Source organism: Mixta sp. Marseille-Q2659 (genome assembly GCF_940807255.1).
Classification (GTDB): domain Bacteria; phylum Pseudomonadota; class Gammaproteobacteria; order Enterobacterales; family Enterobacteriaceae; genus Mixta.
Genome location: NZ_CALNWY010000008.1, coordinates 1 through 115,343, shown reverse-complemented (window position 1 = coordinate 115,343; position 115,343 = coordinate 1). Strand labels below are relative to the sequence as shown.

Sequence of the window (115,343 nt, the reverse complement as noted above, 5' to 3'; positions counted from 1 at the left end):
GCCACGGCCTAACACTTTCAGCAGTTTATCGTTCGGGATAGTAATCAGCGAGTCAACATGCTTAGACAGTTCGGCGATGCCCTGCTCAGCAAACGCCATGCGCTTTTTACCTTCGAAGTTAAACGGTTTGGTTACTACCGCCACGGTCAAAATGCCCAGGTCTTTAGCGACCTCAGCCACTACTGGCGCCGCGCCGGTACCGGTACCGCCGCCCATACCAGCTGCGATAAACACCATGTCCGCGCCGTCCAGCGCAGAACGCAGCGCTTCACGATCTTCTTCCGCAGAAGTACGACCCACTTCAGGATTCGCGCCTGCACCCAGACCTTTAGTAATGTTGGTACCGATTTGGATGGTCTGGCCAACTGCAGTTTTGCGTAACGCCTGCGCGTCAGTATTCACCGCGAAGAACTCAACGCCTTCGATGCGCTCGCGCACCATATGCTCTACGGCGTTACCGCCGCCCCCGCCGACGCCGATGACTTTAATCACCGCGTCGTTGGTTAATTCCATCGGTTCAAACATAATTTCTCTCCGTTATGTGCCTGTCGCCTGGAGATCATAAAATAGAGCTAGCATGATCCCCTTTTAGAAAAATTAAAACTCTTTTTTCAGCCAGCTGTTGATACGTTTAAACCAGTTGCCAACTGAAGCACGTTTTTCAACATCCGCCTCACCGCTCAGGTGAGACTCTTTTCCATAGTGCAGAAGACCTACCGCTGTTGAGTAGTAAGGCTCCTGCGCATAATCCGTTAGGCCGGTAATATTTAACGGCTGGCCGATGCGCACCTGGGTATGGAACACCCGTTGCGCGCAGGCGGCTAAACCTTCAATCTGCGCCGCGCCGCCGGTAAGCACAATACCTGCCGCAAGGTGATGCTTAACGCCCTGCTGACGTAACTGTTCCTGTAACTGAAGAATTTCGTCGTTCACCAAATTCAGCAGTTCGGTATAACGCGGCTCAATCACTTCCGCTAACGTCTGACGCTGCAGGCTACGCGGCGGACGCCCGCCAACGCTCGGCACCTCAACATTCTCATCTTTGCCGACGATCGAGCCCAGCGCACAACCGTGACGGACTTTAATCGCTTCCGCATCGGTCGGCGGCGTGCCAAAGGCATATGCAATATCGCTGGTAACCACGTTACCGGCATAAGGAATAACTTTGGTATGACGCAGCGCGCCGCCGGTATACACCGCGATGTCCATGGTTCCACCGCCAATATCCACCACGCAGACGCCCAGTTCGCGTTCATCTTCCGTCAGTACCGCAAAGCTGGATGCCAGACCGGCAAAAATTAATTGGTCCACTTTCAGACCACAACGTTCAACCGCCTTGACGATATTTTTCGCCATATCGTTATGGCAGGTGATCAAATGCACTTTTGCCTGCATACGCACGCCTGACAGTCCGACCGGGTTTTTAATCCCTTCCTGGTAGTCGATCGCGTACTCTTGCGGAATCACATGCAGAATGCGGTGTTCGTCGCGTACGCGTACCGATTTGGCGGTATGCACCACGTTCTCCACATCTTCCTGGGTGACTTCCTCTTCAGAAATCGGAACCATCCCGATTTCGTTCTGACAGCTAATATGTTTGCCGGATAACGCCAGGTAAACCGAAGAAATCTGGCAATCCGCCATCAGTTCCGCCTGATCGATGGCGCGCTGTACGCATTTCACCACCGATTCCAGATCGTTTACGCCGCCTTTATCCATACCGCGGGACGGACAACTGCCGACCCCAATAATGTTGACCATGCCATCGGGCAGAATTTCCCCTACTAAAGCGGCGACCTTGGCGGTGCCTATCTCAAGTCCTACTACCAGTTTTCTGTCCGTCGCCTTGATCATTGTTGTTTAGCCTGTGCCTGATTCTGTTGCTGATTACTGTCCTTAGGCTCAATAAATGCCGGAGCCCAGCCAACGGCAGCGCCGGAGTCATAGCGCAAATCGACATAACTGACGCGCTTATTATCAGCGGTGGCCTGCTGTTGAACCATCGGCCAAAGTTCAATAAACCGCTTAAGTCGCTTCATGTTATCGCTACGGCCCAGCTCAATACGTACATCATCGCCCGTGACTAATTGCCAGGAGTGACGAGCAGTCATGGATGCTGCTTTTACGCTAAACTTGCTGGCGGCTAAAACCGCACTCATTTGCCGGTAGCCTGCCAGCACATCCTGCTCGTTACCTTCAGGCCCATACAGCAACGGTAGCGCCTCTTTGCCGATATGGTTAGCAGGAACGCTAAAAGATTTGCCTTCCGCATCAATCATATGTAGATCATTCCACCGCGCTACCGGCACATACTCAACCAGATGAATCTTTAATTCGTCCGGCCATTGCTTGCGTACGCTGACCTGTTTGATCCAGGGCAAACGTTCAATTTGCTGCTGAATCACATTTACATCTTGTGACATAAAAGTGCCGGGCGCGCCCAGCGATAAAATCGCCTGACGAATATCGTCGTTGGTGGTGTAGTGCGTTTTCCCGGTCACCACCAGCTTCGAAAGCGGCAGCCGTGAAGCATCATTCATCCATTTCAACACCACGAAGCCGCCAGCCAACATCGTGCCGATCACCAACAGCAGGAATAAAATCCCTGCTAAACGTGAACCATTGCTGCGGCCGGTACGCGCCTTTTCCTGCGCTTCCCGGCGAACGTTCAGAGCCGCCTGCGACATCTTAGTCGGCCAGCTCCAGAATACGCGCCACCAGCTGGGAGAAGCTCATTCCCGCCTGTTTCGCCGCCATCGGAACCAGGCTGTGGCTGGTCATGCCGGGCGAGGTATTAACCTCCAGCAGATAGAAGGTGCCGTCGCCATCCATCATCACGTCGACGCGTCCCCAGCCGCTGCAGCCCAGCGTACGCCAGGCATTCAGCACCAGCTCTTGCAGCTCCGCCTCTTTATCAGCAGATAATCCGCTTGGGCAGAAGTACTGAGTATCGTCAGAAATGTATTTTGCTTCATAGTCATAGAAGTCACTGGCGGGCTGAATACGAATCGAGGGCAAAATCTGTTCGCCAAGAATGCCTACCGTATATTCAGGGCCACTAATGAATTTCTCGATCAGCACGTCATCATCATGGCGGAAAGCTTCTTCCAGCGCTGCCGGCAATTCTGAAGGCTGATTAACGCGGGAAATGCCAACGCTGGAGCCCTCGCTGCTCGGTTTTACAAACAGCGGCATACCCAGTTGGGCGATACGCTGCGTTAGCGCATCGTCGATTCCCGCTTCCATCTGCTGGCGATTAATCCAGACATAAGGGGCGACCGGCAGCTCGGCGCCTTGCCAAAGCAGCTTAGAACGCCATTTATCCATGGTAATAGCCGAAGCCATGACGCCGCTGCCGGTATAGGGAATCTGCAGAAAATCGAGAACGCCCTGTAAAGTGCCGTCTTCACCGCCGCGCCCATGCAGCGCAATGAATACTTTTGCAAAACCTTCTTCTTTTAACCGCATAACCGGAAAATCGCGCGGATCGACGCCATGCGCATCAATACCTGCCTCTTTCAGACCCGCGATCACCGCCGCGCCTGACATTAATGAGACTTCACGTTCCGCGGAGGTACCACCCAGCAGTACCGCTACTTTTTCAGCCATGATGTTCCTCTTCATTGGTCTGCGGTTTCAGTTTTTGTTCAGCCAGCCGACGCGCGATTTTACCGACGTTGCCCGCGCCCTGTACCAGGATCAGATCATTGCCGCTTAAGGTTGGGGCAAGAAAATCGAGGATCGCATCGTGATCCGGCACAAGGATCGGATCCACTTTGCCGCGCCCGCGGATCGTACGGCACAGCGAGCGGCTGTCCGCGCCCGGAATTGGCGATTCACCAGCGGAATAAACGTCCAGCATCAGCAGGACATCAACCTGCGACAGCACATTGGCGAAATCATCATAGAGATCGCGCGTGCGCGTATAGCGGTGCGGCTGAAAAATCATCACCAGTTTCTTATCTGGCCAACCCGCACGTGCCGCCTTGATGGTGGCGTCCACTTCGGTGGGATGATGGCCATAATCATCCACCAGCATCGCACTACCACGCGCGCCGTTTACCTGCTGCAACGGAAACTCACCGAGGAAATCAAAGCGACGTCCTGTGCCCTGGAAACTCTCCAGCGCGCTGAGAATATCCTCGTCTTCAATGCCTTCTTCAGTCGCCACCGCTACCGCCGCCGCCGCGTTAAGCGCATTGTGACGGCCTGGCGCGTTGAGCGTCACACGCATCAACGGTTTATCGTGGCGCACCAGCGTAAAGTGTCCCTGCGCACCGTGCTGTTCATAATTTTCAATCCGCACGTCGGCATCATCGCTAAAACCGTAGGTGGTGATCTGACGACCAACGCGCGGGATCAAATCACGGATCACCGCATCGTCCACACACAGCACCGCGCGCCCGTAAAACGGCAGGTTGTGCAGGAAATTAATAAACGTCTGCTTCAGATTTTCGAAATCGCCCTGGTAAGTATCCATATGGTCGGCTTCGATATTGGTCACAATCGCCACCATCGGCTGCAAATGCAGGAAAGAAGCATCGCTTTCATCCGCTTCGGCGATCAGATAGCGGCTGCTGCCCAGGCGCGCATGCGTACCGGCGGCTTTCACCAGTCCGCCGTTCACGAAGGTAGGATCGAGTCCACCTTCGGCATAGATGCTGGTGACCATTGCTGTTGTCGTGGTTTTACCATGCGTACCGGCGACGGCGATGCCGTGGCGGAAACGCATCAGCTCGGCCAGCATTTCGGCGCGGCGGATCACCGGAATACGCGCTTCACGCGCGGCGATAATCTCTGGGTTATCCTGCGTAATCGCGCTGGATACCACTACTACGCTGGCATCGCTGACGTTTTCCGGGCGATGGTGAAAATAGATCGTGGCGCCCAGCGCGGTCAGATGCTGCGTGACCGCGTTAGGTGCCAGATCGGAACCGCTAATTTGATAACCTTCATTGGCCAACACTTCGGCGATACCGCCCATGCCAGCACCGCCGATGCCGACAAAGTGAATGTGCCGGACGCGACGCATCTCGGGCACGATAGAACGCAGTTTCGCCAGTTGTTGAGTATTCATCGTTTCTTTTGCCTGTTGGTACCGCTGTACCTTTTCTTCATTCTGTTAGCGCGCGACGGCGCTGACTTCTGCCGCTACCCGTTCGGTGGCATCGGGAATCGCTACCTGACGCGCCTTTTGCGCCATCAGCAACAGCGTGGGACGATCCCACTGCTTTAACGTTTCCGCCACCGCACTGGCCGTAAACTGCGGCTGCTCAAAAATTTTGGCTGCGCCAGCTTTTTCCAGCGGCAACGCATTCCAGTACTGCTGACGATCTTTATGCTGGAACGGCACAAAAATCGCCGGAAGCCCCGCGGCGGCGATTTCACTTACCGTGAGCGCGCCGGAACGACAAACCACCACATCAGCCCAGTCGTAGGCCGCCGCCATATCATCGATAAACTCGCTGATTTTATGCTGCGTTTGTCCTGCCGCTTCGTAAGCTGCGGCAACTTCGCTCTGCGCCCCTTTGCCGGTTTGATGCCACAGCGTAATGCTGTCGCCTGCCAGCGCCGCCACCTGCGGCATCGTCTGATTCAGCACGCGGGCGCCCTGACTGCCGCCCACAACCAGCACGCGAATCGGCCCACTGCGATCGGCCAGACGCTGCTCAGGCGTATCAAGCGCCAGCACATCGGTGCGCACCGGATTTCCTACCACGTCAGCATGGGGAAAAGCGCCCGGAAAGGCCTGCATCACTTTGGTCGCCAGTTTCGCCAGCCATTTATTGGTTAACCCGGCGATACCGTTTTGCTCATGCAGCACTACAGGAATACCGCAGCTCCAGGCAGCTAAACCGCCGGGACCGGAAACATAACCGCCCATGCCCAATACGACATCCGGCTTCCAGGCTTTCATAATGCGGCGCGCCTGGCGCCATGCATTAAAAATGCGCACCGGCGATGCCAGTAGCGCTCTAATACCTTTGCCGCGTAATCCGCTGATACGAATAAAATCGATTTCGATGCCATGTTTCGGCACCAGATCGGCTTCCATACGATCGGCAGTTCCCAGCCAGCGTACCTGCCAGCCCTGCGCCATCAGATGATGCGCAACGGCCAGGCCCGGAAACACGTGTCCTCCGGTACCGCCAGCCATTACCATCAGCCGCTTTCCACTCATCGCGCACCTCGGGTAAACGCCTGCGCTTTGCTCAGGCGCGTTTCATAATCTATGCGTAACAACAACACGATGGCCGTCGACATAATGATCAGACTGGAACCACCGTAACTAATTAACGGCAACGTCAGGCCTTTGGTCGGCAACATGCCCGCCGCCGCGCCGACGTTCACCAGCGCCTGGAAGCTAAACCAGACACCAATCGAGCAGGCCAGAAAGCCGGAAAAGCGCTGGTCAATCTCCAGCGCGCGTCGGCCAATGGACATCGCCCGAAAAGCGACGAAGAATACCATTAACAGCGCTAAAACCACACCGATATAACCGAGTTCTTCCCCGATAATGGAGAAAATGAAGTCGGTATGAGCTTCCGGTAAATACTCCAGTTTCTGTACAGAGTTACCCAGTCCCTGCCCCCAAAATTCGCCGCGGCCAAACGCCATTAGCGATTGAGTGAGCTGATAGCCGCTGCCGAATGGATCTTCCCAGGGATTCCAGAAAGAGGTCACGCGGCGCATACGGTACGGTTCGGCGATAATCAACAAGATCACCGCAAAGATGCCGGAGCCGATGATGGCTAAAAATTGCCACAGCTTGGCCCCCGCCAGAAACAGCATCGCCAGCGTGGTAACAAACAGCACCACCACCGTTCCCAGGTCAGGCTGCGCCAGCAGCAGCACCGCCAGTACTACCATCACGCCCATTGGCTTACAGAAGCCCCAGAAGTTGTTGCGCACTTCTTCAACTTTGCGCACCAGATAGCTGGCGAGATAGCAAAACAGCGACAGTTTGGACAGCTCTGCAGGCTGAATACGCAACGGCCCCAGCGCAATCCAGCGCGAGGCCCCGTTTACCGAGCTGCCCACTACCAGCACAATCAGCAGCATCAAGACCGAGGCTATCAGCATCATATTGCTGTAACGCTGCCAAACCTCCATCGGAATCCGCAACGTAACCAGCGCCATACCAAAGGCCAGCAGCAGGTAGAAAGCATCACGCTTGGCAAAGTAAAAGGGATCTTCTGACAGCCGCTGCCCGACGGGCATGGACGCTGAGGTCACCATTACGAAGCCGATAATCGCCAGGCCAAATGTCAACCACAGCAGTGTGCGATCGTACAGCACCATGGTGGCCGTATCGCCGTTATCCCGGCTGCCCATCACCCATTCGCGCAGGCGCGTCACCACGCCGTTCGCCAGTCCTAAGCCTGGAATACGCATCAGCCCAGCTCCCGCGCCAGCTGGGCGAACCGCTCGCCGCGCTGTTCAAAATTACGGAACTGGTCAAGGCTGGCGCAGGCGGGCGACAGCAGAACCAGATCGCCAGGTTGCACCAGCGGAGCGATAGCCTGCATAGCCTGCTCCAGCGTTTCGGTCTGGCTGGAAATTTCCGGGCGCAGCGCCGCCAGCGCCGCACCGTCACGGCCATAGCACCAAACCCGAATAGCGTCGCCCTGCAGGTAACGTGTCAGTGGCGTAAAATCGGCCGATTTACCGTCGCCGCCTAACAGCAGCCACAGCGTACCTTTTACCTGCAATCCACTTAACGCCGCTTCCGTGCTGCCAACGTTGGTCGCTTTGGAATCGTTAATCCAGCGCACGCCGTTACGTTCATGTACCAGCTGAAAACGATGCGCCAATCCGCTAAAGGTGGTTAACGCTTTCAGGCTGCTGGCGCGCGGAATGCCGACCGCATCTGCCAATGCCAGCGCCGCCAGCGCGTTGGTATAGTTGTGTTGACCAACCAGTTTCATCTCATCGGTATTCAACACTTTTTCGCCATGCACGCGCAGCCAGATACTGCCTTGCTGACGGTTAAGATGGTAATCGCCGACATCAACGCCGAAACTGATGCAGCGCTTATCAGCGCCGCGCACCGGCATAGTCAGCGCATCGTCAGCATTCACTACGCACACCGCCGCGTTTTCATAGATGCGCAGCTTGGCCGCGCGGTACTGCTGCAGTCCCAGCGGATAGCGATCCATATGGTCTTCGCTGATATTAAGAATGGTCGCCACTGCCGCCTTCAGGCTATAGGTGGTTTCCAGCTGGAAACTGGAAAGCTCCAGAACGTAGAGCTGAGCTGGCTGTTTCAACAGGCTGAGCGCCGGCAAACCGATGTTTCCACCTACGCCGACGGCCCAACCAGCAGCCTGCGCCATCTCGCCTACCAGGCTGGTAACGGTGCTTTTACCGTTGGAACCGGTAATGGCGACGATGGGCGCCTGCGCTTCACGGCAAAACAGCTCAATATCACCGACAATTTCAATGCCCGTCTCCGCCGCCTCCATCAGCAGCGGGTGCGCCAGCGCCATGCCTGGGCTGGCAACGATCAGATCTGCCGCCAGCAGCCAGTCGCCGTTAAGCGATCCCAGATGACGTTCCACATTTTCCGGCAGTTTATCCACGCCAGGCGGCGACACTCGGGTATCCATCACGCGCGGCGTTACGCCCTGCGCTAAAAAGAAATCAACACAGGAGAGGCCTGTCAGCCCCAAACCGATAATGACAACTTTTCTACCCTGATAGTCAGCCATAGTTAACGCACCTTAAGGGTTGCCAGGCCAATCAGCACCAGCATCAGCGAAATGATCCAGAAGCGCACGATGACGCGCGGCTCTGGCCAGCCTTTCAGTTCATAGTGGTGATGAATCGGCGCCATACGGAAAATACGCTGGCCGCGCAGCTTAAAGGATCCCACCTGCAAAATAACCGACAGCGTTTCGACCACGAACACGCCGCCCATAATGACCAGCAGGAATTCCTGACGCAGCAGAACGGCGATGGTGCCCAACGCGCCGCCTAACGCCAATGAGCCGACATCGCCCATAAAGACCTGAGCGGGATAAGTGTTAAACCATAAGAATCCCAGTCCGGCGCCGACAATGGCGGTACAGACAATCACCAGTTCGCCGGCATGACGCAGATAAGGAATATGCAGATAACCGGCAAAGTTCATATTACCGGTGGCCCAGGCGACCAGCGCGAAACCGGCGGCAACAAAGACCGTTGGCATAATCGCCAGCCCGTCCAGACCGTCAGTCAGGTTGACTGCGTTGCTGGTGCCGACGATGACGAAGTAAGAAAGCAGAATATACAGCAGGCCCAGCTGCGGCATTACATCTTTGAAAAAAGGCACCACCAACTGCGTAGCCGGCGTATCTTTGCCCACGGCGTACATCGTGAACGCTACCGCCAGCGCAATCAGCGACTGCCAGAAATATTTCCAGCGCGCGATCAGCCCTTTGGTATCTTTACGCACTACTTTGCGATAGTCATCGACAAAGCCAACAATGCCGTAACCAATCAGCACTGTCAGCACGCACCAGACATAAGGATTCGAAGGATAAGCCCACATCAATACCGAAATGGTAATCGAAGCCAGGATCATAATGCCGCCCATCGTCGGCGTACCGCGTTTGCTGAAATGCGATTCCGGGCCTTCGCTACGAACCACCTGTCCAATCTGTAATTTTTGCAGCCAGGCAATCAGGCGCGGCCCCATCCACAAGGAGATAAACAGCGCGGTCAGCAGGCTGACGATGGCGCGAAACGTCAAATATGAGAAGACGTTAAAGCCGGAATAAAAAGCGACCAGATGTTCGGCCAGCCAGACTAGCATGTTCCTTTCTCCTGTAAGGTTTGTACTACCTGCTCCATGGCGGCACCACGAGAACCTTTAACTAAAACGGTAATAACCTGGTGTTCAGAAAGCAGTGACAATAAACGCGCGCTCAGAGCAGCTTTATCACTGAAATGTTCGCCGACGCCGCTGGCGTCGCTAATGTGTTGGCTGAGCGATCCGACGCTCAGGACTTTATCGATCCCGGCACGCTGCGCAGCTTCGCCAACCTGACGGTGACACGCCACCGCTTCTGTACCCAACTCCGCCATATCGCCAGTTACCATAACGCGATAGCCCGGCATATCTGCCAGCACCTGCGCCGCCGCGGTCATCGAACCCACATTGGCGTTGTAGCTGTCGTCCAGCAGCAGTTTTTGCGGACCGAGTTCAACAGGAAACAGTCGTCCGGGAACCGCTTTCAGCGCGGCCAGTCCCTGCGCAATCGCCTCCAGAGGCGCGCCAACGGAGAGCGCCAGCGCGCTGGCGGCCAACGCATTAGCGATATTGTGTCGTCCCGGCAGCGGCAGCATCACCGCCACATCGCCCTGCGGCGTATGCAGCGTAAACGCGGTGCCCTGCGGCTTCACCATGACGTCTCGTGCGTAAAAATCAGCCTCGACGCCCTCAGTAACCGAAAAGCGCCAAATGCGCTGCTGCGTGAGCTGAGCCTGCCAGCGTGGCAGATCGTTGCTGTCGAGATTGATAATGGCCGTGCCGTTTTCCGGCAGGCCAAGGAAAATTTCGCCTTTCGCTTTCGCCACGCCTTCCAGCGAGCCAAAGCCTTCCAGGTGCGCGGCGGCCAGGTTATTAACCAGCGCGCTTTCCGGGCGCGTTAGTCCGGTCGTCCAGGCGATCTCGCCCTGATGGTTAGCGCCCAGTTCAATCACTGCATATTGATGCGTCTCGTTCAGACGCAGCAGCGTCAGCGGTACGCCAATATCGTTATTCAGGTTGCCTGCGGTATAAAGCGTTTCGCCACACTGACGCAGGATGGCCGCCGTCATCTCTTTTACTGAGGTTTTCCCGGATGAGCCGGTTAATGCCACGACGCGGGTTTTCACCTGTTGACGCACCCAGGCCGCCAGCATTCCTAAGGCAATGCGCGTGTCGCTCACCACCACCTGCGGCACTTCAATTTGCAAGCGCTTACTCACTAATAATGCTGCCGCGCCGTTGGCTACCGCGTCAGCAGCAAAATCGTGCGCATCGAAACGCTCGCCTTTTAAAGCGATAAACAGGCAGCCAGTCGTGACTTTACGCGTGTCAGTGGTGACTTCGGTAATAGTGGCGTTGCCGCCGGTTAGCACGCCATCGGTAATCTGTGCCAGGGTTTGCAGAGAAAGCGCAATCATGCCACCACCCCCAGCAAACGAGCGACGGTGACGCGATCGGAATAGTCGAGACGACGGTTGCCGATGATTTGATAATCTTCGTGCCCTTTGCCCGCCACCAGTACGATGTCCTGCGGCTTCGCCTGCATAATAGTGTTAGTGACCGCTTGCGCACGTCCCGCCATTACACGGGCACGGCCCGGATCGAGCAGACCACTGAGAATATCTTCCACAATGGCGTTTGGATCTTCACTGCGCGGATTATCGTCAGTAATCACCACTATATCGGCAAACTGTTCGGCAATAGCGCCCATCAAAGGCCGCTTGCCTTTATCGCGATCGCCGCCGCAGCCAAAGACGCACCACAGCTGCCCTTTACAGTGCAGGCGCGCGGCGTCCAGCGCTTTTTCCAGCGCGTCCGGCGTATGAGCGTAATCCACCACCACAGTAGGTTTATCCGGCGCGCTGAAAACCTCCATGCGTCCGCAAACCGGCTGGAGCTGTCGCGCGCTGGCGACAAGCTGCGCCAGCGGGTAGCCCAGCGCCAGCAGCGTCGCCAGCGCCAGTAGCAGATTGCTAACATTGAAAGCACCCATCAGACGGCTTTCGATCTCGCCTTCGCCCCAGCTGGAAGCAAAGCGAATGGTAGCGCCGTTATCGTGATAACTGATATCAGTGGCCTTGAGCCAGCGACCATGCTTGCCGGGCAGCATGTTGTTTTCCATGGTAACGGCAACCGCATCCGGCAATTTTTCCAGCCAGCGCAGGCCGACTTCATCGTCAGCATTGATAATCGCTTCGCCAACCTGATGTTCGGAAAACAGCAGCCATTTAGCCGATTCGTAGCGCGTCATATCGCCGTGATAATCCAGATGATCGCGACTCAGATTGGTAAACACCGCGGCGGCAAAAGGCAGCGCCGCGACGCGATGCTGCACCAGGCCATGGGAGGAGACCTCCATCGCCGCCAGCGTCGCGCCCTGCTCAACCAGCGAATTCAGCATATGCTGTACATCGACCGCCGAGCCGGTCGTGTTTTCCGTTGGAATTAAATGACCGTACAGCCCATTTCCGACGGTGCCCATTACCGCACCGGTTTCGCCAAGCAGATTGGACCACTGCGCCAGCAGCTGCGACGTAGTGGTTTTACCGTTGGTGCCGGTGACGCCGATTAAGCGCAACTTATCGCCAGGCTGCTGATAAAAGCGCCCGGCCAGTGCCGAGAGACGCTGCGGCAACTGCGCCAGATAAATAACCGGCACGCCGTGCATTTCACGAATTTCGCCATCCTCCGCTTCGCCTTCGGCTTCAGCGATGACCGCCGAAACGCCCTGTGCGATAGCCTGAGGAATAAAACGTCGCCCATCAACGTTATGGCCTGCAACAGCCACAAACAGATCGCCGGACGCCGCCACACGGCTGTCCAGGGTCATTTCACGAAGCGGACGCTCCGGCGCGCCAGGCACCCACGGAGCCAGTAAGTCGCGCAAGTTACGATCTGTCACTTGATTCCTCTTTCTTGTTGTTAACCAACTCATTCTTTTCACCGGTCCCGGTCGGCAGCGCATCCGGCTCGATATTCATGGTACGTAGCACGCCGCCCATAATCGCGCCGAAGACCGGCGCCGACACGGCGCCACCATAATATTTACCCGCCTGCGGATCGTTGATAACCACCACCAGGGCAAAACGCGGATGGCTGGCCGGCGCGACACCGGCGGTATAGGCGATATATTTATTCACGTAGCGGCCATCCGGCCCGACCTTTTTCGCGGTCCCGGTTTTAATCGCGATGCGATAGCCTTTGATAGCGGCTTTTACCCCGCCGCCGCCCGGCAGCGCGACGCTTTCCATCATATGAACCACGGTTTTCACCAGCTGTTCAGGAAAGGCGCGTTCGCCCGGAACCGGCGGATCCACTTTGGTAATAGAAAGCGGACGAGCGATGCCATAGCTGCCGATGGTGGCATAAACGCGCGCTAACTGGAGCGGCGTCACCATCAGCCCATAGCCGAATGAGAAGGTGGCCCTTTCAATATCGGACCACCTTTGTTTATGGGGATACAGGCCACTGCTTTCCCCGACCAACCCCAAATTGGTTGGTTTGCCCAATCCAAAGCGTGAATATGTTTCCACTAGTGCTGAGGAGGGCATCGCTAACGCCAGCTTGGAAACGCCGACGTTACTCGACTTCTGTAAAATTCCGGTAAGCGTTAATTCGTTATAGCGCGCTACATCTTTGATTTCATGACCGTTAACGCGATAAGGCAGCGTATTCAGCACGCTATTTTCACGTACCACGCCACGCTGCAATGCGGTCATTACCACCATTGGCTTCACCGTTGAGCCAGGCTCAAAGATGTCGGTGATGGCGCGGTTGCGCATTACATCTTTTGGCGTATTGCTGAGATTATTTGGGTTGTAGGCCGGGCTGTTGGCCATGGCCAACACTTCGCCGGTATTCACATCGACCAGCACCGCCGTGCCCGATTCCGCTTTGTTGAAGGCGACGGCGTTATTAAGTTCGCGGTAGACCAGCGCCTGTAGGCGTTCATCAATGCTGAGCGCCAGGTTATGCGCCGCCTGGCTGTCGACCGAAGAGATGTCTTCAATCACGCGGCCAAAACGATCTTTACGCACCGTGCGCTCGCCCGGCTGACCGGTCAGCCAACGATCGAAGCTTTTTTCCACCCCTTCGATGCCCTGACCATCAATATTGGTAAAGCCGATCAGATGCGAGGTCACCTGGCCTGCGGGATAGTAACGGCGCGATTCTTCACGTAAGTGAATACCCGGCAGCTTCAGTTTTTTGATGTAGTCGCCAATGGCTGGATTCACCTGGCGCGCCAGATAGACAAAGCGGCCTTTAGGATTGGCGTTCACACGGCTGGCAAGCTGATCAAGCGGAATGGAAAGCGCATCGGCCAGCGCTTTCCAGCGGCTATCGAGCGTAATACCGCCGCGATCGTGCAGCTCTTTCGGATCGGCCCAAATGGCGTTGACCGGCACGCTGACCGCCAGCGGTCGGCCTGCGCGGTCAGTAATCATGCCGCGCGCGGTAGGAATTGACTGTACGCGCAGGGAACGCATATCCCCTTCACGCACCAGTCTGTCGGGGTTAATCACCTGCAAATAGGCCACTCGCAACAGTAATCCCGTTAGCGCAAGAAAGATGCCGCCGCACAGCAACGCAAAACGCCAGCTGACAAAGCTGGCCTGATCTTCCTGTTTTTTCAACTTAAGCGCTTTGGTAGCGGATCTCATGGAGTCCGGGATTCCTTATTGCTGTACCACAATATTTTCCTGTGCCGGGTCGACATGCTGCATTTGCAATTTTTCCGTCGCCGTGCGCTCAACGCGGCTGTGATCGCCCAGCGCGTTCTCTTCCAAAATCAAGTTGCGCCATTCAATATCCAGCGCGTCACGCTCCAGCACCAGTTGCTCACGCTGCGCCGTCAGCAGACGCGTTTTATGTGCCGTTGTCACCACCAGCACCGCAGAGACCAGTACCGCGACTAATAACAGCAGCGGGATCTTGCCGTGACGCAGCAGATCGCCGCCGATAACGCCAGGAAGAGAGTGCCGCTCGTTACCTATCATGATGCGGTTCTCTCTGCGATACGCAGTACTGAGCTGCGCGCGCGCGGGTTTTCCGCCACTTCGGCCTCACCCGGCATCATTTTACCTAAGGCTTTTAACTGGCGACCGCCCAACTTTTGCAGCTGCGCTTCCGTCATTGGCAATCCTGCTGGCACCTGCGGTCCACGGCTCTGTTCGCGCATAAAGCGTTTGACCAGTCGATCTTCCAGCGAGTGGAAACTGATAATAGATAAGCGACCGCCCGGTGCCAGCGCCTGCAGCGAGCCTTTAAGCGCCTGCTCAATTTCTTCCAGTTCGCTGTTCACCCAGATACGGATCGCCTGGAAGCTACGCGTTGCCGGATGTTTAAACTTGTCCTTCACCGGCGTAGCGGCAGCAATCACTTCTGCCAGCTCCTTCGTGCGCGTCATCGGTTGCAGACGATTACGTTCGACAATGGCGCGTGCGATTCGCTTAGCAAACCGTTCTTCGCCGTAAGTTTTCAGGACGAAGGCGATATCATTCTCTTCCGCCTGCAACAGCCACTCCGCCGCCGACAGGCCGCGCGTGGGATCCATGCGCATATCCAGCGGCCCGTCGCGCATAAAAGAAAAGCCGCGTTCGGCATCATCCAGCTGCGGCGACGAAACCCCTAAATCGAGTAAAATACCATCCACTTTGCCGGTGAGATCGCGTGCTTCCATATAGTCAGCCAGCGCCGAAAAGGGGCCGTGAATAATGGTAAAACGCGGATCGTCAATCGCAGCGGCGGCGGCAATAGCCTGCGGATCGCGATCGATAGCAAACAGCCTGCCCTGCTCCCCTAACTGAGCGAGAATCAGACGCGAATGTCCGCCTCGACCGAAAGTGCCATCGATGTAAATGCCATCTTCTTTAATATTGAGCGCGTTGACAGCGTCATCCAACAGCACCGTGGTATGTTTAAAATTATCCTGCATAGCTATAGTGACAAATCCTGCAACCGCTCTGAAAGCGGCTCCTGAGCGGCTTGCTCAGCGTCAATATCATCCCTGACTTGTTGATACCAGGTCTGTTCATCCCACAGTTCAAACTTGTTAAACTGCCCAACCAGCATCACTTCTTTTGTCAGACTGGCGTGCTGGCGTAGCGTGCTGGCCAGCAATAAGCGCCCCGCGCTATCCATCTGACACTCGCTTGCATGACCTAACAGCAACCGCTGTACGCGGCGCTCTACGGGATTCATGCTGGATAAACGAGATAGTTTTTGTTCAATAATTTCCCACTGGGGCACAGTATAAAGCAGCAGGCAAGGCTGATGGAGGTCAATGGTGCAAACCATCTGGCCTTGCGACTCCTCAATCAGCGTTTCGCGGTAACGCGTAGGCACGGCCAGTCGCCCTTTGCTATCGAGGTTGACTAAGGTGGCGCCACGAAACATGTCAGCTAATGCCCTCAGTTACCTTTTTTTGCCACTTTATCCCACAAATTCCCACGAAAGGAGTTTACGGAGCGGAGGAAATCATTGTCAAGCTACGCAATGAGCGAAGCGGGATTATTTCTCAGGGAATAAAAAGCGGGAAAGTTAAAAATGAAGTTATTCACAGCGTGCATGAAAAAATAAACTAATGAATAGTGGTAAAAAAATCAGAGCGTCAATAAAGATGAGCAAAAAGAAAACAATTTTTATTGGCTGTCGGAAAGGGTTGCGCTTTGCGACACGGGCGACATTTTAGGGTCTTTCTGATAAAAAATCGCGCCTGGCACGGCCTGCTGGCGTTTTACAGCGGCGGTAATTGAATAGTGGAATAAAAAAGCTGCACGACTGCAAAAAAAGATTTCTGCCGATTTACTTTAATTTACTTAATATCCTTTCTCGTCCCTTTGAAATAACGCTTTTCTTTTATTAGTGGCGATTTTAAAAGCAAAAATATTTAAAGATGTAAAAAAGGCAGCCAGGCTGCCTTTATCAAGTCACAATTAACCTTACTGCCGACTTAATTTACCGCGTCGCACCAGATTACGTCGGATACGCGTTAAGCCAGGCTTTGGTTTACGCGGTTCATCAAGACTGGCGAGAACCAATTCCAGTACGCGCTCCGCCACATCGCGATGACGCTGCGCTACAGCTAATACCGGGCATTCAAGAAAATCCAGCAGCTCGTGATCGCCAAAAGTAGCAATAGCCAGATCGGTGGGCAAACGTCCTTCACGCTGTAAAGTCACATCCATTACGCCCTGCAACAGGCCAAATGATGTAGTAAAAAGCGCGTCGGGCATCGGATGCTCATCCAGATACTTTTCAAACAGCGAAGCCGCCGCCACGCGCTCAAAGCTGTTGGCGTAGATAAAATCAATTGCGCGCTCGTCACCGCGCCATGCATCGCGAAAGCCCATTTCACGCAGAAAACTGACGGAAAGCTCAGGCAGCGCGCCGAGGAACAAGACGTTTTTAACCGGAAGCTGACGCAATTCAGCCGCCAGCGCCTGCGCATCCTCCTGATCGGCACCAACGACGCTGGTGAAGTGTTCACGATCCAGCGCGCGATCCAGTGCAATAATCGGTAGCGGATCGTTTGCCCAACGCTGATAGAAAGGGTGTTCCGGTGGCAGGGAGGTTGAAACAATAATCGCATCGACCTGACGCTGCAGCAGATGCTCAATACAGCGCATTTCATTATCAGGCTGATCTTCTGAACAGGCGATCAGCAGTTGGTAACCGCGCTGGCGTGCCTGACGCTCCAGATAGTTCGCGATACGCGTATAGCTGGTATTCTCCAGATCGGGAATAACCAATCCGATTGAGCGTGTTCTGCCCGCCCTGAGTCCGGCGGCCACCGCATTGGGATGGTAGTTATGCTCACGCACCACGGCCATCACCTTTTCGACGGTTTTATCGCTGACACGATATTGCTTAGCCTTGCCGTTGATGACATAGCTGGCGGTAGTACGCGACACGCCGGCAAGACGCGCTATTTCATCCAGTTTCACAATCACTCCACATCGGTAATGCCATGCATGATGCAGGCGAATAGCCGCAGCATGGCTAAGGATAAGCTTTTTTTACATCTAACCGCAGAAAACGCCAGCGGGCAACCGCTTTTAATGGCAAAAATGAGGCATATCAGAAAATAAAAAAACCCGGCAGAACGCCGGGTTAGCAACAGAATGGATTATCACTATGGATAATTAACGCATAATACGATCGCCGCGTGAAACGCCGACAACGCCGGATCGCGCCACTTCCACAATTTCCGCCACGTCGCGTAACGTATTGAGGAACGCGTCCAGTTTATCGCTGGTGCCGGCAAGCTGAACCGTATAAAGCGTTGGCGTAACGTCAACAATCTGCCCACGGAAAATTTCGGCGCTGCGCTTCACTTCTTCGCGCGCGTAGCCGCTGGCCTGTATTTTCACCAGCATGATTTCACGTTCAATATGCGCGCCCTGCCCCAGCTCGGTCACGCGCAACACGTCCACTAGCTTATGCAGCTGTTTTTCAATCTGCTCCAGCGCTTTTTCATCGCCGACGGTCTGAATCGTCATGCGCGAAAGCGTAGGATCGTCAGTGGGCGCCACCGTCAGGCTTTCGATATTGTAACCGCGCTGTGAGAACAACCCGACCACGCGGGACAATGCGCCAGATTCATTTTCCAGCAGAACCGATAAAATACGACGCATAATTAAGTCCTCTCCGTTTTGCTTAACCACATCTCATCCATACTGCCGCCGCGGATCTGCATAGGGTAAACGTGTTCGCTGCCATCAACATTCACATCGACAAATACCAGACGATTCTGCGCGACCGTTTCCAGCGCCAGCGCCAATTTCTCCTCCAGCTCAGACGGATGAGAAATAGAGATGCCGACGTGACCGTAGGCTTCCGCCAGGCGCACAAAGTCCGGCAGCGATTCCATATACGAATGGGAGTGACGGCCTGAATAGATCATATCCTGCCACTGCTTAACCATGCCCAGATAACGGTTGTTCAGGTTCAGCACCAGTACCGGCAGGTTATACTGCAACGCGGTGGACAGCTCCTGAATATTCATCTGGATACTGCCGTCGCCGGTCACGCAGACTACCGTTTCCTGCGGCAGCGCCAGCTTCACACCAATCGCCGCCGGCAGGCCGAAGCCCATGGTGCCAAGACCGCCAGAGTTGATCCAGCGGCGCGGACGATCGAACGGATAATAGAGCGCAGCAAACATCTGATGTTGACCAACATCAGAAGTGACGTAAGCCTCGCCTTTGGTTAAACGCCACAGCGTCTCGATCGCTGCCTGCGGTTTGATCTTATCGCTGCTGCGATCGAATTCCAGGCACTTACGCGCACGCCAGCCTTCAATGCTTTGCCACCAGTCGCGCAGGCTGTCGAAATCCTGTTGTGTATCGCCCGCAGGCAGCAGCTCCAGCATCTGCTGCAATACCTGGCGCGCATCGCCTACCACCGGAATATCCGCCGCTACGGTTTTGGAAATCGAGGCCGGATCGACATCAATGTGCAGTACGGTAGCGTTCGGGCAATACTTCGCCAGATTATTGGTGGTGCGATCGTCAAAACGCACGCCAACGGCGAAAATGACGTCGGCGTTATGCATCGCCATATTCGCCTCGTAGGTACCGTGCATTCCCAGCATGCCGAGGTTCTGACGATGGGTGCCAGGGAACGCGCCGAGCCCCATTAATGAATTGGTTACCGGTAAGTTAAGCTTTTCCGCAACGCTGCGCAGCTCTTCATCGCAACCGGAAATAATGGCGCCGCCGCCCACGTACATCACCGGTTTTTTCGCGCCCAGCAACGCCTGTACTGCGCGTTTGATTTGGCCTTTATGGCCCTGCGTCGTCGGGTTATAAGAGCGCATGCTAACGCTTTCCGGCCAGACGTAAGGCAGCTTATTCGCCGGATTAAGAATATCTTTCGGCAGATCGATCACCACAGGCCCTGGACGACCGCTGGCTGCCAGCCAGAACGCCTTTTTAATAATCGTTGGGATCTCTTCGGTATTTTTTACCAGAAAGCTGTGCTTTACGATGGGGCGCGAAATTCCCACCATATCGCACTCCTGAAATGCGTCGTAGCCGATAAGAGAAGACGGAACCTGACCGGACAGCACCACCATCGGGATAGAATCCATATAGGCGGTAGCAATGCCGGTAATCGCATTGGTGGCCCCAGGGCCGGAGGTAACCAGCACCACACCGACATCGCCCGTTGCGCGCGCATAGCCATCGGCCATATGCACCGCGCCCTGCTCATGGCGCACCAGCACATGATCAATGCCGCCGACAGTTTGCAGCGCGTCGTAAATATCCAGCACTGCTCCGCCGGGGTAACCAAAAACATGTTTTACGCCCTGATCGATTAACGATCGGACCACCATCTCAGCTCCTGACAACATCTCCATTTTTGCCTCCCGGCTTTCAGTTTGCTCTCTGTTCAGGCATTTGCCAGACATCGCCGCGCAGCGGGTCTAACGTCTGACATTGGTTTTACGCAGAGATAAACAGTGTGTTAATGCTCAAACCCTGAATGCGCTTCAGGGTCAGGTACAGGGGGAATGAAGCCCTTGCAGATTTCTATCCTGGCTTTTGATAATTACCATAACCGCAGAGATCTTGTTGGGTAAACCCTAAACTTACAGGTAAATAGTTGCCGCTTTCCTTTCTTAAACTGCCTGTTTCCTTAATTGGCAGTAAAAACGCTGAAGCCAGGCGCTAATAACAGCGCATTATGCTGCGCATCGTTTTATTCATAGCAAAAACTTATCATTATTAGTTTTTTTACCCCGTTCAGGAATGGAAAGGAAAAGCCAAAGAATTAAGTTTGGATAAATATCCTACCAGAGCAATTACAGATGATATTTTATCTGGTCATTTTGTTGTTGATAAGGTGCAAAAATTTCCTTTCTGATATTAATAGTCTCTTATCATTCAATGACTCGCACGAAAAAAAATAAAGCAACTCATTGATTCATATAAATTTAATATCCAGAGAAATTATAATAATCATATATTCTGCTGACTGGCATCCCTTTGGCATTTATCTCTTTTTCATTAATCCCGTTTACGCAATATCTGATGGTGAACCCGGTTGACATCATGAACGCAATCAAGTACCAATAAAAACAGCACAGAAATTTATGGAGTCTGATGACATGATTCGTTCCTTCCGCCTACTCGGTCTACTACTAAACGCATATCACTTGCGCGGTAGTCGTGTGGGCGGAATCAATCACTGATTCAGGCTTGCAAAACGAAGAAACCCGCGCCAATGCGCGGGTTTTTTTATGCTCGTGACACAGGCGAACCGGTAAAAGCCAAACTTAAAGGAAAAATACGATGAGCCAACAAGTCATTATTTTCGATACCACTCTGCGCGACGGCGAGCAGGCATTACAGGCCAGTCTGAGTGTTAAAGAAAAATTGCAAATTGCACTGGCGCTGGAACGTATGGGCGTTGACGTTATGGAAGTCGGCTTTCCGGTTTCGTCACCCGGTGACTTTGAATCGGTACAGACCATTGCGCGTACGATTAAAAACAGCCGCGTCTGCGGTCTGGCGCGCTGTGTAGAAAAAGATATTGATGCCGCTTATGAAGCGCTGCGCGTCGCGGAAGCCTTCCGTATTCACACCTTTATCGCCACTTCACCGATGCACATTGCGACCAAATTACGCAGCACGCTGCCGGAAGTGATTGAGCGCGCGGTCTACATGGTCAAGCGCGCACGTAACTACACCAGTGACGTTGAATTTTCCTGTGAAGATGGCGGCCGCACACCGATTGACGATCTGTGTCGCGTCGTGGAAGCGGCGATTGATGCCGGCGCCACCACCATTAATATTCCTGATACCGTAGGTTATACCCTGCCCCATGAATACGCGCATATCATCTCTTCACTGCGCGAACGCGTTCCGAATATCGATAAAGCCATACTGTCCGTGCATACCCATGATGATTTAGGCATGGCGGTAGGTAACTCCATCGCCGCGGTGATGGCGGGCGCCCGTCAGGTAGAAGGTACGCTGAACGGCCTGGGCGAACGTGCCGGCAACTGCGCGCTGGAAGAAGTGATCATGGCCATTAAAACCCGCGCCGCGATGATGAACGTCCACACCAATATTCATCATCATGAAATCTGGCGCACCAGCCAGACCGTCAGCCAGATCTGCAACATGCCGATTCCGGCCAATAAAGCGGTAGTCGGCTCCAATGCCTTCGCGCACTCCTCCGGCATTCATCAGGACGGCGTGCTGAAAAATCGCGAAAACTACGAAATCATGACGCCGGAATCGATCGGCCTGAATCAGGTACAGCTGAACCTGACCTCACGTTCTGGCCGCGCGGCGGTAAAACACCGTATGGAAGAGATGGGCTATCAGGAAAGCGACTATAACCTGGACTCACTGTATGACGCTTTCCTGAAGCTGGCGGATAAAAAAGGCCAGGTCTTCGATTATGACCTGGAAGCGCTGGCCTTCATCAATAAACAAAACGAAGAGCCGGAATACTTCCAGCTGCAAGATTTCAACGTGCAGTCAGGCTCTTCTATTACTGCCACCGCCTCGGTGCATATGATCTGCGGCGAAAAAGTACAGTCAGAAGCTGCCACCGGCAACGGCCCGGTTGACGCCGTATACCAGGCGATTAACCGCATCACCGCTTTTGATACCGAGCTGGTGAAATACCAGCTCTCCGCGAAAGGTCACGGAAAAAATGCGCTGGGTCAGGTAGATATAGTAATCAACTACAACGGCCGCAAATTCCACGGTGTTGGCCTGGCGACCGATATTGTTGAATCTTCCGCTAAGGCGATGGTTAACGCCCTGAATAATATCTGGCGCGCCAAACAGGTGGAGCAGGAACTGCAGCGTAAATCGATTGAACAGAAGGAAACGGTGTAAACATGACGCAAACACATCATATCGCGGTATTACCGGGCGACGGCATTGGCCCTGAAGTTATGGCTCAGGCGGTAAAAGTTCTGGACGCCATCCGTCAGCGTTTTGGTATGCGCATTACCACCAGTGAATATGACGTCGGCGGCACCGCCATCGATCGCCACGGCGAGCCGCTGCCTGCGGCGACCATCGCAGGCTGTGAACAGGCGGATGCGATTCTGTTTGGTTCAGTCGGCGGCCCGAAATGGGAACATCTGCCGCCCGCTCAGCAGCCGGAGCGCGGGGCGCTGCTGCCGCTGCGTAAACACTTTAAACTGTTCAGCAACCTGCGTCCCGCCAGTTTATATAAAGGTCTGGAAGATTTTTGCCCGCTGCGTAGCGATATTGCCGCGCGCGGCTTCGATATTCTGTGCGTACGCGAACTGACCGGCGGCATCTATTTCGGCCAGCCGAAAGGCCGTGAAGGCAGCGGCATGCATGAGAAAGCGTTTGATACTGAGGTTTATCATCGCTTCGAAATCGAACGCATCGCCCGTATCGCTTTTGAATCCGCGCGTAAACGCCGTAATAAAGTCACCTCGATTGATAAAGCTAACGTGCTGCAAACCTCGGTGCTGTGGCGCGGAATCGTCAGCGAAGTGGCGAAAGATTATCCCGATGTACAACTGAGCCATATGTATATCGACAACGCCACCATGCAGTTAATTAAAGATCCGTCGCAGTTTGACGTGCTGCTCTGCTCCAACCTGTTTGGCGATATTCTCTCTGATGAGTGCGCGATGATCACCGGCTCCATGGGCATGTTGCCTTCGGCCAGCCTGAATGAGCAGGGCTTTGGCCTGTATGAACCGGCAGGCGGCTCGGCGCCGGACATCGCTGGCAAAAATATCGCTAACCCGATTGCGCAGATCCTGTCGCTGGCGCTGCTGTTGCGCTACAGCCTGGATGCGGACGAGGCGGCCAACGCTATTGAGAGCGCCATTAACCGCGCATTAGAAGAAGGTTATCGCACCGGTGATTTAGCGGGGAATGGTCCATCTGTAAGCACCGATGAAATGGGGTCAATCATCGCCCGCTTTATCGCTGAGGAAGTTTAAGAAAATGAAAACATTATACCAGAAGCTGTTTGATGCCCATGTCGTGTACGAAGCGCCCAACGAGACGCCCCTGCTCTATATCGATCGTCATCTGGTTCATGAAGTGACCTCGCCGCAGGCCTTTGACGGTCTGCGTGCGCATGGCCGCAAAGTACGTCAGCCGTCGAAAACCTTTGCCACCATGGATCATAACGTCTCGACGCAAACCAAAGACATTAACGCCTCCGGCGAGATGGCGCGCATTCAGATGCAGGAGCTGATCAAGAACTGCGCCGAATTCGGCGTGCAGCTGTACGATCTGAACCACCCGTTTCAGGGCATCGTTCACGTTATTGGCCCGGAACAGGGCATGACGCTGCCAGGCATGACCATTGTTTGCGGCGACTCGCATACCGCTACCCACGGCGCTTTCGGTTCGCTGGCTTTCGGTATCGGCACCTCGGAAGTGGAACATGTACTGGCGACACAGACCCTGAAACAGGGCCGCGCCAAAACCATGAAAATCGAAGTAAATGGTCAGGCCGCGCCGGGCATTACGGCGAAAGATATTGTGCTGGCGATTATCGGCAAAACCGGCAGCGCTGGCGGCACCGGCTATGTCGTGGAATTCTGCGGTTCGGCAATTGAAGCACTGAGCATGGAAGGCCGCATGACCTTATGTAATATGGCGATTGAAATGGGCGCGAAAGCGGGCCTGGTTGCACCCGATGAGGTGACGTTCAATTACCTGAAAGGTCGTCAGTTCGCGCCGCAGGGCGAACAGTGGGAGCAGGCGGTTAACTACTGGCGCACCCTGAAATCAGACAGCGGCGCGCAGTTTGATGCCATCGTCACGCTGGATGCCGCCGAGATTGCGCCGCAGGTGACCTGGGGCACTAATCCTGGGCAGGTGATTGCCGTTAATCAACAAATCCCCGATCCCGCTTCCTTTGCCGATCCGGTCGAGCGCGCCTCGGCGGAAAAAGCACTGGCTTATATGAACCTGCAGCCGGGCATTAAGCTGACCGAAGTTAATATCGATAAAGTCTTTATCGGTTCCTGCACTAACTCACGTATTGAAGATTTACGCGCCGCCGCCGAAATCGCCAAAGGGCGTAAAGTCGCACCGGGCGTGGTGGCGATGGTCGTGCCTGGCTCCGGGCCGGTAAAAGCGCAGGCGGAAGCGGAAGGCCTGGATAAAATTTTCCTCGAAGCGGGCTTTGAGTGGCGTCTGCCGGGCTGTTCTATGTGTCTGGCGATGAACAACGACCGCCTGAATCCGGGCGAGCGCTGTGCCTCCACCAGCAACCGTAACTTTGAAGGCCGCCAGGGCCGTGGCGGACGCACGCACCTGGTCAGCCCGGCGATGGCTGCTGCCGCTGCGGTAACCGGCCGCTTTGCTGATATTCGTGAACTGAACTGAGGAACCAATCGTGGCGAAAAAATTTACCCAACATACCGGCATTGTCGCCCCGCTGGACGCGGCCAATGTGGATACCGATGCCATTATTCCGAAGCAGTTCCTGCAAAAGGTAACGCGCACCGGCTTTGGTCAGCATCTGTTTCATGACTGGCGCTTTGAGGATGACGCGGGCACGCAGCCGAACCCAAATTTTGTGCTTAATCAGCCGCAGTTTAAAGGCGCCAGCATTTTACTGGTACGGGAAAACTTCGGCTGCGGATCTTCACGTGAGCATGCGCCCTGGGCGCTGACCGACTTTGGTTTTCAGGTAGTTATCGCGCCCAGCTTTGCCGACATCTTTTACGGTAACAGCTTTAATAACCAGCTGCTGCCGGTACGCTTAAGCGAAGAGGAAGTGGATGAGCTGTTCCGTCTGGTGGCGGCGCAGCCTGGCATTCAGTTTACGGTGGATTTAATCACCCAGACCGTCACCGCTGGCGATAAAACCTATACGTTTGAAATCGACAGTTTTCGCCGTCACTGCATGATTAACGGTCTCGACAGTATCGGCCTGACGCTACAGCACGATGCGGCTATTGCCGCTTACGAGCAGAACCAGCCCGCCTTCCTGCATTAATAAAAAAGCCTTCTGTGCTTATGGCGCAGAAGGCTTATCACGTTGTCGCGTCAGATCCTGATTATCTTACCCTTTCCCCAATCAGCAGCCTTTCGCCCCGCTCCTTCACGCTGGCCTCAGACGTTACGCACCCGCGCCGCCAGCACAAACGACACCAGCGCCAGCCCCAGGGCCAGCCAGTAAACCGCATAATGACCGAACGACTCCGCCAGCGTTCCCTGCAGCAGCCCGGCCAGAATGGTGCCGGTAGAAATACTGTTGGTGAACAGCGTGGTCGCTGCCCCAGGCCGTCCCGGCATTAAATCCTGAAACCAGAGCATGCCGATGCCGGCAATAATGCCGATAAACACCGCATTAAAAATCTGTAACGCCATCAGTGCAGTGCGCGACTGAAACAGCACCAGCCCCAGATAAAACAGCACGCCAGCGGCAACGGCGATCAGCATGATGCGGCGCTTGCCGGTGCGTTTTACGTAATGTCCGGCCAACAGCATAATCGGGATCTCCAGCCCGGCGGCGGTGCCCATTAACAAACCGGCCAGCCGTTCCGGGAGGCCCAGCACGCTGCTGATATAAAGCGGCATATCAATGATATACATAGTGTTGCAGGTCCACATCATCATCGACGCGACAAACAGCAAGCGCACATCTTTATTACGCCAGGCGCTAATCTGCGTCAGCAACACCTCCGGCGACTGCTCGACGCGCGGCACCGAAGGCAGCGCAAAGCTCACCAGCGCCAGACAGATCAGAAACAGGAAAGCCGCCACCACATACATCACGGTGAAGCCATAATTCAACGCCAGCGCAAAAGCGAGCGGCGGGCCGATAACCCAGGCCAGCGAGAGCTGGGCGCGCATGACCGAACTGAACATCACCACTTCACGCGCTGAACGATCGGCATATTCACGCGCCAGGGCAAAAATCTGCGGCATCGAAACGCTGGCCAGCGACGACAGCAGCACACCAAGGGTAATCAGCGTTAAGTAGTGACGGTTAAAGGCAAACAATAGCGCGTTCGCCAGCGCCATTGCGCAACAAAACAGGATCAGCTTGCGCCTGTCGCCCCGGTTATCCGAACGCTTCGCCAGCAACAAACTCACCACAATCCCGGCGATAGCGTTTACGGTATAAAACAGCCCGACCCAAAACGGTCGCACGCCGACTTCATGGGAAAGAAACAGGCTCAGCGTGGGTGCCTGCAATGCGCCCGCGATGCCAACCATAAAAGAGACGGCCATAAAAGCCAGATAAACCGGATTAAGACGGCGGCGGCGCGTCAGCAAAAATTTCATAACGGTTCCTGTACCTGGAAAGAGGAAAACAGCAAGCACCCATAAGCGAGGCCGCAGACAAACGTATCCCGTAAGGCGGCAATGATCGTTGTAGAAGAAAGCACAGGGGACAGAAAAAAGCCAGCAGCGTAAATGCCTGCTGGCGGTGTAATTGCACTCTACTCAGATGGAATGGCGGAACAGCGTGCAAATAGCGAACCCTTTCCGCCCGGATAAAAATGTGCCAGCCGTTAAGACTGCCTCCCACACTTTTATCTGCTGAAATTATCGCCATAATAAGGGAACATAAAAACTGACGACATTCCTTAACAGAGTTCCCCTTTTATGCCCTCATCGCGCCTGCAACATCATTTCATTCGCCTGTGGCAAAACTGTAACGGCCAGCCGCAGGAAACCACGCTGCATCAGCTGGCGCTGCAAATGCACTGCTCGCGTCGCCATATGCGCAACTTATTGAACGCCATGCAGGATGAAGGCTGGCTGAGCTGGCAGGCCGAGCCGGGACGCGGCAAGCGTTCCCGGCTCAGTTTCCATGCCACTGGTCTGGCGCTACAGCAACAACGTGCGGAAAACCTGCTGGAACAGGATCGTATTGAGCATCTGGTACAGCTGGTCGGCGATAAAAAACGGGCGCGGCAGATGATCGCTTCGCACCTTGGACGGAGCTTCCGCCAGGGCAAACACATTTTGCGTATTCCCTATTATCGTCCACTGCTCAATCTGCTGCCCGGCTCACCGCTACGCCGTTCGGAAACGCACCTGGCGCGCCAGATTTTTAGCAGCCTGACGCGCATAAACGAGGAAAACGGGGAACTGGAACCAGATATTGCGCATCACTGGCAGTCCCTTTCTCCGTGTCACTGGCGTTTCTTTCTGCGTCCGGCCATTCAGTTTCATCACGGGCGCGAGCTGGAAATGGCCGACGTAATTCAAAGCCTGCAACGCCTGACTTCACAGCCGCTCTTTTCCCACTTAACGCGCATTGAATCGCCCACCGCCTGGACGCTGGATATTCATCTGAGCCAACCCGACAGCTGGCTGCCCTGGCTGCTGGGCAGCGTCAACGCCATGATCCTGCCGCAAGAGTGGCCGAGCCTGCCCGACTACAGCCGTCAGCCGGTAGGCACCGGCCCCTATTCCGTGGTGCAGAACCAGCAATCGCAGCTAAAAATCCAGGCCTTTGATGACTACTTTGGTTATCGCGCGCTTATTGATGAGGTCAACATTTGGGTATTACCGGAAATCAGCGAGGAACTGATCTACGCTGGCGTCAAACTTCAGGGCGGCAGCGACGATGAAAAGTCAGAAGAGAGCCGTCTGGAAGAAGGTTGCTATTTTCTCCTCTTCGACCAACGATCCGCGCAGGGACGCGACGAGCAGGTTCGCCGCTGGGTCAGCGCGCTACTTAATCCCATCGCGCTGTTGAACAATTCGAGCGCGGGCTATCAGCGCTACTGGTTTCCCGCCTGGGGCCTGCTGCCGCGCTGGCATCACCGGCGGGAGACACATGTTGTCGCCAAACCTGCCGGATTAAGCGAGCTGACGATGACCTGGTACAACGATCATATTGAACATCAGGGCATCGCCCGCCTGCTGGAGCCGTTGCTGGCGGCACACGGCGTTCGGCTGATCACGCAGGAGGTCGATTACGCCTGTTGGTATCACGGCGCGGCGGAGAGCGACATCTGGCTGGGCAGCGCCAACTTCACCCTGCCGCTAAAGTTTTCCGTTTTCGCCCTGCTGTATGAGCTGCCGTTGCTGCATCACTGCATCGATATTGACTGGGAGGCGGACGCTGAGCGCTGGCGTCAGCAGCAGCTTTCGCTGGCCGACTGGAGCAAAAAGCTGGTCGAACGGCACGTTCTGCATCCGCTGTTTCATCACTGGCTGATGCTGGAGGGCCAGCGCAGTATGCGCGGCGTGCGCATGAATACGCTGGGCTGGTTCGATTTCAAATCCGCCTGGTTTGCGCCGCCGGAAACCTGACGCTTTCGTTAATTCAACGAAAACACTACACTACTGCCGTTCTCAACGGGGTGTGGAAAAGCCAGCGGCTTGCCACTGAGAGAGACCCGTCGAACCTGATCCGGTTGATACCGGCGTAGGGATTTGAGATGCGATATTCCCCTCAGATCATGCGCCCTGTTATTTTTTCCTCCTCAAGGAGCGCAACGTGTTGAAAAAAGCTTTGCCCGTTCTGCTGTTGCTGTCAGCCCCGGTTTTTGCCGCCAAACCTGTGTTAACCGTTTATACCTATGATTCGTTCGCCGCTGAGTGGGGCCCCGGCCCGGCGGTGAAAAAGGCATTCGAAGCGCAGTGCGGCTGCGAACTGAAGTTCATTGCGCTGGAAGATGGCGTTTCGCTGCTGAACCGACTGCGGATGGAAGGAAAAAACAGCAAGGCCGATGTGGTGCTGGGGCTGGATAACAATCTGGTGCAGGCCGCCGAACAAACCGGCCTGTTTGCGCCCAGCCATGTCGATACCGCCAACCTGACGCTGCCCGGCGGCTGGCACAACGCCACCTTTGTGCCTTACGACTACGGCTATTTCGCTTTTGTTTACGATAAAAACAAGCTGAAAAACCCGCCGCAGAGCCTGAAAGAGCTGGTCGAAGGCAGCCAGAAATGGCGCGTAATCTATGAAGATCCGCGCACCAGTACGCCTGGCCTCGGTCTGCTGCTGTGGATGCAAAAGGTTTATGGCGATGACGCGCCGCAGGCATGGCAAAAGCTGGCGCAAAAAACCGTTACCGTCACCAAAGGCTGGAGCGAAGCCTATGGCCTGTTTCTGAAAGGCGAAGGCGATCTGGTACTGAGCTATACCACCTCGCCCGCTTATCACCTGATTGCTGAAAAGAAAGATCATTACGCGGCGGCTAATTTCAGCGAAGGTCACTATTTGCAGGTTGAGGTAGCGGCCCAGCTGAAAAACAGCCAACAGCCGCAGCTGGCGCAGCAGTTTATGCAATTTATCGTCAGCGAGCCTTTCCAGCAGACGATTCCCACCGGCAACTGGATGTATCCGGTTACCAACACCGCCCTGCCGGAAGGATTCAACGCTCTGCCGGTGCCGAAAACCGCCTTACAGTTTACGCCGCAACAGGTGGCGCAGCAGCGCGCTGAATGGATAAACGCATGGCAACGCGCCGTCAGCCGCTGATCCCCGGCTGGCTGTGGCCGGGCCTGCTGACCGCCGCGCTGCTGCTCGGCGTGGCGCTACTGGCCTTCGGGGCGCTGTGGTTTAACGCGCCGGACAGCGACTGGTGCAGCCTGTTGCAGGACAGCTACCTGCACCACGTTATCGCCTTCTCGTTCTGGCAGGCATTGCTTTCGGCGCTGCTGTCTGTGTTACCGGCCATTCCGCTGGCGCGCGCCCTCTGGCGCCGCCGTTTTCCTGGCCGCCAGTTGCTGCTTCGTCTCTGTGCCATGACGCTGGTGCTGCCGGTACTGGTGGCGGTATTTGGTCTGCTGAGCGTCTACGGTCGCGAAGGCTGGCTGGCGCAACTTTGCGCGCTAATCGGTATCGATTACCGTTTTTCCCCTTATGGCCTGCAGGGTATTTTACTGGCGCACGTCTTCTTTAACCTGCCGCTGGCAACGCGCTTGCTGTTGCAGGCGCTGGAAAATATTCCCGGCGAGCAGCGGCAGCTGGCGGCCCAGTTGGGCATACAAGGCCTGCACTTTTTCCGGCTGGTGGAGTGGCCCTGGCTACGTCGTCAAATACTGCCAGCGGCGGCGCTGATTTTTATGCTCTGCTTCGCCAGCTTTGCCACGGTACTGTCGCTGGGCGGCGGGCCGCAGGCGACCACTATTGAGCTGGCAATTTTTCAGGCGCTCAGCTACGACTACGATCCGGCACGCGCCGCCCTGCTCGCTCTGTTGCAAATGATTTGCTGTCTGGGACTGGTGATGCTGAGCCAGCGCCTGAGTAAAACCCTGCCTGGCGGCAACGTCTCATTAAACAGCTGGCGCGCCGCCAACCGCGGCCTCGGCTCGCTGCTGCGCGATACGCTTCTTATCCTGCTGGCGCTCTTGCTGCTGTTGCCGCCGCTGTTGGCGGTTATTGTCGATGGCGTGCGTCAGGGGTTCAGCGGCCTGTTACACCAGCCCGCGCTGTGGCAGGCCGCCTGGACCTCGCTGCGTATCGCGGTGGCCGCCGGACTGCTTTCCGTATTACTGACCATGCTGTTGCTATGGAGCAGTCGTGAACTGCGCCAGCGCCAGCGGCTGCTGGCGGGCCAGGCGCTGGAGATGAGCGGCATGCTGATTCTCGCCATGCCGGGCATTGTGCTGGCGACCGGCTTCTTTTTACTGCTTAACAACAGCGTTGGTCTGCCGCAGCAGGCGGATGGCATCGTCATCTTTACCAATGCGCTGATGGCGATTCCCTATGCCATGAAGGTGCTGGAAAACCCGATGCGCGATATTACCGCCCGCTACGATCGCCTCTGTTTGTCGCTCGATATTCGCGGCTGGCAGCGCGTAAGGCTGATTGAGCTTAAGGCGCTGAAGCGGCCACTGGCCCAGGCGCTGGCCTTTGCCTGCGTATTATCGGTCGGCGACTTTGGCGTTGTCGCGTTGTTCGGCAGCGCCGACTTTCGTACGCTGCCCTTCTATCTTTATCAGCAGATTGGCGCCTACCGCAGTGATAAAGGCGCGCTTACCGCGCTGCTGCTGCTGCTGCTCTGTTTTATTCTGTTCACCCTGATTGAAAAGCTGCCGGGACGCCATGCTAACGCTGACTAATCTGACCTGGATGTATCACCATTTACCCATGCGTTTCACGCTGGCGCTGCAGCCGGGCGAACGTGTGGCGGTACTGGGGCCCAGCGGCGCCGGTAAAAGTACGCTGCTGAGCCTGGTCGCCGGTTTCCTTGCGCCGCACAGCGGCACGATTTTCCTGAATGGTGAAGATCATACGCACAGCGCGCCCGCGCAGCGGCCGGTTTCGATGCTGTTTCAGGACAACAATCTGTTTGCGCACCTGAGCGTGGCGCAGAATATTGGACTTGGGCTGCATCCGGGATTGAAGCTGAATGCGGCGCAGCATCAGCAGATTAAGGAGATCGCGCAGCGGGTCGGATTGGGCGACGCGCTGGAGCGTCTGCCGGGCGAGCTGTCCGGCGGACAGCGACAGCGTGCAGCGCTGGCTCGCTGCCTGGTGCGTGAAAAACCGCTGCTGCTGCTGGATGAGCCTTTTTCCGCACTCGATCCGGCGCTGCGTAAGGAGATGCTGACGCTGGTGGATGAAACCTGTGCAGAGCGCCGTCTGACGCTGCTGATGGTTTCGCACAGTCTGGAAGATGCCGCACAAATTGCCGCGCGCAGCGTTCTGGTGGTTGACGGGCGTATTTACTGGGACGGCGCGACGCAGGCGCTGTTACGCGGCGAAACCGAGGCGGCGGAAATATTAGGTGTCCGCTACCAGCCGCCGCGTTGAACTGGGCCAGCAGTAAAAAAGTATGGCCCAGACTGGCGACGAGGCCCTGTTTTAACCGACAAACACCTTCCACAGCAGCTGGCGGAAAATTGGCATCATCGGATGAAACTGGATAGCCGCCAGGCTGCCGAAACCGACGATAAAGCCCAGCGGCGCCAGCCAGCGTAAACGCTGAGCGGGCAGATACGCCGTCGCCCAGTCGTGCTGTTTATCAGCCCGCCACCAGCGCCAACAGAGCCACGCGCCAAGCCACACCAGCAGCGCCACCGCCAGCAGCAGCCAGATAAAACTGCCGCTCTGCGCATCTTTTGGCACGTCGATCGCCACGCCAGCCAAAATACCCGGCAGCAGATAAAGCGGCGGCCAGAAAATACAGCCAATCACGCTGGGCGGCAGAAACTTGCGTACCGGCAGCTCCAGCATCCCGGCGGCCATCGGAATCAGCGGCCGCGTCGGGCCGACAAAGCGCCCTACCAGAATCGTTACCATGCTGTGCTGATGCAGCGCATGTTCGGTTTTATCCAGCATTTTCTGATGCTTTTTCAGATAGGACCAGCGATGCAGCGGCCCCTGAAACTTCCAGCCGATGCCGTACGAGATCCAGTCGCCCAACAGGCAGCCGACTAAACCCGCCGCCCAGGCGGGATAGAGCCCCAGTTGTCCGCTGCCCACCAGCGCCCCAAGGCTGGCCATCATCACCGTGCCGGGCAACAGCAGCCCGACCAGCGCCAGCGACTCCAGAAAAGTCACCAGCGCGACGGCGAATAGCGCCCACTCAAGCGATTGGGTTATCAGATGTTCCAGCCAGGCTTCCATAAGCTACCTCAGAATAGTCGTCGGCTGGATTGTCCAGAGCGGACGACATAGCGTCAAGCGATGATTTGTATGGGGATATTGACAGGAACTGACACTGTTTTTACGCACTTTCCCGCAATAAAAGAAGCCAGCTGAACACTGTATAAATAGCCATGGTATACTGCCTGCCGTTTCAGAGAAAAAGGGCTTCTGGTGAGCAACGCACGCGCAGGCTTTCTGCTGACGCGCCACTGGCGCGATACGCCAAACGGCACTGAGATTGTGTTATGGCTGGCGACCGATAACGGGCCGCAACGGCTGGTATTGCCCCTTCAGGAGTCGGTCGCCTTTCTTCCTGCAGACTATCAACAACAGGCGCAACGGCTGCTGGCCGATGAGCGTCACTGCCGCTTAACGCCGCTCGATCTGAAAGATTTCCGTCAGCGCCCGGTGCTGGGGCTCTATTGCGCGCAGTACCGTCAGCTGCAGCGGCTGGAGAAGCTGCTGCAAGAAAACGGCATTCCCTTATATGAAGCGGACGTGCGTCCACCAGAACGTTTCTTAATGGAGCGTTTTATTACCGCGCCGGTCTGGTTCAGCGGTGAACAACGGGGCAACGATATAATTAATGCCCGTCTGAAGCCGCACCCGGACTATCGCCCGCCGCTGAAATGGGTTTCGCTCGATATAGAAACCACCCAGCACGGCGAGCTGTACTGCATCGGCGTGGAAGGCTGCGGCCAGCGGATTGTCTGGATGCTGGGGCCGGAAAATGGCGATGCCAGCCAGATCGATTTCGAGCTGCACTACGTCAACAGCCGTCCGCAGTTGCTGGAAAAACTCAACGCCTGGTTCGCCGAATGGGATCCCGATGTATTGATCGGTTGGAACGTGGTGCAGTTCGATCTACGCGTGCTGCAAAAACATGCCGACCGCTACGGCATTCCGCTGCGCCTGGGCCGCAATCAATCGCCGCTGGAGTGGCGCGAACATGGCTTTAAGCCCGGCGTGTTTTTTGCCCAGGCGACGGGCCGTCTGATTATCGACGGCATCGAGGCGCTGAAATCCGCCTTCTGGAATTTTGACTCGTTCAGCCTGGAAGCGGTCGCGCAACAGCTATTGGGCGAAGGCAAAGCGATTAATAATCCCTGGCAGCGCATGGAAGAGATTAACCAGCGCTTCGCCAATGATAAGCCCGCGCTGGCGCGCTATAACCTGAAAGATTGCGAGCTGGTGACGCGCATCTTTCAGAAAACCGAAATCATGCCCTTTTTGCTGGAGCGCGCCAGCGTTAACGGCCTGGCGGCGGATCGGCACGGCGGTTCGGTGGCGGCCTTCAGTCACCTTTACTTTCCGCGGATGCACCGCGCCGGTTTTGTCGCGCCGAATCTCGGCGAAATAGCGCCGGAGGCCAGCCCCGGCGGCTATGTGATGGATTCGCGTCCGGGCCTGTATGATTCGGTGCTGGTGCTGGATTATAAAAGCCTTTATCCCTCGATTATACGCACCTTTTTAATCGATCCGGTCGGCCTGGTGGAAGGGCTGGCGCAGCCGGACGATAAGGATTCGGTGCCCGGTTTCCGTCAGGCGCGCTTTTCCCGCCATAACCACTGTCTGCCCGCCATTGTCAGCCAGATCTGGCAAGGGCGTGAAGAGGCGAAACGCCAGGGCAATAAACCACTGTCGCAGGCGTTGAAAATTATCATGAACGCCTTCTACGGCGTGCTGGGCACCAGCGCCTGTCGCTTTTTCGATCCGCGTTTGGCCTCCTCCATCACACTGCGCGGCCATGAAATTATGCAGCAGACGCGTCAGCTTATCGAAGCGCAGGGCTTCGAGGTGATCTATGGCGATACCGATTCCACCTTTGTCTGGCTGAAAGCGCCGCATGATAACGCCAGCGCCGATGCCATTGGCCGTCGGCTGGTCAGCCATGTTAATCAGTGGTGGCGCGAACATCTGCAGGCGCAATATCAGCTGGAAAGCGCGCTGGAGCTGGAATACGAAACGCATTTTGTGCGCTTTCTGATGCCAACGATTCGCGGCGCGGAACAGGGCAGCAAAAAGCGCTACGCCGGTTTGATTCGCGATGGCGAGCAGGAACGGATGGTCTTCAAAGGGCTGGAAACGGTGCGCACCGACTGGACGCCGCTGGCGCAACAGTTTCAGCAGGAGCTGTACGGGCGGATTTTCCGTCATCAGCCCTGGCAGGACTATATTCGTGACACCGTTCGGCAACTGCTTGATGGTGAGCTGGATGACCGGCTGGTCTATAAAGCGTCTGCGCCGTCCGCTGCATGAATATGAGCGCAACGTGCCGCCGCACGTGCGCGCCGCGCGCCTGGCGGATGAGCAGAACCAAAAGCTGGGCCGCCCGCTGCAGTATCAGAAAGGCGGATCGATTCGCTACGTGATCGCAACCTCCGGGCCGGAACCGCTGGAGGCGCGAACCTCGCCGCTGGACTACGATCACTATCTGACGCGGCAGCTACAGCCGGTCGCCGACGGCATCCTGCCATTTGTACAGGATGACTTTGCTACACTGATTACCGGGCAGTTGGGGCTTTTTTGACAGGTGACGAACGCGTTACCTTCCAGTACCATAGCGCCCTTCCTGAACTTCACCGCTCCTGAGCCTCAGCCAGACAGACTTTGCCTGGCCGCAACGCTATTGTCCGAGCGGGAGCATGACATCTGTTATTACGAGAATCGAGCTAAACATCTATGCCTTTTACACTTGGTCAACGCTGGATCAGCGACACGGAAAGCGAACTGGGACTGGGAACTGTGGTTGCACTGGATGCCCGTATGGTTACCCTGCTTTTCTCTGCTACCGGTGAAAACCGTCTCTATGCCCGAAATGATTCTCCCATTACCCGTGTGATCTTCAATCCCGGCGATACCGTTACCAGCCATGAAGGCTGGCAGCTGGAGGTCGCTGAAGTACGCAATGATAATGGCCTGGTAACCTATATCGGTACCCGTCTGGATACGCAGGAACCGGTAGAGCTGCGTGAAGTTTTACTCGACAGTAAGCTGGTTTTCAGCAAGCCGCAGGATCGTCTGTTCGCCGGTCAGCTTGACCGAATGGATCGCTTTGCGCTGCGTTTTCGCGCGCGCCGCTATCAGAGCGAACAGTATCGTCTGCCGATCAGCGGCCTGCGCGGTATGCGTACTAACCTGATCCCGCATCAGCTGCATATCGCTCACGATGTAGGCCGTCGCCATGCGCCGCGTGTGCTGCTGGCGGACGAAGTCGGCCTGGGCAAGACCATTGAAGCCGGGATGATTATTCATCAGCAACTTCTGGCTGGCCGTGCCGATCGCGTACTGATCGTAGTACCTGAAACGCTGCAGCATCAGTGGCTGGTTGAGATGCTGCGCCGCTTCAACCTGCGTTTTTCACTGTTTGACGATGCGCGTTACGCCGAAGCGCAGCACGACAGCGATAACCCGTTTGATACCGAACAGCTGGTGATCTGCTCGCTCGATTTTGTACGCCGTAATAAGCAGCGCCTGGAGCTGCTGGCAGAAGCCGAATGGGATCTGTTGGTGGTGGATGAAGCGCATCACCTGGCGTGGAGCGAAGGCGAACCGAGCCGTGAATATCAGGTAATTGAGCAGCTGGCAGAACAGATCCCTGGCGTGCTGCTGCTGACGGCGACGCCGGAGCAGCTCGGCATGGAGAGCCATTTCGCACGTCTGCGCCTGCTGGATCCTAATCGTTTCCACGATTTCGAGCAGTTCGTCGCCGAGCAGCAGAACTATCGTCCGGTGGCCGACGCGGTCGCCATGCTACTGGAAGATAAGGCGATCAATAACGAGCAGATGAACGCGCTGAGCGATCTCATCGGTGAGCAGGATATTGAGCCGCTGCTGCAAACCGCTAACGGCCAGGGCGACAACAAGCTGGCGGCGCGCGAAGAGCTGATTCGTATGCTGATGGATCGCCACGGCACCAGCCGCGTGCTGTTCCGTAACACCCGTAACGGTGTTAAAGGTTTCCCACAGCGCGTACTGCATCAAATCCGTCTGCCGCTGCCGACGCAGTATCAGACCGCGATTAAAGTTTCCGGCATTATGGCCGCGCGTAAATCGCCAGAAGAGCGCGCGCACGACATGCTCTATCCGGAGCAGATTTACCAGGAGTTTGAAGGCGACAGCGGTACCTGGTGGAATTTCGATCCGCGCGTCGAGTGGCTGATGGGCTATCTGACCAGCAACCGCAATGAGAAGGTGCTGGTGATCTGCGCCAAGGCTGCCACCGCGCTGCAGCTGGAGCAGGTACTGCGCGAGCGTGAAGGCATTCGTGCAGCGGTGTTCCATGAAGGTTTATCGCTGATCGATCGCGATCGTGCCGCCGCCTGGTTTGCTTCAGAAGAAGACGGCGCGCAGGTGCTGCTCTGTTCTGAAATCGGCTCCGAAGGCCGCAACTTCCAGTTCGCCAACCGTCTGGTGATGTTCGATCTGCCGTTTAACCCGGATCTGCTGGAACAGCGTATTGGCCGTCTCGATCGTATTGGTCAGGCGCGCGATATTGAAATCATGGTGCCTTATCTGGAGAAAACCGCGCAGTCGGTGCTGGTGCGCTGGTATCACGAAGGGCTGGACGCCTTTGAGCATACCTGCCCAACCGGCCGCACCGTATACGATCGGGTTCACGATCGGCTGATTGGCTATCTGGCTTCGCCGGAGAACAACGAAGGACTGGATGAATTTATCGTTGAGTGCCGCAAGCAGCACGATGCGCTGCGCGCTCAGCTGGAACAGGGCCGCGACCGTCTGCTGGAGCTAAACTCCAACGGCGGCGAGAAAGCGCAGGCGCTGGCTGACGAAATTAGTGAGCAGGATAATCATATTGAGCTGGTGAATTTTGCGCTGAACCTGTTCGATATTGTCGGCATTAATCAGGAGGATCGCAGCGATAACCTGATCGTGCTGACCCCGTCCGATCATATGCTGGTACCTGATTTCCCTGGCCTGCCGGAAGAAGGATGCACCATTACCTTCGATCGCACCCAGGCGCTGTCGCGTGAAGATGCACAGTATGTGACCTGGGAGCATCCGATTATTCGTAACGGGCTCGATCTGATTCTGTCGGGCGATACCGGCAGCTGCGCCCTGTCGCTGCTGAAGAATAAAGCGCTGCCGGTTGGCACGCTGCTGATGGAGCTGATTTACGTGGTCGAAGCGCAGGCACCGAAGCATCTGCAATTAACGCGCTTCCTGCCGCCGACGCCGATGCGTTTGCTGGTGGATCGTAAAGGCACCAACCTGGCGGATAAGGTAGAGTTCGAGAGCTTTAACCGTCAGTTGAACGCGGTAAATCGCCATAACGGCAGCAAGCTGGTGAACGCGGTGCAGCAAGATGTGCATGCGATTTTGCAGCTGGCGGAGCCGCAGGCGGCGGAGGCGGCGCGTAAACTGATCGACGCCGCGCGCGCCGAGGCGGACGAGAAGCTGAGCGCCGAGCTGGAGCGTCTGAATGCGCTGAAGGCAGTGAACCCGAATATCCGTGAAGATGAGATCGCCGCGCTGGAAAGCAATCGCAAAGAGGTACTGGCCAGCCTGAACGATGCCGGCTGGCGTCTGGATGCGCTGCGTCTGATTGTGGTTTCTCATCAGTAAGCTAACCGGAGACGCGTGCTATGGAACCTTATAACCCGCCGCTGGAGCCCTGGCTGCATATTCTGTATCAGGACGATCACATTATGGTGGTCAATAAGCCGAGCGGGTTATTGTCCGTGCCGGGACGGCTGGAAGAGCATAAAGATAGCGTGATGACCCGCATTCAGCGTGATTTTCCGCAAGCTGAATCGGTGCATCGGCTGGATATGGCGACCAGCGGCGTGCTGGTTGTCGCGCTGACCAAAGCCGCCGAGCGGGAGCTGAAGCGTCAGTTTCGTGAACGCGAGCCGGAAAAAAGCTATGTTGCGCGTATCTGGGGACATCCAGAAAAGGATGACGGGTTGGTGGATCTGCCACTGATTTGCGACTGGCCGAATCGCCCGATGCAGAAGGTCTGTTTTGAGACCGGCAAGTCAGCGCAGACGGAGTATCAGGTGCTGGAGCGTGCGGCGGATAATACCGCGCGCGTTCAGTTGAAGCCGATTACCGGCCGTTCGCATCAGTTGCGCGTGCATATGCAGGCGTTAGGGCATCCTATTTTGGGCGATCGTTTTTATGCGCATGAAGCGGCTTTGGCGCTGGCTGCACGGCTGCAGCTGCATGCCGAATGGCTGACGATTACCCATCCCACGTTCGGTAATAAGATGACGTTTCGTCAGCCAGCGGATTTCTGATGCGGGTTGACGGGTTGACGGGTTGATTATGGCGGGTGAGTTTGGCTGGGCACTCAACAACAGGTAGGCATTGCCTGACGGTTTGGTAGACGGTCCAGCAGCGGATGGACATTGCCTGGTGGTTTGGTGGTCGGCCAGCGGCGGATGGGCCGTTTCGTAAAGACGTCGTTAATCCATCCCTGAGCCTCCGTCGCGTCATCCCTGACGCGGAGGCTTTACTACACGGCCCATCCGCTGCTTCCTTTGGCTTCTGAGTCGTCTGTTTGCCGCTTCCGCTGGCTTCTGAATCTTCTGTTTAATACTTACCGGTATCAAAACTTAATTCTGATACCAGTAAGTTCGGGCCTCGTTATTTATCTGGCGACCGAAACTGGATAGATGGAAACCTGACGACCAGATTAACTTACTTCTAATATGTTGCCCGTTCATTCCATGAATCGGTATAGAGAATGTTACCATCACAGTGTTTCCATGTGATCTGTGCATAGCGCAGGAGAATGGTTTCAAGATGCGTTCCCGTATTGGATCCGGGGTACAAATCTGGTGTGATAGAAGTCAGTTTTACACCTTCAAGGATGATGTTGAAATACTCTTGTTCTAAACCCGCTTCGTTAATCTGATACATTTTAATTGTCGCTGACCGCAGAGTCTTTCCGGTGCTTAGGGCGCGATAAAGCATGGGCGTAACACGATCAAACTCCTTCGGAACATAATCGGCATATGGATGCGCGTACCAGTAAGTTTTCCCGTATTGCCATCAACCGGGATATTTACATTGTGCGTATACGATTTCAGCTCAATGGGTCCTTCAAGTGCTTTTAATATAGGTAAGAACTAACAGCGCCATGCATGGGAAACGAGAAAGCCGGAGCATGGAAGCGGATCTCCTGCGGCCTGGGAAGCCGCGGGCGGAGGTGCCGGGGGCCGTTCCGCCGATGGCCTGCTGGTGACCAGCTCGAGTCGCTCCGGCTTTCTCGCGATCGGCTCAGACTCAGCCTTCCCGCAACCAGCACAGGCAATTAAGTTTTCTTGCGCCTGTCCCAGGCTCAGCCTTCTTGTAACCGGCAAATCAGTACCGGCCCAGCACACATAACTCCAGTTCTCTGGCGGTCTGCACCAATCAATCTCAGCAAACCTGTACCCGGCATAACCAGCACCGGCTTACTTACAACCGGCTCTGGCTAACTTCTGCGCTATTTAAAATTCCGTTCTTTGCGAATCAGATCCCAGGCAGCCTGGATCTCCTGCGCCTTCTGCTTCGCCATCTCCATCATCTCCGGCGGTAACCCTTTCGCCACCAGCTTATCGGGATGATGCTCCGCCATCTGCTTACGCCAGGCGCGTTTAATGGTCATATAATCATCGTCAGGCTTCACGCCCAATACTTTACAGGCGTCTGCCAGCGTCGGTCCCTGCGGCGCGCCATAACGTGCCCCGCCCTGTCCGGCTCCGCCCCATGAGTGATAGCCGCCGCCAAACTGCTGACCGCCTTCCATCATATGTAAAAACTGATCGAACTGCGTACGTGAAATACCTAACTCTTCGGCAATCACATACAGCACCTGTCGCTCGTTAGGATGCAGCGAACCGTCGGCAAAGGCGGCCTGAATCTGAATCTCCAGAAACATACGGATCAGATCAAAACGCCCAAAACAGGCGCTGCGCAGTTCGCGCAATTTATTACGTAACGGATAATCGCTCTGCTTGCCTTCACGAAACGCCTGCTGCGCCTGAGCGCGCGCTTCGCCGTGCAGCTGCATACGATCCATCTGTAACGACGCGGTCTGAATATCCGCCTCGGTAACGCGCCCTTTTGACTTGGTCAGATGTCCCATTACCTGAAACGTGGTACGGAAAAAAATCGTTTGCCGGGTCTGGTTGTTAGAAAAATAAGCCCTTCCCTGCGTCGCGCGGATTTTGTCTACCATATGGCCGAGCAACAGCCCTAACAGCAACCCCCAAAAGCCCGCGCCAGATAACAATCCCAGCAACAGGCCAATTACTTTTCCCCAATAGCGCATATACTCCTCAATTCGCCATGCCGAAGGCTAAAAATTGCATTATCATACCTGTCATTTATCCCACTGCCTAACGGCAACGCGGACAGGAAAGGATTAACACTGGCGCAACGCAGTTCAGTACGTTAGTCTCTGACCGTTTTGTCGGCATGATGCCAGTTATTACGGAATTATCGATACCGCGTATGAAAAAACGTATACCCACACTGCTGGCCACAATGATTGGCGCAGCGCTTTATAGTCAGCACTCTCTCGCCGACGATTTGATGTCGCAGTGTATGCTGGGCGTACCAAGCTATAACCGTCCTCTGGTTCAGGGAGATGCCAATCAGCTACCGGTAACGATACATTCTGATAATGCGAAGGGAAATTATCCTGACGACGCGGTATTTACCGGCAAAGTTGATATTCAGCAGGGCAATAGCCGCCTGCAATCTGACGAAGTGCAGTTGCATCAGCGCGAGCAGCCAGGCCAGACCACGCCGCTGCGTACCGTCGATGCGCTCGGCAACGTCCATTATGATGACAACCAGGTGATCCTGAAAGGTCCAAAAGCCTGGTCCAATCTGAATACGAAAGATACCAACGTCTGGAACGGTAGCTATCAGATGGTGGGCCGTCAGGGACGCGGCACCGCCGACCAGATGAAGTTGCGCGGTGACAGCCGCTACACTATCCTGGAAAACGGCACCTTTACCTCTTGTCTGCCTGGCAGCAACAGCTGGAGCGTTGTTGGCTCGCAGGTGATTCAGGATCGTGAAGAGCAGGTGGCCGAAATCTGGAATGCCCGTTTTAAAATCGGTGCGGTTCCGGTGTTTTATAGTCCCTATCTCCAGCTGCCGATTGGCGATCGTCGCCGCTCCGGCTTCCTGATCCCGAACGCTAAATACAGTAATAATGATGGCTTTCAGTTTGCGCTGCCCTACTACTGGAACATCGCGCCGCAGATGGACGCCACAATTACGCCGAACTATCAAAGCAAACGCGGCTTGCAGTGGCAGAATGAGTTCCGCTATCTGTCAAAAGCAGGATCGGGCCTGATTGAGTTCGATTACCTGCCGAGCGACGATGAGTACAAGCGTGACGAAGCGGCGCGCGGCACCGACGATGGTGACTCCAACCGCTGGTTGTTCTTCTGGCGCCACTCCGGCGTTTATGAGCAGCACTGGCGCTTTAACGCTAACTACACCAAAGTCAGCGATCCTTATTACTTTAACGATCTCGACTCGGAGTACTACTCCACCACCGACGGCTACGCCACGCAGAAATTCAGCGTCGGCTATGCGGATACCAACTGGGACGCCACGCTTTCTACGAAAGATTTCCAGATTTTTGATACCAATCGTTCAAAAAACGTTTATCGTGCGCAGCCGCAGTTCGATTTCAACTATTACAAAAATGATATCGGCCCGTTCGATACGCATCTGTATGCGCAGGCGGTGCAGTTTACTAACGTTAATGATGATCTACCGGATGCGGTGCGTCTGCACCTGGAGCCGACCATCAACCTGCCGCTGGCTAACGACTGGGGCAGCCTGAATACCGAGGCGAAACTGCTGGCGACGCATTACCAGCAGAGCAATATCGATTATTACAACTCCCGTAATCCAAATAGCCCGTTAAAAGAAGACGTCAATCGCGTAATGCCGCAGTTCAAAGTAGACGGGCGCATGGTGTTCGATCGCAATATGAACTGGGCGGAAGGCTACACCCAGACGCTTGAGCCGCGCGTGCAGTATCTTTATGTCCCGTACCGCGACCAGAGCCATATTCAGGCGTATGACTCCACGCTGCTGCAAACTGACTATACCGGTTTGTTCCGCGACCGTACTTACAGCGGCCTCGATCGTATTGCGTCAGCCAATCAGGTTGCCAGCGGCCTGACTTCACGTATTTATGATACCGATATGGTTGAACGTTTTAACGTATCCGTAGGTCAAATCTACTCGTTTACCCCATCGCGCACCGGCCTGAACGAGACCAGCGACGAAGATGACACCGGCAGCCTGATTTGGGCCGGTGACACTTACTGGCGTGTCAGCGATCGCTGGGGCGTTCGCGGCGGCGTTCAGTACGATACACGGCTGGATAATATTGCGCAGGGTAACGCGGTGCTGGAATATCGTCGCGATGCCGATCGCATGGTGCAGCTGAACTATCGTTACAGCAGCCCGGAATATGTGGCTACCGCGCTAAACCGCAATATTACGAACAACCCGATTTACGAGAACGGTATCTCGCAGGTTGGGATGACGGCCAGCTGGCCGCTGGCTGATTCCTGGGCCGTAGTAGGCGCGTACTACTACGATACCAAAGAGAAGAAGCCGGCTGAGCAACTGGTAGGCGTACAGTATAGTTCGTGCTGCTACGCCATCCGCGTGGGTTACCAGCGTAAGATTAACGGCTGGGAAAACAACGACAGTAAGTATGAAAACCAAATCTCATTCAACATTGAGTTGCGTGGCCTGAGTTCGAACTACGGCCTGGGCTCCAACCAAATGCTACGTGAGGGCATTCTGCCTTACCAGCGCGCTTTCTGATGTTGTAATGTTTGACAGGCAAACCCGCAGTGCGGAAAGAAAAATGGAAAATGTATGAAGAACTGGAGAATGCTGATACTGGGTGTGGCGCTGGCCGCTAACACCGCGATCGCAGCCCCGCAGGTAGTTGATAAAGTCGCCGCCGTGGTCAACAACGGCGTCGTTCTGGAAAGTGATGTTGATGGCATGATGCGTTCAGTGAAAGCGCAGGCGCAACAGGCTGGACAGCAGCTGCCTGATGACCGCACGCTGCGTCATCAGATCGTTGAGCGTCTGGTTATGGATAACATTATCTTGCAAATGGGCAAGCAGATGGGCGTGCAGATCAGCGATCAGCAGCTGGATCAGGCGATTGCCAATATCGCCGCGCAAAACCGCATGTCGATGGATCAGATGCGCAGCCGCCTGGCCTATGACGGCGTCAACTACAGCGCCTATCGCGAGCAGATCCGCAAAGAGATGCAGATTGCTGAAGTACGCAATAACGAAGTTCGCCGTCGCGTAACTATTCTGCCGCAGGAAGTCGATACGCTGGCCAAACAGGTCGCGGCGCAAAATACCCAGGGCACTGAACTGAATATCAGTCATATTCTGCTGCCGCTGCCGGAAAACCCGACGCAGCAGCAGGTTGACGAGCAGGAAGCGCTGGCGAAGCAGCTGATGGGCGAACTGAACAGCGGCGCCGACTTCGGCAAGCTGGCGGTGACCTACTCTGCCGACTCTCAGGCTTTGCAGGGTGGCAATATGGGCTGGGGCAAAATTGAAGAGTTGCCAACGCTGTTTGCTCAGGCGCTGAGTACGGCGAAAAAAGGCGATATCGTTGGCCCGATTCGCTCTGGCGTCGGCTTCCATATTTTGAAAGTGAACGACCTGCGCGGCGAGAGCAAAAACATCTCGGTGACCGAAGTGCATGCTCGTCATATTCTGCTCAAGCCATCGCCGATTCTGACCGACGCGCAGGCGCGCCAGAAATTGTTGCAGATCGCTGATGATATTAAGAGCGGAAAAACCAGCTTTGCCGCAGCAGCGAAACAGTTCTCTGACGATCCGGGTTCCGCCAACCAGGGCGGCGATCTTGGCTGGAGTTCACCGGAGATCTTCGATCCGGCCTTCCGCGATGCGTTGCTGCGTCTGCATAAAGGCGAAACCAGTCAGCCGGTTCACTCCTCTTTTGGCTGGCATCTGATTCAGCTACTCGACACGCGTCAGGTTGATAAAACCGATGCGGCGCAGAAAGAGCGCGCTTACCGTCTGCTGTTTAACCGTAAGTTCGCCGAAGAAGCGCAAACCTGGATGCAGGAACAGCGTGCCGCTGCCTACGTTAAAATTCTGGACGCCAATGCGCAGTAATGCTCGTGTCGTTATCACTCCCGGCGAACCCGCCGGGATTGGTCCTGATGTTACGTTACAGCTGGCGCAGCGCGACTGGCCGGTTGAGCTGGTGGTGTGCGCCTCACCGCAGCTCTTGATCGAACGCGCGCAGCAGCTGGGCTTACCGCTGTCGCTACGGCAATATCAGCCGGACGTGCCAGCACAGCCGCAGCAGGCCGGTACGCTGACCGTGCTGCCGATCGCGCTGTCCGCGCCGGTTAATGCCGGCACGCTCAGTGTTGCAAACAGCCGCTACGTGCTGGAAACCCTGACTCGCGCCTGCGATGGCTGCCTGAACGGCGAATTCTCCGCCTTGATTACCGGCCCGGTACATAAAGGCATCATTAACGATGCCGGAATAACCTTTAGCGGCCATACCGAATTTTTTGCCGATCGCGCCGCCTGCGAGCGCGTAGTTATGATGCTGGCGACCGAAGAGCTGCGCGTGGCGCTGGCTACCACGCACCTGCCGTTAAAAGCGGTGTCGGATGCGATAACCGAAGCCAGCCTGCATGAAGTCATCACCATTCTGCATCAGGATTTACAGCTTAAGTTTGGGATCGCGCAGCCGCATATTCTGGTTTGCGGATTGAATCCGCACGCTGGCGAAAGCGGTCATATGGGCCGCGAAGAGATCGATACCATTATTCCGGCACTGGATAAACTGCGCCAACAAGGCATGCAGCTGACCGGCCCGCTGCCGGCAGATACGCTGTTCCAGCCAAAATATCTGCAGCATGCCGACGCGGTTCTGGCGATGTATCACGACCAGGGCCTGCCGGTGTTAAAATATCAGGGTTTTGGCCGCGCGGTGAATATCACGCTCGGTCTACCATTTATCCGTACCTCCGTTGACCACGGCACCGCGCTGGAACTGGCCGGTCAGGGCAACGCCGATGCGGGAAGCTTCATCACGGCGCTTAATCTCGCCATCAATATGATCAAACAAGTCAATGAATAATCGCGTCCACCAGGGTCATTTCGCCCGCAAACGTTTTGGGCAAAACTTCCTTAACGACTCTTACATTATCGACAGCATCGTTGCGGCGATCCATCCACAACGCGGTGAGGCGATGGTAGAGATCGGTCCAGGCCTCGGCGCCCTGACTGAACCCGTCGGCGAGCGCCTTGATGCGCTGACCGTGATTGAGCTGGATCGCGATCTGGCCGCGCGTTTACAAACTCATCCGTTTTTAGGGCCGAAGCTGACTATTTTTCAGCAGGATGCCATGACCTTCGATTTTGCGCAGCTTGCCGCAGAACGAGGCCAGCCGTTACGCGTATTCGGCAATCTGCCTTACAATATCTCTACCCCATTGATGTTCCACCTTTTCAGCTATACTAGTGCGATCAAAGATATGCACTTCATGCTGCAAAAAGAGGTGGTTAACCGCCTGGTGGCGGGCCCTGGTAGTAAAGCCTACGGTCGCTTAAGCGTGATGGCGCAATACTACTGCCAGGTGATCCCGGTACTGGAAGTGCCGCCAGAATCCTTTACGCCGGCGCCGAAAGTAGACTCTGCCGTGGTAAGACTGGTGCCGCATGCCGTACAACCTCATCAGGTTGAGGATATTCGTGCGCTGAGCCGCATTACTACCGAGGCATTCGGCAAGCGCCGCAAAACGCTGCGCAACAGCCTGGGCCATCTGTTTAGCGCCGACGTGATGGAGAGCCTGGGCGTGGATGGCAGTCTGCGAGCGGAAAACGTCACCGTTGCGCAATATTGCCAGTTAGCAAATTGGTTAACTGCGCATCCTGAATCGCAGGAGAGCTAAACGCATGATTGAGTCGTCCCGAGTTTGTGTTCAGGTACAGAGTTTTTACGTCGAATCGCAATCTGCCCCGGATGAAGATCGCTACGTGTTCGCCTATACCATCACCATTCGCAATCTGGGGCGCGACAATGTGCAGCTGCTGAGCCGTTACTGGTTAATTACCAATGGCAACGGGCGCGCAACGGAAGTTCAGGGCGATGGCGTAGTGGGCGAGCAACCTCACATTGCGCCGGGCGATGAATTTCAATACACCAGCGGCGCGGTGCTGGAAACCCCGATGGGCACCATGCAGGGACATTACGTGATGATTGACGATCGGGGCGAAACCTTTCACGTCGATATTCCCGTCTTTCGCCTCGCCGTGCCTTCGCGCATACACTGATAAGAAACCCGGCTGCGGCCGGGTTTGTCGTTTCCTGGCTGGATACTTGGTTTATGAGTACATATCTGATTGGCGATGTTCATGGCTGCTACGATGAACTGCATTCACTGTTGCAGCAGGTCGCCTTTGATCCTGAAAAAGATACACTGTGGCTGACCGGTGACCTGGTCGCGCGCGGCCCCGGCTCGCTGGAAGTGCTGCGCTACGTGCGCTCTCTCGGCAATGCGGTACGTATCGTACTGGGCAATCACGATCTGCATCTGCTGGCAGTTTATGCCGGCATCAGCCGTAACAAGCCGAAAGATCGTATTACGCCGCTGCTGGAAGCGCCCGACGCCGATGAGCTGATTAACTGGCTGCGCCGTCAGCCGCTGCTGCAGGTGGATGAAGAGAAAAAGCTGGTGATGGCGCACGCGGGCATTACGCCGCAGTGGGATATTGAAACCGCGAAAATGTGCGCGCGCGAAGTGGAGTCGGTGCTTTCCAGCGACAGCTACCCACTGTTTCTTAACGCCATGTATGGCGATATGCCCAACAACTGGTCACCGGAGCTGACCGGACTGGCGCGTTTGCGCTTCAGCACTAATGCCCTGACGCGGATGCGTTTCTGTTTCCCGAATGGCCAGCTGGATATGATTTGCAAAGAGGCGCCTGATTCTGCGCCGCCGCCGCTTAAACCCTGGTTCGCCATCGAAAATCCGGTAGCGCGCGATTACACCATTATTTTTGGTCACTGGGCATCGCTGGAAGGCAAAGGCACGCCGGACGGTATTATCGGTCTGGATACCGGATGCTGCTGGGGCGGCTCACTGACTATGCTGCGTTGGGAAGATCGTCAGCTATTTATTCAGCCCTCTAACCGTCAGCAAAACAACGAAACCAGCGACGCCGCGCTACGCGCTGAATAAGTTGCCGGGCCATTTGGGCCCGGAACTGCTTATCAGGCGCCCAGAATGCCGCCATCCTCGCGGGTGATCATAATCACCGACGAGCGAGGGCGTGGGCTGTTATGAGGAAAGTGTGAATCGCCCTCTTCGCCCGGATGCTGTACGTTGACAAACAGCGTGCGGTAATCCGGTGTAAAGGTAATCCCCGTTAGCTCGCACGATTTCGGGCCAACCATAAAACGGCGGATTTCTCCGCTGTCAGGATCGCCAACCAGCATCTGGTTATTGCCCTGTCCCTGATAATCGCCTTCGTTACTGTATTTGCCATCAGTCAGAATCCACAGGCGTCCGGCGCTGTCAAAACCTAACCCATCCGGGCTGTTAAAGGTGTTGTCAGCGGTAATATTCGGCGTACCGCGCTGTACCCCCTGCGGATGCGCAATCGGATTACCGCACAGCACGAAAATATCCCAGCTAAACTGCTGCGCCGTGGCGTCACCCTGCTCATCCCAGCGAATAATCTGACCATAAATATTATCAGGACGCGGGTTCGCGGCATCGACTGGCATTTTCTCATCGCCGCGTTTGGTATTGTTTGTCAGCGTACAGTAGGCGCGGCCGTCATGCGGATTGACGGCAATCCATTCGGGGCGATCCATACGCGTCGCCTTTACCACATCCGCCGCCGCACGCGCGTTAATCAGAATATCCGCCTGGCTCTGAAAGCCGTTTTCAGCGGTTAAACCATTCTGTCCATGCGTCAGCGCTATCCAGCGACCTGTTCCTTTCAGCGGCATCCCGTTTTTATCACCTTCAAACACCGCAACATACAGCGTCCCTTCATCCAGCAGGGATTTATTGGCGGCGGGATTCGCATGATCGACCTTACCGTTGGAGACAAACTTATAGATATATTCGCCGCGCTCGTCGTCGCCCATATACACCACCAGCTCACCGCTTTTCGCGACCGTGACCGCCGCATTTTCATGCTTAAAACGGCCCAGCGCGGTGCGTTTTACCGGTACAGAGGCGGGATCGAGCGGATCGATTTCGACAATCCAGCCGTGGCGGTTAAATTCATTGGGATTCTTCGCCACATCAAAGCGCTCGTCAAAATCGGACCAGTTGCGCTCCGGCTCGCTGGCCTTCAGGGTGTAACGCTTTTGCTGCGCCGTCGGGCTAAAACCCGCCGATTTGGTACCGAAATAGGTATCGAAGTTTTCTTCGCAGGTCAGGTAGGTTCCCCAGGGCGTTTTGCCGTTGGCGCAGTTGCCGAAGGTGCCCAGCACCGTTTTCCCTTCGGGATCGGCGGCGGTTTGCAGCGCGGCGTGGCCTGCCGCCGGGCCGGAAAAGTGCATGACCGTATTGGCGGTAATGCGGCGGGTATAGCGTGAAGGACGCACAACGCGCCAGCGGTTGTCATCGGCTCGTTCCACCTCAACAATGGAAACGCCGTGCGCCGCCTGCGATTTTTTCACGTCTTCCGCACTGACGGCTTTACTGCCGCCGTGGGCAAACAGATATTGTTCGTTAACGTATTCATTATTAATTGCCATCACGCCGCGGTTGTCGTCGATGGCGAAAAAGCTCATGCCGTCATTATTATCCCCAAACTGTTTCTCCTGATCGGCTGCGCTGTTGTTTCCTTGCGGATCGAAGGCGGCGGCGCCATCCACCAGCGGCTCGCCCCAGGAAATCAGCACTTCTGCCCGGTAACCTGGCGCGATGGCAATATCGTCGGCAGTAGATGCAGCAATCGCCTTAAAGCCCAGCAGCGGACTGCCGTTTGGCGCAGACTTTACGTCAGCGAAAGCGGAAAAGCTGACGCCACCGCCAAGAAAGCCCGCCAGGCTAAACGCGCCGGTTCCGGCCAGCAGTTTGCGACGCGCCGGGTTCGGCAACGAGTCCATATTCAGTTCAAGAATTTTATCGCTCATTTTGCATTGCTTCCCGTTATGGTTTCCCAGAGTGGAAGCAATGCTAGTGGGCAAAAATGACAGCCATGTTACAGCTGGCGGGCAGGAGAGGATTTAACGAAAATTATCGGCGACGCTCAAGAATTTCAAAGCAGTAGCTGTGAGAGTTCTTTTCATCAGCATCATGGAATTCACTGAATACCGACTGCCATTCGTCCGGCTCGTAGTCTGGAAAATGCGTATCGCCTTCCACTTCCGCATCAATGTGCGTCAGATAGAGTCGATCGGCGCGATCCAGCATCTGCTCATAAATGCGGCCGCCGCCGATCACCATAACCTCTTCAACGTCACCCGCCGCCGCAATGGCCTCTTCCAGCGAGCTAACCCAGGTAACGCCTTGCGCGTTTTCTCCTGACTGGCTGCTGACAACGATATTAAGCCGTCCTGGCAGCGGGCGGCCAATAGATTCCCAGGTCAGGCGCCCCATAATTACTGGCTTATTCAGCGTGTTACGTTTAAACCAGGCCAAATCCGCAGGCAGATCCCACGGCATAGCGTTTTCCATCCCAATAACGCGATCGGCTGCTAAAGCCGCTATCAGGCTTATCATCATCTATTACTCACCAGGGTGTAAAATTGGCGCCATCATACGTAAAGGCGAAACTTTCGTCGATAGGCTGGTTAAGGAATTTGCGTAAAGGTTTTTAAAGCGCACAAAGCGGATATAACATCTGTTGACGTGGCTACAACCGCACAGGTTTGTTAATCAGTTAGAATGTTCCTGGCCGGTTTATCGGTAATGCTGCCAACTTACTGATTTAGTGTATGATGGTGATTTTAAGGTGCTTGCGTGGCTTCCATTTCCATCAGATGTCCTTCCTGCTCCGCTACTGAAGGCGTGGTGCGTAACGGCAAAAGCACTGCCGGACATCAGCGCTATCTCTGCTCTCATTGCCGTAAAACATGGCAACTACAGTTCACTTACACCGCCTCTCAGCCCGGTACGCACCAGAAAATCATTGATATGGCCATGAATGGCGTCGGATGTCGCGCCAGTGCACGCATTATGGGCGTTGGCCTCAACACGGTTTTACGTCACTTAAAAAACTCAGGCCGCAGTCGGTAACCTCGCGCATACAACCGGGCAGTGATGTGATTGTCTGCGCTGAAATGGACGAACAGTGGGGCTACGTCGGTGCTAAATCACGTCAGCGCTGGCTGTTTTACGCGTATGACAGGATACGGAGGACGGTTGTGGCGCACGTCTTCGGTGAACGCACTCTGGCCACACTGGAGCGTCTTCTGAGCCTGCTGTCGGCCTTTGAGGTCGTGGTATGGATGACGGATGGCTGGCCGCTGTACGAATCACACCTGAAGGGAAAGCTGCACGTTATCAGCAAGCGTTACACTCAGCGCATTGAGCGACATAACCTGAATCTGAGACAACATCTGGCAAGGCTGGGACGGAAGTCACTGTCGTTCTCAAAATCGGTGGAGCTGCATGACAAGGTCATCGGGCATTATCTGAACATAAAACACTATCAGTAAGTTGGAGTCATTACCGGTTTATCAGGTAATAATTATCCCCAGGCAACGCTTTTTCTCTGGTGATATCTGGAAAATCAACAGCCCTGCGCCCCTTTAAATAAGGCTAATGAATAAGCGGCATGAATACTGACACTGATAAACAGAAATAGGTTATTCAAATCAGCGCAAACGACTACTTCCCTAAAATAGTCGCTATAAATAATCGGCATTATTGCACGGTTAATTAATGATTGCTGCCTGTAATAAAACTAACCTTTTCTATTATCACTACCAGGATTGATAAGGCGATGGTTTAAATTAACAAAAATAAAACCTGAACGGCTAATTTAAACGGGCAGTTGAGGTGATGAGGAAGAATATTGTTCCTGAGTGGGTTTGCGCCAATAAAATTTTATCCGACGATTATCGGCCACTTTTATTGAATTGCAGCGTGTGCAGCGCTTAATGGGCGACACAGCTTGAATAGTCGCGTCAATGTCGTTAATTTTGCGCAAACAGTGAATAAATAACGTTGCGCTACGCTGATATTAAAACAACGTTAACCGCCTTTTGCACAGCATAAAAATCTTCTGTAGAGCTGATATGGACAGGCAATATCTCTTTTTAAATTGTGTTTTTTTTTGGCTCATCGCATTAATAACCAGTTTCTTTTCATTTGTCTGGTCGGGAATCTTTTTTATTCTGACCTCAGCCGCATTTTTACTTTACGCCTTACGACAGGAGGTTTTTTCTATGTTCAAAAAGCAAAATAAGCCGACGGAAACAGAGGTTAATAACGCCATTACCGTACCGGTGATTACCGCCGAAAAACCATCACAGCAAGAAGAACAGCTGAACAATACGGTCATCGCCCGTGAAAGCTATTTTGAAGGTAACCTTACGGCGACGGGAAAGATTTATATATATGGCGAAGTACAGGGCAATATTAATGCCAAAGAAGGCGTAGTAAAAGTCATGAGAAATGGCCTGGTCAATGGCAATATTACCAGCCGTGAGTTAATTATTGATGGTGCCGTTAACGGCGAATGCAAAGCGGAATCCATTGATATTTGCGAACATGCCATCATTAACGGCGCACTCGATTACGTCACGCTATCTGTCAAAAAAGGCGCGGTGTTTACAGGGCAGGCGCAAACGTCCACAAAATCAGACAGTAATGTGATAGGGCTGGTGACTGCTCCGACTTCGCTGACAGCGAAAACGTCTGCTGCTGCTGAAAAAGTTGAGCCCGCACTCAGCAAAAAGAGCAGCTAAGCGCCCATAAAAAACGGCCCCCGTAGGAGCCGTTTTTGTTATCGCAGCGGTGTTATTTCGCTTTCAGCTGCGCGTGCATTTCCTGAACCGAAATGACTTTCTCGGTCGGATCGGCATTCAGCGCCATTGCGGTAGCAAAGCCGCCGTTCAGCGTAGTGTCATAATGCACTTTGTATTGCAGCGCGCTGCGGCGGATAACGCGTGAATCCTCAATCGCCTGGCGTCCAGCCGTGGTATTGACGATATAGCTATATTCGCCGTTCTTCAGGCGATCCTGAATATGCGGACGACCTTCATGCACTTTGTTCACCAGGCGCGGGTTAATACCTGCTTCACCCAGCACCACGGCTGTACCGTGCGTTGCATCCAGTTCAAAACCAAACTTCAGCAGCTTAGCTGCCAGGTCAACGACACGTTTTTTATCGCCTTCGCGCACTGACAGCAGCGCACGGCCCTGTTTTTTCATATTGGACTGCGCGCCCAGCATCGCTTTCGCAAAGGCCTCGGCGAAAGTACGGCCCACGCCCATCACTTCGCCCGTGGAACGCATTTCCGGGCCAAGAATCGGATCCACGCCAGGGAATTTGTTAAACGGCAGCACCACTTCCTTCACGGAGTAGTACGGCGGGATAACCTCTTCGGTGACGCCCTGCTCCGCCAGCGTTTTGCCAGCCATGACGCGAGCCGCCACTTTTGCCAGCGGCACGCCGGTCGCTTTCGATACGAAAGGTACGGTACGCGCGGCGCGCGGGTTTACCTCAATCAGGTAAACTTCATTATCCTTAACCGCAAACTGCACGTTCATCAGGCCACGTACGCAAAGCTCAAATGCCAGTTTTTCAACCTGCTGACGCATCACATTTTGAATGTCGGCACTCAGCGTATAGGCCGGCAGCGAACAGGCGGAGTCACCGGAATGCACGCCAGCCTGCTCGATGTGTTCCATGATGCCACCGATCAGCACGCGCTCGCCGTCGCAAATCGCATCCACGTCAACTTCTACCGCATCATCCAGGAAGCGATCCAGCAGCACCGGCGCATCGTTGGATACGGAAACCGCTGTCTGGAAGTAACGTTTCAGATCCTGCTCGTCATAGACGATTTCCATTGCACGTCCGCCCAGCACGTAGGACGGTCGCACCACCAGCGGATAACCGATGTCCACGGCTTTCTGTACCGCCTGCTCCAGCGCCGTTACCGTCGCGTTAGCTGGCTGTTTCAGGCCCAGGCGCTCTACCGCCTGCTGGAAACGTTCACGGTCTTCCGCACGGTCAATGGCGTCCGGGCTGGTGCCGATAACCGGCACGCCTGCCGCTTCCAGCGCGCGCGCCAGCTTCAGCGGCGTCTGGCCGCCGTACTGCACAATCACGCCTTTCGGCTGCTCGATACGTACGATTTCCAGCACATCTTCCAGCGTAACCGGCTCGAAGTAGAGGCGATCGGAGGTGTCGTAGTCGGTCGATACGGTTTCCGGGTTACAGTTGACCATGATGGTTTCATAACCATCTTCACGCAGCGCCAGCGCAGCATGCACGCAGCAGTAGTCAAACTCAATGCCCTGGCCAATACGGTTCGGCCCGCCGCCCAGCACCATGATTTTTTCACGGCCCTGGTTAGGATTCGCTTCGCACTCTTCTTCATAGGTGGAGTACATATAAGCGGTATCGGTAGCAAATTCGGCGGCGCAGGTATCGACGCGCTTGTAAACCGGATGGAGATTATACTGCTGGCGCAGCTTGCGTATTTCCGCCTCGCTCACGCCCGCCAGTTCCGCCAGACGCGCATCCGCGAAGCCTTTACGCTTCAGCGTGCGCAGGAAGTCAGCGGTCAGGCCGTTAACACCTTCCTGAGCGACCTGCTCTTCCAGACGTACCAGCTCTTCAATCTGCACCAGGAACCAGCGATCGATGTTGGTCAGGTTAAAGACGCCATCCACCGACAGGCCCGCACGGAATGCATCGGCCACGTACCAGATACGTTCCGCGCCTGCATCTTTCAGCTCGCGGCGAATACGCGTCAGCGCATCGGCATCGTCCAGATGCACTTTCGGATCGAAGCCGTTAACACCCACTTCCAGGCCGCGCAGCGCTTTCTGCATTGATTCCTGTAATGTGCGGCCAATGGCCATCACTTCGCCCACGGATTTCATCTGCGTGGTCAGGCGATCGTTGGCGCCGGCAAATTTTTCAAAGTTAAAGCGCGGGATTTTGGTAACGACGTAATCGATGGAAGGTTCGAACGATGCGGGCGTCAGGCCGCCGGTAATATCGTTCATCAGCTCATCGAGCGTGTAGCCGACCGCCAGCTTGGCCGCGACTTTAGCGATCGGGAAACCGGTCGCTTTTGATGCCAGCGCCGAAGAGCGGGAAACGCGCGGGTTCATTTCGATAATAATCAGGCGACCGTTTTTCGGGTTTACCGCAAACTGCACGTTCGAACCGCCGGTTTCCACGCCGATTTCACGCAGTACCGCCATCGAGGCGTTACGCATGATTTGGTACTCTTTGTCGGTCAGCGTTTGCGCTGGCGCCACGGTAATGGAGTCACCAGTATGAATGCCCATCGGATCGAAGTTTTCGATGGAGCAGACGATGATGCAGTTGTCTTTTTTATCGCGCACCACCTCCATTTCATACTCTTTCCAGCCGATCAGCGATTCATCGATCAGTAGCTCTTTGGTTGGCGACAGATCCAGACCGCGTTCGCAAATCTCTTCAAACTCTTCGCGGTTATAGGCGATACCGCCGCCGCTGCCGCCCATGGTAAAGGAAGGACGAATAATGCAGGGGAAGCCAACGTCGGCAGCAACCTGCAACGCTTCTTCCATATTGTGCGCAATGCCGGAACGCGCCGTTTCCAGACCGATTTTTTTCATCGCCTTATCGAAACGCTGGCGATCTTCTGCTTTATCAATCGCATCGGCGGTCGCGCCAATCATGGTCACGCCGAACTCTTCCAGCACGCCCTGACGCTCCAACTCCAGGGCGCAGTTCAGCGCGGTCTGTCCGCCCATGGTCGGCAGCACCGCATCCGGGCGCTCTTTTTCAATGATTTTGCGTACCACTTCCCAGTGGATCGGCTCAATGTAGGTCGCGTCAGCCATTTCCGGGTCGGTCATGATGGTCGCCGGGTTGGAGTTGACCAGAATGACGCGGTAGCCTTCTTCACGCAGCGCCTTACAGGCCTGCGCGCCGGAATAGTCAAATTCGCACGCCTGGCCGATAACAATCGGGCCTGCGCCCAGAATCAGGATGGATTTTATGTCGGTACGTTTTGGCATTGTCTCTGTTCCTCTCCTGAAATTTATTGCTGGCCTGCACGGGCCGCTTCAATCAGTTCGATAAAGTGATCGAACAGCGGCGCCGCGTCGTGCGGGCCTGGGCTTGCTTCGGGATGGCCCTGGAAGCTAAACGCGGGCTTATCGGTGCGGTGAATGCCCTGAACCGTCTGGTCAAACAGCGAAACGTGGGTAACGCGCAGGCTGGCAGGCAGATCTTTTTCATCCACAGCAAAGCCGTGGTTTTGCGCGGTAATCATCACGGTGTTGTTATCGAGATCTTTTACCGGATGGTTGCCGCCATGATGGCCCAGCTTCATTTTTACCGTTTTCGCACCGCTCGCCAGCGCCAATAGCTGATGGCCGAGGCAGATGCCGAATACCGGGATGTCCGTTTCCAGAAAACGTTGAATGGCGCGGATCGCATAGTCGCACGGCTCCGGGTCGCCTGGGCCGTTCGCCAGGAAGATGCCGTCCGGGTTAAGTTTTAGCACTTCTTCAGCAGCGGTTTGCGCCGGAACTACCGTCAGGCGGCAGCCGCGATCTACCAGCATCCGCAGGATGTTGCGTTTTACGCCAAAATCATAAGCCACTACATGATACGGCAGCGCGTCTGCCGCCTGCGCCGCAGGCAAACCGTCGTTCAGCGTCCAGCTGCCCTGCGTCCAGCTGTAGATTTCGCGGGTGCAGACTTCTTTCGCCAGGTCCATCCCTTTCAGGCCAGGAAACGCCTGCGCTTTTTGTAGCGCCAGCTGCGCATCCGGTGCGTCGCCCGCGATAATGCATCCGTTCTGTGCGCCCTTTTCCCGCAGCAGACGCGTCAGCTTACGGGTATCAATGTCGGCGATAGCAACGATATTGTTACGCTTCAGCCAGGCGGAAAGCCCTTCTTCATTACGGTAGTTGCTGGCGATCAGCGGCAGGTCGCGAATAACCAGACCTTGCGCATGTACCTGAGAGGATTCTTCATCAGCGGCGTTAGTGCCGACATTACCAATATGGGGATAAGTGAGAGTGACAATCTGGCGGGAATAGGAAGGATCTGTGAGGATTTCTTGATAACCGGTCATTGAAGTATTGAAAACTCCCTCCCCCACCGCCGCTCCTGTCGCCCCAATGGCCCGACCGTGGAATTGGGTTCCGTCTTCCAGAACCAAAATCGCTGACTTATTCAAAACGTCCTCCAGGGAATAAACAGTCATAATATTTGCATATTAATTCATAACGCATGGCTGAATCAATGCAAAAACCGCTTGCACAGTCGATTTTTGGCAAATTGCGCGCATTCTAATGATCGACCTCCTCCCTGTCTACCCTAAAGGCCATTTTTTATTGCTTTTTTACCCAACTCAACGCCAACCAGGATTATTCCTCGTGAAAAGGTCGCTATTCATGGCGGGAAAAACGGTTGCCTGACGAAAATAAACGAAAACGAGCAGCGAGAGTGAAGAAAAGTGGACCAAATGGTCAAAAACCGAAGGATGAATCTCTTTTTTTATGACAAAACTTTTAAATAAGGGAGTTACGTTAAAATAATCAATGCAAATCAACATAAAAAAAGTTTAAAAAAAAGAGCCAAAAAAGGCCCTTAATATACAGTTACTTAAAAAACAACTCTACTGTAAAAAACTAGATTTCATCAAGTTTAAGTACATCTTTCATATCATAAAGCCCATCTTTTCCCTTGGATAACCATATTGCTGCACGTACGGCACCTTTTGCAAAAGTCATGCGGCTTGAGGCCTTGTGGGTAATCTCAATGCGTTCGCCAATATCAGCAAACATCGCCGTGTGTTCGCCAACAATATCTCCGGCACGTACGGTAGCAAAACCAATCGTTTGCGGTTCACGCTCGCCGGTATGGCCTTCCCGCGCGTAGACAGCGCGATCGGCCAGCTGCCAGTTCATGGCATCAGCTATTGCCTCGCCCATTGCCAGCGCCGTGCCGGAAGGCGCATCGACTTTGTGACGATGGTGCGCTTCGATAATTTCAATATCAGCATAGTCGCCCATTACCTTTGCGGTTTTCTCCAGCAGCTTCAGCACCAGATTGACGCCAACGCTGAAATTAGCGGCAAAGACAATACCGATCTCCTGCGCAGCCTCGCTAATAGCGCGTTTGCCTGCCTCATCAAAACCGGTCGTACCAATCACCATATTTTTCTGATGCTGACGACAGAACGCGAGATAAGCGAGCGTGCCCTCCGGTCGGGTGAAATCGATCAAAATATCGAAATCGTTAACCACCGCAGCCAAATCGTCGCTTACGGAGATGCCGAGCTTGCCAATGCCGGCCAGCTCACCAGCATCACAACCCACCAGCGATGAGCCTTTACGCGCCAGAGCGGCACCGAGACAGACGCCTTCCGCCTGTTGCGTTGCCTGAATCAACTCTTTCCCCATGCGGCCCGGCGCACCTGCAATGGCAATGCGGATCTGTGCAGTTTTCATCGCTATTTATTCCTGATTTTAAGTATGTATTTGAAGCCACAACAGATTAGCCAGATGGCTAACAGCGAGCCAGTGTTAAAAAAGGATAATTAGAAATTTATGCTGCGGGCGCAGCGTTATTACGAAATGCGATGTTAACAATAAAAAACCGCCGGGTTCATGACGAAAACCGGCGGTTTTTAGGTGCTGCGTATGTACAAACAGTTAAACGACCTGTTTAACCTCGACGCGCAGCTCTTTCGGTACTTCAAAAACAATATTTTCTTCACGCCCGCTCAGCTCAGTCACCTCTTCGCCGCCAAACTCACGCAGACGCTGGATCACTTCCTGTACCAGAATATCTGGCGCAGATGCACCAGCAGTCACGCCGACGCAGCGAATATCCTGTAACCAACTTTCCTGAATATCGGCGGCGGAATCGATCAGTTGCGCGCGCTTGCCCGCACGCTGAGCCAGCTCTGCCAGCCGATTGGAGTTAGAGGAGTTTTTAGAGCCGACCACCAGTACCACATCCGCTTCGGCAGCCAGACTGCGCACAGCCTCCTGACGGTTAGTGGTGGCATAGCAAATATCGTCTTTACGCGGCCCGATAATATTGGGGAAACGCTGACGCAGCGCATCGATCACCGCCGAGGTATCATCTACGGAAAGCGTGGTTTGCGTCATAAAGCACAGGTTGTTTTCATTTTTCACCTGCAGATTAAACACATCCTCCGGCGCCTCAACCAGGTACATCCCGCCCTGCGGATTGTTGTACTGGCCCATGGTGCCTTCAACTTCCGGGTGACCGGCATGGCCGATCAGGATCGCTTCAGTTCCTTTACGGCTGGCGCGCGCCACTTCCATATGGACTTTGGTTACCAGCGGACAGGTAGCGTCAAACAGCATCGTAAGCTGACGCGCTTTCGCTTCGGCGCGTACTGCCTGCGAAACGCCATGTGCGGAAAAGATTAAGATCGCGCCATCCGGCACTTCCGCAATCTCTTCAATGAAAATCGCGCCGCGTTCGCGCAGGCTGTTTACCACGTAGCGGTTATGCACCACTTCATGGCGCACATAGATCGGCGCGCCATACATTTCCAGCGCGCGCTCAACGATACTGATGGCGCGATCGACGCCCGCACAAAAACCACGTGGATTCGCTAACAGAATTTTCATGCGCCAGCCTCCAGTACGGGATCGATCTCCAGCACGTCAATATCGAAGTGAACCATACGCCCCGCTAACGGATGATTAAAATCAACGGTAATGGAATCGCCGGCAATCTCGCGGATTACGCCCGGCATTTCACTGCCGTCCATTCCGGTAAACAGCATAATGGCGCCGACTTCCGGCTCGCCCGCCTGCATAAAATCACGGCGGGAGAAATACTGAATCAAGTCGGGAATAACGTTGCCGAACGCATCTTCTGGCTCAAGCGTGAAAGCTTTTTTATCGCCCGCCTTTAGCCCCAGCAGTTCAGCCTCCAGCGGGCCGGAAAGGCTGCCGTCGCCGAGGCGAAACAGCGCCGGCTTGCCGTTGGCGCGCGTCGACTCTGCCGTCGAGCCGTCATCCAGTTTTAATGTGAAGTGCAGCAGCACCGCGCTGTCATGCTGTACGGAATCGGTCATGCCTTGCCCTTTTGTTTCGCCTGTTTGCCGGAAGGGTTAAAAAAGCCTTCCAGCACGATCAGCGCGGCGCCAACGCAAATACCGCAGTCGGCAATATTGAAGGTGGCGAAGTGCCACCCGCCAATATAGAAGTCGATAAAATCGACCACAAAGCCGTGCCAGGCGCGATCAAACAGGTTGCCCAGCGCGCCGCCAATAATCAGCGCGTAGGCAATATTGTTGAGTTTCTGACTGGCCGCAGTGCGATACATCATCACCAGCAACGCCACCGCAATAGCGATAGCGATACCGGCAAAGAACCAGCGCTGCCAGCCGCCCTTATCAGCGAGGAAGCTAAACGCCGCCCCGTAGTTATGGGCATAGAACAGATTAAAAAACGGCATTACCGGTATCGTTTCATGCAGGGCCATGTTGTTCATGACCCAAAGCTTACTGCCTAAATCGACGCCGATAACCACCAGCACCAGCCAGAGCCAGCGCAATCCGGTTGAGAAAAGAGATTTACGCATCAGGCAAACTTACGCTCTTCGCCATTACCGGCGACGTTAGTCACACAGCGTCCGCAAATATCCGGGTGCGCAGCATCCAGTCCAATGTCGGTAGTGTAATGCCAGCAGCGCGGACATTTCTCCCCTTCAGCTTTATGCAGCGCGATTTTCAGACCTTTTAACACCTCGCTCTGCTGCGCTTCTTCCGGCGCCAGCGCGTAATCCGCCACCTGCGCGCCAGAGGTCAGCAGTACGAAACGCAGCTCATTGCCCAGCGCGGTCAGCTTCTCGGCCAGCGCGGCATCGGCATAAAGCGTTACCGTCGCCTCCAGTGAACCGCCGATACGCTTATCGCCGCGCGCCTGCTCGATCACCTTGTTGACTTCGCTACGTACTTTCAGCAGCTCGGCCCAGTAGCTGTCGTTCAGCGCCTCGCCCTCTTCTAAGCCGAACAGGCCGTCAAGCCACTCTTCGGTAAAGACATACTGCGCGCGTTTACCCGGCAGATAGCCCCAGATTTCATCAGCGGTAAAGGACATGATCGGCGCCATCCAGCGAACCAGCGCTTCAACGATGTACCACAGCGCGGTCTGGCAGCTGCGGCGGGCCACGCTGTCGCTTTTCGCGGTGTACTGACGATCTTTAATAATATCGAGATAGAACGAACCCATCTCTACCGAGCAGAATTGCATCAGACGCTGCACGACTTCATGGAAGTCGTAGTTGGCGTAAGATTCAATAATGTCCGCCTGCGCCGCTTTGGCACGTCCGACCGCCCAGCGATCCAGCACCACCATCTCTTCCGGCTGTACCAGATCGGTTTCAGGATTGAAGCCGTTGAGGTTAGCCAGCAGGAAGCGCGCGGTGTTACGGATACGACGATAGGCGTCGGCCGAACGTTTCAGGATCTCGTCGGAAACCGCCATTTCGCCGGAATAGTCGGTGGAAGCGACCCACAGACGCAGAATATCGGCGCCCAGTTTGTTCATTACATCCTGCGGGCTGACGGTGTTGCCCAGCGATTTGGACATCTTGCGGCCCTGACCGTCCACGGTAAAGCCGTGCGTCAGCACCTGACGATAAGGCGCTTTGCCTTTCATCGCCGTTGAGATCATCAGCGAGGACATAAACCAGCCGCGATGCTGATCCGAGCCTTCCAGATACATATCAGCGCTGTGGCCGTGGAATTCCGGGCGCACGTCAACGACGGAAGCGTGAGTCGATCCTGAGTCAAACCAGACATCCAGCGTATCCGGTACTTTCATATAGTTGTCAGCATCGTCGCCCAACAGGTCGCGCGGATCGAGATCCCACCACGCCTGTATGCCATCCTGCTCAACGCGCTGCGCCACTTTTTCCATCAGCGCCAGCGTGTCCGGGTGCAGCTGCTCGGTCTCTTTATGTACGAACAGCGCCATCGGTACGCCCCAGGTGCGCTGACGAGAGATACACCAGTCGGGACGGTTCGCGACCATCGATTCGATACGCGCCTGGCCCCAATCCGGGATCCACTGCACGCCTTTGATCTCTTTCAGCGACTGCGCGCGCAGCCCTTTCTGATCCATGCTGATAAACCACTGCGGCGTAGCGCGAAAGATAATCGGCGTTTTATGGCGCCAGCAGTGCGGATAGCTGTGAAGCATTTTTTCCACATGCAGCAGCGCGCCTTTCTCACGCAGTAGCTCAACGATCAAATCGTTGGCTTTAAAAACGTTGACGCCATCAAGCCCAGGGTAAGTACCCGGCAGATAACGTCCATCCGGGCCAACCGGGTTAGCGGTTTCCAGATCGTATTTCTGGCCGATGACATAGTCGTCCGGGCCGTGGCCTGGCGCCGTATGTACCGCACCAGTACCGGCATCCAGCGTAACGTGTTCGCCCAATACCACCGGTACGTCAAAGGCAAGGAACGGATGCTGGAAGCGCATCAGTTCCAGCGTCGTGCCGGTGGTTGAACCCAGCACCGTCCATTCGCTGACGCCCGCGCGCTGCATCACGCTTTCCACCAGGTCTTTCGCCAGGATCAGCGCACGGCCTTCGATCTGCACCAGCTGATATTCGAATTCTGGATGCAGAGAGATGGCGCGGTTGGCTGGCATGGTCCACGGGGTGGTGGTCCAGATAACCAGCGAGATCGGCCCCTGTACGTTAGCGGCGCCGAATTTCGCCGCAACGGCGGCGGCATCGGTTGCGTTAAACATCACATCAATGGAAGGCGAGGTTTTGTCGTAGTATTCCACTTCCGCTTCCGCCAGCGCGGAACGGCAGTCCAGACACCAGTGAACCGGCTTGGCGCCTTTGTGCAGATGACCATTGCCGATGATTTTACCCAGCGCGCGGATAATGTTGGCTTCGGTCTGGAAATCCATGGTCAGGTAAGGACGATCCCAGTCGCCCAGCACACCCAGGCGGATAAAATCGGTTTTCTGGCCGGCTACCTGCTCTGCTGCATATTTACGGCACGCTTCACGGAATTCCGCCGCGCTCACTTTCTCGCCCGGCTTGCCAATCATCTGCTCGACTTTATGTTCGATCGGCAGACCGTGGCAGTCCCAGCCCGGCACGTACGGTGAATCGAAGCCCGACAGACCTTTGGACTTGATAATAATATCTTTCAGAATCTTATTAACTGAGTGACCAATATGAATGCTGCCGTTCGCATACGGAGGGCCATCGTGCAGGATAAAGGTTTTTTTCCCTTTTTTGGCGGTGCGGATGATGCCGTACAGGTTGTCATCAGTCCAGCGTTGCAGCATACCCGGTTCGCGTTTGGCGAGATCGCCACGCATCGGGAACCCCGTTTCCGGCAAATTCAGGGTAGATTTATAGTCACTCATCAGATTCTCGATTCCGTGTTTCGGTTGTTACACCGGTGTTTTAAGCCCAAAGAATTCGCGGGCAGTCACCACATCTTTAGCAATTTGCTCTTTTAGCGCATCCAGCGAGGGAAAACGCTGCTCGTTACGTATTTTTTGGCGCAGCACCACATCGACATGACGCCCGTACATATCCATCGTGACATCCAGCAGATGTACTTCAAGCTGCTGGCGCAGGCCTGCTACCGTTGGCCGCGTACCAATATTAGCCACGCCGGGCAGAGGCTGTTCGCTAAGTCCATGGACCTCGACGGCATAAACGCCTTTAACCGGCGAGACAATGCGCCGTAGCAGAATGTTAGCCGTAGGAAAACCGATGGTGCGGCCCAGCGCATCGCCATGTACGACGCGCCCGGAAAGGGTAAACGGATGCCCCAGTAGCGACTGTGCCAGCGTCAGATCGTCATTCGCCAGCGCCTGGCGGATAGCCGTGCTGCTGATACGTTTACCGCCTTCACTGAAGGTTTGGGTGCTAATGACATCAAAGCCATACTCCTCACCCGCCTTCTGTAATAACAGGAAATCCCCTTCGCGACCAGCGCCGAAACGGAAATCATCGCCCACGGCGAGAAAACGTACGCCGAGCCGGTCAACCAGCAGATCGTTAACGAAGCTCTGCGCGCTGACGGCGGCAAAGCGCCGATCGAAACGCACGCACAGTACGGCATCAACGCCAGCCTGCGCCAAATATTTCAGTTTATCACGCAGGCGCGTCAGGCGCGCAGGCGCTTTATCCGCTGCAAACAGCTCCAGCGGCTGCGGCTCAAACAGCATGACCACAACCGGCAGGCCGCGCTGCCGTCCCTCTTCGCACAGGCGAGCCAGCAGCGCCTGATGGCCGCGATGCACTCCATCGAAATTGCCGATAGTCAGCACACAACCGTCAGGCTGCGTACGGAGATTATGAATGCCGCGTATAAACTTCATGGCTGACTCAAGTTAGTGGAAATCGGCGGATTATACCTTGTACAACCGGCAAGGTTAACCCATCATGGCCCCTTTCCCGCTTTCGGATAACGATTTCCTTGTCGTAAAGAATATGCGCGGGCGCCGTTGCTTTTTTTCTTGCGAAATACTGTATTCAGGGAAGGGAAACTGGTAGAATCTTGCGCCATCAATTACGTAACCGGGCGTTGTTTGTAAAACGGCGCTTATTTGCACAAATCCATTGACAAAATAAGGCGTAAAAGGCATAGTCCTCGGCCTTTGATTTGTCCGTATAGAACATATTTGGGAGTTGGACCTTGGCTAATATCAAATCAGCTAAGAAACGCGCCGTAACATCTGAGAAACGTCGCAAGCATAACGCAAGCCGTCGTTCCATGATGCGTACTTTCATCAAGAAAGTATACGCAGCAGTTGAAGCTGGCGATAAAGAAGCTGCACAGAAAGCATTTAACGAAATGCAACCGATCGTGGACCGTCAGGCTGCTAAAGGTCTGATCCACAAAAACAAAGCTGCACGTCATAAAGCTAACCTGACTGCACAGATCAACAAACTGGCTTAATCGCCACTTGTTAATCAGCTTTGAAAGAACCGGCCAGTGGCCGGTTTTTTTTCGCCCTGATTTCAGGAGTCCCAGATAGCGCCGTAGGCGGCTATGCCCTGCGCTTCACATCCTTCCACCACATAATCGGTTAGCGGACGGTTGGCGATACAGATCACCGCTTCTGCATTAATCTCTTTGACCTTCTGGCAGGCCAGTAATAGCAGGTCGGGCTTACCATGCGCATCGGTATCCCAGATCAGCACGCCCGGATGCGCCGCGATAATTTCATTAACGAACGCTTCGCCATAGGTGACTACCGGATTACGCGTCGACCAGATCAGCTTGCAGGGACGCGGATTATTCACCAGATGCGGCAACAGCGGCCCGATGCCGCTCCCCGTCGCCACATAAACCACCGACTTAAAAATCTTATTCATACTGCCGACACCCGGTGTCGGAATACCTTTAAACCAGACGTGCGAAGGTGGATTATCAATAAACCGGCCAGTCCAGTCGCCAGCGCGCGAGATCAGCATGCGACAGCCAGGGCGGGTAACCAGCGGAATATTGGCGAAAGCGTGCCATTCCGCCAGCGGATCCAGGCTAATCGCCAGCGTTGAGCCGGGAAACGGATCCTGCGGCAAAGCGAATTCGATAATCGCCGCATGGGAAGAAGGACGCGTAACCTTAATCGCCACGCGCCGTAAACGCAGCCAGGGCAGCAAAATGCTACAGGTAATGGTCAGCAGTCCCCAAAAGGCGAACGCATGGCTGAGATGTTGCCAGCGCCATTCGCCATGATGGCTGTCGCGGACGAACCATAAAACCTGGAGCCAGGAGAGCGCAAGCGAACTCCAGCCAGCATAGCGGTGCATATGTTCAAACAGATTATGGTAACGCCGCCTGACCTGTGGCAGCGCCGTCAGGCAAATGGCAGCCAATAGCGCTACCAACACCGTATTGACCGTCAGCAGCTGCGTCGACAGTCCACCCTGCGCCTGCTGTTGATAAAACGCAGCCAGCGTAAATAGCAGCAGCCAGACAGCGCTGAACATGGCACAGCCGGAATGCAAACCGCCAAAATGGTAAACCTTCGCCAGATGGCGACGCAGCTTTAGCGGCCAGCTTACCGGAGTACGCCAAACCAGCCGAAACAGGCCATTAATAAGATACTGTTGACGAATGAGTACGGTGATGCAGAGATTAGCGATAACCATATTGCCGAAATTTCCCAGGGAAATATGATTTTCATCCCACCAGCTGCCGCTGGCGAACGCCCAGCTCAGGATCGATAAATTGATCATGCTGACCGTAATAAACAACATTTGGTAATGAGATAAAACAGGTGAAGAAAATTGCTGTGTTAATCCCGGATGGGAAACGTGTAATACCGACGCCGTTTTATTTTTTTCGTTCTGCATACTTCACTCCTGAGATGACCTTATTCCGTCCGTTGGATGGACGTCATAGCACCGCCGTCAGCGCGCCGGGGGGGTATGGGGTCCTCAAGGTTGTTAATTGACAGCACGTAGCGTAAAGAAAGGTAAAATGGCAGTAAATGGGAAACGGAAAAATGAGACTTTTGCCTAATAGCGCGAAATTAAAATAAATCCTTTAATTCAGCACCGACTCCATTAATAACTGGATCGGCCAACAACAATAAATAATGCTGCTGGCTTTATTGAATCAATGGAAAAAATAATAAGGGCGTAAAAACAGGGCCAGCTTATTTATAATTTTTTAATTACTCAGCAAATAAAGCAGCAAAATTATGGTTGCAGATGCGCTGTACCGCCGGATGCTGGATCATCCGCTCAGCAAAGATGACATAATACTCTTCTTTCACCTCTTCCAGCCTGCCGACTTCCTTAATGGCACCGTCGTTATAGATCTCCTGTCCATACAGCGACGGCGCGACAAAAATAGCATGGTTAGCGGCACCGAAGGCTTTCATCAACGCGGCGTCATCAAACTCGCCGAGGATTTCCACCTGCAGCTGTTGACTGCTTAACCAACGTTGTAGCTGGCGGCCTAACATGGAACGACGACCCGGAATCAGCAGTTTTCGTTCTTCCAGGCAGGCAGGAAATGCCTTTTGCGGCAACGGCGGCGTACACCAGAAGCTGACACCGCATTCGCCCAGCTTCACCGAAAACAGCCCTTCCTGCTGGGTGGAATCGACCGGACAATCGGACAAAATCATATCCAGCTTGTGCTGGCTCAGCTGTTCCAGCAACATTTCATGGGTGGATTCAAAACAACGCAAATGGATGCGCTCGTCATCCTGTACCGCCGTCTCCAGTATCTTGCTCACCAGCCGCTTCGACAACGCATCCGCGACGCCAACGTCAAACAGCAGGTGCGACTCCTTACGATAGTTAACGATGTCCATCATCTCCTGGCTCAGCGTGAACATGCGATCGGCGTAACGGAACACCAGCTGCCCCAACTCTGTCGGCACGACGCCCCTGCCCTGACGCCGAAACAGTTTGCCCTGCAGCCGCTCTTCCAGCGCTTTAATCTGCCCGGTAATGGTTTGCGGCGTCAGAAAGAGCTTCTCCGCCGCATTAACAATGGAACCCTGCTTGCAGACATGCCAAAAGTAGTAGAGATGGTTGTAGTTAATATGCGACATGGCTCAGGCTCCTTCAGGCGTTAGTCGAATGGGCAGCGCAGGTTAGCTAAGTTTACAGCGCAGCAGCGCGTATCCTGCGACCGCCGACAGCAGCGAACCGCACAGGATACCCAGTTTTGCCAGTACGATAAGCTCAGCGCTAAGATCACCGTAAGCCAGCGACGCGATAAAAATCGACATCGTAAAGCCGATACCGCACAACACGCCAACCGCAGCAATATTGGTCATACTGGTGCCTTCCGGCAGCCGGGCGATGCCCATTTTAATTCCCAGCCAGCAGAACAGCGTAATGCCCAGCGGCTTACCGATAAAGAGCCCCAAAATAATCCCCAGCGGCAGCAAAGAGAACAGCGCATCAGCGGAAACGCCGGTCAGCGAAACGCCGGCATTGGCAAAAGCAAACAGCGGCAGAATAAACCAGGTCACCCATGGATGCAGGCCATGCTCCAGGTCTCTGGCGGGCGATTTACCCTCTTTCTCCGCGAGCGGAACAAAAAAGCCGACGATCACGCCAGCGAGCGTGGCATGGACGCCCGATTTCAGTACCGCAACCCACAGCACTACGCCCACCACCATATACAGCGAAGTACGACGAACATTAAAGTGATTGAATAGCGCCAGTACGATAATGGCGGCAGCGGCAACCGTCAGCGAAAGCAGGGAAAGATCGCTGGTATAGAACAGCGCAATAATCAGAATGGCGCCCAGATCGTCAATAATTGCCAGCGCCATTAGAAAGATCTTTAACGCTGGTGGCACCCGGCTTCCCAACAAAGCCAGCACGCCAAGCGCAAAGGCAATATCGGTTGCGGTCGGGATCGCCCAACCGCTACGGGTTGCCTCGTCGCCGCCGTTAAACAGCAGGAATATCAGGCCGGGCGCCAGCATGCCGCCCAATGCGGCAATCAGCGGAAATATCGCTTTATCGCGACTCGCCAGCGCACCCGATACCATTTCGCGCTTAACCTCCAGCCCGATGGCCAGAAAGAAAACCGCCATCAACGCATCGTTAATCCATAGCAGCAGATCTTTATCGATATGCAGATCGCCAAAGTGAAAGGCAACCGGCATCGCTAACAGCGAGGCATAGAATTGCTGAGTGGCATCGGCATTGGCCAGCAACATCGCCAGTGCTGCCGCCAGAATAAGAATAATGCCGCCTGAGGCTTCATTAGCTAAAAAACGCTTAATCATTATGTCCTCGCTACTTAAGAAAATTCCGTGTTAAAGACTAGCATACGCGTTTTAATAGCTCGGTAAAAACAGGTTATATGGCGTTTTCTATTCGTAAAAACCGAGGTTTGCCTTCCAGTATCCAGGTCAAAACGGCAGGTAAAGAGGAAAATATTCTTCAGAAATTGCGAAGGATTATGAGAAAAAAGGTAAAAAAACGCCCCGGAACGGGGCGTCTGGAGGAGCGCGATTAACGCGTTAAATCATCAAAAAATTTCTTTACGCCGTCGAAAAAGCTTTTCGAACGCGGGCTGTTTTTCTCTCCGCTGGGGCCGCCGAAACTCTCTTCCAGTTCACGCAGCAGCGATTTCTGTTTCTCGCTCAGGCTTACCGGCGTTTCCACCACGACACGGCATAGCAGGTCGCCCTGCGCCCCGCCGCGCACCGATTTAACGCCTTTGCCGCGCATACGGAACAGCTTGCCGGTTTGGGTTTCCGCCGGCACTTTCAGCTTCACGCGCCCATCAAGCGTCGGTACTTCAATTTCGCCGCCCAGCGCCGCCATCGCAAAGTTAATCGGCACTTCGCAGTAGAGGTTATTATCTTCACGTTCGAAGATCGGATGTTTTTTCACCGAAACCTGTACGTACAGATCGCCTGCTGGCGCACCATGCTCGCCCGCTTCGCCTTCGCCGCTGAGACGAATGCGATCGCCAGTGTCCACGCCTGCCGGGATTTTTACCGACAGCGTTTTTGATTTTTCTACGCGGCCATGTCCGTGACAGGCGTTGCAGGGATCTTTAATGACAGAGCCGCGACCATGACAGGTTGGACACGCCTGTTGTACGGTGAAAAAGCCCTGACGCATCTGTACCTGGCCTGCGCCGTGGCAGGTCGGACAGGTCTGCGGCTGGGTACCCGATTTTGCGCCGCTGCCGTGGCAAACGTCACACTCTTGCAGCGTCGGGATTCGGATCTCTTTGGTCACGCCGCGAACCGCTTCTTCGAGCGTCAGCTCCATGTTGTAGCGTAAATCAGCGCCACGGGCTGCGCGCTGCCGACGGCCGCCACCAAAAATGTCGCCAAAAACGTCGCCAAAAATATCACTAAAATCTGCACCGCCGCCAAAGCCGCCACCGAAGCCGCCGCCGCCCATGCCACCCTGTTCAAAGGCCGCATGACCATACTGATCGTAGGCAGCGCGTTTCTGCGCATCGGTCAGAATTTCATACGCTTCTTTAACTTCTTTGAATTTGGCTTCAGCTTCCTGGTCGCCCGGATTGCGGTCAGGATGGTATTTCATTGCCAGGCGTTTATAGGCCTTTTTGATTTCACGCTCATCCGCAGACTTTGGGACGCCTAAAATCTCGTAATAGTCTGTTTTCGCCATTGTTATATTTCCTGCCCTTAACATACATGCACGGGCGTGGAGAAACTCCTACGCCCGTGCTGGTTACCAGCGGTTGTCAGGGCAACCGCCGCGCCCGGTCAGGGGCAATTATTTTTTGTCTTTGACTTCTTCGAACTCAGCGTCGACCACGTCATCTTCTTTCTTCGCAGAAGCATCACCGGCGTCGGCTGGCTGGCCCTGCTGCTGAGCAAATTCCATCAGCTTGCCGGAAACCTGTACCAGCGCCTGAATCTTCGCCTCGATTTCCGCTTTGTCTTCGCCTTTCAGCGCGGCATTCAGGTCGTTAAGCGCAGATTCGATCGGTGCTTTGTCGTCTGCAGAAAGCTTATCTCCCGCTTCGTCCAGCTGTTTACGGGTGCTGTGGGCAATCTGGTCGCCCTGGTTGCGCGCCTGTACCAGCTCTTCGAATTTACGGTCAGCTTCCGCGTTCGCTTCCGCATCGCGTACCATTTTCGCGATTTCGTCTTCGTTCAGACCAGAAGACGCCTTGATGGTGATCTTCTGCTCTTTGCCTGAGTTTTTGTCTTTGGCGGAGACGTGCAGAATACCGTCGGCATCAATATCGAAGGTAACTTCGATCTGCGGCATACCGCGTGGCGCCGGCTGAATACCATCCAGGTTAAACTGACCCAGCGATTTGTTATCTGCTGCGCGTTTACGTTCACCCTGTAGCACATGGATCGTTACCGCAGACTGATTGTCTTCAGCGGTAGAGAAGACCTGGCTGTGCTTGGTCGGGATGGTGGTGTTTTTGTTAATCAGGGAGGTCATAACGCCGCCCATGGTTTCAATACCCAGCGACAGCGGCGTTACGTCCAGCAGCAGAACGTCTTTCACGTCGCCTGCCAGCACACCGCCCTGCACCGCAGCACCTACCGCAACCGCTTCATCAGGGTTTACGTCTTTACGCGGCTCTTTGCCAAAGAATTCGGCAACTTTCGCCTGCACCATTGGCATACGGGTCTGACCGCCAACCAGGATCACGTCGTTGATGTCAGATACGGACAGACCGGCATCCTGCAGTGCCACTTTCAGCGGCTCGATAGAACGGGCAACCAGATCTTCAACCAGTGATTCCAGTTTCGCACGGGTGACTTTAATGTTCAGGTGTTTCGGACCGGTTGCGTCCGCCGTGATGTACGGCAGGTTCACATCGGTCTGCTGAGCGGAAGAAAGCTCGATTTTCGCTTTCTCAGCCGCTTCTTTCAGGCGCTGCATCGCCAGCGGATCGTTGTGCAGATCGATGCCCTGATCTTTCTTGAATTCCGCAACCAGATAGTTAATCAGACGGCTGTCGAAGTCTTCACCACCCAGGTGGGTATCACCGTTGGTCGCCAGTACTTCGAAGGTTTTTTCACCGTCAACTTCATCGATTTCGATGATGGAAATATCGAACGTACCGCCGCCCAAGTCATATACCGCGATAGTACGGTTGCCCTGGCCTTTGTCCAGACCGTAAGCCAGCGCAGCAGCGGTCGGTTCGTTGATGATACGTTTTACTTCCAGACCGGCGATACGACCGGCGTCTTTGGTTGCCTGACGCTGCGCATCGTTAAAGTAAGCCGGTACGGTGATAACTGCTTCAGTTACCGGTTCGCCCAGGTAATCTTCCGCCGTTTTCTTCATTTTTTTCAGGACTTCCGCAGAGATCTGCGGCGGCGCCATTTTCTGGCCTTTTACGTCCAGCCAGGCATCGCCATTGTCGGACTGCGTGATTTTGTACGGCATGATTTTAATATCACGCTGTACTTCTTCGTCCTGGAAGCGACGGCCAATCAGGCGCTTGATTGCAAACAGGGTGTTTTGCGGGTTAGTCACGGCCTGACGTTTAGCAGGCTGACCGACCAGCGTTTCACCATCCTGGGTATATGCAATAATTGACGGCGTGGTGCGATCGCCTTCGGCATTTTCCAGCACGCGTGCTTTGGTGCCATCCATAATCGCAACACATGAGTTGGTTGTACCGAGGTCAATACCAATAATCTTACCCATCTAAACGTCTCCCACTTAAAAACGGTCTCAATTAGGGTTGTGAATCAGTTAATGCGGACGATTTGTTTATTTTCAACTGTCCGCCTGCGCGCTTTGCGCTTCACAACGCTGGATGCATTCAAAATGGGGCCGCTTCGCGGCGCATCAAGGGTTAAGTAAAAAAAAATTTTCGCGTCGCACCGATTGTCGTGCTTTTAATCAGTCCAGTCAGACATTCACCTGCCGTAACAGACTGCCGCGTCTTTCGGCACGGCTCAGCCACAGCCCAATAATTAAGCCGAGCAGCGCCAGCGCCAGCACATACCAGGCTGGCGCCAGCGGCGAGATCGCCATCAACAGCGTGACGCAAACCGGCGTCAGCCCACCGAAAATGGCGTAAGAGAGATTGTAAGAAAAGGAGATGCCGGTAAAACGTATCGCCGCCGGGAAAGCACGGACCATAATAAAAGGCACCACGCCTACCACGCCGACGCTGAAGCCCGCCAGCGCCCAGGTAACAAACAGCGCCGTAACCGAGCTGGCCGCACTGGTAAAGAAAATCCAGCTGCACAGCGCCAGCAGTAGCGAACCGCCGGTTAGCGTTTTCGCCGCGCCCAGCCGATCGACGCTTAAACCTGCAATAATGCAGCCCAACAGCAGCATAATGGTGGCCAGACTGTTGGCCTGCAAGGTGAGCGCAGCCGGTAGTGCATACTGTTTTTGCAACAGCGCCGGCGCCATCAAAATCACCACTACGATGCAGGCGGAAAGCAGCCAGGTCAGCAGCATGGAAATCCCTACTGCCCGCTTATGATTTCGCAGCACATCCCCCAGCGGCAGCGCGTCAGACAGCGCTTTGCGTGCCTGCAGCTCGCGGAAGACCGGCGTTTCGTGCAGCCAGCGGCGTAAATACATCGCCAGCAGGCCAAAGGCGCCGCCCAGAAAGAACGGAATGCGCCATCCGCCAGCGGCAATCGCCTGTGGCGAGAGCAGTGTATTGATGAGCATCGCCACCAGCGAACCCAGTAAAATACCAGCGGTCAGGCCAGCGGTTAGCGTACCGCAGGCGATGCCGATCCGTTTTTCAGGCACATGCTCCGCGACAAAGACCCAGGCGCCCGGCACCTCACCGCCAATGGCCGCGCCCTGAAGAATACGCAGCAGCAATAACAGCAACGGCGCCGTAATGCCGATCGCCTCGTAATCAGGCAGCGCGCCCATCGCCAGCGTCGGCAACGCCATCAACAGGATGCTCAGGCTGAACATTTTTTTGCGTCCAACCCGATCGCCAAAGTGCGCCATCACAATACCGCCCAGCGGACGTGCCAGATAACCGGCGGCGAAAATGCCGAAGGTTTGCAGCTGACGCAGCCAGTCAGGAATATCAGGCGGGAAGAAAAGTTCGCCAATCACCGCAGCGAAAAAAACGAAAATGATAAAATCGTAAAACTCCAGCGCGCCGCCGAGCGCAGCCAGCGATAACGTTTTGTAATCTTGCCGGTTAAGGCGACGATTTTGGGTTTGATTCATCATTAGCGTGGGATTCCAGAGGGAGAGAAAAGTACGACATATATTTGTGTAAAAGTGACGTTACTATAACGTCAACTTTTCTCTCCACTCCAGTGACGCTGGATCTTATTCCTGAGAAAGCGAATCTTCAGGAGTTTGTATCACGACGAGCGATTTTTGGACGAAAAGCTGCTACGACATCTGGGTTGGTTTCAATATAAGGCCCTTCCAGCAGTTGAATGCAGTAAGGTACGCTGGCGAAAATGCCATGTACCAGAACCTTGCCGCTTTCATCTTTCAGCCCTTCCAGCGTCTCTTTAATCGACTTTGGCTGGCCCGGCAGGTTAAGGATCAGCGACTGCTTGCGGATCACGCCAACCTGACGCGAAAGAATCGCCGTCGGCACAAATTGCAGGCTAATTTGCCGCATCTGCTCGCCAAAACCCGGCATAAGCCGATCGGCTACCGCCAGCGTCGCATCCGGCGTCACATCGCGCCGCGCCGGGCCGGTGCCGCCAGTGGTCAGCACCAGATGACAGAAACGTTCGTCCACCAGCTCACAAAGCGTCTCTTCAATCAGCGGCTGCTCATCCGGCACCAGCCGCGTTTCGATAACAAAGGGCGTCGTCAGTGCGGAAGCCAGCCAGCTTTCCAGCGCCGGAATGCCCTGATCCTGGTAAATGCCATTGGCGGCACGATCTGAAACAGAAATAAGTCCAATGCGTAACGTATTCATAATGGTTTTCATGACAGGTACTGTCGCCAGGCGAACAGTCAGGTTTGGGATGTCGGGAAGGATACTACAGGGCGGGAAAGGATGCCTAACCTGGACTGCCGCAGCCGGGTTTCCGGCTGCGGCAAAGAAGGATTACAGCAGATCCGCAATCATTTTTTCCAGCTTGCCCTGGTCAACCGCGAAGTTGCGGATGCCCTGCGCCAGTTTATCAACGGCCATCGGATCCTGGTTATGCTGCCACAGGAATTCCGCTTCGGTCATTTTCGCCGGACGCGCTTTAACTTCGCCGTTAAAGGAGAGTTTGCGTTCAACGGTGCCTTCGCTCTCTGCCAGTTCTTTCAGCAGCGCCGGAGAAATTGTCAGGCGATCGCAGCCTGCCAGCTCCAGGATTTCACCAACGTTACGGAAGCTGGCGCCCATCACCACGGTTTCGTAACCGTGCTGTTTGTAGTATTCGTAGATTTCGCTCACGGAAACTACGCCCGGATCTTCGTGCGGCGCGTACTCTTTCTTATCAGTATTCGCTTTATACCAGTCGAGGATACGGCCTACGAATGGAGAGATCAGATAAACGCCTGCTTCCGCACAGGCACGCGCCTGCGCAAAGGAGAACAGCAGCGTCAGGTTACAGTTGATGCCCTCTTTTTCCAGCTGTTCAGCGGCACGAATACCCTGCCAGGTTGAAGCCAGTTTGATCAGGATACGATCGTTGCTGATGCCGGCATCGTTATAGAGCTTAATCAGGCTACGCGCTTTGGCGATGCTCGCTTCGGTATCGTAAGAAAGACGCGCATCCACTTCGGTAGAGATACGGCCAGGGATCAGCTTCAGGATCTCCAGACCGATATTGACCGCCAGTTTGTCAGAAGCATACTGAATTTGTTCTTCTTTATTGCTGCTCTGCTGGCGCGCCCAGCCGATAGCTTCATCAATCAGCTTACGGTATTCCGGGATTTGTGCGGCGTTCAGGATCAGAGAAGGGTTAGTTGTAGCGTCCTGCGGCTGGTACAGCTTCATCGCGGCGATGTCGCCGGTATCAGCAACAACGGTGGTCAGCTGACGTAAAGAAGTAAGTTTGTCCGTCATGATGGGTTCTCTTGATATGTAACTTCAGGGGTAAAAGTCTGTTGCGATAATATCACGCGCGTTCGATCGCGCAATGCGTCGATGGTGCGAATCATTACGGTCAGGCCGATAGTAATGATTTGCCTGCGCAGCACGCTTTTTTGTTAAACTCGGCGGCTAAAATCGAGAAAAGAGAATTAAACCTGCGGGTTACGCTAAGGAAATACCTATGTTAATGGTCATCTCGCCGGCCAAAACGCTGGATTACACCACCCCACTGGCGACGCATCGCTATACGCAACCCGCACTGTTGGAAAAATCACAGCAGTTAATTAACATCGCGCGCGATCTTTCACCTGCGCAGATTGCCTCACTCATGAGCATCAGCGATAAGCTGGCGCTGCTTAATGCGCAACGGTTTAATGACTGGCAGCCTGCTTTCACACCGGAAAATGCGCGTCAGGCCATTCTTGCTTTTAAAGGCGATGTGTACACCGGCCTGGAAGCGGAGCGTTTTAGCGAAGCGGATTTTGATTTCGCTCAGCAGCATTTGCGTATGCTGTCCGGCCTGTACGGTGTGTTAAGGCCGCTGGATTTAATGCAGCCTTACCGCCTGGAAATGGGGATCAAACTGGCTAATCCGGCAGGAAAGGATCTGTATAGTTTCTGGGGCGAAACCCTTACCCAAACGCTGAATGAGGCGCTGGCGGCGCAGGGAGACGATGTGCTGATTAACCTGGCGTCAGACGAGTATTTTAAAGCGGTTCAGTCGAAAAAACTGAATGGGCAACTGATCAAACCGGTCTTTCTTGATGAGAAAAACGGCAAATTCAAAGTCATCAGTTTTTATGCCAAAAAAGCGCGTGGCCTGATGTGCCGCTACATTATCGAAAATCGTCTGCAAGCAGCGGAGCAGCTTAAAGCCTTTAATCTGGAAGGCTATTTCTTTGATGAAGAGAGCAGCCGCGGCAACGAGCTGGTCTTTAAGCGTCACGAACAGCGCTAAGCGCGATCGCGCCATTATTCAGTATTCAGCCCCCCAAGAAACATTAAAACGCAACGCCGCCCTTCCGTTGTCCGGGTATCGAGTTCCCGGTAACCGAAGGGCGGCGTTGTTGTTACTGGCTTAAAGCTGGGTTAAAAAACCGCGTAGCTCAGCGAAATCCGCTTTCATCTTATGCGACAGCAGCGGTAGATCGGCGCGTTCTGCCAGCTCGACCGGCAGCGGCAACGTCTGTTGCAGGATCTCTTCCACGCTTTCCTTAAATTTCGCTGGATGCGCAGTGCCGAGGAACAGGCCATATTCGCCCGGCTGCAGCTGGTCACGCAACATACGATACGCGATGGCAGCGTGCGGCTCGGAAATATATCCCAGGCCAGCCAGCTCGCGCATGGTGCTGCGCGTGGTTTCATCATCCACCGCGCCAAAACCGAGATCGTTCAAACGCCAGGTTTTACGGCGGAACAGCTCTTCCACGCGCGGCCAGTTATTCGGCTGGCTGACATCCATCGCGTTAGAAAGCGTGGCGACGGTAGCATTCGGCTGCCACGCGCCATTGCTCAGGAAACGCGGCACGGTATCGTTGCGGTTGGTAGCAGCGATAAAGCGTTTTACCGGCAGGCCGAGCGATTTTGCCAGCAGGCCCGCCGTCAGATCGCCGAAGTTACCGCTGGGCACGGAAATCACCAGCTGGTTGCGTTTTTCCTGCGGCAGCTGTGCCACCGCTTCGAAGTAGTAGCAAATCTGCGCCAGCAGACGGCTAATGTTGATGGAGTTGGCGGAGTTCAGGCCAATCGCTTTTTTCAGCGCTTCATCATCAAATGCCTGTTTCACCAGCGCCTGGCAGGCATCGAAATCGCCATCAATGGCGATGGTGTGAATATTGCCGCCCAGCGTACAGAACAGTTTCTCCTGTAACGGGCTGATTTTGCCTTGTGGATAAAGGATCACGACCCGAACATTTTCCATGCCGTAAAAAGCATGAGCCACCGCCGCGCCGGTATCGCCAGAGGTCGCCGTCAGAATAGTAATCTGCTCATCCGTACCGCTGATATAAGAGAGCATTTGCGCCATAAAGCGGCCGCCGAAATCTTTAAATGCCAGCGTCGGGCCGTGAAACAGCTCCAGACAGGCGATATCTTCGGTCACCTCAGCCACCGGGGCAGGAAACGCAAAAGCCGCCTTTACGCGTTCCGCCAGCTGATGCGCGGCGATTTCATCGCCGATGTAAGCGGAAAGGATTTTGCTGCTGCGCGAGACAAAATCCATCTCCAGCATGGCATCAATGTCAGTAGACTCGAATTCCGGCAGCTCCAGCGGAAAGAACAGGCCCTGCTGCTTGCCCAGGCCCTGCTTTACTGCCTGCGCAAAGCTTACCTGTTCGTTGTGATCCTTAAGATTGTAGAGTTTCATGCGTTATCCCAGTTTTCGTGCGCCCGCCGTGTCGATACGGCAAATATGGACGAAGCCTTCATCATTTTGCAGATAGTTTTGTTGCAGCCAGTCTGCCATGCGCTGCGCCGTTTCCTGATCGTTACAGACGGCGAACAGCGTCGGGCCAGAACCGGAAATACCACAGGCCAGCGCGCCAATATCCTGCGCCGCCTGACGCGCCTCGGCAAAGCCGGGCAGCAATTTCGTCCGATAGGGTTCGGCAATTACATCGCGCATCAGCTTCGCCGCCAGCCGCGGCTGCGCGGTATGGCAGGCGTGAATAAAGCCTGCCAGATAGCGTCCATGCTTAATGCAATCCTCTTTGCGATATTGCGCGGGCAGAATGGCGCGCGCCTCGGCGGTAGAAACTTTAATACCCGGGTAGGCCATCACCCACAGCCAGTCATCAAAACAGGGCACCGCCTGGCTGATAATGTTGTTTTCTTCCAGCATCAGCTGAAGGCCGCCTAAAAAACAGGGCGCCACATTATCGTAATGCACGCTGCCGGAAATACGACCTTCCAGTTCGCCCATTAGCGTCAGCAGCTGCGTATCGTCCAGTGGCTTGCCGCAAAATTCATTCATCGCCATCAGGCCCGCCACCACCGAACAGGCGCTGGAGCCGAGGCCGGAGCCGATAGGCATGTTTTTTTCCAGTGTCATGCGCACCGGCACGGTTTTACCTGTCGCTTCGCAAAAGCGTTTCCAACAGTGATAAGCGATATTTTCCTGCGGATCGGCCGGTAGCTTGCTGACAAAACGGCCCTGATTAATCAGACTGAACGTGTCGGCGGCTTCAACGGTTACGCAATCGCCTAACAGGGAGCCATCCACCGGCGACACCGCCGCGCCCAGCACATCGAAGCCGACGCTGACGTTGCCAATTGAGGCCGGTGCATAAATTTTTACCATGTTTAAACTCCTAACTTCCATGACAGGGTGCGCAACAGATCGGCAAAGACGCCAGCCGCGGTAACATCGTTACCTGCGCCGTAGCCGCGTAGCACCAGCGGAATCGGCTGGTAATAGCGGCTGTAAAATGCCAGCGCATTCTCGCCATTTTTCACTTTATACAGCGGATCGTTGCCGTCTACCGCGTCGATTTTCACACGGCAACGGCCGCCCTCTTCAATCGCGCCGACGAAACGCAATACTTTGCCTTCCTCACGCGCCTGAGCAACCCGGTCGGCAAATAGCGTATCCAGCTCAGGCAGACGCTGCATAAAGGTTTCTACGTCGGCAATCGCGGTAAATTCCTTTGGCAGCATCGCTTCAATTTCAATATCGCTCAGCTCCAGCTGGTAGCCTGCTTCACGCGCCAGAATCAACAGCTTGCGCGCGACATCCATACCGGAAAGATCGTCACGCGGATCCGGTTCGGTAAAGCCCATTTCACGTGCCAGCTTGGTCGCTTCAGAGAGCGACATCCCCTCATCCAGCTTGCCAAAGATGAACGAGAGCGACCCTGACAGGATGCCGGAGAAGCTGAGCAGCTCATCGCCCGCATTCAGTAAGTTTTGCAGGTTTTCAATAACCGGCAGGCCCGCGCCCACGTTGGTGTCATACAGAAATTTGCGGCGTGATTTCGCGGCCGCCGTGCGCAGCTGCTGGTAGTAATTCCAGGAGGAGGTGTTGGCCTTTTTGTTTGGCGTAACGACGTGGAAGCCATCAGCCAGGAACTCGGCGTACTGATCGGCAACGGCCTGGCTTGACGTACAGTCGACAATCACCGGATTCAATAGATGATATTCTTTGACCAAGGCGCAGCAGGCGATCCAGCTTAAATGGCTCATTTGCTTCATTGAGCGCGCTTTTCCAGTTGCTGAGATCGATACCATGCACATTGGTCAACAGCGCTTTAGAGTTCGCGATTCCGCATACGCGCAGATCGATATGTTTGTTCTTCAGCCACGCCTGTTGACGGTGTAACTGCTCCAGTAGCGCGCTGCCGACGCCGCCAACGCCAACCACAAAGACCTCAATAACCTGATCGGTATTGAACAACATTTGATGCACGACACGCACTGCGGTGGTGACTTCGTCATTGTTAACTACCACGGAAATAGAACGCTCAGACGACCCTTGGGCAATCGCCACAATATTGATATTGGCGCGTGCCAGCGCGGCAAAGAATTTCGCTGAGATGCCACGCTGCGTACGCATGTTATCGCCGACAACGGAAACTATCGCCAACTGCTCCATCACATCCAACGGTTCCAGCAGGCCATCTTTCAGCTCCAGATAGAACTCATCTTCCAGTATCCGTCGCGCGCGCGCCTGCTCGCTTTGCGGCACACAGAAGCTGATGCTGTACTCAGAAGAAGATTGGGTAATCAGTACTACCGAGATGCCGGCGCGCGACATGGCGGCGAATACCCGGGCCGCCATGCCGACCATACCTTTCATGCCGGGGCCGGAGACGTTGAACATCGCCATATTGTTCAGGTTGGTAATGCCTTTAACCGGATTGGCATCGTCGCTGGTATCGCCACCAATCAGCGTACCCGGTGCCTGAGGATTGGCGGTATTTTTAATCAGGCAGGGAATCTGGAACTGGGCGATAGGCGCAATCGTGCGGGGATGCAGTACTTTGGCACCGAAATAAGAAAGCTCCATCGCCTCCTGGTAGGACATTGATTTCAGCAGACGGGCGTCCGGCACCTGGCGCGGATCGCAGGTATAAACGCCGTCAACGTCGGTCCAGATTTCACAACAGTCAGCGCGCAGACAGGCAGCCAGCACCGCTGCGGAATAGTCGGAACCATTGCGGCCCAGCACCACCAGCTCGCCGCGCTCGTTACCGGCGGTAAAACCCGCCATCAAAATCATGCTGTCGGCAGGGATCTGGCTGGCGACGATACGACGCGTCGACTCGGCAATATCGACCGTCGATTCCAGGTAATTGCCATGCGCCAGCAGCATGCTGACCGGATCGATAATGCTGACGCGATGGCCGCGCGCCTCTAACAGCGCGTCCATAATCGCGATAGAGAGTTTTTCACCCCGGCAGATGATCGCAGCGTTTACGCTATCCGGGCATTGTCCCAACAGGCTAATGCCGTGCAACGTCTGTTTCAGCTGAGCGAATTCTTTATCCACCAGCGCCTGTAAACGTTCCCAGGCAAATCCAGGCTGTGCGTCCTGCAGTCCCTTTAACAGCGCAGCGAAAATCTGTTCTGCATCGCTGATATTCGGCAAAGCATCCTGACCGCTGATGGTTTTTTCAATCATCGCCACCAGATGGTTCGTGATTTTGGCCGGAGCAGAAAGCACAGTGGCGACTTGTCCCTGTTTCGCGTTGCTTTCAAGTATGTCGGCAACACGCAGAAAACGTTCCGCATTTGCCACTGAGGTTCCGCCGAATTTCAGCACTCGCATGGTTAAAAATCTCCTGAATTTAAGCCGAAAAAAAAGCCCGCACTTATCAGGTGCGGGCTTTTTCTCTTTTTTCCTGTATGCGTCAGCCCGCACCCTTACCTGTGGTAATGGTGGTAGTAATAATGGTGGTGTTCAGGCTGTTTGTACGCATGTTGATTTTTGTCTGTCTGTTTGTCCGTCTGCTTTTCAGAAGTAAAGCAATCTCCTGATGAAGTCAACGGATTTATCGGCGCTGATCATCGCCAGCAACCATAGCGGAACAGGTAAATTCCGTCATGTGGCGGAGAGATCTGTCAGCGGATTTGATAAGGCTGGCATCATTGACCAGATTTCAATATCGCGACCAAATTTTCCGCTACAGATTTTTTTCAATATCGTGCAGAAGCCGATGCAGCATGGCGCTGTCTCGCTGCTCCAGCAAACCAATACGCTGCTGGAGCCAGTCCGCCAGCTTCTCATCGTCATCCACGTTCAGTCGGGTAAGCAGCGTGGACAGACGCTGACGCAGAGCATCCAACTGCTGACCGTCCGCCGGCAAGGTTGGCGCTGCGGTAATCTGCCTGAGCGATGCCAGCTGATAGCAATAGACCATAACCGCCTGCCCCAAATTCAGAGACGGATAATCATTGGCCATAGGAATGCCGGTGAGTAAGTCAACCTGCGCCAACTCCTCATTAGTTAATCCGCTATCTTCGCGGCCAAATACCAGGGCCATGCTGCTTACCCACTGCTGTTTCTCGCGCAGAATAGTTTCCACCTGCTGCGGCGTGGCGTAATAACGGAATTTTGCCCGGCTGCGTGCTGTAGTGGCGACCGAAAAATCAATATCAGCCAGCGCAGCGGAAAGAGAAGAGTAATGTTGAATATTATCAACGATGTCCCCTGCCCCATGCGCCACGATGCGCGTGACCGGATCGCGCCAGGCTTCGCTTTGAACAATTCGCAGCTCGGAAAACCCCATAGTTTTCATAGCGCGGGCGGCCGCGCCGATATTTTCCGGGCGGGCGGGAGAAACAAGAATAAGCGGAAAACGCATATAAACCCTGAATATAAAAAAGAGGCGTAGCCATACTGTGACATGCCAGCATGTTAAATAACAGTATCAACTACATAACAAATAATTAACCCATGTTTTTTAGGCGGTAAAATTTTGTATTTAACGCATTTAAACTCTTTAACTCAGGAAAACATTAATAACAAAGAAATATCATAAATAAGGCCTTATAAATCAAAATTGTATTTTAATAATTAACTTAGTAAACTTTCTTCCACTATCAGGAGGCTGAGACCAGGGTTAAGCCCTGATTATTGTGAGCTAAGCTGGCATTCTGATGAGCATTTTTCACAAAAGTGTTAACGTGCTACACTTGATTTGATATAAGTCAACGAAGCGTTGTTTTAATGCTTATCGGTTGTACTCTGGGCTGTTATGTTGCTGTTAATACAGCTAGGATAGCGGCCATTTGGCACTGCCGGGGCATGCAGGATTCATCCTTATGGCTGAGCTGACAATGTTGTTGACGTTGATGGATGGTGCATCAAGAACATAATTCTGTACTTCAGTTATCCAGGCAAACCCTATTTGCGGCGTTAACGGCTGTACATCCTGTTTCCGATTTTGTTGGCAAATTTTAGGTAGCGAACTCATGCAGATCCCGCATATTCTTATCGTTGAAGATGAATTAGTTACACGTAATACTCTAAAGAGCATTTTTGAAGCCGAAGGCTACGAAGTGTTCGAAGCGACGGATGGCGCTGAGATGCATCAGGTATTGACCGATAACGATATTAACCTGGTAATTATGGATATTAATCTGCCGGGTAAAAATGGTCTGTTACTGGCGCGTGAACTCCGCGAGCAGGCAAACGTCGCGCTGATGTTTTTGACCGGCCGCGATAATGAAGTTGATAAAATTCTCGGCCTGGAAATCGGCGCCGATGATTACATCACCAAGCCTTTCAATCCGCGTGAATTAACGATTCGCGCCCGCAATCTGCTTTCACGTACCATGAATCTCTCCGCCACCAGCGAAGAACGTAAGCAGGTTGAAAGCTATAAATTCAACGGCTGGGAGTTGGATATTAACAGCCGCTCGCTGATCAGCCCGAATGGCGAGCAGTACAAGCTGCCGCGTAGCGAATTCCGCGCCATGCTGCACTTCTGCGAAAACCCAGGGAAAATTCAGACGCGTGCCGATCTGCTGAAGAAAATGACCGGCCGTGAATTGAAACCGCATGACCGCACGGTTGACGTTACCATTCGTCGCATCCGTAAGCATTTCGAATCAACGCCGGACACCCCGGAAATCATCGCGACCATTCATGGCGAAGGCTACCGTTTCTGCGGCGACCTTCAGGAATAAGCGGTTAACACGGCGAGCCTGGCTCGCCGTTTTTATTTAGCGTCCCCACGGCATAATCGGTACTGCGCTCAACGCATTTTTGGGCGACCCTTCCACGACCTTATCTGAATAAGAAAGATAGATGAGTGAATTACGCTTTTGATCGTAAAAGCGTACAACCTGTAATTTCTTAAACAGCAACGAAGTACGCTTACGAAAAACGGTCTCGCCCTGCGCTTTCCCCTGAGAAATACGATCGCTTAATGTCACCGGCCCTACCTGCTGACAGGAAATCGCGGCATCTGAAGTATCCTCTGCCAGACCCAATCCACCCTTAATACCACCCGTCTTGGCGCGGCTGATATAGCAGGTCACATTCTTCACATCGGGATCATCAAAGGCTTCGACCACGATTTTATGGTCGGGCCCAAACATTTTGAACACCGTATCAACCGAGCCGATCTCTTCAGCATAAGCGCTTGCGGAGCATAAAGTTACCATTGTAATTATTAACAATTTTTTTATTATCATCTCGTTACCATTGTTTATTATTAACTTTGTAAGCTACCCCATCCTGTTAAGGATAAGCATAGCTAATTCTATCGCTCTCTCATGAAACGGGCATAGCACAATCGACCAAGTTAAACCTTCAGCTTTTTCTGCGCATTTAGTGCTATGATCTCACGACTTTGCGTTACCTGCGCCAATCTAAGAACAAGAGGATGTTTTATGGGCCAAGCTGGTATCATTCGCGATTTGCTTGTCTGGCTGGAGAGCCATCTCGATCAGCCCCTGTCATTGGATAATGTGGCGGCTAAAGCAGGCTACTCCAAGTGGCATCTTCAAAGAATGTTCAAAGAGGTAACCAGTCATGCTATTGGTGCCTATATTCGCGCCCGTCGTTTATCAAAAGCGGCCGTAGCGCTGCGCCTCACCAGCCGCCCTATTCTGGATATTGCGCTTCAGTACCGCTTCGACTCGCAGCAAACCTTTACGCGCGCCTTTAAAAAACAGTTTAACCAAACCCCGGCTTATTATCGCCGCGCTTCGGAATGGCATGCTTACGGCCTGCGTCCGCCGATTCGACTGGACGATACCACCTTACCGGAAGCGCATTATGTGACGTTGCCGGAAACGGTGCTGGTCGGACAAACACAAAGCTACACCTGTACGCTGGAACAGATTTCTCACTATCGTGATGAAATGCGTACGCATTTTTGGCAGCAGTTCCTGTTGGAAACCGATACTGTGCCGCCGGTACTGTACGGGCTGCATCAGGTGCGTCCAAGCCAGGAAAAAGATGACGAGCAGGAGATCCTGTATACCACCGCCGTCCCATCCGATCAGCTGGCGAAAACCATGCAGTCAGCACAAACGGTGCTGCTGGAGGGAGGCGATTATGTGCAGTTCAATTATGAAGGGCCGCGCAGTCAGCTTCAGGAATTTATTCTGATGCTGTATGGCACCTGTATGCCAACGCTCCAGCTCACGCGGCGTGAAGGACAGGATATTGAACGCTTTTACACGCACGGCGGTAAGAAGCGCCCCGAACCGCCGACGGAAATCCGCTGCGAATATCTGATCCCTATTCGCCGAACAGAGCGCTGATATTTAACGGGCCCGCCAAGCGGGCCCGTTGTTTATCGCTGCAGTTCATCCAGCGCCGGCAAATCAAGATGTGAAACATCGCCTGCGGTTTCAACCACCCAGCCCGCAGCCAGCCAGGCGCTTTGTTGGTGATCAACCCGCGAAAGCGAGCAGTTACGCAGACGCAGGCGCCGCTCCGCATGGGCGGGCAAGCCAAGCAAGGTGCTAATCAGCACGCCTAACGCCATTCCGTGACTCACCAACAAGGGACAGCTTCCCGGCGGAAGCTCAAGGCAGGCATTTAGCGCCTGCTGCATACGCTCCGCCAGTTCGGCCATACTTTCGCCTTCAGGTATGCGGCCATTTACCGTTCCGTTAACGAGTGTACGCCGCCAGCCCTCTTCTTCTTCGCTCAGCGAATCAATGGGACGTTGTTCCAGCACCCCCATATTCAGCTCGCGCAGGCGCGGATCAAGCTTAACGCTGCAACCGCAGGCATCAGCGATAATTTCCGCCGTGCGGCGCGTGCGACCTAAATCGCTGCTGATGATATGGGTAATTCCCAGTGTCCTTGCCCGCTCGCCAACCTGACGAGCCTGCTGCTCTCCTTTTTCAGTCAGCGCACTATCGGACTGTCCCTGAATGCGTCTGGCTGCGTTCCAAACCGTTTCCCCGTGGCGAACAAGATAGACCTGTAACATGCTTTTTTCCGTTATACTGCGTCAAAATTGCGTAGAAGGTTCAAGTAATTATGTACCATGTTGTCGCTGCTACCACCAATCCGGCCAAAATTAGCGCCATTTCTAAGGCTTTCAACGATGTCTTCGGGGAAGGATCCTGCCATATTGAGGGCGTTGAGGTCGACAGCGGCGTTGCTGCTCAACCGTTAACGAATGCGGAAACGCGAACTGGCGCACGCCAGCGAGTAATGAACGCGCGTCAGGTTCGACCGGAAGCTGATTTTTGGGTGGCAATTGAAGCGGGCATTGAAGGCGACGATGCGTTCGCATGGATGGTGGTAGAAGACCACAAGCAGCGCGGCGAATCACGTTCAGCCAGCTTTACCTTACCCACGCCGGTCATGGCGGCAATCCATGCCGGTCATGAACTGGGCGAAGAGATGGCGCGTCTGACCGGTATTGATAACATCAAGCACAAAGGCGGCGCGATCGGCGTTTTTACCCAGGGCTTACTGACGCGCAGCAGCGTTTATTATCAGGCGCTGGTTCTGGCGCTCTGCCCGTTTCATAACGCGATTTATCAGCAGCAAGCGTAACCTGCTTATTTACCGATCGAAAGCCGGTCGTCGAGCCACGCTTTTAGTGCAGGTGGCGCGGCACGCAGGCTGTTTGAGCCGCGCGTAATGGTTGCAATGCCAACACCGAGATCGTTTTTCAATTCGCGCTGGCTCATTTCACCCCGCAGCAATTCTTCAATAATGCGCAGACGCGTACCAAAAGCTTCACGCTCGTCCGGGGTCATCATCAGCTGCAATAGCGGCAGCTGTAACCCTTGTTGAAAAGCTTCTTCCAGCAGGCTGACGAAACGCAGCCAGTTTTCATCCTGCTGCTGTTCAGTAATCGGGACAGGAGAGTGTGAGGTCATGAAATTCTTCCGTACTCATTGGCGAGTACGGAAGAGTAGCATATTCAGTAGCGCCGCTGCCATTCGGCATCAGACAGGATATTATCCGGCTGGTCGAGGAAATGACGATAATAAGCATCATAGGCCAGCACGTTTTTCACGTAACCGCGCGTTTCCGAGAAAGGAATCGTTTCGATAAAGGCGACGGCATCTAACTGCCCATTACTGACGCGCTGCCAGGTGCGCACCCTTCCCGGCCCGGCATTATAGGCTGCCGAGGCGAAGATGCGGTTCCGATCGAACTGCTGATAAACATATTCCAGATACTGCGTGCCGATCTGAATATTGGTTTGCGGTTCAAGCAGCTGGCCGCTGTTGACGTAGCCGGGAATGCTGTACATCTTCACCGTATGGCTGGCGGTGGCAGGCATAACCTGCATCAACCCGGACGCTCCCACTGGCGAACGCGCTTTCGGATTCCAGGCGCTCTCCTGACGGGCGATAGCCATCGCGTAGCTCGGCGGGATCGCCTTATCGCGCGTGTACTGAACAAACTGTTCCTGCCAGGCCAGCGGGAAGCGTTCAGCCAGGTTATTCCACAGCTTGCCGGTGATGGTGGCCTGTACGCTGAGATCCCACCAGCCGTGATTTAATGCGTAGCGCGCCAGCATCTGCTGCTGAGAAGCCGTTTTACTGGCGACCAGCCGGCTCCATTCAGTACGCGCCAGATTATCCATGCCCCAGTACATTAACTCGCGTACGCGGGCGATTTCCGGCCCGTCATCCAGGCTGCTGTCAGGGCGTGGCGCTTCATCCACCCGCAACGGATATTTCACGCCGAGGCGCTGCGCCGCCACCATCGGATAAAAGCCGCGCTCCTTCATCAGCGTGCGCAGGATCTCTTCTGCTTCCTCTTTGCGCCCGCGTTCCAGCAGCAGATCGGCCTGCCAGTATTGCCACTCATCTTTCGCTTTTGCATCAGGATCGAGGCGCGCAATCCAGGTATTTAAGCCACGTCGATCGTTATTGCTTAAGGCCAGACGAATGCGCCGCTCCAGCAGCGAGGTCGAACCGCTGTTCATCACAACGCCATCGCGCCAGCGCGCCTGTTCAGAAGTAACCTCTTTACCCATCAGCTGCCAGGCGACCGCTTCCTTCATTTCCTGTATTTCTTGCTCGCTCATCTGCTGCAAACGCGCCAGCGTAGGGATCATCGCGCGCGCGTTTTCCGCATCTGCACGCGCTACCCGCGCCAGCGCCAGCGAGGTTGCCTGGCGAGTAAAGTTAGTCGGCCCGACGCCACGCGCGAAAGCTTCGACCGTCGCCGGATCGTTTTGTAAGGCCATCACGGCATCGGCCATGGTTTGATAATCGGACGGCAGCTGTTTCGCGAGGAAATTCACCAGGCTGGTATTACCTGCAATCATCGCCAGACGAATACGCTCTAACGTCGTAATTGGCGTTTGTTCGCCAGCGGCCTGCCAGATGGAAAAGAGTTTATCGCAGCTGCTCGGTAATGAACTGCCGCGCAGCCAGATCGATTTTGCGCCGTCCCAGGCAACCTGCTGCTGGCCAGTAGCCCACTTAGCGTAATACCAGTTACAGCGGGCGGCGACCGGCTGCGGCTCCTGTGGGCTAAACACCAGCAGGCCGCGCCAGTCTTCACGGCGCGCCAGCTCGTTCACAAAGCGTGACGAAAGCGTGCGCACCGGCGGCAAGGTAGGATAGCGTTTAATAAAATCGTTAATCGCCAGACCGGTCTCCTGGTCAAGATGCTGCGATAGCTGGCGATATTCCAGATAGGGATAGAGCGGATAATCCTTCAGCGTGGGCATCAGCTGCGCCACAACGTCCATCTGATTATTGTCCCAGGCCTGCTTAATTTGCTGGTAGCGACTGCGCTGTTCATCCAGCGAATCAGCCAGTACGCTGCCGCTGATGGCAAGCAGACAACACCCCGCCAACCAGTAACGCCATTTCTCCTTCCTGTGAGTCACCACGCGCTCTCCTTTTTCATTTATCCGGTCCGGCTCAATGCCAGGCTCCCTTCATGCTAACCAGGCAGCTGGACTCGTGCCACGTTCTTCACAAAATTTACTTTTTATCGCTTTCCACTGGCAGGCGGACAACATCATTGTGCTGCGGCTGACGCTCTGGTTTTTTAGAGTTAACATAAGTGAAACAGGCAAACAGGGAAGCGATGATGGAAAACCGGCGCGACGAGCGGATCAATAAACTGGCGCAGGCGATAAAGCGCATCGATAAAATTCATCTGAAAGAGGCGGCGCGGCTGTTAGGCGTTTCAGAAATGACGATTCGACGCGATCTGAACGAGCAGCCTTCCTGCCTGGTGCTGCTCGGCGGCTATATCGTAAACGATCCGAAAAGCGTGCATGGCCACTATTTTGTTTCCGATCAGCAGTCGCATAACGTCAATAAAAAACAGCAGCTGGCGCGGCTGGCAGCCGAGCTGGTTAAGCCCGGCGATACCGTATTTTTTGATTGCGGCACCACAATGCCCTGGGTAATTGATGCGATTGACGAGAGCCTGCCCTTTACCGCCGTCTGCTGCGCCATTAATACCTTTCTGGCATTAAAAGTGAAAAGCGCCTGCCGCGTTATTCTCAGCGGCGGCGAGTTTCATCCCGATAATGCAGTCTTTTCTCCGCACGGCAGCCTGTCGATTCTGGATGAAATTTGCCCGACGTTGGCGTTTATCTCTGCGGCTGGCCTTGACGCACAACAGGGCGCGACCTGCTATAACGCCAATGAGCTGCCCATGAAGCTGCGGGCGATGGCGCGGGCGCAGCGCAAAATGCTGCTGGCTGACAGCAGCAAGTTCAATAAAATCCTGCCTGCGCGTATTGGCGAACTGGGACAGTTTGACGCGCTGATCAGCGACGCCGCGCCCCCGGAAGCGCTGGCCCAGCAACTCCGCCAACAGCAGGTCGCGCTACTGCTGCCCTAATCGTACTCCGGCCAGATAATCGCCCGTATGACGGCTGTGATTAAGCAGGGAAAACCGCTAAACTTGCAGTTCTGAACGGGCGATGATGCCCCGATTACCACACAGACCATAAGAGGCTCATTTCACGTGGCTCAATTCGTCTACAGCATGCATCGCGTCGGCAAAGTCGTTCCGCCGAAGCGTCACATTCTTAAGAACATCTCCCTTAGCTTTTTCCCCGGCGCCAAAATCGGCGTGCTGGGTTTAAACGGTGCAGGTAAATCCACGCTGCTGCGCATTATGGCCGGCATCGATAAAGATATTGAAGGCGAGGCGCGTCCGCAGCCAGGCATTAAGATCGGTTATCTGCCGCAGGAACCGCAGCTGAACCCGGAGCATACCGTACGTGAATCGGTAGAAGAAGCCGTAGCGGAAGTCGTTAGCGCCCTGAAGCGTCTGGACGAAGTCTACGCGCTGTATGCTGAGCCGGATGCCGATTTCGATAAACTGGCCGCCGAACAGGGCAAGCTGGAAGAGATTATTCAGGCGCATGACGGCCATAATCTCAACGTACAGCTGGAACGTGCTGCCGATGCGCTGCGCCTGCCGGACTGGGAGGCGAAAATCGCCAACCTCTCCGGTGGTGAGCGTCGCCGCGTCGCGCTGTGCCGTCTGCTGCTGGAAAAGCCAGACATGCTGCTGCTCGACGAACCGACCAACCACCTGGATGCCGAATCCGTCGCCTGGCTGGAACGCTTCCTGCACGATTTCGAAGGCACCGTGGTGGCGATTACCCACGACCGTTACTTCCTGGATAACGTGGCAGGCTGGATTCTGGAACTGGACCGTGGCGAAGGCATTCCGTGGGAAGGCAACTACTCTTCCTGGCTGGAACAGAAAGATCAGCGTCTGGCGCAGGAAGCATCTCAGGAAGCGGCCCGCCGTAAATCTATTGAGAAAGAGCTGGAATGGGTGCGTCAGGGCGCGAAAGGCCGTCAGTCGAAGGGCAAAGCCCGTCTGGCGCGCTTTGAAGAGCTGAACAGCACCGAATACCAGAAACGTAACGAAACCAACGAACTGTTTATTCCACCGGGTCCGCGTCTGGGCGATAAAGTGGTGGAAGTCAGCAACCTGCGTAAATCCTACGGCGATCGCGTACTGATTGACGATCTTTCTTTCTCAGTACCGAAAGGCGCGATTGTCGGCATCATCGGTCCGAACGGTGCGGGTAAATCGACGCTGTTTCGCATGATGTCCGGCCAGGAACAGCCGGACAGCGGCACCATTACGCTGGGCGAAACGGTAAAACTGGCGTCCGTTGACCAGTTCCGCGACAGCATGGATAACGCCAAAACCGTCTGGGAAGAAGTGTCTGGCGGACTGGATATTATGCGTATCGGCAACACTGAAATGCCAAGCCGCGCCTATGTGGGCCGCTTTAACTTTAAAGGCGTCGATCAGGGCAAACGCGTTGGCGAACTTTCAGGCGGTGAACGTGGTCGTCTGCATCTGGCGAAACTGCTGCAGGTTGGCGGCAACATGTTGCTGCTCGATGAACCGACCAACGACCTGGATATTGAAACCCTGCGCGCGCTGGAAAACGCCCTGCTGGAGTTCCCTGGCTGCGCAATGGTGATCTCGCATGACCGTTGGTTCCTCGACCGTATTGCGACGCATATTCTCGACTATCAGGACGAGGGTAAAGTGGAGTTCTTCGAAGGTAACTTTACCGAATACGAAGAGTACAAGAAGCGTACTCTTGGCGCAGAAGCGCTGGAGCCGAAACGCATCAAGTACAAGCGTATGGCGAAGTAACCCAAAAGCGGCCTGCGGGCCGCTTTTTTATTAGCGATAAAAATCCCGAAACACCGGACTCTGCAGCGCAAAATCGACAAAGCGCGCCAGTGCCGGCGAGTTTAACTTCCGTCCGGGGTAAACCAGCCACAGCTCATTGCCTTCCGTTTCCCACTCCGGCAACACCTGCACCAGCTCACCGCGACTTATCGGCTCCTGTGCAAGAAAACGCGGTAACAGAGTGATTCCCGCATGGCTTAAGGCGCATTCACGGGCGTAAATCAGATTGTCGGTCAGGTGCAGCGATGGCAGCAGCCAACGATAATCCTCTTCTCCCCGTCGCAGCAGCCATTCCGCCCAGGCGCGATGCGCAATACAACGATGCGTGGCCAGCTGCTGCGGATGCGTCATCGGTGGATGCTTCGCCAGATAATCAGGCGAAGCCACCAGTAACCGCGGGCACAAACCAACGCGGCGGCCTATTAATGACGAATCCTGCGGCTTGCCGGTACGCAAGGCGACATCAAACCCTTCCTGCACCAGATCGCGAATATCATCCGACACCGATACTTCCAGCGTGACATCGGGATAGCGTTGCTGGAACTCGACGTTGCAGCGCGCCAGCAACGTAGCGCCAATACCAGCCGGGCTGGTAATGCGCAGTCGGCCGCTTGGGTTATCGCGCAAGCGTTCCAGCGCCAGCTCAGCGCGCTCGCTGGCCTGCATCATTTCCTGGCAGTGAATAAGATAGCGTTCACCGGCAAAGGTCAGATTAAGCTGCCGCGTGGTGCGGTTAAGCAAACGTAGCCCTACCGCCTGCTCCAGCTGGCTAATGCGCTGGCTGACACTCGATTTAGGCAAACCTGCGCGCCGGGCCGCCGCTGTAAAGCTGCCGCTCTCCGCGACCAACGCAAACAGCGCCATATCCTGTAATCGTTTTAATGCCACTGTTCACCTCAGACGAACACTGTGTGAGTTATTGTCCATCTTATCACCGGCCTCCCAAACTTCTACACTTAGCCCATCAACTGAGGAGAATGAAATGAATATGCGTGCCATTGCGGTTAATCCAGAAAAGCCGGAACAGTTTATTGAGATTCAGTCGGAAAAGCCGACGCCTGGCGAATATGATTTGCTGGTTGAGGTTAAAGCCGTATCGGTTAACCCGGTCGATACTAAAGTGCATAAAGGCCTGCAAAAAAACGGTCTGGAACAGCCTCGTATTCTTGGCTGGGATGCCAGCGCTATTGTGGTAGCCGTCGGCAGTAAAGTTACCCAGTTTAAAACAGGCGATGAAGTTTATTACGCAGGCGACATTACCCGTCCAGGCAGCAACAGCACATATCATCTGGTTGATGCGCGTATTGCTGGCCATAAGCCGCAAAGCCTTGACTGGGGCGCGGCAGCGGCGATTCCGCTGACGGCGTTAACCGCCTGGGAAGGCCTGTTTGAACGCCTGCGTATCGAGGAAGCGACGGAAGCGCAAACGTTATTGATTATCGGCGGTGCGGGCGGCGTAGGTTCGCTGGCGATCCCTTTTACAAAGCTGCACAGCAAAGTCAAAGTAATCGCTACCGCTTCGCGCCCGGATTCTGCGCAATGGTGCCTGGATCGCGGCGCGGATCTGGTCATTAACTATAAGAATATGGCGGAAGAGCTGGCACAGCATGGGATCAGCCAGGTAGATTACATCTTCTGCCTCAATGATACAGACGGTCACTGGGAAAGCATCGGTAAGCTGATCGCGCCGCAGGGCCAGATTTGTACCATCGTAGAAAACGCGCGTCCGCTGGATATGGAACAGTTAAAACTGAAAAGCGCGGCGCTGCATTGGGAGTTTATGTTTACCCGCAGCATGTATGCCACATCAGATATGGCGCGCCAGGGCGAAATCCTGGATAAAGTCGCGCAACTGCTGGATGCGGGCAAATTAACCACGACGCTGAATGAAACATTACAGGAATTAAGCGTTGAAAGCGTAACGCAGGCGCATGCAAAAGTGCTGGAAGGCCATATGCGCGGCAAAGCGGTGATTGTTTACTAACAGAGCCAGGTAGCTTAACACGCTAATAAAAAACGCCCCTGCTACGGGGCGTTAATATTCTTTTTAAAACCGCACGATTATCTCTTCAAATAATATTCTCTGTTTTAATTAGCCTGCGCTGATACCGTGAATTTTACGCTTGTAACCGCGTTTACGATAAAGGCTTTCCATCTCTTCCTTGAGTTTATTTTTAGGAACGATGAGAATGTATTCCTTCAGGTTTTTCAGGGACTTTTCCATCTGCAATACAGGATGGTCCTTTTTAGCGATAAATACGCATTCACTATGTCCAATCGTTCTTACTTTTACTTCTGGACTCAGGTTTTTGTCCTCGCCAATATAGAGATTAATATCATCACTGCGCAATACACAGGTCGAGGCGTTATCGTAGTTAAAATTAAAGACGTGACTGGTGTTTTCCTGAATGCTCTTTTTCATCAGCTTATAGCTGAGTTTAGACATCAAAATATCGTTGGTAACGATGTTAAAAGAGCGCGGTAGTTCGCTGCCGTTCAGTTCAATATTTTAATGAAGCACCGTTTGGATATTATCCAGCAGTTCCCGGAACTGCGGCTTAAGACGTATCGCTAACGGCGTTAATTCCAGGCTCATACCGGAGCGTACCAATAACTGATCCTGAAAGGTGTCTCTGATTTTATTCAAAAATTTACTAATAGCAGGCGGGGTTACATTGAGTTTATCCGCAGTTTTACTCACGCTTTTTTCATTCAGTAACGTATCTAAGATGGGCAGCAGGTTCAAATCCATTCTTACCAAATGATTAATGTCTTTATGCATATTTTACACTTTCTTGATCCTTCCCGGTTATAGTCACACTGCAATATGAAAATTACAGGCCGATTATTCCCTGAAGATAATGTACATGATGCCGTCTTACATAAAATGAGTTCAGAAAAAATTCCGTGAAGCCGTTACTCCGTTAGCTATTCAGCTAAAAATAAGGAAATAATGAAACTTCTTTCCTGAACTTAGCGGTTGTTAATTCAAAGTTAATGATACATTTACTGCTAATTACTATTACGACAGCGATGAATTAAAAATATAAGTAACGATAATTAATGCAACAATGACAATATATAAGTTATGTCTCAAGTTAACTTTACTCTTTCCTTACCCCCCTTTTTAGAAAAATTTCACCTTTATCTAAAAAAAAGAAATAACAATAAAATAAACAAGGTATAACCAGTAAATTATGTGATTTTAACTCATTGAATTTAATGGATAACTCATATTCTAAATAAAGATAAACTATCAAAAAACGAAGCGTTTTTTTAAAAAAACTTTAAATATAAGGCGAAAAAAATCTATTTTTACTCTGGCTTAATTAAGCTGAAGTAGAAGAGAGTGGATGGCAATGAGAACATTTCAAATAAAAAAATAAAGCTGGCAACCTGCTAAAACTGCCAGCTCACAAACGCTATTATTTTCCGTTTTCCAACATATTTCTTACCAATTCAACACAGCGCAGAAAACGTTGGTCGTAACTGTCTTCTGTAACATGCTCATATTTTATCTGATTCTCGTTCAGCAACTTTATCAGCAGCTCCTGAAATTCACGACGGTCGACAGAACTTCCCAGACTGCGCAAGCCATCCGCCACCCAGGGCACGTTATTTTCCAGCAGAATCACTAAATCAAAACGGTACTCGTCAATAAGCGCCTGCACAAAAGGATGTTCCCGGCCTTCATATTTTTTACAGAATGCCTGCGTCGTCACAAAATCAGTATCGATAAAGGCGACTTTATTGGCATACTTCACCGCAAAATCGATGTATTGAGCCTGTCCTAACGCAATTTTGTCGTAATCAGAATATTGCAGGGCCATTTCATCGCCGCCAAGATGGGAGAAAACATAATCTCGCCCATATTCCCAGGCGCTGGAGGTATTAAATATATTAGCCAGCTTATTAACTAAAACTGATTTACCGCTGGATTCTCCGCCCAAAATAGCAACGGTACGCACAAAAAATGGTTTTACTTCGGTAGGAATGTATTCCCAATAGCGAAAAGGATTCTGTCGGATCTGCGCGCCGCTGATATTCATAAACGAGCGCTGAGGATCGATCACGATAGCCTCAATACCCAGCTGTTCCCGGTACTGCGGCGCATCCATCTCTTCGCTGGTATACACGCAGCCTGGCTCAATCCCCTTCTCAGCCATAAACGCTTTGATGCCTTTACTCCAGACATCCCAGCCGTGCGGATACGGTTCCATGCCTTCTTCATTAAACGCATGAATACGAATATTTTTCTGATATTTAAACGTCTGAAGCAGCCAGCGCAGGCGGTCGCTCACGGTTGGCTGCTGCGACATGGCACTGTTTTCAAACAGCTGGCGGTCACGCGGCTCATCGTGCCCCATGATAATGTGCAGCTCATCCACCTGACTGCAGGCGCGCTGAATCAGATAAATATGTCCGGTATGCAGAGGATAGAACTTACCAAAAACCACGCCTACGGTTTTCTCCCGGCGGGGAAAAGCCAGTCCCAGAAAGCGATGCAGCGCCTCCAGCTTTTGCGCGCTGGGGCTTTTGATTTTGGCATTGAGCAGCTGGCTCAGATAGCCTTTGGTCATTCCGCTGGCATCCGCAACCTGCTGCAAAGTGTGTCCCTGCTGACGAATGGCGGTTTTCAGATATTCAAACGATGACATAATGCCTCCTGCAAAAAGGGGTGGGCTCCGGCCCACCCCAGCGACAGGTTAACCTGCGGTAAAATTATAATTCATCCAGAATCGCCAGCGCATCAGCCAGCTTTTTCACCGGGTAGACTTTCATATTCTCCGGCATTTTTTTCGGGGCGTTAGCCGCAGGTACAATGGCGCGTCGGAAGCCGTGCTTAGCCGCTTCGGAAATACGTTCCTGCCCGCTTGGAACCGGACGGATTTCCCCTGCCAGCCCGACTTCACCGAACGTCACCAGGTCTTGCGGCAACGGACGATCGCGCAGGCTGGAGACTATCGCCAACATCAGCGCTAAATCGGCGCTGGTTTCCGTTACTTTCACCCCGCCGACCACATTGACGAAAACATCCTGATCGGCCATTTGCAGACCGCCGTGGCGATGCAGCACCGCCAGCAGAATTGCTAACCGGTTTTGTTCCAGTCCCACTGCAACGCGGCGTGGATTTGACATCATCGAATGATCGACCAATGCCTGAATCTCTACCAGCAGCGGGCGCGTGCCTTCCCATACCACCATTACCGAACTGCCGGATGTCACTTCATCGCCGCGCGACAGGAAAATCGCGGAAGGATTGCTGACCTCGCGCATGCCCTGCTCGGTCATGGCAAAGACGCCCAGCTCATTCACTGCACCAAAGCGGTTTTTATGGCTGCGTAAGGTACGGAAGCGGGAATCGGCATCGCCGTCCAGCAGCACCGAGCAGTCGATGCAATGCTCCAGCACCTTCGGGCCAGCCAGCGAACCATCCTTCGTTACATGGCCTACCATCACGATCGCCACATTGCGCGTTTTTGCAAAGCGCGTCAGATAAGCGGCAGTTTCACGCACCTGCGCCACGCTGCCGGGCGACGATTGAATATCCGCCATGTGCATAACCTGGATGGAGTCGATCACCATCAGTTTCGGCTGCTCCTGTTCGGCGATCAGGCAGATCTGCTCAATACTGGTTTCCGACAGCATGTTGAGATTATCCGTCGGCAATCCCAGACGATGCGCGCGCATTGCAACCTGTTGCAGCGACTCTTCGCCAGTGACGTAGAGCGTTTTCATATCAACGGACAACTTGCACAGCGTTTGCAGCAGCAGCGTACTTTTCCCGGCGCCGGGATTGCCGCCAATCAGAATAGCGCTGCCCGGCACCACGCCGCCGCCCAGCACGCGATCGAACTCTTTAAAACCGGTAGAGAAGCGCGGCAGCGCTTCCAGGCTAATTTCTGACAGTTTCTGGACGCGGCTGGCGCCGGCGGTGCCGGAATAGCCGGAGAGACGCTCATTGCGCGCCGCCGCAGGCGAGGCTGCCAGCCTCACTTCAGTAATGGTATTCCAGGCGTGACAGGCGCTGCATTGCCCCTGCCAGCGCGGATAGTCTGCGCCACATTCGTTGCAGACAAAGGCACGTTTTACCGCTTTGGCCAACTCAGTTCCTCAATTATCGGGTATCGTGATGCAGGCTGCCGCTGAGGATGCAAAATACGCCCATCAGATCGGCATGCCGGATTGTCACTTCAGTTTGTTCATTTACTTTCGGCTTGGCGTGATAGGCGATGCCCAGTCCCGCCGCCTTAATCATCGGCAAATCATTTGCGCCGTCGCCAATTGCCACCGTTTGTTCAGCGGGAATATCGAAGCGCTGTGCCAGCTTCGCCAGCGTATCCGCTTTATATTGCGCATCCACTACCGGACCAATCACTTCGCCGGTCAGCTTGCCGTCGCGGATTTCCAGCTCGTTGGCGGCAATAGCGGCCAGGTGCAGCCGGTCGCGCAGGTGTTCGGCGAAGAAGGTAAAGCCGCCGGAAGCGATCGCCACCTGCCAGCCGAGCGCCTGCAGTTTATGCACCAGCGTGCTTAAACCGGGCATCAGCGGCAGCGTATCGCGCACCTGCTTCAGAATATTGGCGTCGGCGCCTTTCAGCGTCGCGACGCGCTGGCGCAGGCTGGCGGTAAAATCCAGCTCGCCGCGCATCGCCCGTTCGGTCACTTCCGCTACCTGCTCGCCGCAGCCCGCCAGCCGCGCGATCTCATCGATACATTCGATCTCAATGGCGGTGGAATCCATATCCATCACCAACAGTCCCGGTGCTTTCAGATAAGGGATTTTCCCTAAAGGCGCCACGTCCAGCCCCAGCTCGTGCGCCAGGCGCGTCGCGCGCGGCGTCAGCGATCCGGCCAGACGGATAATCTGATAATCATCCACGCTCCAGGCGCTGACAATCACCATCGCGGCACCCAGCTGATGCTGATAGTCAGCCAGCGAATCTTTATTCAGCCGGTGCCCGTACAGCAGCCAGCCGGTACGCCCGGCGCGATAATCCAGCGGCATCACTTCGTCACCGCTCAGTGAAAGAGGCAGGCCTGGCCAGAGAGAAACATCGGAAGGCAGGTCGCACCAGGTCAAACGATTAGGCATTACAGCTCCTGTCGGGAAGATGATCGGCTGCCGCCATCAAAGGACGTTCTGTTCGACATCCGTGCCGGGCCACAGCCTGTAGAGAAAACCTCGCAAGAGGCTACCTTGTCAGCCGCGCTTCTGGCAACATAAAGTCGCAAAAACAGCCTCCCGCCTGTTGATTACGTTTTAAGGTTGCACATGGCTAAAGCCAAGCTCAAATTTCGTCTGCACCGCACGGTGATTGTGTTGATCTGTCTGACGCTGCTGGTCGTCCTGATGCAGGGTGCTTCATGGTTCAGTCTCGGTCATCAAATGGCGCGTTCCGAACAGGTTGAAGAGCTGGCGCGTACCCTGACGCGTCAGGTCGCCTTTACGCTCACGCCGCTGATGGATAATCAGGATGAAAATCGCACGCAGATCGCGGCGATGCTGAAACAGTTAACGGACAGCAGCCGTATCCTTGACGCCTCGGTTTACGACAGCGAAGGTACGCTGGTCGCCCGTAGCGGCGAAGGCATCAGCGTGCGCGATCGGCTGGCGCTGGATGGCAAACGCGCGGGCAGCTACTTTAATCATCAGCTGGTGCAGCCGCTGGAAAACAGCGACGGGCCGCAGGGATTTTTACGCGTGACGCTGGATACCCACGTGCTGGTGACGGAAGCCAAGCAGGTGGATAACACCACCAATATTTTGCGGCTGATGATGCTGTTGGCGCTGGCCATCGGCATTATTCTGACCCGTACATTACTGCGCGATCGTCGTACCCGTTGGCAGCAGTCGCCTTTTCTTCTTACCGCCAGCACGCCGGTAAAAGAAGATAATGAACAGGATGAGACGTCATCCAATAGTGAAAAAAGCTAAGGCGCTTTTGCCTGCGATGATGATGTAAACCAGCACCACGGCGGGCGGGTCGGTAAACAACTAAAGACGAGCAGGCAGAGAATACCGGATGAGGCGCAGCCCCATCCGGTATTTTTTTAGGCTTTGTCACCCAGCAGGACAGATTCCAGCGCGATTTTAACCATATCGCTAAAGGTAGTCTGACGCTCTGCCGCCGTGGTCTGCTCATGGGTACGGATATGGTCGGAAACGGTACAGATCGTCAGCGCTTTTGCACCGAACTCCGCCGCCACGCCATAAATACCCGCCGCTTCCATCTCTACGCCGAGAATGCCATATTTTTCCATCACGTCGAACATTTGCGGGTCCGGCGTATAGAACAGGTCAGCGGAGAAAATGTTGCCCACGCGCGCTTCGATGCCCAGCGCTTTCGCCGCGTCCGCCGCGTTACGCACCATGTCGAAATCCGCGATGGCGGCAAAATCGTGATCCTTAAAGCGCAGACGGTTCACTTTAGAATCGGTGCAGGCGCCCATGCCGATCACCACGTCACGCAGTTTCACGTCGGCACGCACCGCGCCGCAGGAACCCACGCGAATGATTTTTTTCACGCCAAATTCGGTAATTAGCTCTTTGGTATAGATGGAGCAGGACGGGATACCCATGCCGTGGCCCATTACGGAAATGCGGCGGCCTTTATACGTACCGGTGTAGCCCAGCATACCGCGCACGTTGTTCACTTCTACCGCGTCTTCCAGAAAGGTTTCCGCGATGTGTTTAGCGCGCAGCGGATCGCCCGGCATTAATACCACGTCCGCGAAATCACCCATCTCAGCATTAATATGAGGCGTAGCCATTGTCGTTATTCCTTGAAAAAATGAAACACGCCAGCGCACCGGCTGGCGTTAAAGTAAAGCCGCGTATTACAGCATGCTTTTGCCGTATTCCATATCGGAAAGGCCGAAGTATTTCGCTACCGTCTGGCCAATATCGGCGAAAGTATCGCGATAGCCCAGGAAGCCCGGTTTCACGTCCGGTCCGTAGATCAGCACCGGAATATGCTCGCGCGTATGATCGGTGCCATGCCAGGTCGGATCGCAGCCGTGATCGGCGGTAAGGATCAGAATATCGCCCTCTTTCACCAGCGCCATCAGCTCCGGCAAACGGCGATCAAACAGCTCCAGGCCGCCAGCATAGCCAGCCACGTCGCGACGATGTCCCCAGGCGGAGTCAAAATCAACGAAGTTGGTAAAGACGATGGAGTTATCCGGCGCCTGCGCCATCTCTTTCACGGTGGCGTCAAACAGCGCATCCAGGCCAGTCGCCTTCACTTTTTTGGTGATGCCGACGTGCGCATAGATATCGGCGATTTTACCTACCGAAATCACCTCGCCCTGCTTCTCATCCACCAGCTTTTTCAGGATGGTCGGCGACGGCGGTTCTACAGCCAGATCGTGACGGTTACCGGTACGCTCAAAGTTGCCAGCCTTATCGCCGACAAACGGACGAGCAATCACGCGACCAATGTTGTAATCACCTTTATCCAGTTCTTCACGGGCAATTTCACAGAGTTCGTACAGCCGATCCAGGCCAAACGTCTCTTCGTGACAGGCGATCTGGAATACCGAGTCAGCGGAGGTATAAAAAATCGGCTTACCGGTTTTCATATGCTCTTCGCCAAGCTTATCGAGGATCACCGTACCGGAGGAGTGGCAGTTGCCGAGATAGCCCGGCAGGTTAGCGCGCTCTACCAGTTTATCCAGCAGTTCCTGCGGGAAGCTGTTTTCCGTATCGCTGAAGTAGCCCCAGTCAAACAGCACTGGCACGCCGGCGATTTCCCAGTGGCCAGAGGGCGTATCTTTACCGGAAGAAAGCTCGCTGGCATACGCATACGCGCCAGTAATCTCCGCGTTCGGATCCAGGCCCGGCGGGAAAGTGCCGGTAGAGGCTTCCGCCGCTTTGCCCAGGCCTAACGCGGTCAGGTTCGGCAGATGCAGCGGCCCTTTGCGGCCTTTATCCGCCTCGCCGTTAAAGCAGGCCTGCGCGATATGTCCCAGCGTATCTGAACCTTTGTCGCCGAATTTTTCAGCGTCTTTACTGGCGCCGATCCCGAAGGAGTCCAGCACCATAATAAATACACGTTTCATGTCACTCTCCTGCGCTTACGCGCGATGAGAAAAATAAAAAAGCGATCAGAATAGTATGACGTTTATTGACTAATTCTGCGATAGATAACTGGCGTTGCCGCCGGTTGGCTGTCGCCGCAGGTAACGGCCGCTTTCACTGCCTGGGCGGCCTCCTGCCAGCTCTCTTCGCTGGCAGCATGAATAATGGCCAGCGGTCGCTCGGCATCGACGCGCTCACCCAACTGCACCATCTCGCTAAGGCCAACGCTGTAATCGATGGCATCACTGGCGCGACGGCGTCCGCCGCCCAGCGCGACAACCGCCATGCCCAGCGCGCGCGTATCCATCGCATTAACGATGCCCGGCTTATCGGCATAGACCGCTTTGCTCAGCATTGGCGCGGGCAGATAGCTGTCCATCTTCTCAATAAAATCGCTCGGCCCTTTTTGCGCGGCCACCATGCGGGCAAAGACTTCTGCCGCGCGGCCATTATCCAGCACGGTTTGCAGCTGCTGGCGCGCCGCCGTCTCATCCTGTGCCAGCCCGCCAGAAATCAGCATTTCGCTGCACAGCGCCAGCGTCACTTCCAGCAGGCGCGGATTGCGATAGCTGCCGGTGAGGAACTGTACCGCTTCGCGCACTTCCAGCGCGTTACCGGCGCTGGAGGCCAGTACCTGATTCATATCGGTCAGCAACGCCGTGGTTTTGCAGCCCGCGCCGTTGGCGACGCCCACGATCGCCTGTGCCAGCTGTTCCGACAGTTCAAAGGTCGGCATAAAGGCGCCGGATCCCACTTTCACATCCATCACCAGCGCATCCAACCCTTCGGCCAGCTTTTTCGCCAGAATCGAGGCGGTAATCAGCGGAATCGAATCCACCGTGGCGGTAATGTCGCGCGTGGCGTAAAAACGTTTATCCGCTGGCGCCAGAGAATTTGTCTGACCGATAATCGCCACGCCGGTCTGTTTAATGATTTCGCGGAAACGGGCATCGCTGGGGAAAATATCAAAGCCAGGGATCGCTTCCAGTTTATCCAGCGTACCGCCGGTATGGCCCAGGCCGCGCCCGGAGATCATCGGCACATAGCCACCGCAGGCGGCCACCATCGGCCCCAGCATCAGCGAGGTGACATCGCCCACGCCGCCGGTCGAGTGCTTATCCACCACCGGGCCATTAAGATTTAGCGACTTCCACTCCAGTACGCTGCCCGAATCGCGCATCGCCATCGTCAGGGCCACGCGCTCCGGCAGCGTCATATCGGAAAAGAAAATAGTCACCGCCAGCGCCGCGATTTGACCTTCCGATACGCTGTTATCGCGCACGCCGTTAATAAAGAAGCGGATCTCTTCTTCGCCCAGCGCGTGCCCGTCACGTTTTTTTCGAATAATTTCTTGCGGTAGAAACAAGGTAACCCCCTGTTTAACGGATCGTATTGGCCTGGTGTCCCGATCCAACGGTGCGGAATGGTTATAAGCGGACGGCGAGCGTCCGCTGTATGGAAAGGAAAATCAGTAGCTGCTGGTGCTGCGCGCGCTCTGATAGCCCGCCGCGTTCAGCAGGCTGGCCAGCAGGCTGGACGCACCGAAACGGAAATGACGCGCATCCGCCCAGTCGCTGCCCAGAATCTCATCGGCCAGCTGCAGGTAGAGCGCGGCATCTTCCGCCGTGCGTACGCCGCCGGCAGGTTTAAAGCCCACGCGATCTTTCACGCCTTTGTCGCGGATCACTTCCATCATGATCTTCGCAACGATAGGCGTCGCATTGACCGGCACTTTACCAGTGGAGGTTTTAATAAAGTCTGCGCCCGCATCGATAGCGATTTCAGAGGCCTGACGGATCAGCGTTTCCTCTTTCAACTCGCCGGTTTCGATAATCACTTTCAGCAGCACATTGGCCGCCGCGCAGACTTCTTTGCACGCTTTTACCAGCTTAAAGCCGGTTTCGCTGTCGCCAGCCATCAGCGTGCGATAAGGGAAGACCACGTCCACTTCATCAGCGCCATAGGCGATTGCCGCCCGGGTTTCCGCCAGCGCAATGTCAATATCGTCATTGCCGTGCGGGAAGTTGGTCACCGTCGCGATACGAATATCGGGCGTACCCTGCTCGCGCAGCGTTTTACGTGCAATGGGAATAAAACGGGGATAGATACAGATCGCAGCGGTATTGCCCGCCGGGGATTTTGCCTGCTGACACAGCGCAATCACTTTTGCATCAGTGTCGTCATTGTTCAGGGTGGTTAAATCCATGAGTTTCAGCGCACGCAGCGCGGCAGCGGTTACATCAGTCATAATGCTCTCCAGACAGGTTCAGTGAGCTTCCGCCAGTGGAAGACTCAACACGAGGTCTTGGTTCCTTGAAGAGGGTTGAGATCCATCTCACCTTGCCAGCGATGCTGATTCGCTTTGATGTTACGATTCTAACAGCGCCAGCAGACTCTTTGTTGTGCGTAAGCTCACAATTAATTAAGAAACGTTACCATCAAATTTACATTTAAAGTGACGCATATCACATCTAAAGCACCACAGCCGCAGCTGGTTCCGCTTTACCTCCCTATCATAGCGCAGAAGGGCAAATGTGAGAATTCTCACATTTGCCCTTCTATCATCCTGATTGCATCCAGTTGGGGTGCGTTTAACGCAGCTGAAAAAGGCGCTCACTGGTGGCCGCAATGGTTGCGGCAATCTCTTCCGGCGGCTCTTCTCGCAGTTCGCAGAGCGTGCGCCAGACGTTTGCCACCCGTTCCGGGCGATTAGGTTCGCCCTGAAATCCATTTAGCGGCATATCAGGCGCATCGGTTTCCAGCAACAGCGAGGTCAGCGGAAGCTGCGCGATGGTATTACGCGTTTTGCTGGCGCGCGGGTAAGTAATGGTGCCGCCCACGCCAATCGCGTAACCGGCAGCGATAAACGTCTGCGCCTGTTGCAAACTTCCGGCGAAACCATGCACCACGCCGCGACGCGGTACCTCAATACGTCGCAAATGCTGCGCCAGCTTATCGTGCGTGCGCCGCGAATGCAGGATCACCGGCAAATCGTAATCGCGTGCCAGCCGCAGCTGCGCATCAAGGAAATGTTGTTGCCGATCGAACTGCGGATTATCCATATAAAGATCGAGACCGATCTCGCCGATCGCTACCAGCTTAGCCGGACGCTGCTGCACCTGTTGTTTTAACTGTTCCAGCGCCGCATCGCTGTGCTGCTCAATGGCAATCGGATGCAGCCCAAGCGCGGCATAGAGCGGCGTATGCTGATGCGCCAGCGCTAAAACAGCGGCAAAGCGCGTGGCATCCACCGCGGGCACGATAATTTTTTCCACGCCCGCCTGTGCGGCTCGCTGCAGACAGGCCTCTTCATTGCCGGTAAACGGGGGAAAATCAAAGTGACAATGGGTATCTGTAAATTTCACGCCAGCGATCCTTTATCATAATCGGCGTCATTCTCAGCTATTTTGCCCGCAACGTCATCCAGACTGACTGGCGCTGACGCAGGCTCATTTGCCACCGGCGCTGGCGGCGTGATGATCTGATGGCCCGACAGCATATCGCTGTTATTGAGCCACTGCCCCAGCGTGGCGAGAAAATAGCGGCCGCAGCGCCGTCCCAGATGATAATCCTGATTAAGCGCGCTTAAGCGGCTGCCCAGGGCGCTGCTGGCTAACGGGCGCGGCGGATAAATTTCAATAATGCGCAGATCGCCAGGCGGATGCTCAATAAATTGCTGGATATCGTGATAGCTTTTTTCATGCTGCTGTAGCAGGTTCATCCAGGGGCTGCCGTGAAACCAGCGATCCATGCGTTTTATCCAGCGCGGCGTATAAAACATTTGCGAAGGCACGGTACGAATGACCACGATTGTCCTGGCGCCACGGCGTGCCGCCTCCCGCACCGGAATCGCATCGGTAATGCCGCCGTCAAGATACGGGTTCTCTTCCAGTAAAATACCAGCCCGATAAAAGCCGGGGATCGCGCTCGACGCCTTAATAAGCTCCAGCCAGTTGCTGCTGGTTGGCGCAAAATAGTGCGCGGTATAGTCATCGCTGCGGCAGGCGCACATATAAAACTCGCGCCCGCTGGCAAACAGCTTCTCCGCCTGCGTCATCGCCAGCGGCAGCTCCTGGCTGGTAATGCTGGTCAGCCAGTCGAGATCGATCAGGTGTCCTCCACGCACAAAGCGCAGCGGATCGAAAAAGAGTTTATTGGTGGTGTAGCGCGTAATCACGCGGCGAGCATAACCGGCCTGTCCGCAGACAAAAGCCGACAGATTTTGCGCACCGGCTGAAGTGCCCAGATAAAGCTGAAAGGGATTGAAATGGGCGCGCTGAAATTCATCAAGAACGCCAGCGGTGAAGATCCCGCGCTGCCCGCCGCCTTCACATACCAGCGCCATCTTGCCGGGCGAGAAAGGGCGTTGCGCTAAAGCTTCAATATTGCCAGGCGTGACCGGGATTCGGATTCCCACAGCGCGAATTAGCGTGGGCGTTTATCGGATACGGCATTGTCCTGCTCCCTGCCGTAGTCTTCTTGTAAAATACCGGAGAGCCAGTCATTGTTTCCTGTCATCCAGGCGTCATCGTTATCAAACCACTCCGCCCACATCAGCGCCATCTGGCCTTTCCATTGTTTCCATTTGCCTGCAACGATGTCGCTATTCATGACTGGCCTCCGCTAAATTCACTGAAACGTTGTGTTCAGTCCTGTACTGTCCTGCTAGGGTCGACGACGACCAGTGAACAGGCTGACCAGGAACAGAATAATACCGACCACGAAGACAATCTTAGCTGCCCATGCGGCTGTACCAGCCAGACCGCCGAAGCCTAACGCTGCCGCGATCAATGCGATTACCAGAAAGATAATACCCCAACGAAACATAAGCCTCTCCTTTACCATAGTGAAAATCGAACTGCTTAGCTCAGCGAATTCAGGGATGACAATCCCATGAACTTTCTTCTTTTATACGGGCTAACTACGGCGCAGCCCGTAAGCGGGCCGCGCCGCTTAAGCATTAAGATTTAACCGTCAGGTCGTTCTTAACGCTTTTCACGCCTTCAATGGCTTTGGCGATGCTTTCAGCACGTTCTGACTGTGCTTCATTTTCTACCGTACCGGAAAGCTGTACCACGCCGTTGGTGGTTTCAACTTTGATTTTACGAGACGGTACAATGTCATCTGCTAATAGCTTAGCTTTGATTTCGCTGGTTGTAGCGGCATCACCCGCATAACCACTAACTGACTGTTTTTCGCTGTCTTTAACGTGTAGTTTGTCGCTGACGGATTTAACGCCTTCCACTTTCTTCACCAGGGCTACCGCTTTTTCAGCCTGATCCTGTGAAGAAACGAAACCGCTCAGGGTAACCACACCCTTCTGGGTTTCTACGGAAATGTCCGTGCTTTTAATCGTTTCATCATCCACTAACGCCGCTTTTGCTTTAGCGGTAATGGCGCTGTCATCCATAAAGCCATCGACTTTTTTCATAGAACTATCGATTTTGGACCCTGCGCTATCCGCAGTATTCTGCGTTTTCTGTGAAAGAGATTCGTCTGCCAGTGCGGAGCCGCTCAGCAGCGCAGAACCTACCATCACAGCCATCAGAGTCTTAGCAATCTTAGTCTTGTTCATCGATATATTCCTTCTGTGCGTTATTCCACTCACAACTGTAAGCGTGGCGACAACAAACCGCGAAGCCGCCGAAAAGGACACCGGGGATTTTCACCGCCGCTTTCTGCGTCCGACAAACTAAGCATAGACAAGGATCGGCATTCGTCTCGCTTTTCTGGTTAAAAAACAGTTAAGAAGCGCTTTTTTTGGCTTTTTTAAGAGGAGTCTGTAAGGGAGAAAGGACAATATGCGGTGGTACTGAAAAGGCGCATCGTGAAGCAGAGATTGTTCCACGATGCCGAACAGCGCCCCGCTGACGGGGGCGCGTTGCTCATTAGTGTTCGCGCGTTTTGCGGAACACAACCTCAGGATAACGCTCCTGCGTCAGGTTGAGGTTAACCATTGTTGGTGCGATGTACGTCAGGTTATCGCCGCCGTCCAGCGCCAGGTTGATCTCATTCTTACGCTGGAACTCGTAGAATTTCTTCACATCGCTGCATTCTACCCAGCGTGCGGTCGAAACGTTAACCGATTCGTAAATCGCTTCCACGTTGTATTCGCTTTTCAGACGCGCCACAACCACATCAAACTGGAGGACACCGACAGCGCCGACGATCAGATCGTTATTGGATACCGGACGGAACACCTGTACTGCGCCCTCTTCCGAGAGCTGCACCAGCCCTTTTAACAGCTGCTTCTGCTTCAGCGGATCGCGCAGGCGAATGCGACGGAACAGTTCCGGCGCGAAGTTCGGGATACCGGTGAACTTCATATTCTCGCCCTGGGTAAAGGTATCACCGATCTGAATGGTGCCGTGGTTATGCAGGCCGATAATATCGCCGGGGAACGCTTCTTCCACATGCGCGCGGTCGCCAGCCATAAAGGTCAGCGCATCGGAAATCACCACATCTTTACCGGTGCGCACCTGGCGCAGCTTCATACCTTTCTCATACTTCCCGGACACCACGCGCATAAAGGCCACGCGGTCACGGTGTTTCGGATCCATATTGGCCTGGATCTTAAACACGAAGCCGGAGAATTTCTCTTCGCTGGCCTCGACGGTACGCGTATCGCTCTGACGCGGCATCGGCGCCGGCGCCCAGGAGACTAAGCCATCCAGCATATGATCGACGCCGAAGTTACCCAGCGCCGTACCAAAGAAGACCGGCGTTAGTTCGCCCTGCAGGAAAGCTTCCTGTTCGAACTCATGGGAAGCGCCCTGAACCAGCTCCAGTTCGTCACGCAGCTGCGCTGCCAGATCGTCGCCCACCGCGCTGTCCAGCTCCGGGTTATTCAACCCTTTAACGATGCGCACTTCCTGAATGGTATGGCCTTTACCGCTCTGATAGAGGTACGTTTCATCGTTATAGAGATGGTAAACGCCTTTGAACAGTTTGCCACAGCCGATCGGCCAGGTAATGGGCGCACAGGCGATTTTCAGCTCGTTTTCGACTTCGTCCAGCAGCTCCATCGGATCGCGAATATCGCGGTCCAGTTTGTTCATAAAGGTCAGGATCGGCGTATCGCGCAGACGGGTTACTTCCATCAGCTTACGGGTACGATCCTCAACGCCTTTCGCCGCATCGATCACCATCAGACAGCAGTCAACGGCAGTCAGGGTGCGATAGGTATCTTCGGAGAAGTCTTCGTGTCCGGGCGTATCCAGCAGGTTGACCAGACTATCGCGATACGGGAATTGCATTACCGAGGTGGTAATAGAGATCCCACGCTGTTTCTCCATTTCCATCCAGTCTGATTTGGCATGCTGGTTGGAGCCGCGGCCTTTTACCGTACCGGCAGTCTGAATCGCCTGTCCAAACAACAGGACTTTTTCAGTAATGGTCGTTTTACCGGCATCGGGGTGAGAAATGATGGCGAAGGTGCGACGACGCGACACTTCTTGCAAAAATGCAGTATTAGACATCGGAGTTCTTCTGTTAATGCCGTGACGCGGCGTTATTGCAGGCGTCACAGCCGTTAATTCATGGGGGCCTGCGACATTGCCAGGCCCGGTGCCAGAACCATGCAGCCAACCGGAAGCTTATGGAAGTTAAGCCAGGTAAATGCTGCGCAAAGACGTCATGGTCTACATTGGATCCGGCCCCGTGTAACAATGTTGAAAAGTCAGGCAATGAGGCCGCATAGCTTACCTTAAGTACATAAAAAAAGCAGGCCGAAATCGCACGTTTTCCGCAGCAATGCGCAAAGCTGTCCATTGCATTTTACCGGCCGTTAGCGAGGCCAAATTTATTCTGCCGCGTCAGCGTCCGGCTGCAAATTACTCAAGGTAATCAGCGTCACCCGACCATTGCTGATGCGTGCCGCCAGCGTTTTATCATCCAGCTGCCAGCTGAGCCAGCTTTCACCATGATGCTCATCCGCTTCGCCTGGGCCATACCTGCGTTCCAGTTCGTCTGGCGTCATGCCGACGCGCGCGCCGCGCTGCGTCGCCAGCGTTGGGTTAATCAGAGTGATTTGCCCCACATAGTTATCATCGGGGCTGTGCTGCAGGCTGACGTAATTTTCATTTGACGCCACCAGCGTCAACGCATCATAACTATGCCGATCGTAGCGATACGTAGAGGTGGGTTTTGCGAGATTGGACGATCGATCGCGCTCCGGCGGCATGCTCATCATCAGATCCTCATTCCATATCTGTCCCAGCGACAGAGTGATGCCGTTAACCTGTATGGAAAAATCTTCCGCCGTCAGCGCCGCCGCCGCTGGCTGTTCCGCCTTTTCCAGCGGATAGAAATCTTCCGGCTCAACGCCTGCATCGGTTTGCAGGCTGCCGTCAGTCTTACTGACTTTAAAGAAGAACAGGTGCGGCGCGGTTTCTGGATCGCCGCCGCAGGCTGGATGGTTACGATTTTCACGCACGTCGATCAGGTAGTTCTCCGGCTCATCGCTGTTATCAACAAAGCTCATGCTCAGGCATTCAGTGGAAAGCGGCGTAAGCTGACGCTGACGAATCGCCTGTAATACCGCCTTAATCGCCACCTCCTGCTTTTCTTCTTCATGATCGGATGAGAGAGCATTCGGCTGTGTACCGGAGACCGGCGAACTATGTGCGGGTTCAGATACCGACGGCTGCGCGCTGGTATCAGGCGAATCGCCTGCGGGTTCGGATACTGGCGCTGAAGTATAAGGCGCGCTAACGGAATCGGCCGCCGCCAGAGAATGTGCAGATGAAGCCGTCATCTCTGTTACCGGCGCGGCGGTTTGCGGCATCGCTTTCCCAGTAACGGTTTGATGCGTCGTTAAGCCCGACGCCGCGTTAGTTGAAGGCATAACGGAAAATTGTTCCGCCGGTGGCGTAAGCACTGCGCCGTTAATATCAGGCAGCTCGGCAGCCCCTGCGTAGGCACAGTTAGCGACAACGGTAGTTATTAACAGCCGCGTTAAAAAGGAAAAGGACATAGCTGGGCTCGTCAGAATAAGGCGCATTCTGCGCCGGATCGATGTTGTATTTGTTATCGGCCTGAATCAGGCCAGCTGGAATTAAACATCGGCTAACAGGCGGGAGTCAAAGCGGATCTTTTTATCAGGGCTTTCATCTTCTGACGGCCTCTCAAAGATGATCCCTATTTTCTGTCAGGAGAAGCAAACCGGTTTTACGTTAGCAGGTACTAACGCACAATTCCCGAAAATTCATTTTTGAAAAAATTCTAATGCTGTTAATCAGTTATCAGCGACAACCATTGTCCTCAGAGTCTGCGTCAACTACTCTGGTTCAGTCCACATACAACCAGGTAAAGCCCATGAACGATAAAAAGATGATTTCCATCGATCAGTTTAATGCTGATGAGCGCGTCGCTATAGATGAAACGTTCAAAGGGCTGGTGCAAAAGTACCGGCTTCGCACCGGTAAAGAACCTGATGCTAAAAAAGAGAAAGAATTTACTGCCGAAGCCCGGCAAATGATGATGGTTATAAAACAGAATAATGAGAAAGAAAAAGAGCGAGCCGCCAAAAAACCGGTACGTAAAAAGAAACCGTCCACGCTGAAAGCCAGTGAAGTGAGCGATTTTAACTGGTCGGCGTCGGTGCAACGCGGAAAACGATAAAGGAAATGGCGCAGGCAGGCCCGAATAGTTACGTTATTCCCGTAAGAAGCCCAGCGTTTCTTCCTGCTGCGGCTTTTTACCGCCTGCCGCGATGGGACTCGCCCGTCGAGGCCAACGCTGAAGCATCGTTCAAATCTGCTGCTGGCAGCTTTGTTACGGTCCAGGCACTGCCCTGGAACCGCAGGTTCTGCGGCACCGCCAGCCGGGCGCTGCCCTGCTCCTGCTGCGTTTCGCCCCAGGTGCTGAACATCCCCTTCCAGACGGTATTTCCCTCTGCGTCCGTCATGCGTTCCGGCAGGCCGTTCAGCGCCGTGTGATACCAGTAAACCTCGCTGCCCGCTGCGCTGCTGTCAATGCGCGCCAGCGGCTCCCGGCCGTCTTCGCCGTACACATACTGCGTGGTCTGCCCCGGCGTCAGGCTGTTCGCCTCGCCAGCCATCTGCAGCCCGTGCCAGTGAAAGGTGATGACTTCCGCCTCGCGGCTGTCGTGACGGTACAGCCGCTTGTGCGTGCGGCGTCCCAGAAGGTCATAGCGGTACTCCGCGCGGCTGAACGCAGGGTCGCCCTCCAGCCACACCTCCGTCAGACGGTTTTCATCGTCATAGCGAAAACGCTGCGTCACGCCCTGTCGCGTGTCGTGCCGCTCCGCCAGACGGCCGAAGCCGTCATACGCCAGCCGCACGCCGTTCAGGCGCCGCAGCAGGTTGTGCCACACCGTCTGCGCCGGAGCATCCGTGCGGTTACCCGCCGCGTCCCAGTAAAAGCGCTCCTCCTGATGCGGCGCCACCCGCCGCGTGACCTGGCCTGCCGCATCGTAGCCCCACAGCTGCTGGCGATATTTCTCGCCGCCCGCGCCGTCGGTCACACTCTCCTGAATAATCTGGTCGAGGCGATCCCAGCGCCAGCGCCGTTCAAAAACCACCCCGTGCGCGCCGCGACGGCTGCCGCGCAGCGTGATACGGCCCGCCGCGTCATAGCGTGTCTCCAGCGTCAGTGCCCCCTGGCTGCGGCTGATTTCACGGTGCAGGCTGTCCCGCTCAAAGCCCGCCAGTTCGGTACGGCGTCCCTGATGATGCAGATCCATCTGCAGCAGATGTCCGCTGCCGTAGCGCAGATGGTGCAGCGCACGCCCGTCCGGCGACGTGGTTACCGTCAGGTTGCCCAGTGCATCATACGCATGTTGCCAGCGGCCGCTGTGGTTTTCCTCCTCCGTCAGGTTGCCGGACGCGTCACGGCTGAAGCGCAGCGTTTCTTCCCACTGCGGCTCTTCACCGCCTGCCACGGCCTGCTGCCAGGCGCTCAGGGCTGCACGGCGGATTTTGACCTCACGCGTGCCGTAAAGATATTCCAGGCGGTCGCCTGCCGTCTCCTTCGACGCCAGGCGGCCCAGCGCGTCGTAGCCATAGCGATGGCGCTGCGGCTTATCGGCCGCTGACAGCGGCTCGCGGACAACTTCGGCAACCTGTCCCTGCAGGGTATAGCGGTAAGCGGTGCGGCGTCCTGCCCAGTCATACTGCGCCAGCAGGCGCTCGCCGGTATCATATTCAAAACGCCAGCGATCGCCGTTTGGGTTAATCAACGCCACCAGGCGGCCAAAGCGATCGTAACGGCTGTGCAGCTGATGGCCGGCCGGATCGGTCTCCGTTACCACCTGCCCGCGCGCATTGCGCGTGACGTGACGTTCGGAAAATCCGTCGATATTAATGCCCGCCGGCATACCGGCCCGATCGTAATCGTAACGGGTTTCGCGTCCGTCGGCGCGAATGTGGCAGGCAAGACGCCCCGCCGCCGTCCACCGCCAGCGTTCAGTACCGGCGCCGGGCAGGCTGTGACTGATTTGTCGGCCGCGTTCGTCATAAATGCGCTGTTGCTGATGGCCGAAGACATCACGCCAGAAAAACAGGCAGATGCTACGCGGAGGGATGACCGTTAATCAGATCCTTTCCGACAAGTGATTGCGTGAAGCAGTATTTGAGGTAGATCAGGCGCTAAAGATGAAGATTGTGGCGGGCTGCCTGTTCCTAAATACAGGCAGCTAAAAATAATAAAAAGGGATATATTCCAGGGATTGCTTTAGGAAGATTGTTAAATTCTCAACTCTACATACTCTTTAAAAAATTCATAAAAAGAGTCGTGTAAATTTTTAGCTATTTTTTTAGAGAAAATATCGTAACTCACAACGACACCATAGTTTTCATTAGATGTATCTATACACCAACAAATCTCATCATCTTTGAAGTAAATAACTATTAATTTATCAGGTAGTGAAAATTCTTCCCTACAATATTTAGTATCATAAAATATTGTACCCCCGAATTCGAGAGAAGCATTATTATCTTCTATTCCAGATATTTCTTGTTCAACTACTCCTCCTCCCCCTGTTATTTCTAAGAAAGCTTTTAGATCTCCGGGAAGAGTTACCGATAAACTATTTTCTAAATTTTTTATTTGGTCTTTATCTGCTGCACCTAACCAAAAAACCTCATGTTTTTTAGAGCCGGAAAGTTTATCAACTAACTTTTGGATATCGGACATTTTTATCCTCACATATAATCTAATGCGCGTAACGCCCAGTATTTATTTCTGAACGTATCGTACTGATAGTTTAGGCTTCCGTTATGTCTAAAGCTTCGCCCATCTTCTATCAAACCATGTAATTGTTTGTGATACTTTTTATGCGTCGAAGAAACTAATTCTGCCATAGGCCCAGGCTCCTGACCTAAAATATGGTGTAAATTCAATTGTTTATCATCTGGACCAATAGGTGCATATCCGCTTTTCATTAAATCTAAATTAGTCCATCCATCTGCTACTTTTTGGCGTATAGATCTATGGACGCTAGGATGAACAGTGCCAGGCAGTCCAGGATTAATATCAACCGTATTTTTATATACGGTACGTCCTAACACTGTTTCAGGTTTATATTTACCAGACGCAGAACATTTTGAGAGTCCCAACGGATCCACCCACACCATTGGATCCCCGACGTAGGCGTAGGTGTTCAGTCCGCCCGCCAGCCCTATCGGGTCCGGCTGGGTATAGCGTCCCGTCTGCGGGTCGTAATACCGGAACAGATTGTAGTGCAGCCCGCTCTCCCTATCCAGGTACTGGCCCTGGAACCGCAGGTTCTGCGGCACCGCCAGCCGGGCGCTGCCCTGCTCCTGCTGCGTTTCGCCCCAGGTGCTGAACGTCCCCTTCCAGACGGTATTTCCCTCTGCGTCCGTCATGCGTTCCGGCAGGCCGTTCAGCGCCGTGTGATACCAGTAAACCTCGCTGCCCGCTGCGCTGCTGTCGATGCGTGCCAGCGGCTCCCGGCCGCCTTCGCCGTACACATACTGCGTGGCCTGCCCCGGCGTCAGGCTGTTCGCCTCGCCAGCCATCTGCAGCCCGTTCCAGTGAAAGGTGATGACTTCCGCCTCGCGGCTGCCGTGGCGGTACAGCCGCTTGTGCGTGCGGCGCCCCAGCAGGTCATAGCGGTACTCCGCGCGGCTGAACGCAGGGTCGCCCTCCAGCCACACCTCCGTCAGACGGTTTTCATCGTCATAGCGAAAACGCTGCGTCACGCCCTGTCGCGTGTCGTGCCGCTCCGCCA

General features: G+C 54.5%; 95 protein-coding genes, 3 pseudogenes, 1 riboswitch and 1 other annotated feature (1 of these 100 running past the window's edge). Of the genes and pseudogenes, 29 read left to right on the top strand and 69 right to left on the bottom strand.

Translation table 11 applies throughout. The features are described 5' to 3' along the window. From ftsZ to ilvI, 18 genes are all read right to left on the bottom strand, one after another. Positions 1 to 525, bottom strand: the 5' end (the start) of a protein-coding gene (ftsZ, locus tag P3C52_RS08435) for a cell division protein FtsZ (RefSeq protein ID WP_275554568.1). 633 nt of this gene lie to the left of the window's left edge; only the first 525 of its 1,158 coding nucleotides appear in the window; it begins with the start codon at positions 523 to 525; its stop codon lies beyond the left edge, outside the window. Between the two features lie 72 nt (positions 526 to 597). Continuing rightward, positions 598 to 1,854 (bottom strand): cell division protein FtsA, encoded by a 1,257-nt coding sequence (ftsA, locus tag P3C52_RS08430; protein WP_038628246.1) that lies wholly within the window; start codon positions 1,852 to 1,854, stop codon positions 598 to 600. Further along, complete coding sequence (ftsQ, locus tag P3C52_RS08425) at positions 1,851 to 2,687, bottom strand: cell division protein FtsQ (RefSeq protein WP_275554567.1); 837 nt, start codon at positions 2,685 to 2,687, stop codon at positions 1,851 to 1,853. The genes ftsA and ftsQ overlap by 4 nt, the downstream gene beginning before the upstream one ends. A gap of 1 nt (position 2,688) precedes the next feature. After that, positions 2,689 to 3,609 (bottom strand): D-alanine--D-alanine ligase, encoded by a 921-nt coding sequence (locus P3C52_RS08420; RefSeq protein WP_275554566.1) that lies wholly within the window; start codon positions 3,607 to 3,609, stop codon positions 2,689 to 2,691. Further along, the gene (murC, locus tag P3C52_RS08415; RefSeq protein ID WP_275554565.1) at positions 3,602 to 5,077 is read right to left on the bottom strand and encodes a UDP-N-acetylmuramate--L-alanine ligase; all 1,476 of its coding nucleotides are present in this window, start codon (positions 5,075 to 5,077) and stop codon (positions 3,602 to 3,604) included. The genes P3C52_RS08420 and murC overlap by 8 nt, the downstream gene beginning before the upstream one ends. 45 nt (positions 5,078 to 5,122) lie before the next feature. Further along, positions 5,123 to 6,181, bottom strand: a complete 1,059-nt coding sequence (murG, locus tag P3C52_RS08410) for an undecaprenyldiphospho-muramoylpentapeptide beta-N-acetylglucosaminyltransferase (protein ID WP_275554564.1) — start codon at positions 6,179 to 6,181, stop codon at positions 5,123 to 5,125. After that, on the bottom strand, positions 6,178 to 7,395 hold the full coding sequence (gene ftsW, locus P3C52_RS08405; RefSeq protein WP_275554563.1) for a cell division protein FtsW: 1,218 nt from the start codon (positions 7,393 to 7,395) through the stop codon (positions 6,178 to 6,180). Before ftsW ends, murG begins: the two co-directional genes overlap by 4 nt. Continuing rightward, positions 7,395 to 8,711 carry a UDP-N-acetylmuramoyl-L-alanine--D-glutamate ligase gene (murD, locus tag P3C52_RS08400; protein ID WP_275554562.1) on the bottom strand — a complete coding sequence of 439 codons (1,317 nt, stop codon included), beginning with the start codon at positions 8,709 to 8,711 and terminating at the stop codon, positions 7,395 to 7,397. Before murD ends, ftsW begins: the two co-directional genes overlap by 1 nt. Before the next feature lie 2 nt (positions 8,712 to 8,713). Continuing rightward, positions 8,714 to 9,796: a phospho-N-acetylmuramoyl-pentapeptide-transferase gene (mraY, locus tag P3C52_RS08395; protein ID WP_275554561.1), complete on the bottom strand. Its 1,083-nt coding sequence runs from the start codon at positions 9,794 to 9,796 to the stop codon at positions 8,714 to 8,716. After that, positions 9,790 to 11,151 carry a UDP-N-acetylmuramoyl-tripeptide--D-alanyl-D-alanine ligase gene (murF, locus tag P3C52_RS08390; protein WP_275554560.1) on the bottom strand — a complete coding sequence of 454 codons (1,362 nt, stop codon included), beginning with the start codon at positions 11,149 to 11,151 and terminating at the stop codon, positions 9,790 to 9,792. Before murF ends, mraY begins: the two co-directional genes overlap by 7 nt. Beyond that, on the bottom strand, positions 11,148 to 12,635 hold the full coding sequence (murE, locus tag P3C52_RS08385; RefSeq protein ID WP_275554559.1) for a UDP-N-acetylmuramoyl-L-alanyl-D-glutamate--2,6-diaminopimelate ligase: 1,488 nt from the start codon (positions 12,633 to 12,635) through the stop codon (positions 11,148 to 11,150). The genes murF and murE overlap by 4 nt, the downstream gene beginning before the upstream one ends. Next, positions 12,622 to 14,394, bottom strand: a complete 1,773-nt coding sequence (locus tag P3C52_RS08380) for a peptidoglycan glycosyltransferase FtsI (protein WP_275554558.1) — start codon at positions 14,392 to 14,394, stop codon at positions 12,622 to 12,624. The genes murE and P3C52_RS08380 overlap by 14 nt, the downstream gene beginning before the upstream one ends. Positions 14,395 to 14,409: 15 nt before the next feature. Next, on the bottom strand, positions 14,410 to 14,730 hold the full coding sequence (gene ftsL, locus P3C52_RS08375) for a cell division protein FtsL (RefSeq protein WP_249893440.1): 321 nt from the start codon (positions 14,728 to 14,730) through the stop codon (positions 14,410 to 14,412). Further along, positions 14,727 to 15,668 carry a 16S rRNA (cytosine(1402)-N(4))-methyltransferase RsmH gene (rsmH, locus tag P3C52_RS08370; RefSeq protein WP_275554557.1) on the bottom strand — a complete coding sequence of 314 codons (942 nt, stop codon included), beginning with the start codon at positions 15,666 to 15,668 and terminating at the stop codon, positions 14,727 to 14,729. The genes ftsL and rsmH overlap by 4 nt, the downstream gene beginning before the upstream one ends. Before the next feature lie 2 nt (positions 15,669 to 15,670). Then, positions 15,671 to 16,129: a division/cell wall cluster transcriptional repressor MraZ gene (mraZ, locus tag P3C52_RS08365; RefSeq protein ID WP_275554556.1), complete on the bottom strand. Its 459-nt coding sequence runs from the start codon at positions 16,127 to 16,129 to the stop codon at positions 15,671 to 15,673. Positions 16,130 to 16,674: 545 nt separating this feature from the next. Continuing rightward, the gene (cra, locus tag P3C52_RS08360) at positions 16,675 to 17,679 is read right to left on the bottom strand and encodes a catabolite repressor/activator (protein ID WP_275554555.1); all 1,005 of its coding nucleotides are present in this window, start codon (positions 17,677 to 17,679) and stop codon (positions 16,675 to 16,677) included. 198 nt (positions 17,680 to 17,877) lie between these two features. Continuing rightward, complete coding sequence (gene ilvN, locus P3C52_RS08355) at positions 17,878 to 18,369, bottom strand: acetolactate synthase small subunit (protein ID WP_275554554.1); 492 nt, start codon at positions 18,367 to 18,369, stop codon at positions 17,878 to 17,880. Between the two features lie 2 nt (positions 18,370 to 18,371). After that, on the bottom strand, positions 18,372 to 20,096 hold the full coding sequence (gene ilvI / locus P3C52_RS08350; RefSeq protein WP_275554553.1) for an acetolactate synthase 3 large subunit: 1,725 nt from the start codon (positions 20,094 to 20,096) through the stop codon (positions 18,372 to 18,374). A 934-nt stretch (positions 20,097 to 21,030) separates the two neighbouring features. Between ilvI and leuA the strand changes: the two genes are divergently transcribed. From leuA to leuD, 4 genes are read left to right on the top strand one after another with little or no spacing between them, the layout of a single operon-like run. Continuing rightward, positions 21,031 to 22,593, top strand: coding sequence for a 2-isopropylmalate synthase (gene leuA / locus P3C52_RS08345; RefSeq protein WP_275554552.1), 1,563 nt, complete (start codon positions 21,031 to 21,033; stop codon positions 22,591 to 22,593). A gap of 2 nt (positions 22,594 to 22,595) precedes the next feature. After that, positions 22,596 to 23,687, top strand: coding sequence for a 3-isopropylmalate dehydrogenase (gene leuB / locus P3C52_RS08340; protein ID WP_275554551.1), 1,092 nt, complete (start codon positions 22,596 to 22,598; stop codon positions 23,685 to 23,687). A gap of 4 nt (positions 23,688 to 23,691) precedes the next feature. After that, the gene (gene leuC, locus P3C52_RS08335; RefSeq protein ID WP_275554550.1) at positions 23,692 to 25,089 is read left to right on the top strand and encodes a 3-isopropylmalate dehydratase large subunit; all 1,398 of its coding nucleotides are present in this window, start codon (positions 23,692 to 23,694) and stop codon (positions 25,087 to 25,089) included. A 10-nt stretch (positions 25,090 to 25,099) separates the two neighbouring features. After that, positions 25,100 to 25,705, top strand: coding sequence for a 3-isopropylmalate dehydratase small subunit (gene leuD, locus P3C52_RS08330; RefSeq protein ID WP_275554549.1), 606 nt, complete (start codon positions 25,100 to 25,102; stop codon positions 25,703 to 25,705). A 116-nt stretch (positions 25,706 to 25,821) separates the two neighbouring features. Here leuD and P3C52_RS08325 read toward each other — a convergent pair whose 3' ends face one another. After that, a complete protein-coding gene (locus P3C52_RS08325) occupies positions 25,822 to 27,000 on the bottom strand; it encodes a sugar efflux transporter (RefSeq protein ID WP_275554548.1) in 1,179 nt (392 codons plus the stop codon). 324 nt (positions 27,001 to 27,324) lie between these two features. Between P3C52_RS08325 and sgrR the strand changes: the two genes are divergently transcribed. The 4 genes from sgrR (at position 27,325) to thiQ (ending at position 32,440) form a co-directional block, all read left to right on the top strand. Beyond that, the gene (gene sgrR, locus P3C52_RS08320) at positions 27,325 to 28,986 is read left to right on the top strand and encodes an HTH-type transcriptional regulator SgrR (RefSeq protein ID WP_275554547.1); all 1,662 of its coding nucleotides are present in this window, start codon (positions 27,325 to 27,327) and stop codon (positions 28,984 to 28,986) included. A gap of 36 nt (positions 28,987 to 29,022) precedes the next feature. Continuing rightward, positions 29,023 to 29,126: riboswitch (TPP riboswitch) on the top strand. 47 nt (positions 29,127 to 29,173) lie between these two features. Further along, entirely contained in the window at positions 29,174 to 30,160 is a 987-nt protein-coding gene (gene thiB / locus P3C52_RS08315) for a thiamine ABC transporter substrate binding subunit (RefSeq protein WP_275554546.1), read from the top strand. Then, positions 30,136 to 31,746, top strand: a complete 1,611-nt coding sequence (gene thiP / locus P3C52_RS08310; RefSeq protein WP_275554601.1) for a thiamine/thiamine pyrophosphate ABC transporter permease ThiP — start codon at positions 30,136 to 30,138, stop codon at positions 31,744 to 31,746. The genes thiB and thiP overlap by 25 nt, the downstream gene beginning before the upstream one ends. After that, on the top strand, positions 31,730 to 32,440 hold the full coding sequence (gene thiQ, locus P3C52_RS08305; protein ID WP_275554545.1) for a thiamine ABC transporter ATP-binding protein ThiQ: 711 nt from the start codon (positions 31,730 to 31,732) through the stop codon (positions 32,438 to 32,440). The genes thiP and thiQ overlap by 17 nt, the downstream gene beginning before the upstream one ends. Before the next feature lie 51 nt (positions 32,441 to 32,491). Here thiQ and P3C52_RS08300 read toward each other — a convergent pair whose 3' ends face one another. After that, the gene (locus P3C52_RS08300; RefSeq protein WP_275554544.1) at positions 32,492 to 33,256 is read right to left on the bottom strand and encodes a DedA family protein; all 765 of its coding nucleotides are present in this window, start codon (positions 33,254 to 33,256) and stop codon (positions 32,492 to 32,494) included. A gap of 192 nt (positions 33,257 to 33,448) precedes the next feature. On the opposite strand from P3C52_RS08300, the pseudogene polB reads away from it, so the two are divergent. From polB to rluA, 3 genes and pseudogenes are all read left to right on the top strand, one after another. Further along, a pseudogene (polB, locus tag P3C52_RS08295) lies at positions 33,449 to 35,807 on the top strand (DNA polymerase II). A gap of 152 nt (positions 35,808 to 35,959) precedes the next feature. Then, positions 35,960 to 38,863, top strand: a complete 2,904-nt coding sequence (gene rapA, locus P3C52_RS08290) for an RNA polymerase-associated protein RapA (RefSeq protein ID WP_275554543.1) — start codon at positions 35,960 to 35,962, stop codon at positions 38,861 to 38,863. 20 nt (positions 38,864 to 38,883) lie between these two features. Further along, entirely contained in the window at positions 38,884 to 39,537 is a 654-nt protein-coding gene (gene rluA / locus P3C52_RS08285) for a bifunctional tRNA pseudouridine(32) synthase/23S rRNA pseudouridine(746) synthase RluA (protein WP_275554542.1), read from the top strand. Between the two features lie 409 nt (positions 39,538 to 39,946). Here the strand turns inward: rluA and tssD are convergent. Continuing rightward, positions 39,947 to 40,344: pseudogene (tssD, locus tag P3C52_RS08280) on the bottom strand (type VI secretion system tube protein TssD); the annotation flags it as partial. A gap of 386 nt (positions 40,345 to 40,730) precedes the next feature. Next, positions 40,731 to 41,558, bottom strand: coding sequence for a co-chaperone DjlA (gene djlA, locus P3C52_RS08275; RefSeq protein WP_275554541.1), 828 nt, complete (start codon positions 41,556 to 41,558; stop codon positions 40,731 to 40,733). Between the two features lie 182 nt (positions 41,559 to 41,740). Between djlA and lptD the strand changes: the two genes are divergently transcribed. The 6 genes from lptD to apaH are packed head-to-tail and all read left to right on the top strand — an operon-like array spanning position 41,741 to position 48,531. Next, positions 41,741 to 44,095 carry an LPS assembly protein LptD gene (lptD, locus tag P3C52_RS08270; protein ID WP_275554540.1) on the top strand — a complete coding sequence of 785 codons (2,355 nt, stop codon included), beginning with the start codon at positions 41,741 to 41,743 and terminating at the stop codon, positions 44,093 to 44,095. A gap of 54 nt (positions 44,096 to 44,149) precedes the next feature. After that, entirely contained in the window at positions 44,150 to 45,445 is a 1,296-nt protein-coding gene (gene surA / locus P3C52_RS08265) for a peptidylprolyl isomerase SurA (protein WP_275554539.1), read from the top strand. Next, entirely contained in the window at positions 45,435 to 46,427 is a 993-nt protein-coding gene (pdxA, locus tag P3C52_RS08260; protein ID WP_275554538.1) for a 4-hydroxythreonine-4-phosphate dehydrogenase PdxA, read from the top strand. The genes surA and pdxA overlap by 11 nt, the downstream gene beginning before the upstream one ends. Beyond that, complete coding sequence (gene rsmA, locus P3C52_RS08255; protein ID WP_275554537.1) at positions 46,420 to 47,241, top strand: 16S rRNA (adenine(1518)-N(6)/adenine(1519)-N(6))-dimethyltransferase RsmA; 822 nt, start codon at positions 46,420 to 46,422, stop codon at positions 47,239 to 47,241. The genes pdxA and rsmA overlap by 8 nt, the downstream gene beginning before the upstream one ends. Before the next feature lie 4 nt (positions 47,242 to 47,245). Then, positions 47,246 to 47,623, top strand: coding sequence for a Co2+/Mg2+ efflux protein ApaG (gene apaG / locus P3C52_RS08250; protein WP_275554536.1), 378 nt, complete (start codon positions 47,246 to 47,248; stop codon positions 47,621 to 47,623). 53 nt (positions 47,624 to 47,676) lie between these two features. Further along, positions 47,677 to 48,531, top strand: a complete 855-nt coding sequence (gene apaH / locus P3C52_RS08245) for a bis(5'-nucleosyl)-tetraphosphatase (symmetrical) ApaH (protein WP_275554535.1) — start codon at positions 47,677 to 47,679, stop codon at positions 48,529 to 48,531. A gap of 32 nt (positions 48,532 to 48,563) precedes the next feature. On the opposite strand, the gene P3C52_RS08240 is transcribed toward apaH, so the two are convergent. Both P3C52_RS08240 and folA read right to left on the bottom strand, forming a co-directional pair. Then, positions 48,564 to 50,447 (bottom strand): PhoX family phosphatase, encoded by a 1,884-nt coding sequence (locus tag P3C52_RS08240; RefSeq protein ID WP_275554534.1) that lies wholly within the window; start codon positions 50,445 to 50,447, stop codon positions 48,564 to 48,566. Between the two features lie 103 nt (positions 50,448 to 50,550). Next, positions 50,551 to 51,036, bottom strand: coding sequence for a type 3 dihydrofolate reductase (gene folA, locus P3C52_RS08235; protein ID WP_275554600.1), 486 nt, complete (start codon positions 51,034 to 51,036; stop codon positions 50,551 to 50,553). A gap of 240 nt (positions 51,037 to 51,276) precedes the next feature. Between folA and P3C52_RS08230 the strand changes: the two genes are divergently transcribed. Together P3C52_RS08230 and P3C52_RS08225 are read left to right on the top strand one after the other, a co-directional pair. After that, a protein-coding gene (locus P3C52_RS08230; protein ID WP_275553408.1) for an IS1 family transposase occupies positions 51,277 to 51,974 on the top strand; the annotation gives its coding sequence in 2 pieces (ribosomal slippage) (positions 51,277 to 51,526 and positions 51,526 to 51,974; 699 coding nt in all). A 582-nt stretch (positions 51,975 to 52,556) separates the two neighbouring features. Then, positions 52,557 to 53,228, top strand: a complete 672-nt coding sequence (locus P3C52_RS08225; protein WP_275554533.1) for a polymer-forming cytoskeletal protein — start codon at positions 52,557 to 52,559, stop codon at positions 53,226 to 53,228. A 52-nt stretch (positions 53,229 to 53,280) separates the two neighbouring features. On the opposite strand, the gene carB is transcribed toward P3C52_RS08225, so the two are convergent. From carB to ribF, 8 genes are all read right to left on the bottom strand, one after another. Then, positions 53,281 to 56,508, bottom strand: coding sequence for a carbamoyl-phosphate synthase large subunit (carB, locus tag P3C52_RS08220; RefSeq protein WP_275554532.1), 3,228 nt, complete (start codon positions 56,506 to 56,508; stop codon positions 53,281 to 53,283). Between the two features lie 23 nt (positions 56,509 to 56,531). Continuing rightward, the gene (carA, locus tag P3C52_RS08215; protein WP_275554531.1) at positions 56,532 to 57,680 is read right to left on the bottom strand and encodes a glutamine-hydrolyzing carbamoyl-phosphate synthase small subunit; all 1,149 of its coding nucleotides are present in this window, start codon (positions 57,678 to 57,680) and stop codon (positions 56,532 to 56,534) included. A gap of 454 nt (positions 57,681 to 58,134) precedes the next feature. Continuing rightward, a complete protein-coding gene (gene dapB / locus P3C52_RS08210; protein ID WP_275554530.1) occupies positions 58,135 to 58,956 on the bottom strand; it encodes a 4-hydroxy-tetrahydrodipicolinate reductase in 822 nt (273 codons plus the stop codon). A gap of 204 nt (positions 58,957 to 59,160) precedes the next feature. Next, positions 59,161 to 60,114 carry a 4-hydroxy-3-methylbut-2-enyl diphosphate reductase gene (gene ispH / locus P3C52_RS08205; protein WP_275554529.1) on the bottom strand — a complete coding sequence of 318 codons (954 nt, stop codon included), beginning with the start codon at positions 60,112 to 60,114 and terminating at the stop codon, positions 59,161 to 59,163. Next, entirely contained in the window at positions 60,111 to 60,566 is a 456-nt protein-coding gene (fkpB, locus tag P3C52_RS08200) for an FKBP-type peptidyl-prolyl cis-trans isomerase (protein ID WP_275554528.1), read from the bottom strand. The genes ispH and fkpB overlap by 4 nt, the downstream gene beginning before the upstream one ends. Then, complete coding sequence (gene lspA, locus P3C52_RS08195) at positions 60,563 to 61,075, bottom strand: signal peptidase II (protein ID WP_275554527.1); 513 nt, start codon at positions 61,073 to 61,075, stop codon at positions 60,563 to 60,565. Before lspA ends, fkpB begins: the two co-directional genes overlap by 4 nt. Continuing rightward, entirely contained in the window at positions 61,075 to 63,891 is a 2,817-nt protein-coding gene (gene ileS / locus P3C52_RS08190) for an isoleucine--tRNA ligase (protein ID WP_275554526.1), read from the bottom strand. The genes lspA and ileS overlap by 1 nt, the downstream gene beginning before the upstream one ends. A gap of 27 nt (positions 63,892 to 63,918) precedes the next feature. Next, the gene (gene ribF, locus P3C52_RS08185) at positions 63,919 to 64,857 is read right to left on the bottom strand and encodes a bifunctional riboflavin kinase/FAD synthetase (protein ID WP_275554525.1); all 939 of its coding nucleotides are present in this window, start codon (positions 64,855 to 64,857) and stop codon (positions 63,919 to 63,921) included. 317 nt (positions 64,858 to 65,174) lie between these two features. Between ribF and rpsT the strand changes: the two genes are divergently transcribed. Next, positions 65,175 to 65,438, top strand: coding sequence for a 30S ribosomal protein S20 (gene rpsT, locus P3C52_RS08180; RefSeq protein ID WP_038628374.1), 264 nt, complete (start codon positions 65,175 to 65,177; stop codon positions 65,436 to 65,438). A 62-nt stretch (positions 65,439 to 65,500) separates the two neighbouring features. Here rpsT and P3C52_RS08175 read toward each other — a convergent pair whose 3' ends face one another. The 8 genes from P3C52_RS08175 to tal form a co-directional block, all read right to left on the bottom strand. Next, on the bottom strand, positions 65,501 to 66,841 hold the full coding sequence (locus P3C52_RS08175) for a hypothetical protein (RefSeq protein ID WP_275554524.1): 1,341 nt from the start codon (positions 66,839 to 66,841) through the stop codon (positions 65,501 to 65,503). A 323-nt stretch (positions 66,842 to 67,164) separates the two neighbouring features. After that, positions 67,165 to 68,055, bottom strand: a complete 891-nt coding sequence (gene nhaR, locus P3C52_RS08170; protein WP_275554523.1) for a transcriptional activator NhaR — start codon at positions 68,053 to 68,055, stop codon at positions 67,165 to 67,167. A 42-nt stretch (positions 68,056 to 68,097) separates the two neighbouring features. After that, entirely contained in the window at positions 68,098 to 69,249 is a 1,152-nt protein-coding gene (gene nhaA / locus P3C52_RS08165; protein ID WP_275554522.1) for a Na+/H+ antiporter NhaA, read from the bottom strand. A gap of 229 nt (positions 69,250 to 69,478) precedes the next feature. Then, positions 69,479 to 70,618 carry a molecular chaperone DnaJ gene (dnaJ, locus tag P3C52_RS08160; protein WP_275554521.1) on the bottom strand — a complete coding sequence of 380 codons (1,140 nt, stop codon included), beginning with the start codon at positions 70,616 to 70,618 and terminating at the stop codon, positions 69,479 to 69,481. A gap of 108 nt (positions 70,619 to 70,726) precedes the next feature. Further along, positions 70,727 to 72,631, bottom strand: coding sequence for a molecular chaperone DnaK (gene dnaK, locus P3C52_RS08155; protein ID WP_275554520.1), 1,905 nt, complete (start codon positions 72,629 to 72,631; stop codon positions 70,727 to 70,729). A gap of 207 nt (positions 72,632 to 72,838) precedes the next feature. Further along, positions 72,839 to 74,140, bottom strand: coding sequence for an MFS transporter (locus P3C52_RS08150; protein WP_275554599.1), 1,302 nt, complete (start codon positions 74,138 to 74,140; stop codon positions 72,839 to 72,841). A 127-nt stretch (positions 74,141 to 74,267) separates the two neighbouring features. Further along, a complete protein-coding gene (mog, locus tag P3C52_RS08145; protein WP_275554519.1) occupies positions 74,268 to 74,855 on the bottom strand; it encodes a molybdopterin adenylyltransferase in 588 nt (195 codons plus the stop codon). Between the two features lie 132 nt (positions 74,856 to 74,987). Beyond that, positions 74,988 to 75,941 carry a transaldolase gene (tal, locus tag P3C52_RS08140; RefSeq protein ID WP_275554518.1) on the bottom strand — a complete coding sequence of 318 codons (954 nt, stop codon included), beginning with the start codon at positions 75,939 to 75,941 and terminating at the stop codon, positions 74,988 to 74,990. A gap of 208 nt (positions 75,942 to 76,149) precedes the next feature. Here tal and yaaA point away from each other — a divergent pair, with 208 nt between their 5' ends. Beyond that, positions 76,150 to 76,926, top strand: coding sequence for a peroxide stress protein YaaA (yaaA, locus tag P3C52_RS08135; protein WP_275554517.1), 777 nt, complete (start codon positions 76,150 to 76,152; stop codon positions 76,924 to 76,926). 120 nt (positions 76,927 to 77,046) lie between these two features. On the opposite strand, the gene thrC is transcribed toward yaaA, so the two are convergent. The 5 genes and pseudogenes from thrC to P3C52_RS08110 form a co-directional block, all read right to left on the bottom strand. After that, a complete protein-coding gene (thrC, locus tag P3C52_RS08130) occupies positions 77,047 to 78,333 on the bottom strand; it encodes a threonine synthase (protein WP_275554516.1) in 1,287 nt (428 codons plus the stop codon). Between the two features lie 3 nt (positions 78,334 to 78,336). After that, entirely contained in the window at positions 78,337 to 79,266 is a 930-nt protein-coding gene (thrB, locus tag P3C52_RS08125) for a homoserine kinase (protein WP_275554515.1), read from the bottom strand. Positions 79,267 to 79,268: 2 nt separating this feature from the next. Then, positions 79,269 to 81,732: pseudogene (gene thrA / locus P3C52_RS08120) on the bottom strand (bifunctional aspartate kinase/homoserine dehydrogenase I). A gap of 26 nt (positions 81,733 to 81,758) precedes the next feature. Next, positions 81,759 to 81,876 (bottom strand) — a sequence feature (Thr leader region). Then, on the bottom strand, positions 81,815 to 81,883 hold the full coding sequence (gene thrL / locus P3C52_RS08115; protein ID WP_275554598.1) for a thr operon leader peptide: 69 nt from the start codon (positions 81,881 to 81,883) through the stop codon (positions 81,815 to 81,817). Its footprint overlaps the feature before it by 62 nt. A 204-nt stretch (positions 81,884 to 82,087) precedes the next feature. After that, on the bottom strand, positions 82,088 to 82,768 hold the full coding sequence (locus P3C52_RS08110; protein WP_275554514.1) for a tRNA/rRNA methyltransferase: 681 nt from the start codon (positions 82,766 to 82,768) through the stop codon (positions 82,088 to 82,090). A gap of 610 nt (positions 82,769 to 83,378) precedes the next feature. Between P3C52_RS08110 and arcA the strand changes: the two genes are divergently transcribed. Next, positions 83,379 to 84,095 (top strand): two-component system response regulator ArcA, encoded by a 717-nt coding sequence (gene arcA / locus P3C52_RS08105; protein ID WP_038628413.1) that lies wholly within the window; start codon positions 83,379 to 83,381, stop codon positions 84,093 to 84,095. A gap of 36 nt (positions 84,096 to 84,131) precedes the next feature. Here the strand turns inward: arcA and creA are convergent, their stop codons facing one another. Beyond that, positions 84,132 to 84,605, bottom strand: a complete 474-nt coding sequence (creA, locus tag P3C52_RS08100; RefSeq protein ID WP_275554513.1) for a protein CreA — start codon at positions 84,603 to 84,605, stop codon at positions 84,132 to 84,134. Between the two features lie 198 nt (positions 84,606 to 84,803). Between creA and robA the strand changes: the two genes are divergently transcribed. Continuing rightward, a complete protein-coding gene (gene robA / locus P3C52_RS08095; protein ID WP_275554512.1) occupies positions 84,804 to 85,682 on the top strand; it encodes an MDR efflux pump AcrAB transcriptional activator RobA in 879 nt (292 codons plus the stop codon). Between the two features lie 32 nt (positions 85,683 to 85,714). Here robA and gpmB read toward each other — a convergent pair whose 3' ends face one another. Beyond that, positions 85,715 to 86,362 (bottom strand): 2,3-diphosphoglycerate-dependent phosphoglycerate mutase GpmB, encoded by a 648-nt coding sequence (gene gpmB, locus P3C52_RS08090; RefSeq protein WP_275554511.1) that lies wholly within the window; start codon positions 86,360 to 86,362, stop codon positions 85,715 to 85,717. A gap of 50 nt (positions 86,363 to 86,412) precedes the next feature. Between gpmB and yjjX the strand changes: the two genes are divergently transcribed. Continuing rightward, the gene (gene yjjX, locus P3C52_RS08085) at positions 86,413 to 86,937 is read left to right on the top strand and encodes an inosine/xanthosine triphosphatase (RefSeq protein WP_275554510.1); all 525 of its coding nucleotides are present in this window, start codon (positions 86,413 to 86,415) and stop codon (positions 86,935 to 86,937) included. 5 nt (positions 86,938 to 86,942) lie between these two features. On the opposite strand, the gene trpR is transcribed toward yjjX, so the two are convergent. Both trpR and sltY read right to left on the bottom strand, forming a co-directional pair. Beyond that, positions 86,943 to 87,266, bottom strand: a complete 324-nt coding sequence (gene trpR / locus P3C52_RS08080) for a trp operon repressor (RefSeq protein ID WP_275554509.1) — start codon at positions 87,264 to 87,266, stop codon at positions 86,943 to 86,945. A 44-nt stretch (positions 87,267 to 87,310) separates the two neighbouring features. After that, positions 87,311 to 89,242 (bottom strand): murein transglycosylase, encoded by a 1,932-nt coding sequence (gene sltY, locus P3C52_RS08075; protein ID WP_275554597.1) that lies wholly within the window; start codon positions 89,240 to 89,242, stop codon positions 87,311 to 87,313. Between the two features lie 206 nt (positions 89,243 to 89,448). On the opposite strand from sltY, the gene deoR reads away from it, so the two are divergent. Next, on the top strand, positions 89,449 to 90,213 hold the full coding sequence (gene deoR / locus P3C52_RS08070; RefSeq protein ID WP_275554596.1) for a DNA-binding transcriptional repressor DeoR: 765 nt from the start codon (positions 89,449 to 89,451) through the stop codon (positions 90,211 to 90,213). 126 nt (positions 90,214 to 90,339) lie between these two features. Beyond that, entirely contained in the window at positions 90,340 to 92,007 is a 1,668-nt protein-coding gene (ettA, locus tag P3C52_RS08065) for an energy-dependent translational throttle protein EttA (RefSeq protein ID WP_275554508.1), read from the top strand. 30 nt (positions 92,008 to 92,037) lie between these two features. On the opposite strand, the gene P3C52_RS08060 is transcribed toward ettA, so the two are convergent. After that, positions 92,038 to 92,934, bottom strand: coding sequence for a LysR family transcriptional regulator (locus tag P3C52_RS08060; protein WP_275554507.1), 897 nt, complete (start codon positions 92,932 to 92,934; stop codon positions 92,038 to 92,040). A gap of 94 nt (positions 92,935 to 93,028) precedes the next feature. Between P3C52_RS08060 and P3C52_RS08055 the strand changes: the two genes are divergently transcribed. After that, positions 93,029 to 94,030: a zinc-binding alcohol dehydrogenase family protein gene (locus tag P3C52_RS08055; protein ID WP_275554506.1), complete on the top strand. Its 1,002-nt coding sequence runs from the start codon at positions 93,029 to 93,031 to the stop codon at positions 94,028 to 94,030. Between the two features lie 108 nt (positions 94,031 to 94,138). On the opposite strand, the gene P3C52_RS08050 is transcribed toward P3C52_RS08055, so the two are convergent. From P3C52_RS08050 to serB, 5 genes are all read right to left on the bottom strand, one after another. Beyond that, positions 94,139 to 94,492: a hypothetical protein gene (locus P3C52_RS08050; RefSeq protein ID WP_275554505.1), complete on the bottom strand. Its 354-nt coding sequence runs from the start codon at positions 94,490 to 94,492 to the stop codon at positions 94,139 to 94,141. 63 nt (positions 94,493 to 94,555) lie between these two features. Next, entirely contained in the window at positions 94,556 to 94,828 is a 273-nt protein-coding gene (locus P3C52_RS08045; protein ID WP_275554504.1) for a LysR family transcriptional regulator, read from the bottom strand. Between the two features lie 643 nt (positions 94,829 to 95,471). Further along, positions 95,472 to 96,704 (bottom strand): multifunctional transcriptional regulator/nicotinamide-nucleotide adenylyltransferase/ribosylnicotinamide kinase NadR, encoded by a 1,233-nt coding sequence (nadR, locus tag P3C52_RS08040; protein WP_275554503.1) that lies wholly within the window; start codon positions 96,702 to 96,704, stop codon positions 95,472 to 95,474. A 64-nt stretch (positions 96,705 to 96,768) separates the two neighbouring features. Continuing rightward, positions 96,769 to 98,151: a DNA repair protein RadA gene (gene radA / locus P3C52_RS08035; protein WP_275554502.1), complete on the bottom strand. Its 1,383-nt coding sequence runs from the start codon at positions 98,149 to 98,151 to the stop codon at positions 96,769 to 96,771. A 13-nt stretch (positions 98,152 to 98,164) separates the two neighbouring features. Next, positions 98,165 to 99,142: a phosphoserine phosphatase gene (gene serB, locus P3C52_RS08030; protein WP_275554501.1), complete on the bottom strand. Its 978-nt coding sequence runs from the start codon at positions 99,140 to 99,142 to the stop codon at positions 98,165 to 98,167. Positions 99,143 to 99,322: 180 nt separating this feature from the next. On the opposite strand from serB, the gene P3C52_RS08025 reads away from it, so the two are divergent. Further along, a complete protein-coding gene (locus P3C52_RS08025; RefSeq protein ID WP_275554500.1) occupies positions 99,323 to 99,985 on the top strand; it encodes a YtjB family periplasmic protein in 663 nt (220 codons plus the stop codon). A 116-nt stretch (positions 99,986 to 100,101) separates the two neighbouring features. Here P3C52_RS08025 and deoD read toward each other — a convergent pair whose 3' ends face one another. From deoD to P3C52_RS07970, 11 genes are all read right to left on the bottom strand, one after another. Next, positions 100,102 to 100,821 carry a purine-nucleoside phosphorylase gene (deoD, locus tag P3C52_RS08020; RefSeq protein WP_275554499.1) on the bottom strand — a complete coding sequence of 240 codons (720 nt, stop codon included), beginning with the start codon at positions 100,819 to 100,821 and terminating at the stop codon, positions 100,102 to 100,104. 66 nt (positions 100,822 to 100,887) lie between these two features. After that, positions 100,888 to 102,111: a phosphopentomutase gene (gene deoB, locus P3C52_RS08015; RefSeq protein ID WP_275554498.1), complete on the bottom strand. Its 1,224-nt coding sequence runs from the start codon at positions 102,109 to 102,111 to the stop codon at positions 100,888 to 100,890. A 62-nt stretch (positions 102,112 to 102,173) separates the two neighbouring features. Continuing rightward, on the bottom strand, positions 102,174 to 103,496 hold the full coding sequence (gene deoA, locus P3C52_RS08010) for a thymidine phosphorylase (RefSeq protein ID WP_275554497.1): 1,323 nt from the start codon (positions 103,494 to 103,496) through the stop codon (positions 102,174 to 102,176). A 102-nt stretch (positions 103,497 to 103,598) separates the two neighbouring features. Further along, positions 103,599 to 104,378, bottom strand: a complete 780-nt coding sequence (gene deoC / locus P3C52_RS08005; protein WP_275554496.1) for a deoxyribose-phosphate aldolase — start codon at positions 104,376 to 104,378, stop codon at positions 103,599 to 103,601. 343 nt (positions 104,379 to 104,721) lie between these two features. Beyond that, positions 104,722 to 105,495 carry a TatD family hydrolase gene (locus tag P3C52_RS08000; RefSeq protein ID WP_275554495.1) on the bottom strand — a complete coding sequence of 258 codons (774 nt, stop codon included), beginning with the start codon at positions 105,493 to 105,495 and terminating at the stop codon, positions 104,722 to 104,724. Further along, a complete protein-coding gene (locus tag P3C52_RS07995; RefSeq protein WP_275554494.1) occupies positions 105,492 to 106,547 on the bottom strand; it encodes a DUF6363 domain-containing protein in 1,056 nt (351 codons plus the stop codon). The genes P3C52_RS08000 and P3C52_RS07995 overlap by 4 nt, the downstream gene beginning before the upstream one ends. Before the next feature lie 8 nt (positions 106,548 to 106,555). Beyond that, positions 106,556 to 106,741: a stress-response protein gene (locus tag P3C52_RS07990; RefSeq protein WP_275554493.1), complete on the bottom strand. Its 186-nt coding sequence runs from the start codon at positions 106,739 to 106,741 to the stop codon at positions 106,556 to 106,558. Positions 106,742 to 106,795: 54 nt separating this feature from the next. Further along, positions 106,796 to 106,957 (bottom strand): DUF1328 domain-containing protein, encoded by a 162-nt coding sequence (locus P3C52_RS07985; RefSeq protein ID WP_003856556.1) that lies wholly within the window; start codon positions 106,955 to 106,957, stop codon positions 106,796 to 106,798. Positions 106,958 to 107,090: 133 nt separating this feature from the next. Continuing rightward, complete coding sequence (gene osmY / locus P3C52_RS07980) at positions 107,091 to 107,705, bottom strand: molecular chaperone OsmY (protein ID WP_275554492.1); 615 nt, start codon at positions 107,703 to 107,705, stop codon at positions 107,091 to 107,093. A gap of 313 nt (positions 107,706 to 108,018) precedes the next feature. Then, positions 108,019 to 109,608 (bottom strand): peptide chain release factor 3, encoded by a 1,590-nt coding sequence (gene prfC / locus P3C52_RS07975; RefSeq protein ID WP_275554491.1) that lies wholly within the window; start codon positions 109,606 to 109,608, stop codon positions 108,019 to 108,021. 323 nt (positions 109,609 to 109,931) lie between these two features. Next, complete coding sequence (locus tag P3C52_RS07970; protein WP_275554490.1) at positions 109,932 to 111,104, bottom strand: hypothetical protein; 1,173 nt, start codon at positions 111,102 to 111,104, stop codon at positions 109,932 to 109,934. Positions 111,105 to 111,445: 341 nt separating this feature from the next. On the opposite strand from P3C52_RS07970, the gene P3C52_RS07965 reads away from it, so the two are divergent. After that, positions 111,446 to 111,751, top strand: coding sequence for a hypothetical protein (locus tag P3C52_RS07965; RefSeq protein ID WP_275554489.1), 306 nt, complete (start codon positions 111,446 to 111,448; stop codon positions 111,749 to 111,751). 76 nt (positions 111,752 to 111,827) lie between these two features. Here the strand turns inward: P3C52_RS07965 and P3C52_RS07960 are convergent, their stop codons facing one another. The 3 genes from P3C52_RS07960 to P3C52_RS07950 all read right to left on the bottom strand — a co-directional run. After that, positions 111,828 to 113,468: an RHS domain-containing protein gene (locus tag P3C52_RS07960; RefSeq protein ID WP_275554488.1), complete on the bottom strand. Its 1,641-nt coding sequence runs from the start codon at positions 113,466 to 113,468 to the stop codon at positions 111,828 to 111,830. A gap of 368 nt (positions 113,469 to 113,836) precedes the next feature. Next, complete coding sequence (locus tag P3C52_RS07955; protein ID WP_275554487.1) at positions 113,837 to 114,286, bottom strand: SMI1/KNR4 family protein; 450 nt, start codon at positions 114,284 to 114,286, stop codon at positions 113,837 to 113,839. A gap of 8 nt (positions 114,287 to 114,294) precedes the next feature. Continuing rightward, positions 114,295 to 115,343 (bottom strand): RHS repeat-associated core domain-containing protein (locus tag P3C52_RS07950; protein ID WP_275554486.1); only part of this gene is annotated, 1,049 nt, incomplete at its 5' end.

Bases quoted from the DNA above. Each gene is read 5' to 3' on its own strand.
- ftsA (WP_038628246.1), bottom strand. From the start codon at position 1,854: ATGATCAAGGCGACGGACAGAAAACTGGTAGTAGGACTTGAGATAGGC.
- ftsQ (WP_275554567.1), bottom strand. From the start codon at position 2,687: ATGTCGCAGGCGGCTCTGAACGTTCGCCGGGAAGCGCAGGAAAAGGCG.
- P3C52_RS08420 (WP_275554566.1), bottom strand. From the start codon at position 3,609: ATGGCTGAAAAAGTAGCGGTACTGCTGGGTGGTACCTCCGCGGAACGT.
- murC (WP_275554565.1), bottom strand. From the start codon at position 5,077: ATGAATACTCAACAACTGGCGAAACTGCGTTCTATCGTGCCCGAGATG.
- murG (WP_275554564.1), bottom strand. From the start codon at position 6,181: ATGAGTGGAAAGCGGCTGATGGTAATGGCTGGCGGTACCGGAGGACAC.
- ftsW (WP_275554563.1), bottom strand. From the start codon at position 7,395: ATGCGTATTCCAGGCTTAGGACTGGCGAACGGCGTGGTGACGCGCCTG.
- murD (WP_275554562.1), bottom strand. From the start codon at position 8,711: ATGGCTGACTATCAGGGTAGAAAAGTTGTCATTATCGGTTTGGGGCTG.
- mraY (WP_275554561.1), bottom strand. From the start codon at position 9,796: ATGCTAGTCTGGCTGGCCGAACATCTGGTCGCTTTTTATTCCGGCTTT.
- murF (WP_275554560.1), bottom strand. From the start codon at position 11,151: ATGATTGCGCTTTCTCTGCAAACCCTGGCACAGATTACCGATGGCGTG.
- P3C52_RS08380 (WP_275554558.1), bottom strand. From the start codon at position 14,394: ATGAGATCCGCTACCAAAGCGCTTAAGTTGAAAAAACAGGAAGATCAG.
- ftsL (WP_249893440.1), bottom strand. From the start codon at position 14,730: ATGATAGGTAACGAGCGGCACTCTCTTCCTGGCGTTATCGGCGGCGAT.
- rsmH (WP_275554557.1), bottom strand. From the start codon at position 15,668: ATGCAGGATAATTTTAAACATACCACGGTGCTGTTGGATGACGCTGTC.
- mraZ (WP_275554556.1), bottom strand. From the start codon at position 16,129: ATGTTTCGTGGCGCCACCTTAGTCAACCTCGATAGCAAAGGGCGACTG.
- ilvN (WP_275554554.1), bottom strand. From the start codon at position 18,369: ATGCGTCGTATTTTATCGGTTCTGCTGGAAAATGAATCTGGCGCATTG.
- ilvI (WP_275554553.1), bottom strand. From the start codon at position 20,096: ATGGAGATGTTGTCAGGAGCTGAGATGGTGGTCCGATCGTTAATCGAT.
- leuA (WP_275554552.1), top strand. From the start codon at position 21,031: ATGAGCCAACAAGTCATTATTTTCGATACCACTCTGCGCGACGGCGAG.
- leuB (WP_275554551.1), top strand. From the start codon at position 22,596: ATGACGCAAACACATCATATCGCGGTATTACCGGGCGACGGCATTGGC.
- leuC (WP_275554550.1), top strand. From the start codon at position 23,692: ATGAAAACATTATACCAGAAGCTGTTTGATGCCCATGTCGTGTACGAA.
- P3C52_RS08325 (WP_275554548.1), bottom strand. From the start codon at position 27,000: ATGAAATTTTTGCTGACGCGCCGCCGCCGTCTTAATCCGGTTTATCTG.
- sgrR (WP_275554547.1), top strand. From the start codon at position 27,325: ATGCCCTCATCGCGCCTGCAACATCATTTCATTCGCCTGTGGCAAAAC.
- thiP (WP_275554601.1), top strand. From the start codon at position 30,136: ATGGCAACGCGCCGTCAGCCGCTGATCCCCGGCTGGCTGTGGCCGGGC.
- thiQ (WP_275554545.1), top strand. From the start codon at position 31,730: ATGCTAACGCTGACTAATCTGACCTGGATGTATCACCATTTACCCATG.
- P3C52_RS08300 (WP_275554544.1), bottom strand. From the start codon at position 33,256: ATGGAAGCCTGGCTGGAACATCTGATAACCCAATCGCTTGAGTGGGCG.
- rapA (WP_275554543.1), top strand. From the start codon at position 35,960: ATGCCTTTTACACTTGGTCAACGCTGGATCAGCGACACGGAAAGCGAA.
- rluA (WP_275554542.1), top strand. From the start codon at position 38,884: ATGGAACCTTATAACCCGCCGCTGGAGCCCTGGCTGCATATTCTGTAT.
- djlA (WP_275554541.1), bottom strand. From the start codon at position 41,558: ATGCGCTATTGGGGAAAAGTAATTGGCCTGTTGCTGGGATTGTTATCT.
- lptD (WP_275554540.1), top strand. From the start codon at position 41,741: ATGAAAAAACGTATACCCACACTGCTGGCCACAATGATTGGCGCAGCG.
- surA (WP_275554539.1), top strand. From the start codon at position 44,150: ATGAAGAACTGGAGAATGCTGATACTGGGTGTGGCGCTGGCCGCTAAC.
- pdxA (WP_275554538.1), top strand. From the start codon at position 45,435: ATGCGCAGTAATGCTCGTGTCGTTATCACTCCCGGCGAACCCGCCGGG.
- rsmA (WP_275554537.1), top strand. From the start codon at position 46,420: ATGAATAATCGCGTCCACCAGGGTCATTTCGCCCGCAAACGTTTTGGG.
- apaG (WP_275554536.1), top strand. From the start codon at position 47,246: ATGATTGAGTCGTCCCGAGTTTGTGTTCAGGTACAGAGTTTTTACGTC.
- apaH (WP_275554535.1), top strand. From the start codon at position 47,677: ATGAGTACATATCTGATTGGCGATGTTCATGGCTGCTACGATGAACTG.
- P3C52_RS08240 (WP_275554534.1), bottom strand. From the start codon at position 50,447: ATGAGCGATAAAATTCTTGAACTGAATATGGACTCGTTGCCGAACCCG.
- folA (WP_275554600.1), bottom strand. From the start codon at position 51,036: ATGATAAGCCTGATAGCGGCTTTAGCAGCCGATCGCGTTATTGGGATG.
- P3C52_RS08225 (WP_275554533.1), top strand. From the start codon at position 52,557: ATGGACAGGCAATATCTCTTTTTAAATTGTGTTTTTTTTTGGCTCATC.
- carB (WP_275554532.1), bottom strand. From the start codon at position 56,508: ATGCCAAAACGTACCGACATAAAATCCATCCTGATTCTGGGCGCAGGC.
- dapB (WP_275554530.1), bottom strand. From the start codon at position 58,956: ATGAAAACTGCACAGATCCGCATTGCCATTGCAGGTGCGCCGGGCCGC.
- ispH (WP_275554529.1), bottom strand. From the start codon at position 60,114: ATGAAAATTCTGTTAGCGAATCCACGTGGTTTTTGTGCGGGCGTCGAT.
- fkpB (WP_275554528.1), bottom strand. From the start codon at position 60,566: ATGACCGATTCCGTACAGCATGACAGCGCGGTGCTGCTGCACTTCACA.
- lspA (WP_275554527.1), bottom strand. From the start codon at position 61,075: ATGCGTAAATCTCTTTTCTCAACCGGATTGCGCTGGCTCTGGCTGGTG.
- ileS (WP_275554526.1), bottom strand. From the start codon at position 63,891: ATGAGTGACTATAAATCTACCCTGAATTTGCCGGAAACGGGGTTCCCG.
- ribF (WP_275554525.1), bottom strand. From the start codon at position 64,857: ATGAAGTTTATACGCGGCATTCATAATCTCCGTACGCAGCCTGACGGT.
- P3C52_RS08175 (WP_275554524.1), bottom strand. From the start codon at position 66,841: ATGCAGAACGAAAAAAATAAAACGGCGTCGGTATTACACGTTTCCCAT.
- nhaR (WP_275554523.1), bottom strand. From the start codon at position 68,055: ATGTCGCATATTAACTACAACCATCTCTACTACTTTTGGCATGTCTGC.
- nhaA (WP_275554522.1), bottom strand. From the start codon at position 69,249: ATGATTAAGCGTTTTTTAGCTAATGAAGCCTCAGGCGGCATTATTCTT.
- dnaJ (WP_275554521.1), bottom strand. From the start codon at position 70,618: ATGGCGAAAACAGACTATTACGAGATTTTAGGCGTCCCAAAGTCTGCG.
- dnaK (WP_275554520.1), bottom strand. From the start codon at position 72,631: ATGGGTAAGATTATTGGTATTGACCTCGGTACAACCAACTCATGTGTT.
- P3C52_RS08150 (WP_275554599.1), bottom strand. From the start codon at position 74,140: ATGAATCAAACCCAAAATCGTCGCCTTAACCGGCAAGATTACAAAACG.
- mog (WP_275554519.1), bottom strand. From the start codon at position 74,855: ATGAATACGTTACGCATTGGACTTATTTCTGTTTCAGATCGTGCCGCC.
- tal (WP_275554518.1), bottom strand. From the start codon at position 75,941: ATGACGGACAAACTTACTTCTTTACGTCAGCTGACCACCGTTGTTGCT.
- yaaA (WP_275554517.1), top strand. From the start codon at position 76,150: ATGTTAATGGTCATCTCGCCGGCCAAAACGCTGGATTACACCACCCCA.
- thrC (WP_275554516.1), bottom strand. From the start codon at position 78,333: ATGAAACTCTACAATCTTAAGGATCACAACGAACAGGTAAGCTTTGCG.
- thrB (WP_275554515.1), bottom strand. From the start codon at position 79,266: ATGGTAAAAATTTATGCACCGGCCTCAATTGGCAACGTCAGCGTCGGC.
- P3C52_RS08110 (WP_275554514.1), bottom strand. From the start codon at position 82,768: ATGCGTTTTCCGCTTATTCTTGTTTCTCCCGCCCGCCCGGAAAATATC.
- arcA (WP_038628413.1), top strand. From the start codon at position 83,379: ATGCAGATCCCGCATATTCTTATCGTTGAAGATGAATTAGTTACACGT.
- creA (WP_275554513.1), bottom strand. From the start codon at position 84,605: ATGATAATAAAAAAATTGTTAATAATTACAATGGTAACTTTATGCTCC.
- robA (WP_275554512.1), top strand. From the start codon at position 84,804: ATGGGCCAAGCTGGTATCATTCGCGATTTGCTTGTCTGGCTGGAGAGC.
- gpmB (WP_275554511.1), bottom strand. From the start codon at position 86,362: ATGTTACAGGTCTATCTTGTTCGCCACGGGGAAACGGTTTGGAACGCA.
- yjjX (WP_275554510.1), top strand. From the start codon at position 86,413: ATGTACCATGTTGTCGCTGCTACCACCAATCCGGCCAAAATTAGCGCC.
- trpR (WP_275554509.1), bottom strand. From the start codon at position 87,266: ATGACCTCACACTCTCCTGTCCCGATTACTGAACAGCAGCAGGATGAA.
- deoR (WP_275554596.1), top strand. From the start codon at position 89,449: ATGGAAAACCGGCGCGACGAGCGGATCAATAAACTGGCGCAGGCGATA.
- P3C52_RS08055 (WP_275554506.1), top strand. From the start codon at position 93,029: ATGAATATGCGTGCCATTGCGGTTAATCCAGAAAAGCCGGAACAGTTT.
- P3C52_RS08050 (WP_275554505.1), bottom strand. From the start codon at position 94,492: ATGTCTAAACTCAGCTATAAGCTGATGAAAAAGAGCATTCAGGAAAAC.
- P3C52_RS08045 (WP_275554504.1), bottom strand. From the start codon at position 94,828: ATGCATAAAGACATTAATCATTTGGTAAGAATGGATTTGAACCTGCTG.
- nadR (WP_275554503.1), bottom strand. From the start codon at position 96,704: ATGTCATCGTTTGAATATCTGAAAACCGCCATTCGTCAGCAGGGACAC.
- serB (WP_275554501.1), bottom strand. From the start codon at position 99,142: ATGCCTAATCGTTTGACCTGGTGCGACCTGCCTTCCGATGTTTCTCTC.
- P3C52_RS08025 (WP_275554500.1), top strand. From the start codon at position 99,323: ATGGCTAAAGCCAAGCTCAAATTTCGTCTGCACCGCACGGTGATTGTG.
- deoD (WP_275554499.1), bottom strand. From the start codon at position 100,821: ATGGCTACGCCTCATATTAATGCTGAGATGGGTGATTTCGCGGACGTG.
- deoB (WP_275554498.1), bottom strand. From the start codon at position 102,111: ATGAAACGTGTATTTATTATGGTGCTGGACTCCTTCGGGATCGGCGCC.
- deoC (WP_275554496.1), bottom strand. From the start codon at position 104,378: ATGACTGATGTAACCGCTGCCGCGCTGCGTGCGCTGAAACTCATGGAT.
- P3C52_RS07990 (WP_275554493.1), bottom strand. From the start codon at position 106,741: ATGAATAGCGACATCGTTGCAGGCAAATGGAAACAATGGAAAGGCCAG.
- P3C52_RS07985 (WP_003856556.1), bottom strand. From the start codon at position 106,957: ATGTTTCGTTGGGGTATTATCTTTCTGGTAATCGCATTGATCGCGGCA.
- osmY (WP_275554492.1), bottom strand. From the start codon at position 107,705: ATGAACAAGACTAAGATTGCTAAGACTCTGATGGCTGTGATGGTAGGT.
- prfC (WP_275554491.1), bottom strand. From the start codon at position 109,608: ATGTCTAATACTGCATTTTTGCAAGAAGTGTCGCGTCGTCGCACCTTC.
- P3C52_RS07970 (WP_275554490.1), bottom strand. From the start codon at position 111,104: ATGTCCTTTTCCTTTTTAACGCGGCTGTTAATAACTACCGTTGTCGCT.
- P3C52_RS07965 (WP_275554489.1), top strand. From the start codon at position 111,446: ATGAACGATAAAAAGATGATTTCCATCGATCAGTTTAATGCTGATGAG.
- P3C52_RS07960 (WP_275554488.1), bottom strand. From the start codon at position 113,468: ATGCCGGCGGGCATTAATATCGACGGATTTTCCGAACGTCACGTCACG.
- P3C52_RS07955 (WP_275554487.1), bottom strand. From the start codon at position 114,286: ATGTCCGATATCCAAAAGTTAGTTGATAAACTTTCCGGCTCTAAAAAA.